The sequence below is a fragment of the Crassaminicella indica genome (assembly GCF_019203185.1).
In the GTDB taxonomy this organism is placed as follows: domain Bacteria; phylum Bacillota; class Clostridia; order Peptostreptococcales; family Thermotaleaceae; genus Crassaminicella; species Crassaminicella indica.
Window position 1 is genome coordinate 980,414 of the sequence record NZ_CP078093.1, and the last position, 115,343, is coordinate 1,095,756.

Annotated in this window: 88 protein-coding genes, 1 tRNA gene, 6 rRNA genes and 3 other annotated features (2 of these 98 running past the window's edge); of the genes, 79 read left to right on the plus strand and 16 right to left on the minus strand. The window is 32.2% G+C overall.

From position 1 onward, the window contains the following. Positions 1-32 carry the beginning of a ribonuclease P protein component gene (rnpA, locus tag KVH43_RS04715; protein ID WP_218283714.1) on the minus strand. The gene continues 319 nt to the left of window position 1, outside the view, so 32 of the gene's 351 nt are visible here — the first part of the coding sequence; it begins with the start codon at positions 30-32; its stop codon lies off the left edge, out of view. An 84-nt stretch (positions 33-116) separates the two neighbouring features. Continuing rightward, the gene (gene rpmH / locus KVH43_RS04720; protein WP_218283715.1) at positions 117-251 is read right to left on the minus strand and encodes a 50S ribosomal protein L34; all 135 of its coding nucleotides are present in this window, start codon (positions 249-251) and stop codon (positions 117-119) included. A gap of 593 nt (positions 252-844) precedes the next feature. Between rpmH and dnaA the strand changes: the two genes are divergently transcribed. From dnaA to trpS, 14 genes are all read left to right on the plus strand, one after another. After that, positions 845-2,185 (plus strand): chromosomal replication initiator protein DnaA, encoded by a 1,341-nt coding sequence (dnaA, locus tag KVH43_RS04725; RefSeq protein WP_218283716.1) that lies wholly within the window; start codon positions 845-847, stop codon positions 2,183-2,185. A 234-nt stretch (positions 2,186-2,419) separates the two neighbouring features. Then, positions 2,420-3,523, plus strand: coding sequence for a DNA polymerase III subunit beta (gene dnaN / locus KVH43_RS04730; protein ID WP_218283717.1), 1,104 nt, complete (start codon positions 2,420-2,422; stop codon positions 3,521-3,523). A 142-nt stretch (positions 3,524-3,665) separates the two neighbouring features. Further along, positions 3,666-3,875, plus strand: coding sequence for an RNA-binding S4 domain-containing protein (locus KVH43_RS04735; protein WP_218283718.1), 210 nt, complete (start codon positions 3,666-3,668; stop codon positions 3,873-3,875). A gap of 47 nt (positions 3,876-3,922) precedes the next feature. After that, positions 3,923-5,035 carry a DNA replication/repair protein RecF gene (recF, locus tag KVH43_RS04740; RefSeq protein WP_218283719.1) on the plus strand — a complete coding sequence of 371 codons (1,113 nt, stop codon included), beginning with the start codon at positions 3,923-3,925 and terminating at the stop codon, positions 5,033-5,035. Positions 5,036-5,102: 67 nt separating this feature from the next. Further along, positions 5,103-5,420 carry an extracellular matrix regulator RemB gene (gene remB / locus KVH43_RS04745; protein ID WP_218283720.1) on the plus strand — a complete coding sequence of 106 codons (318 nt, stop codon included), beginning with the start codon at positions 5,103-5,105 and terminating at the stop codon, positions 5,418-5,420. A 76-nt stretch (positions 5,421-5,496) separates the two neighbouring features. Continuing rightward, a complete protein-coding gene (gyrB, locus tag KVH43_RS04750; protein WP_218283721.1) occupies positions 5,497-7,410 on the plus strand; it encodes a DNA topoisomerase (ATP-hydrolyzing) subunit B in 1,914 nt (637 codons plus the stop codon). Positions 7,411-7,428: 18 nt separating this feature from the next. After that, complete coding sequence (gyrA, locus tag KVH43_RS04755; protein ID WP_338028374.1) at positions 7,429-9,861, plus strand: DNA gyrase subunit A; 2,433 nt, start codon at positions 7,429-7,431, stop codon at positions 9,859-9,861. Between the two features lie 114 nt (positions 9,862-9,975). Next, positions 9,976-10,296, plus strand: coding sequence for an STAS domain-containing protein (locus KVH43_RS04760; RefSeq protein ID WP_218283723.1), 321 nt, complete (start codon positions 9,976-9,978; stop codon positions 10,294-10,296). Positions 10,297-10,300: 4 nt separating this feature from the next. Beyond that, positions 10,301-10,753 carry an ATP-binding protein gene (locus KVH43_RS04765; RefSeq protein WP_255547812.1) on the plus strand — a complete coding sequence of 151 codons (453 nt, stop codon included), beginning with the start codon at positions 10,301-10,303 and terminating at the stop codon, positions 10,751-10,753. Continuing rightward, positions 10,753-11,550, plus strand: a complete 798-nt coding sequence (locus KVH43_RS04770; RefSeq protein ID WP_218283724.1) for a SigB/SigF/SigG family RNA polymerase sigma factor — start codon at positions 10,753-10,755, stop codon at positions 11,548-11,550. The genes KVH43_RS04765 and KVH43_RS04770 overlap by 1 nt, the downstream gene beginning before the upstream one ends. 13 nt (positions 11,551-11,563) lie before the next feature. After that, positions 11,564-11,983: a bacteriohemerythrin gene (locus KVH43_RS04775; protein WP_218283725.1), complete on the plus strand. Its 420-nt coding sequence runs from the start codon at positions 11,564-11,566 to the stop codon at positions 11,981-11,983. A gap of 159 nt (positions 11,984-12,142) precedes the next feature. Further along, positions 12,143-13,111 (plus strand): polyprenyl synthetase family protein, encoded by a 969-nt coding sequence (locus KVH43_RS04780; protein WP_218283726.1) that lies wholly within the window; start codon positions 12,143-12,145, stop codon positions 13,109-13,111. Positions 13,112-13,276: 165 nt separating this feature from the next. Then, positions 13,277-13,744 (plus strand): cache domain-containing protein, encoded by a 468-nt coding sequence (locus tag KVH43_RS04785; protein ID WP_218283727.1) that lies wholly within the window; start codon positions 13,277-13,279, stop codon positions 13,742-13,744. 11 nt (positions 13,745-13,755) lie between these two features. Next, positions 13,756-13,959, plus strand: a binding site (T-box leader). A 68-nt stretch (positions 13,960-14,027) separates the two neighbouring features. Continuing rightward, positions 14,028-15,035: a tryptophan--tRNA ligase gene (gene trpS / locus KVH43_RS04790; protein WP_218283728.1), complete on the plus strand. Its 1,008-nt coding sequence runs from the start codon at positions 14,028-14,030 to the stop codon at positions 15,033-15,035. A 71-nt stretch (positions 15,036-15,106) separates the two neighbouring features. Here the strand turns inward: trpS and KVH43_RS04795 are convergent, their stop codons facing one another. Both KVH43_RS04795 and KVH43_RS04800 read right to left on the minus strand, forming a co-directional pair. Next, on the minus strand, positions 15,107-16,267 hold the full coding sequence (locus KVH43_RS04795; RefSeq protein ID WP_218283729.1) for an FprA family A-type flavoprotein: 1,161 nt from the start codon (positions 16,265-16,267) through the stop codon (positions 15,107-15,109). 212 nt (positions 16,268-16,479) lie between these two features. Then, the gene (locus KVH43_RS04800; RefSeq protein WP_218283730.1) at positions 16,480-17,541 is read right to left on the minus strand and encodes a tetraprenyl-beta-curcumene synthase family protein; all 1,062 of its coding nucleotides are present in this window, start codon (positions 17,539-17,541) and stop codon (positions 16,480-16,482) included. A 142-nt stretch (positions 17,542-17,683) separates the two neighbouring features. On the opposite strand from KVH43_RS04800, the gene KVH43_RS04805 reads away from it, so the two are divergent. The 3 genes from KVH43_RS04805 to nifJ all read left to right on the plus strand — a co-directional run bounded on the left by KVH43_RS04805 (position 17,684) and on the right by nifJ (position 22,581). Beyond that, on the plus strand, positions 17,684-18,253 hold the full coding sequence (locus KVH43_RS04805) for a uracil-DNA glycosylase (protein WP_218283731.1): 570 nt from the start codon (positions 17,684-17,686) through the stop codon (positions 18,251-18,253). 29 nt (positions 18,254-18,282) lie between these two features. Further along, positions 18,283-18,873 (plus strand): uracil-DNA glycosylase, encoded by a 591-nt coding sequence (locus KVH43_RS04810; protein WP_255547813.1) that lies wholly within the window; start codon positions 18,283-18,285, stop codon positions 18,871-18,873. A gap of 180 nt (positions 18,874-19,053) precedes the next feature. Continuing rightward, positions 19,054-22,581, plus strand: a complete 3,528-nt coding sequence (nifJ, locus tag KVH43_RS04815; RefSeq protein WP_218283733.1) for a pyruvate:ferredoxin (flavodoxin) oxidoreductase — start codon at positions 19,054-19,056, stop codon at positions 22,579-22,581. Positions 22,582-22,618: 37 nt separating this feature from the next. On the opposite strand, the gene KVH43_RS04820 is transcribed toward nifJ, so the two are convergent. Continuing rightward, a complete protein-coding gene (locus tag KVH43_RS04820; protein WP_218283734.1) occupies positions 22,619-22,780 on the minus strand; it encodes a CDIF630_02480 family spore surface protein in 162 nt (53 codons plus the stop codon). A 688-nt stretch (positions 22,781-23,468) separates the two neighbouring features. Here KVH43_RS04820 and KVH43_RS04825 point away from each other — a divergent pair. The 4 genes from KVH43_RS04825 (at position 23,469) to KVH43_RS04840 (ending at position 29,092) form a co-directional block, all read left to right on the plus strand. Then, positions 23,469-24,995, plus strand: a 16S ribosomal RNA gene (locus KVH43_RS04825). Positions 24,996-25,136: 141 nt separating this feature from the next. Further along, positions 25,137-28,060, plus strand: a 23S ribosomal RNA gene (locus tag KVH43_RS04830). Between the two features lie 38 nt (positions 28,061-28,098). Next, a 5S ribosomal RNA gene (rrf, locus tag KVH43_RS04835) occupies positions 28,099-28,215 on the plus strand. A 79-nt stretch (positions 28,216-28,294) separates the two neighbouring features. Continuing rightward, positions 28,295-29,092, plus strand: a complete 798-nt coding sequence (locus KVH43_RS04840; protein WP_218283735.1) for a YARHG domain-containing protein — start codon at positions 28,295-28,297, stop codon at positions 29,090-29,092. Positions 29,093-29,220: 128 nt separating this feature from the next. On the opposite strand, the gene KVH43_RS04845 is transcribed toward KVH43_RS04840, so the two are convergent. Further along, positions 29,221-29,352 (minus strand): transposase, encoded by a 132-nt coding sequence (locus KVH43_RS04845; protein ID WP_255547814.1) that lies wholly within the window; start codon positions 29,350-29,352, stop codon positions 29,221-29,223. Further along, a complete protein-coding gene (locus tag KVH43_RS04850; protein WP_218281828.1) occupies positions 29,309-29,467 on the minus strand; it encodes a ribbon-helix-helix domain-containing protein in 159 nt (52 codons plus the stop codon). The genes KVH43_RS04845 and KVH43_RS04850 overlap by 44 nt, the downstream gene beginning before the upstream one ends. A gap of 646 nt (positions 29,468-30,113) precedes the next feature. Here KVH43_RS04850 and KVH43_RS04855 point away from each other — a divergent pair. The 5 genes from KVH43_RS04855 (at position 30,114) to pyk (ending at position 37,784) form a co-directional block, all read left to right on the plus strand. Beyond that, positions 30,114-31,640 (plus strand): 16S ribosomal RNA (locus tag KVH43_RS04855). A gap of 141 nt (positions 31,641-31,781) precedes the next feature. After that, positions 31,782-34,705 (plus strand): 23S ribosomal RNA (locus KVH43_RS04860). 38 nt (positions 34,706-34,743) lie between these two features. Further along, positions 34,744-34,860 (plus strand): 5S ribosomal RNA (gene rrf, locus KVH43_RS04865). The 16S, 23S and 5S rRNA genes sit together here, the layout of an rRNA operon. A 493-nt stretch (positions 34,861-35,353) precedes the next feature. Continuing rightward, complete coding sequence (locus KVH43_RS04870) at positions 35,354-35,920, plus strand: glycerol-3-phosphate responsive antiterminator (RefSeq protein ID WP_218283736.1); 567 nt, start codon at positions 35,354-35,356, stop codon at positions 35,918-35,920. A gap of 106 nt (positions 35,921-36,026) precedes the next feature. Beyond that, entirely contained in the window at positions 36,027-37,784 is a 1,758-nt protein-coding gene (gene pyk / locus KVH43_RS04875) for a pyruvate kinase (RefSeq protein WP_218283737.1), read from the plus strand. A gap of 38 nt (positions 37,785-37,822) precedes the next feature. On the opposite strand, the gene KVH43_RS04880 is transcribed toward pyk, so the two are convergent. Then, positions 37,823-39,282 (minus strand): IS1182 family transposase gene (locus tag KVH43_RS04880; protein ID WP_420829625.1). Its coding sequence is split into 2 segments (ribosomal slippage): positions 37,823-38,700 and positions 38,700-39,282, totalling 1,461 coding nucleotides; the frame shifts between segments, so codons are not numbered across the junction. 250 nt (positions 39,283-39,532) lie between these two features. Between KVH43_RS04880 and KVH43_RS04885 the strand changes: the two genes are divergently transcribed. The 24 genes from KVH43_RS04885 (at position 39,533) to KVH43_RS05000 (ending at position 69,488) form a co-directional block, all read left to right on the plus strand. Then, positions 39,533-40,207 carry a Crp/Fnr family transcriptional regulator gene (locus KVH43_RS04885; RefSeq protein ID WP_218283738.1) on the plus strand — a complete coding sequence of 225 codons (675 nt, stop codon included), beginning with the start codon at positions 39,533-39,535 and terminating at the stop codon, positions 40,205-40,207. Positions 40,208-40,434: 227 nt separating this feature from the next. Then, positions 40,435-41,949 carry a YfcC family protein gene (locus KVH43_RS04890; RefSeq protein ID WP_218283739.1) on the plus strand — a complete coding sequence of 505 codons (1,515 nt, stop codon included), beginning with the start codon at positions 40,435-40,437 and terminating at the stop codon, positions 41,947-41,949. An 86-nt stretch (positions 41,950-42,035) separates the two neighbouring features. Further along, positions 42,036-43,256, plus strand: coding sequence for a peptidase T (gene pepT / locus KVH43_RS04895; RefSeq protein ID WP_218283740.1), 1,221 nt, complete (start codon positions 42,036-42,038; stop codon positions 43,254-43,256). Between the two features lie 205 nt (positions 43,257-43,461). Beyond that, positions 43,462-44,028, plus strand: a complete 567-nt coding sequence (locus KVH43_RS04900) for a glycerol-3-phosphate responsive antiterminator (protein ID WP_218283741.1) — start codon at positions 43,462-43,464, stop codon at positions 44,026-44,028. 103 nt (positions 44,029-44,131) lie between these two features. Continuing rightward, positions 44,132-45,214: a glycerophosphodiester phosphodiesterase gene (gene glpQ, locus KVH43_RS04905; protein WP_255547815.1), complete on the plus strand. Its 1,083-nt coding sequence runs from the start codon at positions 44,132-44,134 to the stop codon at positions 45,212-45,214. Between the two features lie 306 nt (positions 45,215-45,520). Further along, entirely contained in the window at positions 45,521-46,864 is a 1,344-nt protein-coding gene (gene glpT, locus KVH43_RS04910) for a glycerol-3-phosphate transporter (RefSeq protein WP_218283742.1), read from the plus strand. 154 nt (positions 46,865-47,018) lie between these two features. Beyond that, a complete protein-coding gene (locus KVH43_RS04915) occupies positions 47,019-48,500 on the plus strand; it encodes an NAD(P)/FAD-dependent oxidoreductase (protein WP_218283743.1) in 1,482 nt (493 codons plus the stop codon). 15 nt (positions 48,501-48,515) lie between these two features. After that, positions 48,516-49,778, plus strand: a complete 1,263-nt coding sequence (locus tag KVH43_RS04920; RefSeq protein WP_338028375.1) for an NAD(P)/FAD-dependent oxidoreductase — start codon at positions 48,516-48,518, stop codon at positions 49,776-49,778. Beyond that, the gene (locus KVH43_RS04925) at positions 49,779-50,132 is read left to right on the plus strand and encodes a DUF1667 domain-containing protein (RefSeq protein ID WP_218283745.1); all 354 of its coding nucleotides are present in this window, start codon (positions 49,779-49,781) and stop codon (positions 50,130-50,132) included. A 381-nt stretch (positions 50,133-50,513) separates the two neighbouring features. Next, complete coding sequence (locus tag KVH43_RS04930) at positions 50,514-51,182, plus strand: GntR family transcriptional regulator (protein WP_218283746.1); 669 nt, start codon at positions 50,514-50,516, stop codon at positions 51,180-51,182. Positions 51,183-51,226: 44 nt separating this feature from the next. After that, positions 51,227-52,666, plus strand: coding sequence for an aminotransferase class I/II-fold pyridoxal phosphate-dependent enzyme (locus KVH43_RS04935; protein ID WP_218283747.1), 1,440 nt, complete (start codon positions 51,227-51,229; stop codon positions 52,664-52,666). Between the two features lie 158 nt (positions 52,667-52,824). After that, on the plus strand, positions 52,825-54,912 hold the full coding sequence (locus tag KVH43_RS04940; RefSeq protein WP_218283748.1) for a methyl-accepting chemotaxis protein: 2,088 nt from the start codon (positions 52,825-52,827) through the stop codon (positions 54,910-54,912). Between the two features lie 230 nt (positions 54,913-55,142). After that, positions 55,143-56,129 (plus strand): tripartite tricarboxylate transporter substrate binding protein, encoded by a 987-nt coding sequence (locus KVH43_RS04945; RefSeq protein ID WP_218283749.1) that lies wholly within the window; start codon positions 55,143-55,145, stop codon positions 56,127-56,129. Between the two features lie 59 nt (positions 56,130-56,188). After that, the gene (locus tag KVH43_RS04950) at positions 56,189-56,620 is read left to right on the plus strand and encodes a tripartite tricarboxylate transporter TctB family protein (protein ID WP_218283750.1); all 432 of its coding nucleotides are present in this window, start codon (positions 56,189-56,191) and stop codon (positions 56,618-56,620) included. A 17-nt stretch (positions 56,621-56,637) separates the two neighbouring features. Then, a complete protein-coding gene (locus KVH43_RS04955; RefSeq protein WP_218283751.1) occupies positions 56,638-58,143 on the plus strand; it encodes a tripartite tricarboxylate transporter permease in 1,506 nt (501 codons plus the stop codon). 59 nt (positions 58,144-58,202) lie between these two features. Then, positions 58,203-58,874: an MgtC/SapB family protein gene (locus KVH43_RS04960; RefSeq protein ID WP_218283752.1), complete on the plus strand. Its 672-nt coding sequence runs from the start codon at positions 58,203-58,205 to the stop codon at positions 58,872-58,874. A gap of 111 nt (positions 58,875-58,985) precedes the next feature. Continuing rightward, complete coding sequence (locus KVH43_RS04965) at positions 58,986-59,666, plus strand: response regulator transcription factor (protein ID WP_218283753.1); 681 nt, start codon at positions 58,986-58,988, stop codon at positions 59,664-59,666. An 8-nt stretch (positions 59,667-59,674) separates the two neighbouring features. Continuing rightward, positions 59,675-61,420 carry a two-component system histidine kinase PnpS gene (gene pnpS, locus KVH43_RS04970; protein WP_218283754.1) on the plus strand — a complete coding sequence of 582 codons (1,746 nt, stop codon included), beginning with the start codon at positions 59,675-59,677 and terminating at the stop codon, positions 61,418-61,420. A gap of 128 nt (positions 61,421-61,548) precedes the next feature. Then, the gene (locus KVH43_RS04975) at positions 61,549-62,073 is read left to right on the plus strand and encodes a transcription repressor NadR (protein ID WP_218283755.1); all 525 of its coding nucleotides are present in this window, start codon (positions 61,549-61,551) and stop codon (positions 62,071-62,073) included. A gap of 144 nt (positions 62,074-62,217) precedes the next feature. Further along, a complete protein-coding gene (gene nadA / locus KVH43_RS04980; protein ID WP_218283756.1) occupies positions 62,218-63,129 on the plus strand; it encodes a quinolinate synthase NadA in 912 nt (303 codons plus the stop codon). A 13-nt stretch (positions 63,130-63,142) separates the two neighbouring features. Beyond that, on the plus strand, positions 63,143-64,705 hold the full coding sequence (gene nadB / locus KVH43_RS04985) for an L-aspartate oxidase (protein WP_218283757.1): 1,563 nt from the start codon (positions 63,143-63,145) through the stop codon (positions 64,703-64,705). Next, positions 64,687-65,520, plus strand: coding sequence for a carboxylating nicotinate-nucleotide diphosphorylase (gene nadC / locus KVH43_RS04990; RefSeq protein ID WP_218283758.1), 834 nt, complete (start codon positions 64,687-64,689; stop codon positions 65,518-65,520). Before nadB ends, nadC begins: the two co-directional genes overlap by 19 nt. A 47-nt stretch (positions 65,521-65,567) precedes the next feature. Further along, positions 65,568-66,602, plus strand: a complete 1,035-nt coding sequence (locus tag KVH43_RS04995; protein WP_218283759.1) for a PTS sugar transporter subunit IIC — start codon at positions 65,568-65,570, stop codon at positions 66,600-66,602. A gap of 138 nt (positions 66,603-66,740) precedes the next feature. After that, the gene (locus tag KVH43_RS05000) at positions 66,741-69,488 is read left to right on the plus strand and encodes a UPF0182 family membrane protein (protein WP_255547816.1); all 2,748 of its coding nucleotides are present in this window, start codon (positions 66,741-66,743) and stop codon (positions 69,486-69,488) included. A gap of 13 nt (positions 69,489-69,501) precedes the next feature. On the opposite strand, the gene KVH43_RS05005 is transcribed toward KVH43_RS05000, so the two are convergent. From KVH43_RS05005 to KVH43_RS05015, 3 genes are all read right to left on the minus strand, one after another. Next, positions 69,502-70,134: a site-2 protease family protein gene (locus KVH43_RS05005; RefSeq protein ID WP_218283760.1), complete on the minus strand. Its 633-nt coding sequence runs from the start codon at positions 70,132-70,134 to the stop codon at positions 69,502-69,504. A gap of 68 nt (positions 70,135-70,202) precedes the next feature. After that, on the minus strand, positions 70,203-70,976 hold the full coding sequence (locus tag KVH43_RS05010) for a hypothetical protein (RefSeq protein ID WP_218283761.1): 774 nt from the start codon (positions 70,974-70,976) through the stop codon (positions 70,203-70,205). Positions 70,977-71,171: 195 nt separating this feature from the next. After that, a complete protein-coding gene (locus tag KVH43_RS05015) occupies positions 71,172-71,363 on the minus strand; it encodes a hypothetical protein (protein WP_218283762.1) in 192 nt (63 codons plus the stop codon). Positions 71,364-71,506: 143 nt separating this feature from the next. Here KVH43_RS05015 and KVH43_RS05020 point away from each other — a divergent pair, with 143 nt between their 5' ends. The 3 genes from KVH43_RS05020 to KVH43_RS05030 all read left to right on the plus strand — a co-directional run bounded on the left by KVH43_RS05020 (position 71,507) and on the right by KVH43_RS05030 (position 74,446). Further along, a complete protein-coding gene (locus KVH43_RS05020; protein WP_218283763.1) occupies positions 71,507-71,992 on the plus strand; it encodes a hypothetical protein in 486 nt (161 codons plus the stop codon). A 363-nt stretch (positions 71,993-72,355) separates the two neighbouring features. Further along, entirely contained in the window at positions 72,356-73,216 is an 861-nt protein-coding gene (locus KVH43_RS05025; protein ID WP_218283764.1) for a GNAT family N-acetyltransferase, read from the plus strand. A 57-nt stretch (positions 73,217-73,273) separates the two neighbouring features. Beyond that, positions 73,274-74,446, plus strand: coding sequence for an MFS transporter (locus tag KVH43_RS05030; protein WP_218283765.1), 1,173 nt, complete (start codon positions 73,274-73,276; stop codon positions 74,444-74,446). 83 nt (positions 74,447-74,529) lie between these two features. Here KVH43_RS05030 and KVH43_RS05035 read toward each other — a convergent pair whose 3' ends face one another. Further along, on the minus strand, positions 74,530-75,486 hold the full coding sequence (locus tag KVH43_RS05035; protein WP_218283766.1) for an arsenic resistance protein: 957 nt from the start codon (positions 75,484-75,486) through the stop codon (positions 74,530-74,532). A gap of 463 nt (positions 75,487-75,949) precedes the next feature. Continuing rightward, positions 75,950-76,234, minus strand: coding sequence for an ArsR/SmtB family transcription factor (locus KVH43_RS05040; RefSeq protein ID WP_148810643.1), 285 nt, complete (start codon positions 76,232-76,234; stop codon positions 75,950-75,952). A 153-nt stretch (positions 76,235-76,387) separates the two neighbouring features. Here KVH43_RS05040 and tadA point away from each other — a divergent pair, with 153 nt between their 5' ends. After that, positions 76,388-76,840 carry a tRNA adenosine(34) deaminase TadA gene (tadA, locus tag KVH43_RS05045; protein ID WP_218283767.1) on the plus strand — a complete coding sequence of 151 codons (453 nt, stop codon included), beginning with the start codon at positions 76,388-76,390 and terminating at the stop codon, positions 76,838-76,840. A gap of 18 nt (positions 76,841-76,858) precedes the next feature. Here the strand turns inward: tadA and KVH43_RS05050 are convergent, their stop codons facing one another. Next, positions 76,859-77,587 (minus strand): ZIP family metal transporter, encoded by a 729-nt coding sequence (locus KVH43_RS05050; protein ID WP_218283768.1) that lies wholly within the window; start codon positions 77,585-77,587, stop codon positions 76,859-76,861. A gap of 158 nt (positions 77,588-77,745) precedes the next feature. Between KVH43_RS05050 and KVH43_RS05055 the strand changes: the two genes are divergently transcribed. The 3 genes from KVH43_RS05055 (at position 77,746) to KVH43_RS05065 (ending at position 79,871) form a co-directional block, all read left to right on the plus strand. Then, on the plus strand, positions 77,746-78,321 hold the full coding sequence (locus KVH43_RS05055) for a hypothetical protein (RefSeq protein ID WP_218283769.1): 576 nt from the start codon (positions 77,746-77,748) through the stop codon (positions 78,319-78,321). Positions 78,322-78,477: 156 nt separating this feature from the next. Continuing rightward, positions 78,478-79,650 (plus strand): ComEC/Rec2 family competence protein, encoded by a 1,173-nt coding sequence (locus tag KVH43_RS05060; protein ID WP_218283770.1) that lies wholly within the window; start codon positions 78,478-78,480, stop codon positions 79,648-79,650. 8 nt (positions 79,651-79,658) lie between these two features. Beyond that, the gene (locus tag KVH43_RS05065; protein ID WP_218283771.1) at positions 79,659-79,871 is read left to right on the plus strand and encodes a DUF3006 domain-containing protein; all 213 of its coding nucleotides are present in this window, start codon (positions 79,659-79,661) and stop codon (positions 79,869-79,871) included. A 35-nt stretch (positions 79,872-79,906) separates the two neighbouring features. Here KVH43_RS05065 and KVH43_RS05070 read toward each other — a convergent pair whose 3' ends face one another. Next, positions 79,907-80,251, minus strand: coding sequence for a DUF805 domain-containing protein (locus KVH43_RS05070; protein WP_218283772.1), 345 nt, complete (start codon positions 80,249-80,251; stop codon positions 79,907-79,909). Positions 80,252-80,506: 255 nt separating this feature from the next. Between KVH43_RS05070 and KVH43_RS05075 the strand changes: the two genes are divergently transcribed. The 13 genes from KVH43_RS05075 to KVH43_RS05135 all read left to right on the plus strand — a co-directional run bounded on the left by KVH43_RS05075 (position 80,507) and on the right by KVH43_RS05135 (position 100,827). Next, entirely contained in the window at positions 80,507-81,649 is a 1,143-nt protein-coding gene (locus KVH43_RS05075; RefSeq protein ID WP_218283773.1) for an SH3 domain-containing protein, read from the plus strand. A gap of 108 nt (positions 81,650-81,757) precedes the next feature. Beyond that, a complete protein-coding gene (locus tag KVH43_RS05080) occupies positions 81,758-82,852 on the plus strand; it encodes a GerAB/ArcD/ProY family transporter (RefSeq protein ID WP_218283774.1) in 1,095 nt (364 codons plus the stop codon). Then, on the plus strand, positions 82,833-83,966 hold the full coding sequence (locus tag KVH43_RS05085) for a Ger(x)C family spore germination protein (protein ID WP_218283775.1): 1,134 nt from the start codon (positions 82,833-82,835) through the stop codon (positions 83,964-83,966). Before KVH43_RS05080 ends, KVH43_RS05085 begins: the two co-directional genes overlap by 20 nt. A 13-nt stretch (positions 83,967-83,979) precedes the next feature. Then, a complete protein-coding gene (locus KVH43_RS05090; RefSeq protein ID WP_255547817.1) occupies positions 83,980-85,410 on the plus strand; it encodes a spore germination protein in 1,431 nt (476 codons plus the stop codon). Positions 85,411-85,484: 74 nt separating this feature from the next. Then, positions 85,485-87,164: a sensor histidine kinase gene (locus KVH43_RS05095; protein ID WP_255547840.1), complete on the plus strand. Its 1,680-nt coding sequence runs from the start codon at positions 85,485-85,487 to the stop codon at positions 87,162-87,164. Between the two features lie 3 nt (positions 87,165-87,167). Further along, a complete protein-coding gene (locus KVH43_RS05100; RefSeq protein WP_218283776.1) occupies positions 87,168-87,875 on the plus strand; it encodes a LytR/AlgR family response regulator transcription factor in 708 nt (235 codons plus the stop codon). 383 nt (positions 87,876-88,258) lie between these two features. Next, positions 88,259-89,683, plus strand: coding sequence for a carbon starvation CstA family protein (locus tag KVH43_RS05105; protein WP_218283777.1), 1,425 nt, complete (start codon positions 88,259-88,261; stop codon positions 89,681-89,683). 363 nt (positions 89,684-90,046) lie between these two features. Further along, positions 90,047-90,307 (plus strand) — a binding site (T-box leader). 79 nt (positions 90,308-90,386) lie between these two features. After that, positions 90,387-91,844 carry a sodium-dependent transporter gene (locus KVH43_RS05110; RefSeq protein WP_218283778.1) on the plus strand — a complete coding sequence of 486 codons (1,458 nt, stop codon included), beginning with the start codon at positions 90,387-90,389 and terminating at the stop codon, positions 91,842-91,844. Positions 91,845-91,950: 106 nt separating this feature from the next. Continuing rightward, on the plus strand, positions 91,951-92,910 hold the full coding sequence (locus KVH43_RS05115; RefSeq protein WP_255547818.1) for a radical SAM protein: 960 nt from the start codon (positions 91,951-91,953) through the stop codon (positions 92,908-92,910). A 16-nt stretch (positions 92,911-92,926) separates the two neighbouring features. Continuing rightward, a complete protein-coding gene (locus KVH43_RS05120; RefSeq protein ID WP_218283779.1) occupies positions 92,927-93,802 on the plus strand; it encodes a pyridoxamine kinase in 876 nt (291 codons plus the stop codon). Positions 93,803-94,061: 259 nt separating this feature from the next. Next, complete coding sequence (locus KVH43_RS05125) at positions 94,062-94,922, plus strand: Rossmann-like and DUF2520 domain-containing protein (RefSeq protein WP_218283780.1); 861 nt, start codon at positions 94,062-94,064, stop codon at positions 94,920-94,922. Then, positions 94,923-95,756 carry a 3-methyl-2-oxobutanoate hydroxymethyltransferase gene (panB, locus tag KVH43_RS05130; protein ID WP_218283781.1) on the plus strand — a complete coding sequence of 278 codons (834 nt, stop codon included), beginning with the start codon at positions 94,923-94,925 and terminating at the stop codon, positions 95,754-95,756. Positions 95,757-96,012: 256 nt separating this feature from the next. Further along, on the plus strand, positions 96,013-100,827 hold the full coding sequence (locus KVH43_RS05135) for a nicotinate-nicotinamide nucleotide adenylyltransferase (RefSeq protein ID WP_218283782.1): 4,815 nt from the start codon (positions 96,013-96,015) through the stop codon (positions 100,825-100,827). 109 nt (positions 100,828-100,936) lie between these two features. Here KVH43_RS05135 and KVH43_RS05140 read toward each other — a convergent pair whose 3' ends face one another. Continuing rightward, positions 100,937-101,485, minus strand: a complete 549-nt coding sequence (locus KVH43_RS05140; RefSeq protein ID WP_218283783.1) for an NADH peroxidase — start codon at positions 101,483-101,485, stop codon at positions 100,937-100,939. 279 nt (positions 101,486-101,764) lie between these two features. Between KVH43_RS05140 and KVH43_RS05145 the strand changes: the two genes are divergently transcribed. The 9 genes from KVH43_RS05145 to KVH43_RS05185 form a co-directional block, all read left to right on the plus strand. Then, positions 101,765-102,511 carry an FG-GAP repeat domain-containing protein gene (locus KVH43_RS05145; protein ID WP_218283784.1) on the plus strand — a complete coding sequence of 249 codons (747 nt, stop codon included), beginning with the start codon at positions 101,765-101,767 and terminating at the stop codon, positions 102,509-102,511. Between the two features lie 341 nt (positions 102,512-102,852). Beyond that, on the plus strand, positions 102,853-103,932 hold the full coding sequence (carA, locus tag KVH43_RS05150; RefSeq protein ID WP_218283785.1) for a glutamine-hydrolyzing carbamoyl-phosphate synthase small subunit: 1,080 nt from the start codon (positions 102,853-102,855) through the stop codon (positions 103,930-103,932). Beyond that, the gene (gene carB, locus KVH43_RS05155; RefSeq protein ID WP_218283786.1) at positions 103,923-107,111 is read left to right on the plus strand and encodes a carbamoyl-phosphate synthase (glutamine-hydrolyzing) large subunit; all 3,189 of its coding nucleotides are present in this window, start codon (positions 103,923-103,925) and stop codon (positions 107,109-107,111) included. The genes carA and carB overlap by 10 nt, the downstream gene beginning before the upstream one ends. Positions 107,112-107,242: 131 nt before the next feature. After that, positions 107,243-107,448, plus strand: a binding site (T-box leader). Positions 107,449-107,581: 133 nt separating this feature from the next. Then, positions 107,582-109,174, plus strand: coding sequence for a phosphoglycerate dehydrogenase (gene serA, locus KVH43_RS05160; RefSeq protein ID WP_218283787.1), 1,593 nt, complete (start codon positions 107,582-107,584; stop codon positions 109,172-109,174). Between the two features lie 113 nt (positions 109,175-109,287). Then, positions 109,288-110,778 carry a M1 family metallopeptidase gene (locus KVH43_RS05165; RefSeq protein ID WP_218283788.1) on the plus strand — a complete coding sequence of 497 codons (1,491 nt, stop codon included), beginning with the start codon at positions 109,288-109,290 and terminating at the stop codon, positions 110,776-110,778. Between the two features lie 79 nt (positions 110,779-110,857). Further along, the gene (locus KVH43_RS05170) at positions 110,858-112,036 is read left to right on the plus strand and encodes a D-alanyl-D-alanine carboxypeptidase family protein (protein WP_218283789.1); all 1,179 of its coding nucleotides are present in this window, start codon (positions 110,858-110,860) and stop codon (positions 112,034-112,036) included. 362 nt (positions 112,037-112,398) lie between these two features. Then, positions 112,399-112,474: transfer RNA gene (locus tag KVH43_RS05175), tRNA-Arg, on the plus strand. A 568-nt stretch (positions 112,475-113,042) separates the two neighbouring features. After that, complete coding sequence (locus KVH43_RS05180; protein ID WP_218283790.1) at positions 113,043-114,434, plus strand: HD domain-containing protein; 1,392 nt, start codon at positions 113,043-113,045, stop codon at positions 114,432-114,434. A gap of 22 nt (positions 114,435-114,456) precedes the next feature. Further along, on the plus strand, positions 114,457-115,343 hold the 5' portion of the coding sequence (locus tag KVH43_RS05185; RefSeq protein WP_218283791.1) for a hypothetical protein. 535 nt of this gene lie beyond the right edge of the window; only the first 887 of its 1,422 coding nucleotides appear in the window; it begins with the start codon at positions 114,457-114,459; the stop codon falls past the right edge of the window.

Sequence of the window (115,343 nt, forward strand, 5' to 3'; positions counted from 1 at the left end):
GTATCTTCTCTTAATCGCAACGTATCTTTCATTTTTTTTCCTTCTTTCAAAACACCAAAATTACTTTTTATTCCTATAAAGTATACCTTTATAGAAAAAGGCCACTTTATGCGGCCTTATGCAGTCAATCTTTTTCTGCCTTTTTGTCTACGTCTTTTTAAAACATTTCTTCCTGATTTTGTACTCATTCTTTTTCTAAATCCATGCTCTTTCTTTCTTTGTCTTTTCTTTGGCTGATAAGTTCTTTTCACTACGAACACCTCCTTCAAACTGTAACATATATATGAAAATAACCATATTTCTACCTAAAATGAGCATTTACTAAATAATTATAACTTCGTGTAGAAAATATGTCAAGAACCTTCTTGAAATGGCTTTTTGTGGATAATTTTATCACCAAATATTTTTTGTTGTGGATAATTTTCACCATATCATTGAAATCCTATTTTTTATTTGATATGATTAAATAAACTTGTTGATATGTGGAGAAATTATCAAAATTATTCACTTTTATACACAGGCTGTGGATAATTTTGTGTATAACTTATGAATCTTTTATATATTTCCTTTTTTCTACTGTTTTTTCTTTGTGAATATTTTTTTTTGAATTTCTATTAAAATTGTGTATAATTATTTTTTGTTTTTATTCTATTTATTTTATCCATATATTATCCACAAAATTATTCATTTCCTAGTTTATAAAATTTATTCAATAAAAAATTATCTTTTTCATAAATCATCCACAATTTTTGTGGATATTTTGTGGGTAATTGTTTTTTTTACACAAAAAATTTTTTTTTCTATACTAAAGCACTTATTTTTTATTTCGTAAGGAGGTCGTTTCATGAATATCCAACTGTCTGAAATATGGCAGCAAACATTAAATTTAATCAAAACAGAGCTTACGGAAGTCAGCTATAATACATGGCTTAAGCCTATAGAACCTTTAACTATAAATGGAAAAACTATTATTTTGGCTGTTGCAAATGACTTTTCAAAAGGAATATTAGAAGCAAGATATGCAACACTCATTATGAATGCAATAAAACACATCACTTCTGATGAATATAATTTAGTTTTTACAGTTCCAGGCAGTGAAGCATATTTAAAAGCTTCTAAAGTTCAACCAAACAACCACAATAATAAAAATTCCTTTGATATGCTAAATTTAAATCCTAAATATGTTTTTGATACTTTTGTAATTGGCAATAGCAATCGTTTTGCCCATGCAGCATCTCTTGCTGTTGCAGAAGCACCTGCAAAAGCATATAATCCTCTATTCATATATGGAGGAGTAGGACTTGGAAAAACCCATTTAATGCATGCAATCGGCCATTTTATACTGGGACAAAACCCAAATGCTAGAGTTGTTTATGTTTCTTCAGAAAAATTTACAAATGAATTAATCAACTCTATAAAAGATGATAAAAATGAAGAATTTCGTAATAAATACAGAAATGTTGATGTTTTACTAGTAGATGATATCCAATTTATCGCTGGTAAAGAAAGAACTCAAGAAGAGTTCTTTCATACCTTTAATGCACTTCATGAAGCAAATAAACAAATTATCATCTCTAGTGATAGACCTCCAAAAGAGATTCCAACCCTAGAAGATCGATTACGTTCTAGATTTGAATGGGGACTTATTACAGATATTCAACCTCCTGATCTTGAAACAAGAATTGCCATTCTTCGCAAAAAAGCTGAAATTGAAGGTATCGATGTTCCTAACGAGGTTATGCACTATATCGCTAAAAAAATTCAATCAAATATTCGAGAATTAGAAGGAGCTTTGATAAGAATTGTCGCTTATTCTTCTCTTACAAATAAAGAGGTTACAATAGAGCTTGCAAGTGAAGCACTAAAGGATATTATTGCATCAACTAAGCCAAAACAGATAACTGTATCTCTTATTAAAGAAGTAATAGCTGAAAATTTTAATATAAAATTAGATGATTTTAATTCAAAGAAAAGAACAAGATCTATTGCTTATCCAAGACAAATTGCTATGTATTTATCTAGAGAATTAACAGATCTATCACTTCCTAAAATTGGAGATGAATTCGGAGGAAGAGATCATACTACTGTTATACACGCACATGAGAAGATTTCAAAGGATATTGCAGCTAACCCAGATTTTAAAATGAAAATTGATGCAATTATTAAGGATATAAAGGGAAAATAATTCACAATAGCTTGTTATTATTATCTTAATAAAATGTTAATAATAATGATTTTATCAATGCATCTATGAATATGTGGATAAATACACTCTAGATATTCACATTTTATTATTTCTTATAATCATTGATTTTGCACACATACAACACTTATCCACAAATTCACAGCGCCTACTACTATTACTACTATAAATTTAATTATTTATATATGTTTTTACAAAAAAGGAGGTTATCCACAAATGAAGATCATTTGTAACCAACGAAAGTTATCCTCAAGCATAAATACAGTTCAAAAAGCAGTAACATCTAAAACAACTTTGCCTATATTGAAAGGTATTTTAATAGAAACCTGTGGGCAACAATTAAAACTAGTTGGTACAGATTTAGAAATAGGAATAGAAAATTATATAGATGCAGAAATTTTATCTCCAGGAGCAATTGTTTTATCTTCTAAAATATTAGGGGATATTATTAGAAAATTGCCTGATGCAGATGTTGAAATAGAAGTAGATGAAAATAACAATACAATTATTAGATGTGAAAATTCTGAGTTTACATTAATAGGACAAGATGCTGTTGAATATCCAGAACTACCAACAGTTGAAGAAGAGCATGCATATAAGCTTCCTCAAGATCTTTTAAAAAATATGATAAAGCAAACAGTATTTGCTACATCTTTAGATGAAACTCGTCCAATTCTTTCTGGTGTTTTAATGGAGCTACAAGAAGAATCTATTAATATGGTTGCTTTAGATGGGTATCGATTAGCTTTAAGAAGGGCAAATATAAAAAATACTGTCAAACAAAAATCTGTTATTCCATCAAAAACATTAAATGAGATAAATAGAATCTTAACAGAAGAGGAAAACACAGATGTTGAAATCTTTTTTACTGATAAACATGTTCTATTTAATATGAAACAAACAAGAGTTATATCAAGATTATTAGAAGGAGAATTCATAAATTATAATCAAATTATTCCAAAAGAATATAAATCAAGAGCAAAGGTAAAAACAAAAAAATTGTTAGATAGTATAGAACGTGCATCTTTATTAGCTAAAGAAGGAAAAAACAATTTAGTCAAATTTTCAGTAAAAGATGAATTTATGCATATTACATCTAATGCAGAAATAGGAAAAGTCTTTGAATCTGTTTCGATAGAATTAGAAGGAGAAGATATTGATATTGGTTTTAACTCAAAATATTTTTTAGATGCTTTAAAGATTATTGACAGCGAAGAAGTTTATTTAGAATTTACAACAAGTGTTAGTCCATGTATTGTAAAACCAGCAGATCATAGCAATTATACTTATCTGATTTTACCAGTTAGATTAGTAGGATAAAAAGGGAAGGAGTTCTCAAATATGAGGAGAACTCCTTTTATAGATGTTAGGCAATAAAAAAATTAAAAAAGGATATGAAAAGTATATAAATGAGTAGAATATAGATAAATATTAAATTTTAATAAAAAGGAGCGAATTGTGTATGGTGCAATTAAAAATAGAAGGTGAATATATACAGCTAGATAAGGCTCTTAAGCTTGCAGATTTAGTACAAACAGGTGGTCATGCAAAAATAGTTATACAAGAAGGCTTGGTGAAGGTAAATGAAGCTGTAGAATTTAGACGGGGAAGAAAATTAAGAGATGGAGATGTGGTAGAATTAGAGGGAGAAAGATTTGTAATAAAAAGTTAAAGAAATATTTTTAATGAATTAAGCTAAAAGCGCAAGGGGTGCGGCAGGTGTATTTAAAAAGTTTAAAATTAATAAACTTTAGAAATTATAATCAACTCGCATTAGAATTTCATCCTAAAATCAATGTGTTTGTAGGAGAGAATGCTCAAGGAAAAACAAATATACTAGAAGCTATATATTTAACTAGTACAGCTAAATCTTTTAGAACAAGTAAAGATCGAGAGTTAATTAAATTTGATAAGGATAGAGCATATATCAAAGTAGAAGGAAAAAAAAGATATACAGATACAACTGTAGAATTAAAGTTGGAGGAAGGTAAAAAAAAGCAAATTAAGTTAAATGGTATGACTTTAAGTAAAAATTCAGAGCTTCTCAATAATGTTTATGTAGTAGTATTCTCACCTGAAGATTTAAAGCTTATTAAAGAAGGGCCAAGTGAGCGAAGAAAGTTTATAGACAATGAAATAGCTCAGATGAAACCAAGTTATTTTCACCATCTGAATAGGTACAATAAGGTTTTGATGCAGAGAAACAATCTCATAAAAAAAATATATCACAATAAAAAACTTATGGATACGCTTGATATATGGAATGAAAAGCTTATAGAATTAGGAACCAAATTGATGATGGAAAGAGAAAGATTTGTTACAAGAATAAATTTACTAAGCAGATTGATTCATAGAAAAATTACAGAAAACAAAGAAAATCTTGAAGTAAGGTATATGAGTAGTATTGAGCTAAAAAATGATTTTAAGGATACTCTGGAAAGCTTTAGGAAAACTTTACAAGAAGCTTTAGATGTAGATTTACAAAGAGGAACTACAACTTTTGGACCCCATAGAGATGACTTAGGTGTTTTTGTAAATGGGATTGATATACGAAGCTTTGGTTCGCAAGGACAGCAGAGAACTTGTGCTTTATCCTTAAAGCTTGCAGAAATAGAACTAATAAAAGGGGAAACGGCTGAGTATCCTATTTTGCTTTTAGATGATGTTATGTCTGAATTAGACATAAAAAGACAAACCTTTTTAATAAAGGCTTTAAAAGATGTTCAAATATTTATTACAACAACGGAAATGAATCATTTAAATGAGCTTAATGTAAATAAAGAATATATTTTTCATGTTAAGAATGCGGTCGTTTATAATGAATCCATGTAAATTTTCTTTTATATCCTTCAATAAAAGGTTATAATATAGAGTGGAGTAATTTTAAGGAGAGATTTTTATGTTCCTTCATTTAGCTAAGGATGTAGTAGTGCCTGTTAAAAATGTCATATGTATTATAGATGCTGATTCTATTAAAAATTCAAAGGATAGCAAAGCGTTTTTTAAAATTTCAGAGGAGGAAGGCTTTGTAAAAAAGATATCTGATGAAAAAATAAAGTCTTATATAATCACTGAGGAAGTTGAAAAAAAGGATAAAGGTTCACGAAAAATTATTAAGACGGTGATTTATTATTCACCTATATCGTCTACAACTCTTCAAAAGAGAGCAAATTTTTTAGAGGATATTCATAGTTCGGATGAAGTTTATGTAAAATAAGGAAAGCAGTTAAAGATATAGGTAGATCCGTAGATTTTTATATAAAGATAGCTTTACCAGAGTAGGGGGTAGAAAAATGGCAGAAAAAATTAATAACGAATATGGTGCGGAGCAGATACAAGTATTAGAAGGATTAGAACCAGTTAGAAAAAGACCGGGAATGTATATAGGATCTACAGGACCAAAAGGACTTCATCATCTCGTGTATGAGATTGTAGATAATAGTATTGATGAAGCACTAGCAGGATACTGTAAAAACATAGATGTTATTATTGGAAAAGATAATTCAATAACTGTAAAAGATGATGGTAGAGGAATGCCTGTAGATATACATCCGAAGATGGGAAAACCTGCTGTAGAAGTTATTCATACAGTACTGCATGCAGGAGGAAAGTTTGGTGGTGGAGGATACAAGGTATCAGGAGGGCTTCATGGTGTTGGAGCTTCTGTTGTAAATGCATTATCAGAATGGATGGAAGTTGAAGTAAAAAGAGATGGAAAAATATATCATCAACGGTATGAAAGAGGAAAAACTATTACAGAGCTTACTGTAGTAGGAGAGTCTCATGAAACAGGTTCTAAGACAAGCTTTTTACCTGATAAAGAGATATTTGAGGAAACTGTATTTAAGTTTGAAACATTAGAGCATAGATTAAGAGAAATGGCTTTTTTAAATAAAGGTATTCGAATTACATTGACTGATCAAAGAGAAGAAAATCCTCGTGAATTGGTATTTCACTATGAAGGTGGAATTAAAGAATTTGTTAAGCATTTAAATAAAAATAAAGATGTGATTCATAAAAACATTATTTATTTTGAAGGAAAAAAAGAAAATTCTGAAGTAGAAGTCGCTATGCAATATACAGATAAATATACAGAAAATATTTTTTCTTTTGCAAATAATATTAATACGCATGAGGGTGGAACACATCTTGTAGGCTTCAAATCAGCATTGACTCGTGTAATAAATGATTATGCTAGAAAAAACAATATACTAAAAGAAAAAGATGTTAATCTTACAGGAGAAGATATTAGAGAGGGATTAACCTGTATTATTTCTGTAAAGCTTACTGAACCTCAGTTTGAAGGACAGACAAAAACAAAGCTTGGAAATAGTGAAATGAGAGGAATTGTTGAGACGATTACTAGTGAATCTCTTCAAATATTCTTAGGAGAAAATCCAGCAGAAGCAAAAGCAATAATAGAAAAAGCTTTAAAGGCAGCACGAGCAAGAGAGGCTGCTAGAAAAGCAAGAGAGCTTACAAGAAGAAAAGGAGCATTAGATAGCTTATCACTTCCAGGAAAGCTTGCAGATTGCTCTGAAAAGAATCCAGCTCTTTCTGAAATATTTATTGTTGAGGGTGATTCAGCTGGTGGATCTGCAAAGCAAGGAAGAGATAGAGCAACTCAAGCCATATTACCTCTTAGAGGTAAAATATTAAACGTTGAAAAGGCAAGGTTAGATAAAATATTAAATTCTAGTGAAATAAGAGCTATGATTACAGCTTTTGGATGTGGTATTGGAGATGAATTTGATATTAGTAAGCTAAGATACCACAAAATAGTAATAATGACAGATGCAGATGTAGACGGTGCACATATTAGTACATTATTACTAACATTCTTTTATAGATATATGAAACCACTTATTGACAATGGTCATGTATATATTGCACGCCCACCACTTTATAAGGTGAAGAAAGGTAGACAAGAGCATTATATTTATTCTGATAAGGAATTAGATCAATTGTTAAATGAGATCGGTAGAAATGGTATAACAATACAAAGATACAAAGGTTTAGGAGAAATGAATCCTGAGCAACTATGGGATACGACAATGGATGCTGAAAAAAGAACACTACTTCAAGTTACAGTAGATGATGCAGCTGCAGCAGATGAAGTATTTACTATGCTTATGGGAGATAAAGTAAAACCCCGTAGAGAATTTATAGAAGCAAATGCAAAATATGTAACTAACTTAGATGTGTAGTAAGGGGGGAAAGCAATGATAGAAGATAAAAGTAAAATTATTCAAGTTGATATAGAAGAAAAGATGAAAAAATCTTATATAGATTATGCAATGAGTGTAATTGTTGGCCGTGCTTTACCTGATGTAAGAGATGGTTTAAAGCCTGTTCATAGAAGAATTCTTTATGCTATGAATGAATTAGGCTTAACGCCAGAAAAACCCCATAGAAAGTCAGCACGTATCGTTGGGGATGTTTTGGGTAAGTACCATCCTCATGGAGATAGCTCTGTTTATGATGCTATGGTAAGAATGGCACAAGATTTTTCTACTAGATATTTATTAGTCAATGGTCATGGAAACTTCGGTTCTATCGATGGAGATGGTGCTGCTGCCATGCGTTATACAGAAGCAAAGCTTACAAAGTTGTCTGTAGAGATGCTACGAGATATAGGAAAGGAAACAGTAGATTTTTCACCAAACTTTGATGAAACCTTAAAGGAGCCAACTGTACTACCAAGTAGATTTCCAAATTTATTGGTAAATGGTTCAAATGGTATTGCAGTAGGTATGGCTACATCTATTCCACCACATAATTTAGGTGAAGTTATTGATGCAACAGTAAAATTGATAGATGATAGAGATGCAACTGTAGAAGACCTTATTAAAATTGTAAAGGGGCCAGATTTTCCTACAGGTGCTATTATCATGGGAAAAGAATCGATAAAAGAGGCTTATAGGACAGGACAAGGAAGAGTTGTTGTTAGAGCAAAGGCTGAGATAGAACAAACAGCAAAAGGAAAAAATCAAATTATTGTAACAGAAATTCCATATCAGGTAAATAAAGCAAGATTAATAGAAAAAATAGCTGATTTAGTAAGAGATAAGAAGATCGAAGGAATTTCTGATTTAAGAGATGAGAGTGATAGAAAGGGTATGCGTATCGTTATAGAGCTAAAGAGAGATGCCAACCCAAATGTAGTATTAAATAAGCTTTATAAGCATACACAGCTTCAAGATACATTTAGTATTATTATGATTGCTCTTGTAAATGGACAGCCTAAAATACTAAATTTATATGAGCTTATTTATTATTATTTAGAGCATCAAAAGGATGTAGTTACAAGAAGAACACAATATGATCTAGCTAAGACAGAAGATCGTGCACATATATTAGAAGGATTAAAAATTGCACTTGATCATATAGATGCTGTGATAAAATTAATTAGAGGTTCTAAAAATGTAGCAGAAGCTAAAGAGGGATTGTTGAATACATTCAATCTGTCAGAAAGACAGGCTCAAGCAATTCTTGATATGAGACTTCAAAAGCTTACAGGCTTAGAAAGAGAAAAGATTGAAGAAGAATATGAAGAATTAATCAAGCTTATTAATCATTATAAAGAAGTATTAGCTAATGAAAGACTTCTTTTGAATATCGTAAAGGAAGAAATATTAGAAATAAAAGAGTCATATAATGATGCTAGAAGAACAGTTATTACAGCTGCAGCAGATGAGATTGATATAGAAGATCTAATAGATGAAGAAGAGGTTGCAATTACTCTAACACATCTAGGATATATAAAGAGACTTCCTGCAGATACTTACAAAAGCCAAAGAAGAGGCGGAAAAGGAATTGCTGGACTTACTACGAGAGAAGAAGATTTTGTAGAACATTTGTTTATTACTTCAACTCACAACTATATCTTATTCTTTACTAATAGGGGAAGAGTTTACCGATTAAAGGCTTATGAAATTCCAGAAGCTAAAAGACAGGCAAAAGGAACAGCTATTGTAAATCTGCTTCAATTGCTACCAAAGGAGAAAGTAACAGCTGTGATTCCTGTTAAGGAATTTGAACAAAGCAAATTTTTAGTAGCAGCTACTCAAAAAGGTATTATAAAAAAGACAGATTTATCACAATTTGATACTTCTAGAAAATCAGGTTTAATTGCTATTAATTTAAGAGAAGATGATGAATTAATCAGTGTAAAGCTTACAGATGGAGATAAAGAAGTCATTATTGTAACAAAAGAAGGTAAATCTATCAGATTTAAAGAAGCTGATGTTAGAGATATGGGTAGAGCTGCAATGGGTGTAAAAGCAATTAATTTAGATGATAATGATTATGTTGTTGCTATGGAATTGGTAGAGGAAGATAGTGATTTACTAGTTGTTAGTGAATATGGATTTGGAAAGAGAACTTCCCTTGAAAATTATAATACTCAATCTAGAGGAGGAAAAGGGTTAATTACCTACAATTCAAAAGAAAAAACAGGTAAACTAGTAGGAGCTAAGGTTGTAAAGGACCATGATGAAATAATGCTCATTAATATAAATGGTGTCATTATTAGACTCGAAGTAAAAGAAATACCTAGAATGGGTAGAAATACACAAGGGGTAACATTAATGAGAGTAGACCATGATAGCAATATTGTTTCGATTGCTAAGGTTGTTCAAGATGTTGAGGAAGAATAAAAAATAATTGATACGCAAAGGTAAATTTACTTTTGCGTATTTTTTAAGTGTTGTTTAAAGAAAAAAATATGGGGTAATATTAAACTAGGAAAATAAACAGAAAGGGGTATTTTTGTGTCTATTCAAATTGATAAAAAATATCATCAAGAAGAAAATTTATGGGTTTTAGCTATTAATGGAGAGCTTGATATTTATACAGCAAATGAGTTAAAGGAAACTCTCATGAAAATGCTAGATGAACATAAAGAAAATATAAAAATAGATTGTACAGATTTAGGATATATAGACAGTACAGGTTTAGGTGTTTTAATAGGAGCTTTGAAAAGACTAAAAAAATATGATAAAAATATTGTGATAGCTAATCCTAAACCTAATGTTTTAAAATTGTTTAGGATAACTGGCTTAAATAAAATATTTATTATAGAAGGTGAATAAAATAATGATTACAATGAATAATTTAGAAAAGGTGGAGAAAAAAATGAGTGATCATTTTTCAATATCAGTTCCAAGCAAGCCAGAATATGTGAACGTTATACGTTTAACGGCATCAGCTATTGCGAGTAGGATGGGCTTTAATATAGAGCAAATTGAGGATATAAAGGTTGCTATAGCAGAAGCTTGCACTAATGCAATTGAACATGGTTTATGTTATAATAATAGTAATTTTCAGATAAATTTTTTGGTAGATGATGAAAAATTAGCTATTGATGTAATTGATCAAGGACATGGATTTGAAAGCAGTGAAGTAAAAGAACCTGATTTAGAAAATCCGAAAGAAGGAGGATTAGGGATATTTATCATTAAAACTTTAATGGACGAAGTAGAAATCTTATCAGATTTAGGTAAAGGTACAACGATGAGAATGATAAAATATTTAGGGGATGATACTTGATGGATAATATAGAAAAGATTACAGTGAATTGCGATACCAATTCCCTAAGTAAATTAGATGGAAAAGAATTGTTTAAATTATACAAAGAAACTAATGATAAAGAAATCCGAGACGAGTTGGTAAATCGATACTTGTATATAGCGGAAATTTTATCAAAAAAATTTGTAAACAAAGGGATTGATTACGAAGATATTTATCAAATTGCATCTCTTGGTCTTATTCTTGCTATTGAGCGTTTTGATTTAAGCAAAGGATTTGAATTTTCAAGCTTTGCAACCCCTACTATTATAGGAGAAATAAAGAAGTATTTCAGAGATAAAGGTTGGAGCATAAGAGTACCCAGGAGGATACAAGAATTATCAAGGAAGATAAATAATGCAAAAATAGTATTGACGCAAAAGCTTCAAAGAACTCCTAAGGTAACAGATATTGCAGATTATTTAGGATGTACTGAAGAACAGGTTTTAGAGGCGATGGATGCAAGTCATCTCTATACACTTAAATCTTTAGATATAAGCTATGACACAAGTGGAGATGATAAGGATTTGCAGCTTAAAGATTTAATTGGAGAAGATGATAAATCCTTTGATCAATTAGAAAATAGTGACTTTTTAAGAAAAAATATAGAGAAATTAAATCAAGTAGAGACTAAAATATTAAAGCTTCGATTTTTCGATAATAAAACTCAATCACAGGTAGCTAAAGTATTAAATGTATCTCAAATGACTGTATCTAGGATGGAAAAGAAGATTATTGATAAATTTAGAAAAGAATTAAATAAAATGGAAATATCATAAGGGGGCAGAAAAAGTGTTTGAATGGAAGGATATATATAAAGTTGATATAGCTGAGATTGATAAGCAGCACAGAAAGCTTTTGGAAATTGGAGGAAAACTTGCTGATTTATTAAAGCTAAAGGATGATATTGATCATTATGATGAAATTGTAGAGATTTTAACAGAATTAAGAGAATATACAGAATATCATTTTGCTCATGAAGAAAAGCTGTTAGAAAAGTATGGATACGATAATCAAAGTCTTAGATTACATAAAAGGCAGCACAAGTCATTTGTAAATAAAATTATTCAGATAGAAAATCAAGATATTGATGAAAAACAAACAGGTATCAAGCTTACTATGTTGGAATTTATTGCTAGTTGGATAGAAAATCATATCTTAAAGACAGATCATGAGTATAAAGATTTTTTTCATGAAAATGGTGTATATTAAAAAATGATAGCCTATGTCTAAAATTTTAGATATAGGTTTATTTTATATTTAACAATAAAAATAAATTAAGCTGAGTATTCTCGGCTTTTTATGTTTATATAGATTAAAATTTGCAAATACTTTCTATAAAGAAGATATAGAAAGTAGGTTAAAAATTTGATGAAGGCAGTAGAAAGTTTAAAAATTCGAGAATTACCAGGGATGAATATAGTAGAAGAGGAATTATATAATTTATTCAAAGATAGCTATGAAAATACATATAATATTTGTAAAAGATTGCTTAGCTCAGGAGGAAAGAGAATCCGCCCTGCTCTTGTTCTTTGTACTGCAGGGTGTTTTGGAGGGGTTACCAAAGAAGCTATTAAGGTTTCTACAGCTTGTGAATGTATTCATATGGCATCTTTGGTTCATGATGATATTATTGATGCATCTATTATGAGGAGGAGTAATCCTACTATAAATGCACAAAAAGGGAATACTACTGCTGTATTAATAGGAGATTATTTGTTTGCTAAAGCTTTTGAAATCCTTTCAAGAAATAGACTTGTAAGAAGTATGGAAGTAATTGTAGATGCTATTAGCAAAATGTGTGATGGAGAAATTTTTCAAAGAGAAAATCTATTTAATTTAGATCAAACACGTGAAGATTATTACTGTCGTATATATCAAAAGACAGGGGTTTTAATTGCTGCATGTACTCAAGTAGGAGCTATTACAGCAGGAGCAGATGAAGAACAAATAAGAGCTTTTAAAGTTTATGGAGAAAATTTAGGCTATGCTTATCAAATTATAGATGATATTTTAGATTTTATAGGAGATGAAAAAATATTAGGCAAGCCAGTGGGAAGTGATTTAAGAGAAGGGAATATCACTCTGCCTATATTAAAATTAATAAAGAATGAGAAACATAAGGAATGGATGAAGAAAATATTGAAAAAAGGAAGGATTACAGAAAGTTATAATGAGATATTAAGACTTTTAAAGGATAGCGATGCTTTAGATGAAGCCTTTTGTGAAGCAGAATATTGTGCAGAAAAAGCTCAGGAATCATTAGAGAGCATAGAGGATTCTGTTTATAAGGATATGCTTTTAAATATTGCTGATCAGATATTGGTAAGAAAGTATTAATCCCTTGTTTGAAGCAAGGGGTTTTTAATGTATAATTAAATTAAGTTAAAGTTTATAATATTAAAGCTATATGATATTATAAAAAATATAGGAAATATATTACGAAAGCTAGTATGGTTTAACTAAAGGGGTGATTATCTGAAAAAATGTATAAGATATTTTTTTATGATATTGTTAATAAGCACATTAATAATAAATTTAGCAGGCTGTAAAGTAACTCTAAAGGCAGGAATTATAAATAATGAAGATAAGATAGAAACAAATGAAAATGAACAGGTAGAAATAGTAAAAGAAAAGCTAGATGCTTTATGCAGTAAATTAATAGATGCAGATGAAGAAAATATTAATAAAGCTTTAAAAGAGTTTCAAGAAAATACATTAAAAGATGTAGAAAATGTATATTTTGCAAAAGAGGATTCAAAAAAGCTTTATATATATCCTAATTTAGGATTACCAGAGGACTATGATCCTACAAAAAGACCTTGGTATGAAAAAGCAAAAGAAGATGAATACTATATAAATGAATATATAGATTCTGTAAAAAATAATAATATGCTTACTGTATCAAAAGCATTATATAAGGATAAAGTATTTGTTGGTGTAGTAGGCTTAGATTTAATAATAAAAAAATAGTATTTAAATAATATAAAGCAATGATGAAGAGTAGTACATATAAAAAAGGTTAAAGCGATTTAGGGATAGTGAGAGCCTAATACCAATATTTGTATGGAATGGACTTCGGAGTGTAAATCTGAAAAGTTAGTAGGATTTAACGGATATCCACCGTTATAGGATTAAGAGGACATTTGTCAATTAGAGTGGTACCGCGGGTAAGGCTCGTCTCTATTATTATAGAGGCGAGTTTTTTGAATACAAGCTTAAAAATTATATATAAAAAATAGGAGGAAAAAATAATATGGATGAGAAAAAAGTTATATTTAGTGGTGCACAGCCTTCAGGAAAATTAACTCTAGGTAATTATCTTGGAGCGTTAAAAAATTGGGTAGCCCTTCAAGATGAGTATAATTGTTATTATTGTATTGTGGATTTACATGCGATTACTGTACCACAAGAAGCAAAGGTTTTGAGAAAAAATACAATTGATGCATTGGCTCAATATATGGCATGTGGATTAGACCCAGAGAAGAGTACAATTTTTATTCAATCTCATGTAAGTGCTCATGCAGAATTAAATTGGGTATTAAATGCGATTACGTATATGGGTGAGTTAAATAGAATGACTCAATTCAAGGAAAAATCTAAAAAGAATGAAGCAAACTTAAATGGTGCATTGTTTACTTATCCAGTACTTATGGCTGCTGATATTTTATTATATCAAACAGATCTTGTTCCTGTTGGGGAAGATCAAAAGCAGCATTTGGAATTGGCTAGGAATTTAGCACAAAGATTTAACAATAGATATAGTGATACTTTTAAAGTACCAGATCCTTATATTCCTAAGGTAGGAGCTAGAATTATGAGTCTTCAAGAGCCTACAAAGAAAATGTCTAAGTCTGATGAAAATGTTAATGGCTTTATAGGGTTAGTTGAAGATGCTGATTCTATTGCAAGAAAAGTAAAAAGAGCTGTAACTGATTCATTAGGAGTAGTAAAATATTCAGATGAGCAGCCAGGGATTAAAAATTTACTTACTATATATTCTAAGCTTTCAGGAAAAAGTGTTGAAGAGATTGAAAGCATGTATGAAGGAAAAGGGTATGGAGAATTTAAACAGGATACAGCTGAAGTTATTGTTGAAGGATTAAGACCTATAAGAGAAAAATATGAGGATTTATTAAAAAATAAGGATTATTTAGAAAATATTTATGCTGAAGGAGCAGAAAAGGCAGAAAGAGTTGCTAGAAAAACATTAAGAAAGGTTTATAAGAAGGTTGGATTCGTTCCAAGAAAATTTATTTATTAACAATGCACTGTAAAAACAAGAAACCCTCCAGAATTATTTTCCTAGAGGGTTTCTTATTTTTATAGAGGTTTTTAAAGCTTTTCTTTTAATAGTTCAATCATTTTATTTAAATCTTCTCGATTTGGTATATAATTTATTTTAATATTATCTTCAACTTTAAAACCTGCCTCTGTTAATGCATCAGCTATTTGCTTTATGCTTTGGCCTCCCCAGCCATAAGAACCAAAGGCAATTGCTTTTCTATTCTTTGGTGCTAATCCTTTTAAATAAGTAAGAAAACCAGCTGTATTTGGCATCATATTGTTATTTAGAGTAGGAGAACCAACACAGATGTATTCAGAAGTAATTATGTCCGTCATAATATCTGAAATATGATTTGTTTGAAGATTTTTAAGTATAGTTTTATATCCTTTATCTTCAAAAGCCTGCTGAATTTTACTTGCTATTTTTTTAGTTGAATTCCACATAGTATCATATACGATTACAGCTTTCTTTTCTGTTTTATTAGATGCCCATTTAGTATATTCCTCTACTATTTTTGAAATATGCTCTCTCCAAATAAGTCCATGGCTTGTAGCAATCATTTTTATATCTAATCCTGATACCGATTTTAATACATTTTGAACTTGTGTTCCATAGGGAAGCACAATATTTGCATAATATTTTTTTGCTTCCTCCATTACTACTTCAAAAGAATACATATCATCAAATCTTTCAGTAGAAGCGATATGCTGTCCAAATGCATCATTTGAGAATAATATTTTTTCCTGTGGTATATAGCAGACCATATTATCTGGCCAGTGAACCATTGGAGTAAGAATAAATTCTAATGTTCTTTTTCCTAAGCTTAAATGTTCTCCACTTTTTATAATTTTAAAATTCCAATTTTTTTTATAATGTGCTTTTAAGCCATTTAATCCATTTGGACTTGTTATTACAGTTGCGTTTTTAGCAAGCTCTAGTATTTTAGGTAGTGATCCTGAATGATCCATCTCTACATGGTTGGATACTATATAATCTATTTTGCTAGGATCAATTATTTTAGATACTCTATCTAATAATTCATCTGCAAAAAGTCCTTTTACAGTATCTATAAGGGTTATTTTCTCATCAATTATTAAGTATGCATTATAGCTAGATCCTCTTTGTGTCAAGTAGCCGTGAAAATTTCTTAAATCCCAATCAATGGCTCCTACCCAATAAATGTCTTTTTTCAGTTCTACAGGTTGCAATTTTATACCTCCTCAAAATCTTCATTGCTTAGTTATATCGAAGCATTTATAAGATTTTCAAATTTACTTATACACTATTATTATACACATTTATTTAGTTCCTAAACTTTTTGATTTAGTGTTATAAATATAAATTGATAATTTCTTATAGATAAACAAAATCAATGTTGTTTGAACGAAGTGAGTTTTGAAGTTGTTTAATTATATCTTAATTATTTTATTATTTTTTTTCTTCTCAGTAATTTGCAGGAAGTATATAAAATGTTTGTAGTATAGGATGATTTTTTTAATATGCTTTTAGCAATGATTTTTTCTTCTTTGAAATTTGTTTTTGGGTCAGAAAGATACATTGATAGAAGTCCTTCTATGACAGTTATGTGAAAAAGTGGATTTTGTAAATACTTAGATCTATTCAAAGCTTGCTTCAAAAAATATATAAGTCGTTTTTCTTTTTCTTTATTATTTTTATAATAGGATATAAAGTTTAAATCTCCTGTAGCTAAATCTTCTCTTTCATCAATAAAATAATCTAATAATATATGAAGACCGCATATATAAGGGAAATATGCATTTATTATGTTTTCTATGTGTTTTTTATCTAAATTTTTTTCTTTGCTTATTGTGCAGAGTAGAAAAATTCCTAGTGTTGAACCTGCTGCAGCAGAAAATTCCCAAATAGATAAGTTATCATATAAATGAAGATAATGACTTGCCCAGTCATTCAATGATTTTTCTCTTTTATGCTTTTGGATATGCTTGTAGCTTTGCATTTCACTATATAATTTTCCTAAGAATAAAGCTGTGCTTTGAATTAAATGAAAGCTAGGGAGTGTTTTTATATAGTTTTTACATGTTTTTACTAAATTATATAGGTAGCCTCCATCTTCCTTGTAAGGATAGTACTTATAATAATCATGAAAAACATTATCTGGCTTTAAGCTATCTGTAATTGCATAATGAAGCTGTAAAAAAGATTTTTCATTTTTTACTCCAACATTATCACATAGATTATCAAGATAATCACTGATTGTTTGAAGGGCTACAATAAATTGAATGAGCTTTTTATCAACATGACCATAGTATAAGCTGTAAATACATCCTCCTTGAGAGTGAAAAGATTTCTTTTGTATACTTGATATAGCTTGATAGGATAATGTGGTATTAGGAATTATACTAGCTGATTTTTCCCAGTACATTAATTCTTTTTTTACTTGTGGAAATACTTTTTTTACAAAATTATAAATAGTTTTCGATTGATAAATGGGTTTGATCATATAGCTCATTCCTTTATATATTTTTTTGTTAATGATGTTTATATAATAAGTATAAAATATGCTATATCTATAGTATTTTAAACAAAAGAATGTAAATTTATGCTATTATAATGATAAGAAATCATTTTTAGGGGCGGATTTTATGTATACTTTAGAAGAAGTAAAAGCTTTTGTTTATGGGTGCAAAAAATGTAAACTCCATAAGGGTAGGACAAAGGTTGTTTTTGGACAGGGAAATAAAAATGCAGATATTATGTTTGTAGGAGAAGGGCCAGGATATTATGAGGACAAGGAGGGAGTAGCTTTTATAGGACCTGCAGGACAGCTCCTTACTAAAGCTATTGAAGCGATAGGCTTTACAAGAGATGAGGTATATATTGCAAATATTGTAAAATGCAGACCCCCTAACAATAGAAATCCTGAGAAGGATGAAATGCAAGCTTGTATTCCTTATCTAAGATGGCAAGTAAAATTGATAAAGCCTAGTATTATCGTATGTTTAGGAAAAATAGCTGCTATTAATATTATTGATACGAATTTAAAAATTACACAAGATAGAGGAAAGTGGCATTGTAAAAAAGACATATGGATTTTGCCAACATACCATCCTTCAGCAGTACTTCGAGATGCGCTTAAAAAAAGGCCTTTTTGGGAAGACTTTAAAAAAGTGAAGGAGAAATATGAAGAATTAAAAGAACAAGAAAATAAGTAGATTATAATGATATAGGAAGGATGTTTTTGTTGAAGGAAAAACAAATAGAAGAACTCAATAAAAAAATATTAGACGAACATAAAGATAAGGAAATTGTATTAGGAAATGGAAGTATTAATAGTGCAATAGTTCTTATAGGAGAAGCTCCTGGAGCAAAAGAGGTAGAGGAGAAATTACCATTTGTAGGTCAAGCAGGAAAACATCTTGAAGAATTTCTTAATATTTTAGAATTGGATAGAGGTGAACTTTATATTACTAATACAGTGAAGTTTAGACCGACAAGAAAAAGCAGTAAAACAGGGCGTGAAATAAATAGAGCTCCATCTAAAAAAGAGATAGAGGACTTTAAAGAATATCTTTTTGATGAGATTGATATTATAAAACCTAAAGTAATTGTTACTCTTGGAAATGTACCATTGAAAACTATGATGAGTAATGAAAATAACAAAATTGGAGAGCTTCATGGAAAAAATATTAAAGTAAACATAAAGAATAAGGAATATGATTTATTTCCTTTATATCATCCTGCAGCAGTTATCTATAGAAGGGAACTAAAAGAAGTATATATAGATGATTTAAAAAAGTTGAAAAAATTTAAAGAAAGTACATTAAAAGACTAGGGTACGAAGTATATTATCCTAGTCTTTTAATTTAATTTAATAATATGGTGTAAAAGCAGTAAAATGTGATTTTATGTATTATAATCCTAAAAAAGTAAACAATAAGCATTAGATACTGAAATAATCTGATATAAATATGAAAACAATAATTAAGTAGATTGATAAAAAGGAGGATCAAGAATGACAAAAAAGATGAAGACAATGGATGGGAATGAAGCTGCAGCTTATGTATCTTATGCTTTTACAGAAGTAGCAGCAATTTTTCCTATTACCCCTTCTTCTCCTATGGCAGAGAAAGTGGACGAATGGGCTGCTAAAGGAAAAAAGAATTTGTTTGGACAGCCTGTAAAGGTTTCAGAGCTTCAATCTGAAGCAGGTGCTGCAGGAGCTATGCATGGATCTTTGCAAGGAGGAGCGTTGACTACTACTTATACAGCATCTCAAGGATTGCTTTTGATGATTCCAAATATGTATAAAATGGCTGGTGAATTACTTCCAGGGGTATTTCATGTAAGTGCTAGAGCGTTGGCAACTCACGCATTATCTATATTTGGAGATCATCAGGATGTTATGGCAGCAAGACAAAGTGGTTTTGCATTACTTGCATCTAGTAGTGTACAGGAAGTTATTGATTTAGGAGGAATCGCTCATCTAGCTGCTATAAAGTCTAGAGTACCATTTTTACATTTCTTTGATGGATTTAGAACTTCTCACGAAATTCAAAAGGTAGAATTAATCGATTATGAAGATTTTAGAAAATTATTAGATTTTGAAGCAGTAAAAGATTTTCGTAATCGTTCATTAAATCCTGAAAGACCAGTTCTGAGGGGTACAGCACAAAATCCTGATATTTATTTTCAAGGAAGAGAAGCATCTAATGTGTTCTATGAAAAGGTACCAGATATTGTAGCAGATTATATGAAGAAAATCAGTAAAATTACAGGAAGAGAGTATCATCCATTTGACTATTATGGTGATGCTGCTGCTGAGTATGTAATTGTTGCAATGGGTTCAGTTTGTGAAACAATTGAAGAGACAGTGGATTATTTGATGGCTAAAGGAGAAAGAGTAGGTGTAATAAAAGTAAGGCTGTATAGACCTTTCTCAGAAAAATACTTCTTTAATGTATTGCCTAAGAGTGTGAAGAAAATTGCAGTACTTGATCGTACAAAAGAACCTGGAGCTGTAGGAGAGCCTTTATATACTGACGTACGGAGTCTTTTCTATGATAAAGAAAATCAACCAATCATTGTAGGAGGAAGATATGGTCTTGGTTCAAAGGATACTACTCCAGATCAGATTGTAGCTGTATACAACAACCTTAAAAAGGATACTCCAAAGAATGGTTTTACTATTGGCATCATAGATGATGTAAGTCATACTTCATTAGAAGAGGAAAAAGCAATTGAGACTACTCCAGAAGGAACAATAAGCTGTAAATTCTGGGGATTAGGTTCTGATGGAACTGTTGGAGCTAACAAAATGGCTATTAAAATTATAGGAGATAATACAGATCTTTATGCTCAAGCTTATTTTTCCTACGATAGTAAGAAATCAGGAGGAACAACTATATCTCATTTAAGATTTGGAAAAAAACCAATAAAATCTACTTATTTAATTAATTATGCTGATTTTATTGCTTGCCATAATAAATCCTATGTAAATCATTATGATTTATTAAAAGGAATCAAACAAAATGGAACGTTTGTACTCAACTGCCCGTGGACAGAAGAAGAGCTTGATGAAAAATTACCAGCATCTCTTAAAAGAGTGATTGCTGAGAAAAATATTAATTTTTATATTATTGATGCAGTAAAAATTGCACAAGCAATTGGTCTTGGTGGAAGAATAAATATGATAATGCAGTCAGCATTTTTTAAGTTAGCTAAGGTGATTCCTATAGAAGATGCTGTAAGATATCTAAAAGAATCAGTTGTAAAAACCTATGGAAAAAAAGGTGAAAAAATTGTTCAAATGAATCATAAAGCAATTGATCAAGGGGTAAAAGAATTAGTAAAAGTAAATGTTCCAAGCAATTGGACAAATCTTATGGATGAAAAAGCACCAATTGCAGATGAACCATATTTTGTTAAACATATTCAAAGACCAATGGCTAAAAATGAAGGAGATAATTTACCAGTAAGTGCATTCAATGGAATAGAAGATGGAACTTTCCCATTAGGAACAACAGCTTATGAAAAACGAGGTATTGCTGTAATGCTTCCTCAGTGGCAGGTAGACAAATGTATTCAATGTAATCAGTGTTCATATATATGTCCACATGCAACTATTAGACCATTTTTACTTAATGAGCAAGAAATGAAAAATAAACCAGAGAGTTTTAATACAAAGAAAGCTTTAGGAAAAGGTATGGAAAATTTACAATATAGAATTCAAGTAAGTCCATTAGATTGTACAGGCTGTGGAAACTGTGCAGATATTTGTCCAGCACCTCAAAAAGCTTTAGTAATGGTGAATGCTGAAGAGGAAATGGCTAGAGAAAAAGATAATTGGGAATATGCAGTGAAAAATATTTCTATAAAAGATGAATTAATGAACAAATATACTGTTAAGGGAAGTCAGTTTTTAAAGCCTTTACTTGAATTCTCGGGTGCTTGTGCAGGATGTGGAGAGACAGCATATTTAAAACTTATTACCCAGCTTTATGGAGATCGTATGATGATCGCTAATGCTACAGGCTGTTCTTCTATTTGGGGAGGAAGTGCACCTTCTGTTCCATTTACAACTAATTGTGAAGGGAAAGGGCCTGCTTGGGCAAATTCATTATTTGAAGATAATGCGGAGTATGGTTACGGTATGTATCTAGGTATAGAACAAATAAGAGAGAGATTGAGAGATTTAATGAATGAGGCTCAAAGTTCAGATTTAGATGAAGAATGTAAAGCTGCAATGAGAGATTATATAGAAGTAATGGAAGATGGAGAAGAATGCAAAAAAGCAGCACAAAAGCTACTTGCTGTTTTAATAGCACATAATCATAAAGATAATCAAGTTGTTCAAGAGATATTAGAGAAAAAAGATTTTCTTATTAAAAAATCTGTATGGATTGTTGGTGGAGATGGATGGGCTTATGATATCGGATATGGAGGACTTGACCATGTTCTTGCATCTGGAGATGATATAAATGTATTAGTATTTGATACAGAGGTGTACTCTAATACAGGAGGACAATCATCTAAAGCAACACCAACAGCAGCAGTAGCAAAATTTGCAGCATCTGGTAAGAAAATAAGAAAGAAAGATTTAGGATTGATGGCTATGAGCTATGGGTATGTATATGTTGCACAAGTAGCTATGGGTGCAAATATGAATCAGACCATCAAAGCAATTAAAGAGGCTGAAAAGTACAAAGGACCATCTCTTATTATTTGTTATGCACCATGTATAAATCATGGAATTAAAACAGGAATGGGAACAACTGTAGCACAAGAGAAAAAAGCAGTAGATGCAGGATATTGGCATCTATATAGATATAATCCTGACTTAAATAAACAAGGAAAGAATCCATTTGTTTTAGATTCTAAAGAACCAACAGCATCTTTTAGAGAATATATTGAAGGTGAGATTCGATATACTCAGCTTAAAAATACATTCCCAGATATTGCAGAAAACTTATTTAATGCAGCTCAGGAGCATGCAAAAGAAAGATATAGTATTTATAAGCGTTTAGCAGAAATGAAATATTAATAAAAAAGAGTCCAGGTTCTTTGACCTGGATACTCTTTTATTTTTCGTTTTCATCTACCCATTCCTTTGCGTTTTCTACTTCTAATTCGTTAGGAATAGGAACGCTAGATTCTAGTTTTAAGTTTTGTATATTTGTCCAAGGAGCAGTTTTGTGATTTTCTATTGGCTTTGTGTTTTTATTTAATTTGATTTTGGACATAGTATCCCTCCTTATTATTAGTATTTTCAAAGTTGATAAAATCTATTAATAGCAGTATAAGGTAAATTATAGGTATCCGTAGATAAACAGTTTCAAAAAGAAATATAAAGAACAGTTCATTCAAGATAATTTTTGAAAAAACAAAACTTCATTCCATGAAAAAATACTAAACCTTCAAAACTCACTTCGTTCAAACAATGAAGGTTCTTAACGTATTTTTTATGAAATTTCAGTAAGTTTTTTTACAAAAGTTATCGAAGTCATTCACTTATCTTTATATATTTCTTTTTTTCATGTTGAAGTTGTTTACCTATATATTACAAAAAAATTGATAAAAATATTGACATATATAATGATATATGTTATAGTAATATCCGTTGCTCATAAAAAGCAACCTTTTAAATCTAGAAGAAAATTCTAGTTGACTTAAGACAAGAAACGTGGTAAGATGATTCTTGTCGCCACTGAAGAGGACTACTAAAAAGCTTGGCAAATGCTAAGTAGAGTGATACAACAAATAAAAAGTTGTGGCAGTTAAAAAAAGTTCTTGACAGTGAGATAGAAAAGTGTTAAACTGATTAAGTCGCTAAACGGCGACCAAGTAAAAAGTTGATCCTTGAAAACTATACAGTATAAGAAATTAAGCCAGATACTCGTTATAAACGAGAAACGTTCAATTCGAATTCTTTTATTTGAGAGTTTGATCCTGGCTCAGGATGAACGCTGGCGGCGTGCCTAACACATGCAAGTCGAGCGAGAAGCTGTCAATGATCCTTCGGGAGATTTGATTAGTGGAAAGCGGCGGACGGGTGAGTAACGCGTGGGCAACCTGCCCTATACACAGGGATAGCCTCGGGAAACCGGGATTAATACCTGATAAAGCTCTAGTACCGCATGGTACATGAGTCAAAGCTTTAGCGGTATAGGATGGGCCCGCGTCTGATTAGCTAGTTGGTGAGGTAACGGCTCACCAAGGCAACGATCAGTAGCCGACCTGAGAGGGTGATCGGCCACACTGGAACTGAGACACGGTCCAGACTCCTACGGGAGGCAGCAGTGGGGAATATTGCACAATGGGCGAAAGCCTGATGCAGCAACGCCGCGTGAGTGATGAAGGCCTTCGGGTCGTAAAACTCTGTCCTAAGGGAAGAAAACTGACGGTACCTTAGGAGGAAGCCCCGGCTAACTACGTGCCAGCAGCCGCGGTAATACGTAGGGGGCGAGCGTTATCCGGAATCACTGGGCGTAAAGGGTGCGTAGGCGGCCGATAAAGTCTGGGGTGAAAGGCTACGGCTCAACCGTAGTAAGCCTTGGAAACTTATTGGCTTGAGTGCAGGAGAGGAGAGTGGAATTCCTAGTGTAGCGGTGAAATGCGTAGATATTAGGAGGAACACCAGTGGCGAAGGCGACTCTCTGGACTGTAACTGACGCTGAGGCACGAAAGCGTGGGGAGCGAACAGGATTAGATACCCTGGTAGTCCACGCCGTAAACGATGAGTGCTAGGTGTCGGAGGTTCATCCCTTCGGTGCCGCAGCTAACGCATTAAGCACTCCGCCTGGGGAGTACGGTCGCAAGACTGAAACTCAAAGGAATTGACGGGGACCCGCACAAGCAGCGGAGCATGTGGTTTAATTCGAAGCAACGCGAAGAACCTTACCAGGACTTGACATCCTCTGCATTAACCTTAATCGGTGAAATCCCTCCGGGGACAGAGAGACAGGTGGTGCATGGTTGTCGTCAGCTCGTGTCGTGAGATGTTGGGTTAAGTCCCGCAACGAGCGCAACCCTTGTCTTTAGTTGCCAGCATTTCGGATGGGCACTCTAGAGAGACTGCCGGGGATAACTCGGAGGAAGGTGGGGATGACGTCAAATCATCATGCCCCTTATGTTCTGGGCTACACACGTGCTACAATGGCTGGTACAACGGGAAGCGAAGGAGTAATCTGGAGCAAATCCTAAAAGCCAGTCTCAGTTCGGATTGTGGGCTGCAACTCGCCCACATGAAGCTGGAGTTGCTAGTAATCGTGGATCAGAATGCCGCGGTGAATGCGTTCCCGGGTCTTGTACACACCGCCCGTCACACCACGGGAGTTGGGGGCACCCGAAGTCAGCTATCTAACCTTATGGAGGAAGCTGCCGAAGGTGAAATCAATAACTGGGGTGAAGTCGTAACAAGGTAGCCGTATCGGAAGGTGCGGCTGGATCACCTCCTTTCTAAGGAGAAAGGCTTAACTTATACTGCATAGTTTTGAAGGATCAAACCTTCAAATAAGGGGCTACAGTGAAATAAATATTTCTGTAGTACTGCTTTGTACTTTGAAAACTGAACAATGCATATAAAATACAATTTTTACTGGTCAAGCTATAAAGAGCATAGGGCGGATGCCTTGGCACCAGGAGCCGATGAAGGACGTGGTAAGCTGCGATAAGCCTCGGGTAGCTGCAAGCAAGCGTTGATCCGGGGATTTCCGAATGGGGAAACCTACTTAAGGTAATACTTAAGTAACTATTACTGAATCCATAGGTAATGGTAGGCATACCAGGGGAACTGAAACATCTAAGTACCCTGAGGAAGAGAAAGAAAACTCGATTCCCTAAGTAGCGGCGAGCGAAAGGGGACTAGCCCAAACCTAAAGAATTTTCTTTAGGGGTTGCGGATATACTCATAAGAGCGAAGAATAAGTAGTTGAAGAAGTCTGGAAAGGCTCACCGTAGAAGGTAATAGTCCTGTAGGCGAAACTTAGTCTAGCTTGAGTATACTCCAGAGTACCACGAGACACGTGAAACCTTGTGGGAAGCAGGGGGGACCACCCCCCAAGGCTAAATACTACCTGGTGACCGATAGCGCATAGTACCGTGAGGGAAAGGTGAAAAGAACCCCGGGAGGGGAGTGAAATAGAACCTGAAACCCTATGTTTACAAGCAGTGGAAGTTCTTTTTATGAACGACCGCGTACTTTTTGTAGAACGGGCCAACGAGTTACGGTATGCAGCAAGGTTAAGTAGTTATGCTACGGAGCCGCAGCGAAAGCGAGTCTGAATAGGGCGATTTTAGTTGTATGCCGTAGACCCGAAACCGGGTGACCTATCCATGAGCAGGTTGAAGCGGAAGTAAAATTTCGTGGAGGACCGAACCCATGTCTGTTGAAAAAGGCTGGGATGACTTGTGGATAGCGGAGAAATTCCAATCGAACTCGGAGATAGCTGGTTCTCCCCGAAATAGCTTTAGGGCTAGCCTTAAAAGTTGTGATACGGAGGTAGAGCACTGAATGTCCTAGGGGCCCTCACCGGTTACCGAAGACTATCAAACTCCGAATGCCGTAATCATAATTTTAGGAGTCAGACTATGTGTGATAAGATTCATAGTCGAGAGGGAAACAGCCCAGACCGTCAGCTAAGGTCCCTAAGTACAGGTTAAGTGGAAAAGGATGTGGGATTGCATAGACAACTAGGATGTTGGCTTAGAAGCAGCCATTCATTCAAAGAGTGCGTAATAGCTCACTAGTCGAGTGATCCTGCGCCGAAAATTACCGGGGCTCAAACCTGTCACCGAAGCTACGGCATCCCTTTGGGATGGGTAGGGGAGCATTGTATACGGGTTGAAGCTGTACCGTAAGGAGCAGTGGACTGTATACAAGAGAGAATGTTGGCATGAGTAGCGAGAGGCAGGTGAGAATCCTGCCCGCCGAAAACCTAAGGTTTCCTGAGGAAGGTTCGTCCACTCAGGGTTAGTCGGGACCTAAGCCGAGGACGAAAGTCGTAGGCGATGGACAACAGGTTGAAATTCCTGTACCACCGAAAATCGTTTGAGCAATGGGGTGACACAGGAGGATAGGTTAAGCGCACCGTTGGTTGTGTGCGTCCAAGCGTTTAGGAAGTCGAGATAGGCAAATCCGTTTCGATAATTCTGAGACGTGATGGGGAGCGAAAAACAAGTAGCGAACTTACTGATTCCACACTGTCAAGAAAAGCCTCTAGCGAGATTGTAGGTGCCCGTACCGCAAACCGACACAGGTAGGTGAGGAGAGAATCCTAAGGCGAGCGAGAGAACTATTGTTAAGGAACTCGGCAAAATGACCCCGTAACTTCGGGAGAAGGGGTGCCACGTTAGGGTGCAAGCCCGAGGTGGCCGCAGAGAATAGGCCCAAGCGACTGTTTAGCAAAAACACAGGTCTCTGCTAAGTCGAAAGACGATGTATAGGGGCTGACGCCTGCCCGGTGCTGGAAGGTTAAGGGGAAGTGTTAACGAAAGTGAAGCACAGAACTTAAGCCCCAGTAAACGGCGGCCGTAACTATAACGGTCCTAAGGTAGCGAAATTCCTTGTCGGGTAAGTTCCGACCCGCACGAAAGGCGTAACGATTTGGGCACTGTCTCAACAATAGACTCGGTGAAATTGTAGTACCGGTGAAGATGCCGGTTACCCGCAGCAGGACGGAAAGACCCCGTGGAGCTTTACTGTAGCCTGACACTGGATTTTGGTATTACATGTACAGGATAGGTGGGAGACTGAGAAGCATGCACGCCAGTGTGTGTGGAGTCGACGTTGGGATACCACTCTTGTAATACTGAAGTTCTAACCATAAGCTGTGAATCCAGCTTTGGGACACTGTCAGGTGGGCAGTTTGACTGGGGCGGTCGCCTCCTAAAGAGTAACGGAGGCGCCCAAAGGTTCCCTCAGCGCGGTCGGAAATCGCGCGAAGAGTGCAAAGGCAGAAGGGAGCTTGATTGCGAGACACACAGGTCGAGCAAGGACGAAAGTCGGGCTTAGTGATCCGGTGGTTCCGAGTGGAAGGGCCATCGCTCAACGGATAAAAGCTACCCCGGGGATAACAGGCTTATCTCCCCCAAGAGTCCACATCGACGGGGAGGTTTGGCACCTCGATGTCGGCTCGTCTCATCCTGGGGCTGAAGTAGGTCCCAAGGGTTGGGCTGTTCGCCCATTAAAGAGGCACGCGAGCTGGGTTCAGAACGTCGTGAGACAGTTCGGTCCCTATCCGCTGTGGGCGTAGGAAATTTGAGAGGAGCTGTCCTTAGTACGAGAGGACCGGGATGGACGTACCTCTGGTGCATCAGTTGTCACGCCAGTGGCACAGCTGAGTAGCTATGTACGGAAGGGATAAGCGCTGAAGGCATCTAAGCGCGAAGCCCCCCTTAAGATAAGATTTCCCATGGAGTTAATCCAGTAAGACCCCAGAAAGACGATCTGGTTGATAGGTCGGAGGTGTAAGGGCAGTAATGTCTTTAGCTGACCGATACTAATAGGTCGAGGGCTTGACCAAAATATGCATTGTTTAGTTTTGAGGGTATAATATAGTAATCCAGTGGCAATAGCGAAGGGGTCACACCTGTTCCCATACCGAACACAGAAGTTAAGCCCTTCAGCGCTGATGGTACTTAGGCGGAGACGCCTTGGGAGAGTAGGTCGTCGCTGGTTTAATGAATAATCCAAAACGAAGTAAAGTCGTTTTGGATTTTTTTTGTACAAGATTTAGGTGCGAAAGTTGGGGGGCATTATGCAATTTAGATATTTATCCGGTAAAAATTTACTTATTTTAGTATTCTTAATCTCCATTGTTTTGTCTAGTTGCTCATATAGTAAAAACACAAATACTTCTAGTAATGAGAAACAATTAACTTCAATCAAGAAAAAAGAAACAACTATTGAAAAAAAGAAAGTAGAAGATGATATAATATTTTTATTAAATAATTATGAATTCAATCTTAATAAACCTTTTGAAGATAATGTACTAAAAAACTTAAATGCAAATGATCTAGCAATTTTAAGAAACTCAATCTATGCAAAATATGGGTATATATTTTCTACAAAAAAATATAGTGATTATTTTTCTCAGTTAAGTTGGTATACACCAACTAGTAAGTATGCTGAATCGATGCTAACTAACATTGATAATGAAAATATTAAAAAAATTACTGACTTAGAGAAATGCTTAGAGAATTTACAGTTTAAGAGTAGTAAACTAGGATTTTCAATTACCTTTCCTCTTAATTGGAAAGGTAATTATGAAGTTGTTGAGGATAGTATGGGTATTATTGTATACTTTAAACCTTCGAAAAAGATGGAAGCAAAATGCGGAGAATTCTTTATTATAGTTAATACTGAATCAGAAAATTATTATCAAGATATATATGATACTATTGGAAGTATGAGGTTCTTTGAGGTTAATAACACTAAATACTTTATAGGCGTTCCAACTGATTTCCCTTTGCCTGATAACCATCCTGAAAAGGAATTGTTTATAAAAATGAAATTAGATATACCAGATATTTTAGAAACAATCAAACCTTTATAAAATAGGATCCTTTATCCCTAAAGTGATTTTAGATTTAGTTTAATTTAAAAAAATAACAGATCAAAGGCTTTTAGTCATTTGATCTGTTTGTTTTTCTTATTTGGGTTTGGATATATTTTTGAATGGTTTCAGATTAATAATTCATATTCTAATTCGTCTTTAAAAATATTATGACGATACATAGGACAGAAAACAATATGATAATTGATGTTATATTTACTGTGACTTATTGTCTTGTTTTTTGTATTTTTCAATGACATACTTCATACCTTCTTCAATTAAGTCATTAGCATTTGTTTTTAATTTGATAGCCAATATTTTGATTTCAGTGTATAAATCTTCGTCTAATGTAGTGTTAATATTCTTTCTTGCCATTTTTAAACACCTCCTAAACTAATTTTAGCACATAGTTGACTATACATCAATGGTGTATTAAAATAAACACATGGATAACAATGTTAAGGAGGTGAAAATATGAAGTTATCGTTTAAATTTAAGCCAAGTTTTACAATTAAACAGTTAAATATTATAAAGGGTTGCCTGTTAAGGTGGAAACTTAAATATCAAACCTCTCACGAAGCCACCGATTAATGTCTCGGTGGTAATTCACAAAAAGATAAAGAAGATTTAGGATTATAAAAAATAGATAAAATATTATTTCGACATGGGATATGTGATTACCTTTAGTAATTTTGGTTATCATTCTGAAAAATAATTATTCAAAAAAAGAATAAACGATTTAAAAATTCTAGTTGACTTAAGACAATAAACGTGGTAAGATAATTCTTGTCGCTACTGAAGAGAACTATTAAAAAGCTTGGTAAATGCTAAGTAGAGTGATACAACAAATAAAAAGTTGTGGCAGTTAAAAAAAGTTCTTGACAGTGAGATGAAAAAGTGTTAAACTGATTAAGTCGCTAAACGGCGACTGAGTAAAAAAAGTTGATCTTTGAAAACTATACAGTATAAGAAATTAAGCCAGATACTCGTTATAAACGAGAAACGTTCAATTCGAATTCTTTTATTTGAGAGTTTGATCCTGGCTCAGGATGAACGCTGGCGGCGTGCCTAACACATGCAAGTCGAGCGAGAAGCTGTCAATGATCCTTCGGGAGATTTGATTAGTGGAAAGCGGCGGACGGGTGAGTAACGCGTGGGCAACCTGCCCTATACACAGGGATAGCCTCGGGAAACCGGGATTAATACCTGATAAAGCTCTAGTACCGCATGGTACATGAGTCAAAGCTTTAGCGGTATAGGATGGGCCCGCGTCTGATTAGCTAGTTGGTGAGGTAACGGCTCACCAAGGCAACGATCAGTAGCCGACCTGAGAGGGTGATCGGCCACACTGGAACTGAGACACGGTCCAGACTCCTACGGGAGGCAGCAGTGGGGAATATTGCACAATGGGCGAAAGCCTGATGCAGCAACGCCGCGTGAGTGATGAAGGCCTTCGGGTCGTAAAACTCTGTCCTAAGGGAAGAAAACTGACGGTACCTTAGGAGGAAGCCCCGGCTAACTACGTGCCAGCAGCCGCGGTAATACGTAGGGGGCGAGCGTTATCCGGAATCACTGGGCGTAAAGGGTGCGTAGGCGGCCGATAAAGTCTGGGGTGAAAGGCTACGGCTCAACCGTAGTAAGCCTTGGAAACTTATTGGCTTGAGTGCAGGAGAGGAGAGTGGAATTCCTAGTGTAGCGGTGAAATGCGTAGATATTAGGAGGAACACCAGTGGCGAAGGCGACTCTCTGGACTGTAACTGACGCTGAGGCACGAAAGCGTGGGGAGCGAACAGGATTAGATACCCTGGTAGTCCACGCCGTAAACGATGAGTGCTAGGTGTCGGAGGTTCATCCCTTCGGTGCCGCAGCTAACGCATTAAGCACTCCGCCTGGGGAGTACGGTCGCAAGACTGAAACTCAAAGGAATTGACGGGGACCCGCACAAGCAGCGGAGCATGTGGTTTAATTCGAAGCAACGCGAAGAACCTTACCAGGACTTGACATCCTCTGCATTAACCTTAATCGGTGAAATCCCTCCGGGGACAGAGAGACAGGTGGTGCATGGTTGTCGTCAGCTCGTGTCGTGAGATGTTGGGTTAAGTCCCGCAACGAGCGCAACCCTTGTCTTTAGTTGCCAGCATTTCGGATGGGCACTCTAGAGAGACTGCCGGGGATAACTCGGAGGAAGGTGGGGATGACGTCAAATCATCATGCCCCTTATGTTCTGGGCTACACACGTGCTACAATGGCTGGTACAACGGGAAGCGAAGGAGTAATCTGGAGCAAATCCTAAAAGCCAGTCTCAGTTCGGATTGTGGGCTGCAACTCGCCCACATGAAGCTGGAGTTGCTAGTAATCGTGGATCAGAATGCCGCGGTGAATGCGTTCCCGGGTCTTGTACACACCGCCCGTCACACCACGGGAGTTGGGGGCACCCGAAGTCAGCTATCTAACCTTATGGAGGAAGCTGCCGAAGGTGAAATCAATAACTGGGGTGAAGTCGTAACAAGGTAGCCGTATCGGAAGGTGCGGCTGGATCACCTCCTTTCTAAGGAGAAAGGCTTAACTTATACTGCATAGTTTTGAAGGATCAAACCTTCAAATAAGGGGCTACAGTGAAATAAATATTTCTGTAGTACTGCTTTGTACTTTGAAAACTGAACAATGCATATAAAATACAATTTTTACTGGTCAAGCTATAAAGAGCATAGGGCGGATGCCTTGGCACCAGGAGCCGATGAAGGACGTGGTAAGCTGCGATAAGCCTCGGGTAGCTGCAAGCAAGCGTTGATCCGGGGATTTCCGAATGGGGAAACCTACTTAAGGTAATACTTAAGTAACTATTACTGAATCCATAGGTAATGGTAGGCATACCAGGGGAACTGAAACATCTAAGTACCCTGAGGAAGAGAAAGAAAACTCGATTCCCTAAGTAGCGGCGAGCGAAAGGGGACTAGCCCAAACCTAAAGAATTTTCTTTAGGGGTTGTGGATATACTCATAAGAGCGAAGAATAAGTAGTTGAAGAAGTCTGGAAAGGCTCACCGTAGAAGGTAATAGTCCTGTAGGCGAAACTTAGTCTAGCTTGAGTATACTCCAGAGTACCACGAGACACGTGAAACCTTGTGGGAAGCAGGGGGGACCACCCCCCAAGGCTAAATACTACCTGGTGACCGATAGCGCATAGTACCGTGAGGGAAAGGTGAAAAGAACCCCGGGAGGGGAGTGAAATAGAACCTGAAACCCTATGTTTACAAGCAGTGGAAGTTCTTTTTATGAACGACCGCGTACTTTTTGTAGAACGGGCCAACGAGTTACGGTATGCAGCAAGGTTAAGTAGTTATGCTACGGAGCCGCAGCGAAAGCGAGTCTGAATAGGGCGATTTTAGTTGTATGCCGTAGACCCGAAACCGGGTGACCTATCCATGAGCAGGTTGAAGCGGAAGTAAAATTTCGTGGAGGACCGAACCCATGTCTGTTGAAAAAGGCTGGGATGACTTGTGGATAGCGGAGAAATTCCAATCGAACTCGGAGATAGCTGGTTCTCCCCGAAATAGCTTTAGGGCTAGCCTTAAAAGTTGTGATACGGAGGTAGAGCACTGAATGTCCTAGGGGCCCTCACCGGTTACCGAAGACTATCAAACTCCGAATGCCGTAATCATAATTTTAGGAGTCAGACTATGTGTGATAAGATTCATAGTCGAGAGGGAAACAGCCCAGACCGTCAGCTAAGGTCCCTAAGTACAGGTTAAGTGGAAAAGGATGTGGGATTGCATAGACAACTAGGATGTTGGCTTAGAAGCAGCCATTCATTCAAAGAGTGCGTAATAGCTCACTAGTCGAGTGATCCTGCGCCGAAAATTACCGGGGCTCAAACCTGTCACCGAAGCTACGGCATCCCTTTGGGATGGGTAGGGGAGCATTGTATACGGGTTGAAGCTGTACCGTAAGGAGCAGTGGACTGTATACAAGAGAGAATGTTGGCATGAGTAGCGAGAGGCAGGTGAGAATCCTGCCCGCCGAAAACCTAAGGTTTCCTGAGGAAGGTTCGTCCACTCAGGGTTAGTCGGGACCTAAGCCGAGGACGAAAGTCGTAGGCGATGGACAACAGGTTGAAATTCCTGTACCACCGAAAATCGTTTGAGCAATGGGGTGACACAGGAGGATAGGTTAAGCGCACCGTTGGTTGTGTGCGTCCAAGCGTTTAGGAAGTCGAGATAGGCAAATCCGTTTCGATAATTCTGAGACGTGATGGGGAGCGAAAAACAAGTAGCGAACTTACTGATTCCACACTGTCAAGAAAAGCCTCTAGCGAGATTGTAGGTGCCCGTACCGCAAACCGACACAGGTAGGTGAGGAGAGAATCCTAAGGCGAGCGAGAGAACTATTGTTAAGGAACTCGGCAAAATGACCCCGTAACTTCGGGAGAAGGGGTGCCACGTTAGGGTGCAAGCCCGAGGTGGCCGCAGAGAATAGGCCCAAGCGACTGTTTAGCAAAAACACAGGTCTCTGCTAAGTCGAAAGACGATGTATAGGGGCTGACGCCTGCCCGGTGCTGGAAGGTTAAGGGGAAGTGTTAACGAAAGTGAAGCACAGAACTTAAGCCCCAGTAAACGGCGGCCGTAACTATAACGGTCCTAAGGTAGCGAAATTCCTTGTCGGGTAAGTTCCGACCCGCACGAAAGGCGTAACGATTTGGGCACTGTCTCAACAATAGACTCGGTGAAATTGTAGTACCGGTGAAGATGCCGGTTACCCGCAGCAGGACGGAAAGACCCCGTGGAGCTTTACTGTAGCCTGACACTGGATTTTGGTATTACATGTACAGGATAGGTGGGAGACTGAGAAGCATGCACGCCAGTGTGTGTGGAGTCGACGTTGGGATACCACTCTTGTAATACTGAAGTTCTAACCATAAGCTGTGAATCCAGCTTTGGGACACTGTCAGGTGGGCAGTTTGACTGGGGCGGTCGCCTCCTAAAGAGTAACGGAGGCGCCCAAAGGTTCCCTCAGCGCGGTCGGAAATCGCGCGAAGAGTGCAAAGGCAGAAGGGAGCTTGATTGCGAGACACACAGGTCGAGCAAGGACGAAAGTCGGGCTTAGTGATCCGGTGGTTCCGAGTGGAAGGGCCATCGCTCAACGGATAAAAGCTACCCCGGGGATAACAGGCTTATCTCCCCCAAGAGTCCACATCGACGGGGAGGTTTGGCACCTCGATGTCGGCTCGTCTCATCCTGGGGCTGAAGTAGGTCCCAAGGGTTGGGCTGTTCGCCCATTAAAGAGGCACGCGAGCTGGGTTCAGAACGTCGTGAGACAGTTCGGTCCCTATCCGCTGTGGGCGTAGGAAATTTGAGAGGAGCTGTCCTTAGTACGAGAGGACCGGGATGGACGTACCTCTGGTGCATCAGTTGTCACGCCAGTGGCACAGCTGAGTAGCTATGTACGGAAGGGATAAGCGCTGAAGGCATCTAAGCGCGAAGCCCCCCTTAAGATAAGATTTCCCATGGAGTTAATCCAGTAAGACCCCAGAAAGACGATCTGGTTGATAGGTCGGAGGTGTAAGGGCAGTAATGTCTTTAGCTGACCGATACTAATAGGTCGAGGGCTTGACCAAAATATGCATTGTTTAGTTTTGAGGGTATAATATAATAATCCAGTGGCAATAGCGAAGGGGTCACACCTGTTCCCATACCGAACACAGAAGTTAAGCCCTTCAGCGCTGATGGTACTTAGGCGGAGACGCCTTGGGAGAGTAGGTCGTCGCTGGTTTGAAAACTCACAGCGAATGAATTTCGTTGTGAGTTTTTTACATATAAGAAAATATGTTCTTTTTATTTTCCATTCTAAAATTGTTTATCTATAGATAAACAACATCAACATTAAAAAAGAAATATATAAAGATAAGTGAATGACTTCGATAACTTTTGTAAAAAAACTTACTGAAATTTCATGAAAAATACGTTAAGAACCTTCATTGTTTGAACGAAGTGAGTTTTGAAGGTTTAGTATTTTTTCATGGAATGAAGTTTTGTTTTTTCAAAAGTTATCTGGAATGAACTATCTTTTATATTTCATTTTGAAGTTGTTTGCCTATAGAAAAATTTGGGATTGTTTCTCACGTATTTACACATTTTTTTTATGATGATATAATAAGAAATACTTGTAGGCATGAGAGTTTGAGAGCTGCACTAGTTAACCTATGACGATAGGTTTAGCGCTGTGCTTTTTTTGTTGAAAGCTATTTATTTGAGGAGAGATTTTATTGAATAAGAAATTTTATGATAGAGTAGGAGCAAGTCCCATTATTGCAGCAGTAAATAGTATGGAGAAATTGGATATAGCTATTAAATCACCTTGTGAGATTATATTTTTATTAACAGGAAATATTTTCAACTTAAAAAGTATTATAGATAAAGTAAAAGGTCAAGGAATGAATATATATGTACATATTGACCTTATGGAAGGATTTTCAAAGGATACGGTTGCATTAAATTATATTTATGAAAATATGAAGCCTGATGGAATTATTACTACAAAGAGTAGTATTGTTAAAAAGGCAAAAAGCATGAATATATTTGTTATACAAAGACTTTTTATATTAGATTCTTTATCTCTTGAGACAGGAATTAATTCAGTAAAAGCTACAAGACCTGATGCAATAGAAGTTATGCCTGGAATTATGCCAAAAATTATTAAGAATGTATATGATAAAACAAGGATTCCTGTTATTGCAGGTGGATTGATAAATGATAAAGAGGATGTAATAGGAAGTCTTAAGGCTGGAGCTATAGGAATATCAACTAGTAGAAAAGAGATTTGGGATATGTAAAAATCAATTGCTGTAATATTAATGGTTTATAATATTTTTTATATAACTTATACAAATATAAGTGGATCACACACAAGCTTATGCAAAATGAAAGGAGATCTGTTTTATGAAAAAAACGAAAATTGTATGTACCATTGGACCTGCAAGTGAGAAGAAAGAGATATTAAAAGAGCTTATTAAAAATGGGATGAACGTGGCGCGTTTAAATTTTTCCCACGGAAGTCATGATGAGCATCAAAAGAGAATTGATACAATAAAGGAAGTAAGAGAGGAATTAGGCATACCTGTAGCTATATTATTAGATACAAAAGGACCTGAAATTAGGACTGGAAATTTTAAAAATGGAGAAGCTTTTTTAAATGAAGGAGAATTATTTACATTAACAACAAGAGAAGTTCTTGGAGATGTAACTATTGGAAGTATTACATATAAAGAACTGCCTAAAGATGTAAAATCAGGAGATACAATTCTTATTGATGATGGTTTAGTAGAATTAGAAGTTTTAGAAATTTGTGATGGAACAGATATAAAATGTAAGATTAAAAATTCAGGTATGATTAAAAATCATAAGGGCGTAAATGTACCTGGAGTAAAAATCAATCTTCCTGCTTTAACACAGAAAGACAAGGATGATATTATTTTTGGAATTAAAAATGGCATTGATTTTATTGCTGCTTCTTTTGTAAGAAAGGCAGAAGACGTACTTGCAATAAGAAAGGTTTTAGAAGAACATAATGCAGAGGATGTTCAAATCATCTCAAAGATTGAAAATCAGGAAGGCGTAGATAATATAGATAAGATTATTGAAGTATCTGATGGAATAATGGTTGCTAGAGGAGATCTAGGTGTTGAGATTCCAACAGAACAGGTTCCACTTGCTCAGAAAATGATGATTCAAAAATGTAATAGTGTAGGAAAACCAGTTATTACAGCTACACAAATGTTAGATTCTATGATTAGAAATCCAAGACCTACTAGAGCAGAAGTAACAGATGTTGCGAATGCTATATTTGATGGTACGGATGCGATTATGTTATCTGGAGAGACAGCTGCTGGAAAATATCCTATTGAAGCTGTAAAGACTATGGCAAATATTGCAAAAACTACAGAGAATGCATTAGATTATGAATCAATTCTTAGAGAAAAGAGTGTAGGAAAAAATATAAGTATTACAGATGCAGTGAGTCATGCAACTTGTACAAGTGCACAGGATTTAGGTGCCTCAGCAATTATTACAGCTACTTCATCAGGACATACTGCAAGAATGGTATCAAAATTTAGACCAAAGGCACCTATTATTGCAGCTACTACAAATGAAAAGGTTGAAAGAAGACTATTATTAAACTGGAACGTATATCCTATTATGACAGATGAAGGAGATTCAACAGATGAGATATTCGACCTTTCGGTAAAAAAAGCATTAGAAGCAGAATATATAAAAGCAGGAGATTTAGTAATCATTACAGCAGGAGTTCCTGTAGGTGTTGCAGGTAGCACTAATACAATTAAAGTTCATATAGCAGGCGAAGTACTTCTTAAAGGAATGGGAATCGGAAGAAAATTAGAATCAGGAAATGTATGCATAGCAAATAATGTTAAAGAAGCAGAGGAAAAATTTAAAGAAGGAGATATTTTAGTTACTATAGCAACAGATAAAGATATGGTACCATATATAGAAAAAGCTTCTGCGATTGTTGTAGAAGAAGGAGGACTAACTTCTCATGCTGCTGTTGTAGGATTAAATTTAGAAAAGCCAGTTATTGTTGGAGCGAAGAATGCTACAAAAGTATTAAAGGATGGACAAGTAGTAACTGTAGATGGTGCAAGTGGTCAAGTATATAGTGGAAAAATAAATATATTATAAATAAAGCATAAAAAGAGAGTATACAAAATGGTATACTCTCAGGTTGCTGACAAACCATTGAAAAATTTCAGTGGTTTGTCTTTTTTAAATATAAAATAAGCGTAGCTTAATATTTTATGAGAATAATCATTCAAAAAAGAATTAAAAGATAGAGATGATAGTATCATCGCTATCTTTTTCATATTTTGTACTGCTGCTGTCATAAGACATTGTTCTTTGACTTTCTCAATTCCGCGAAAGCGGGCATAGCGAAGCCCATGCAGTTGTTTAGCATCTGCAAAGCTTCGCTCAACGGTTTCTTTTCTTCTCTTGTAAATCCGCTTCCCTAACTGATCGTACATAGTAAACCTTTTAACTTTATCTTTATATTTTTCCCATACATGGAGTCTAATTGTTCTAGTTTCATTACCATCATATAAGCATTTTTCTTTATATGGACACTCAGAGCAATTATTTTTATCACTGATATATTCCCTATAACCCTGACGGGTAGTAGTTTTATAATGCATTGGATAAAGATTTGGGCACATTATAACATCCCATTCATCAACATATTGAAATCTATTTTTTGTAAACTTTCCTTTTTTATGTGGTCCAAGTCTGTAACCTATAGCACCCTGTATATTTCTATCATTTAAACCTTTACAAATTGGAGCAGTAAAATATCCAGCATCAAGTCCTACAAATTTCACCTCAAAACCATATTTTTCAATTTGTTCATCTAATATTTGAAGATAAGGTGTTGCATCATTAATATTACCAGGAGTAACATTAACACCTGTAATAATGTTATTCTCTGCATCCACCGTTCTGTGTTCTAGATAGAAGAAACCTTTGGGTTTTCTATCTCTATGCATAAAACCACTGTCAGGATCTGTAATGCTAGATTTAATTCTCTTTATTTCTGGCTCATGTTCTTTTTTTTTAGAGGTTTTTTACCATGATTTATTCTATCTTCATTAATTGCATTTTCTAAATCATCAACATATTCTTTTACTTCAACTTTAATATATTTTTCTTCATACTTATTTTTATTAGCATTAGCTTTAAGATGAGTAGAATCAGTGTATAGTATTTTACCCAATACCAAATTATTATCTATTGCTTGTTTCACTATATTTGAAAAAATTTTTTCAAATATATCAGTACCTGTAAATCTACGTCTTCTATTTTGACTAATAGTAGAATGATGAGGAATCTCATCAGTAATTCCATAACCTAAAAACCATCTATAAGCAATATTATATTTGATTTCTTCCATTAATCTCCTTTCGGAGCGAATACCATAAAGATATCCAATAAACATCATCTTAAATAAAACAACTGGATCAATAGATGGTCTTCCATTATCTAAACAATACTTATCTTCTACTAAATCATATATAAATGAAAAGTTAATATATTTATTGATTTTTCTAAGCAAATGATCTTCAGAAACTAGGTTCTCAATCATAACAGTTTCAATTCTATTTTGGTATCCATTATTCTTAGTTAACAATACAATCAGTCCCTTCGGGAAATTATTCTATATATATTTATTCTACATAAAAAGCGAAAATCCTTTTTGAAAAAAAAGAATTCTCGCTTTTTTATACTTTGTCAACAGTCTGAGAGTATACAAAATGGTATACTCTCTTTTTAAAGCAAAAGACTTAATAAATTTCAGTTGCTTGTATTAGTGGTATTTCACATGATAAAATAATATTGGAAAAATATACAAAGAATGGACATGATTAAGGTGAATTTTTATGTATGAGAAGATATTTGATTTAGATGTTCAAAAAAAGATGGATGTTTTTTTTATGGACGAATTAGCTAAGCATGGTAAAATTGAAATTTTTCAAAAAGGGCAGATTATTAATCCGATGCATCCTGATTATATTTATGTTATCCTTGCGGGTGAGGTTAATCAAGTGATGTATTCTAGAAATGGTGATGAAATAATTTTTTATAGAATTACAGAGGGAAGTATATTTGGAGAAATAGATTTTTTTGATCGAAATAGAACCTTTGTGGTAAATAAAGCTGTAACGCAGTGCAAATTATCGGTGATAAATAGGGAAGCTGTAGAAAATCAATTAAAAAAATATCCTAAAATATATGAATATTTTCTTATGAGTATTATAAGAAAATATAGAATGATCATGCTAGAATTAGCGAACTTTCAATTTAATGATTCAGTTGGGAAACTAGCTGATTTTTTTACAAGGCTATATTATACAGAAAATATTAATGAAAAAAATAACATAAGTATTGTACTTACTCATGAAGAAATTGCTAACAGGATAGGGCTGAATAGGATTACAGTAACAAATGGTATAAAGCTGTTTAAAGATAGAAATTTGATAGAAATAAAAGATAGAAAAATAGTTATTAAGGATATTGAAGGGCTTAAAAAGCTTACAAATATACCTATAGAATAATCAGAAAATATTCTGATTATTTTTTGATAAAAAATGTAATCTAGACTACAGAAAAAAATTTTTTTTTCATATAAAATTCCAATAACGATAAAATTTAAAGGGGGTAAAATTAAAAAATTCAGAATAACAAGTAAATTCATCTATATTAGTATTTTGTAATATGATGCAGGTATTATTTAATTTTATGAAAATTGTAAATTTAGTATTAAATGTTAGGGAGGAATAGTATGAATACTAAAGAAAAAAAGAAAAAAAGAAGCTTTCCTACGGCTTATACGGTATTATTTATTGTTTTAGTTTTTGCAGCTATTTTAACTTATACAGTTCCAGCAGGTTTATATGCAAAGCTTTTATATGATGATAGTACAAAAATGTTTGTGGTGACTTCACCAGATGGGTCTACAGCAGAATACCCAGGAACACAAGAGACGCTGGACAAGCTTGGTGTTAAGGTAGATGTTTCTAAGTTTACAGATGGAAGTATTTCTAAAGCAGTTGCTATCCCTGGTACATATGAACAATTAGAAAGCAAGCCACAAGGAATACTTGAGATTCTTAAAGCACCTATTCAAGGACTTTATGATACATCAGATATTATTATGTTTGTATTTATTATAGGTGGAATTATTGGTGTACTTAATAGTAGTGGTGCTTTTGATGCTGGCTTTGCAAGTCTTTCTCGTATAACAAAAGGGAGAGAATACTTATTGATTGTAATAGTTACTTTTTTAATCTCTTTAGGAGGAACTACCTTTGGTCTTGCAGAAGAGACTATAGCACTTTATCCAATTTTGGTTCCAGTATTTATGGTTGCAGGATATGATGCAATTGTCTGTATAGCAGCTTTATATATGGGATCATCTATTGGTACAATGTTTTCAACAGTAAATCCATTTTCTGCTGTAATAGCATCTAATGCTGCAGGAATATCCTTTACAAATGGACTGACAATGAGAGGAATTGGTCTTTTTCTTGCAACATTAATCACGGTTATATATATTGTTAGATATGCTGAAAAAATCAAGAAAAATCCTGCTGCTTCACTTATTTTTGATCAAAAAGAGCATATAGAGCAAAAATTTTTCCACAAAGATAGAGAAGTTCCAGAATTTACTTTTAGACGTAAATCAATGCTTGTAATTTTTGCACTTACTTTTATTGTTATGATTTGGGGAGTTTCTTCTCAAGGTTGGTGGTTTGAGGAGATGACTACTTTATTCTTAACTTCAGGAATTATTATTTGTGCTGTTTCTGGAATGGGTGAAAAAAAGGCAGTAGAAAATTTTGTTACAGGTTCATCAGAGCTTGTAGGTGTTGCATTGACTATTGGTGTTGCAAGAGCTGTAAATATAATAATGGATAATGGATTGATTTCTGATACAATTCTTTATAAAGCAACAGGTATTGTTAGTGGTATGAATGCAGGTATATTCTCTATATTGATGCTATTAATATTCTGTGTGTTAGGCTTCTTTATTCCATCTTCATCAGGTCTTGCAGTATTATCAATGCCTATTATGGCACCTCTTGCTGATACAGTTGGATTACCAAGAGATGTAATTGTTAGTGCTTATCAATATGGTCAAGGGTTAATGGCATTTATTACACCAACAGGACTTATATTGGTAACACTTTCAATGGTAGATGTAACCTATGATAAATGGCTTAAATTTATTATGCCACTCATGGGTATTATTGGAGCGTTTTCAGCAGTTATGCTACTAGTCCAAGCATTACTTTAAACTAAAAAAATGGGGTTATCACAATTTAGAAAGTAATTTCTATTGTGAGATAACCTCTTTTTCTTATAAATAAGGAGGCGAAAAAAATGGAAAGAGCTTATGAAAAACTTCTTAGGTATGTAGTTATTAATACAAAATCAGATGAAAACTCAGAAACTATACCCAGTACAAAGACTCAATTTGATTTAGCTAATATATTAGTAGAAGAATTAAAGGCTATTGGGATAGAAGATGCCCATGTAGATGAAAATTGTTATGTTATGGGAACTCTAAAGGGAAATGTTGAAAATGCACCTGTGATTGGATTAATTGCTCATTTAGATACAAGTCCTGACTTTTCAGGTGAAAATGTTAAACCAAATATTATCAAAAATTATGATGGAAAAGATATTGTTTTAAATAAAGAACTAAATATTATTATGCGTGTATCAGATTTTCCTTACCTAAAAGATTATAAGGGACAAACAATTATCACTACAGATGGAACAACGCTGCTTGGAGCAGATGATAAGGCTGGAATAGCAGAAATCATGACAGCAGTAGAATATTTTATAAATCATCCTGAAATAAAACATGGAGATGTTAAGATTTGTTTTACACCAGATGAGGAAATTGGTAGAGGCGCAGATAAATTTGATGTCAAGAAATTTGGAGCTGACTTTGCTTATACTATAGATGGTAGTTTCCTGGGAGAAATTGAATATGAAAATTTCAATGCAGCTTCTGCTTCTATTAAAATTCATGGTGTTAATATCCATCCGGGTTCAGCAAAACATAAGATGAAAAATTCAATACTAATAGGGATGGAATTAAATTCTCTTCTTCCTGCATTTGAAGTTCCTCAATATACAGAAGGCTATGAAGGTTTTTTCCTTCTTGACGAATTTACTGGAACAATTGAACTTACGAAGATGGAGTATATTATTCGTGATCATGATATGGAAAAATTCCTTAAGAAAAAAGCTTTCCTTGAAAAGGCTTGTCAGTTCATAAATGACAAATATGGTGAAGGAACAGTAGAGCTTGTACTAAAAGATTCATATTTTAACATGAAAGAAAAAATAGAACCAGTAATGCATATTGTTGATTCTGTAATAAAGGCTATGGAAAATATAGGTGTAAAGCCTATTGTAAAAGCTATAAGAGGCGGTACAGATGGTGCAAGATTATCTTTTATGGGACTTCCAACACCTAATATATTTACAGGTGGTTTTAATTTTCATGGTAAATTTGAAACTATATCTGTAGAAGCTATGGATAAAGCTGTAGAGACGATAGTAGAGGTTATAAAATCCTATGCTGAATAATAAGATATGCAAAAATCCCAAGCTATGAAAAATCATAAGGTTGGGATTTTTTTCATGAAAAATATTTACAAAATATTTTTTAGATGATATAATGCTTATAAATTTAACATAAGAAGGCATGAGAAATGGAGAGCCGTACAAATAACCTATGAAAATGGGGTTAGTTTTGTGCGCTTTTTATATGCAAACATAAGGGGGGATTTAGATGAATGATAGATTGTATGAGAAAATAGAAGCAAATCCTATCATTGCAGCAGTAAATAGTATGGAAAAAATTGATTTAGCTATCAAATCCCCTTGTGAAATCGTTTTTTTGCTTAAGGGAAATATTTTCAACTTAAGAAAAATTATTGACAAAGTAAAAAATGCAAATATGGATATATATGTGCATATTGATTTAATGGAAGGTTTTTCTAAAGATATGATGGCATTAAAATATATTCATGAAAATATGAAACCAGATGGTATTATTACTACAAAAAGTAGTCTTGTAAAGCTTGCAAGAAGTATGCATATATGTGCTATACAAAGATTGTTTATATTAGATTCGTTATCTCTTGAGAGAGGAATTCATTCTATACATAACACAAGACCAGATGCAATAGAGATTTTGCCGGGAATTATGCCTAAAATCATAAAAAAAGTGAATAATGAAACAAAGCTGCCTGTCATTGGAGGAGGCTTGATTATTGATAAAGAAGATGTGATCCAAAGTCTTAAGGCAGGAGCTATGGGGATTTCTACGAGCAAGGAAGAAATTTGGTATATGTAGAAATATTTTTAAACAACAAGAAAAGGTTTTCTTAGTTAAGCTTAGTATTGCATTTTCAAATATAAAGTTGTTTATAATTATTTATTGTGAAGGAGGAAGTAAGATGAAAAAAATATTTGCCGTACTTATTAGTTTGTTAATTCTTTGCAGCAGTGTTTCTTTTGCACAAGGAGATAAAATCGTTATAGCTCATAGAGGTGCTAGCGGTTATTTACCAGAACATAGCATGGCAGCGAAAGCTATGGCTTATGCTATGGGGGTAGATTATATTGAGCAGGATGTAGTAATGACAAAGGATAATAAGTTAGTTGTATTACATGACCATTATTTAGATCGCGTTACAAACGTGGCAAAGGTTTATCCAAATAGAAAAAGAAAAGATGGAAGATACTATGCAATTGACTTTACATTAGATGAAATAAAAGGGCTTAAAATGACAGAAGGATTCCATATGAAGGATGGAAAAGAAGAAGCAAATTTCCCACAACGTTTTCCAATTTGGAAGTCTGATTTTAAAGTACATACATTAGAAGAAGAAATTGAAATGATTCAAGGATTAAATAAAAGTACAGGTAAGAATGTAGGTATTTATCCTGAAATCAAAGCACCCTGGTTCCACAGACATGAAGGAAAAGATATTAGTGTTGAAGTATTAAAAGTACTTAAAAAGTATGGATATACTAAAAAAGATGATAAAGTTTATTTACAATGCTTTGATCCAAATGAATTAAAACGTATAAAGAATGAATTACTTCCTAAATTTAATATGGATATAAAATTAGTTCAATTAATGGCTGAAACAAGCTGGAATGAAACAATGGAGTATAAAGACGGAAAAGCAGTTCCTTACAATTATGATTGGATGTTTAAAAAAGGCGCTATGAAAGAAATTGCTAAATATGCTGATGGCGTAGGACCTTGGAAGCCTATGATTATAAAGGATGGATCTACAAGAGACCATCTAATAATAACAGATCTTGTTAAAGAAGCTCATGAAGCAGGAATGGAAGTACATCCTTATACTTTCCGTTTAGATAATGGAAGAATACCTCCATATGCTGCAAGCTTTGAAGATATGTTAGATACTTTCTACTACAAAGTAGGTGTTGATGGAGTATTTACTGATTTCCCTGATCGAGCAGTAGATTTTTTGAGAAGAGCTAGATACCATTCAAAAGGACTTTAAAAAAGTAAAATCAACTAAAATAAAGCTTTCTACCCTAAATAATATATAAATATATTGACATATTATGAAATGTATTATAAAATTGACACGAACTCACATAATTGAATAATAAAGGCATGAGAAATGGAGAGCCGCACAAGTTAACCTATGAAAATAGGTCTAGCTTTGTGTGGCTTTTTTACAAACAACTTTATACATGAAAATGCTTTAATGATTTTTTTATTGAATGCTAAGAAAAGGTTTTCTTGAGTAAATGAATGTGTAAAATGCACATAAATTATATTTATTAAGAAAGGTGGTAAAAAAATGTTAGAATTTTTTAAACCTGCACCAGCCATTGAGCGTATGTCAGCAGATAAGATTGACGGTGCATACAAAAGATACCGTTTCCAAGTATTTATGAGTATCTTTATTGGTTATGCAGCCTATTATTTCATCAGAAAAAACTTTAATATGGCTGCACCATATTTAATCGAAACCTATGGATATTCAAAAGCACAAGTTGGTGCTGTAGGTTCTGCATTAGGATTAGCGTATGGATTAAGTAAGTTTGTAATGGGAAATGTATCTGACAGATGTAACCCAAGATATTTTATGGCAGCTGGACTTATATTATCAGGTATCGTAAACTTAATGTTTGGTTATGCATCATCTATTCCAATGTTGTGCGTTTTAATGTTTTTAAATGGTTGGTTCCAGGGTATGGGTTGGCCTCCATGTGGAAGAACTATGACACATTGGTTCTCTGATAGAGAGCGTGGAGTAAAAATGTCTATTTGGAATGTGGCACACAATATAGGGGGAGCTTTAGTTCCAACATTAGCTTTAGCAGGATTAGCTATTTTCTCTACTTGGAGAGGAATGTTCTACTTCCCTGCAGGATTATCTATTGCTATAGGTATTGGAATTGTAATTTTCTTAAGAGATACACCTCAATCGGTTGGACTTCCTCCAATTGAAGAGTATAAAGATGATTATCCAGAAGTAAATGTAGACGACAGAGAAAGAGAATTATCAGCAAAAGAAATATTAGTAAAATATGTTTTATGTAACAAATATATTTGGTATATTGCTATTGCAAATATTTTTGTATATTTAGTAAGATATGGTGTTATGGACTGGATTCCTGTTTACTTAAAAGAAGTAAAAGGCTTTAACATTGAAGAAGCAGGTACAGCGTTTGCATTGTTCGAGTGGGCAGCTATTCCAGGAACAATCATTGTTGGATGGATTAGTGATAAAGTATTCCACGGAAGAAGAGCACCAATGGGTGTAATCTGTATGCTAGGTGTAATAGCGGCAGTATTTACTTACTGGAAGAGCGATAGTATAATGGCTATCAATATAGCAGTTGCTTCAGTAGGAGCATTAATCTATGGACCAGTTATGCTTATTGGAGTTGCAGCACTTGACTATGTACCTAAAAAAGCTGCTGGTACTGCAGCAGGATTTACAGGATTATTTGGTTATGTAGGAGGAGCTGTTTCAGCTAACATTATTATTGGTGCTGTAGTTGATAATGCTGGATGGGATGGAGCATTTAAGTTAATTATTGCAGCTTGTTTATTAGCAGTAGTATTCTTAGGACTTACTTGGAATACTCATGACAGATCAAAAGAAAATCAAAAAGAAGCTGCAACAAAAGCATAAAAATAAAGCTTTTATATCAAAAAATTTTATGCTAAAATAAATTGAAATAAATATTTAAAGGCGTGAGAATTGGAGAGCCGTATAGAGTTAGCCTAAAAATTTAGGTCTAGCTTTATACGGTTTTTTTGTTTTGTAATTTAAAGGAGGGAATCATATGTATGATGTAGCGGTAATTGGTGCTGGTATTATAGGAACATTTATAACAAGAGAGCTATCTAAATTTGATTTAAAAACTATCATGATCGACAAGGAAACAGATATAGCAAATGGAACTACAAAGGCAAATAGTGCTATTGTCCATGCAGGATATGATGCAAAGCCTAATACATTAAAAGGAAAGCTTAATGCAAAAGGAAATGCTATGTATGGTGATATTTGTGAAGAATTAGATGTACATTTTAAAAGAATTGGTTCATTTGTTATTGCTACAAATGAAGAAGAAATGGAAAGTGTGAAAGCATTATATGAAAGAGGATGTAAAAACAATATTCCTGATATGAAAATATTATCTCAAGAAGAAGTGAGAGAGATGGAGCCTAATTTAAATGAAGATATTATAGGTGCTTTATATGCCCCTACAGCTGGAATTGTTAGTCCCTGGGAGTTAGCTGTAGCATTAGCTGAAAATGCAGCAGATAATGGAGCAAAGATTCAGCTTGAAACAGAAGTTATAAGCATTGATAAAAATGAAGATGGATATGTTATTCATACAAACAATGGAGAAATCAAAGCAAAATATATATTCAACTGTGCAGGTGTTTATGCTGATAAAATTAATGAAATGGTTGGTTCTAAAACCTTTACGATTCATCCAAGAAGAGGACAATATAACATTTTAGATAAAAGTGTTGGAGAAATTGTTAATCATGTAATTTTTCAAGCACCAACAAAGCTTGGAAAAGGTGTATTGGTTGCTCCTACAGTTCATGGAAATCTATTAATAGGACCAGATGCTGAGGATATTGATGATAAAGAAAATACAGCAACAACTAGTGAAAGAATTGAATTCATTAGAGAAAAATCAAGAAAGACAACAAATAAAGTACCATTTAATACAACTATTACAAGCTTTGCAGGTTTAAGAGCAGTACCGAGTACAGGAGATTTTATTATAGAAGAGTCAAAAGAAGCAAAAGGCTTTATAAATGTGGCAGGAATAGAGTCACCTGGATTGTCTGCAGCACCAGCAATTGCAGAATATGCAGTTGATATTTTAAAAGGTATTATAGGAGAATTAAAAGAAAAAGAAGGCTTTAATCCAAGAAGAAGACCAGTGATTAGATTTATGGAGTTAAGCGATGAAGAGAAGGCAGAAATAATCAAAAAAGATCCTAGATACGGAAGAATCATCTGTAGATGTGAAAACATTACAGAAGGTGAAATCGTAGATGCAATCCACAGAAATGCAGGAGGAAGAACTGTAGATGGTATAAAAAGAAGAGTAAGACCTGGCATGGGAAGATGTCAAGGAGGTTTTTGTGGACCAAGAGTTATGGAAATATTAGCACGAGAATTAAAAATGGATATCAAGGATGTAGTAAAGGATAGCAAAGCATCTTATATATTAACAGAAGAAACAAAACAGAATAATCAAAAAGTAGTAGAAGAAAATATCGAAGCGGATAAGGTATCTTAAGGGAGTGATAATATGTTGAAATATGATATTGTTGTAATCGGAGGCGGTCCTGCAGGACTTGCAGCAGCTATTGAAGCGAAGAAAAATGGCGTAGATAATATCTTAGTAATAGAAAGAGACAGAGAACTAGGTGGAATACTTCAGCAATGTATTCACAATGGCTTTGGACTTCATGTTTTTAAAGAGGAGTTAACAGGACCTGAATATGCAGAAAAATTCATTACTGAGCTAAAGAATATGGGTATTGAATATAAGCTAGATACAATGGTACTAGAAATTGGAGAAAATAAAGTGATTAGTGCTATTAATACTGTAGATGGATTTATGAGTATAAAGGCAGGAGCTGTTATTCTTGCTATGGGATGTAGAGAGAGAACAAGAGGAGCTATAAATATTCCAGGAACAAGACCTGCTGGAGTATTTACAGCAGGAACAGCACAAAGATTTGTGAATATGGAAGGATATATGGTAGGAAAAAGGGTAGTTATTTTAGGTTCAGGAGATATTGGACTTATTATGGCAAGAAGAATGACATTAGAAGGAGCAAAAGTACTTGCTGTAGCAGAGCTTATGCCTTTTTCTGGAGGACTTACTAGAAATATTGTACAATGCTTAGAGGATTATGATATTCCTTTATTCCTTAGCCATACTCTTGTAGAAATAAAAGGAAAAGACAGAGTAGAAGGGGTAGTTATTGCAAAGGTAGATGAAAATAGAAAACCAATAAAAGGAACAGAAAAACATTACGATTGTGATACATTATTATTATCTGTAGGACTTATCCCAGAGAATGAGCTATCTAAAAATGCTGGTATAAAACTAGATTCTATTACATCAGGACCTATCGTAAACGAATCTATGGAGACAAGCATAGAAGGTGTTTTTGCTTGTGGAAACGTAGTACACGTACATGACTTAGTAGACTTTGTAACAGCAGAAAGCAAAAGAGCAGGTAAAAATGCTGCAAGATATATCAAAAAAGAAATAAAATCAGAAGGAAAAACAGCAAAAACAAAGCCAGGAGATGGAATAAGATATATAGTTCCTCATATGGTGAGACCAGAAAATGTTGAAGATACATTAGATTTATTCATGAGAGTAGATAATGTATATAAAGATATGGAAATGGTTGTAAAGGTTGATGGAAAAGAAATAAAAAGAATGAAAAAGAAACATTTAGCTCCTGGAGAAATGGAATCTGTAAAAATTAAAAAAGAAGATTTAGTGTTTGGAGAAGATGCTATTATTACTGTTCATTTAGAAAAGGAGGGAGCATAGATGAAAAAGCATCAATTAGTATGTATTGTATGTCCAATGGGATGTCATATAGAAGTAGAGAAAAATAAAGATGAATATATAGTAACAGGAAACAAATGTCCTAGAGGAAAAGCATATGGGGTAAAGGAGCTTACTAACCCTACAAGAGTTGTAACAACAACCGTAAAAATTAAAGGAGGATTACTAAATAGGCTTCCTGTAAAGACAAAAGAAGCTATTCCAAAGGATAAAATATTTGAATGTATGAAATTCATTGATTCTATAGAGGTTGAGGCTCCAGTTTCAGTAGGAGATATTATTGCAAAAGATATCTTGGGAACAGGAGTAGACCTTGTTGCATCAAGAAGTATGTAAAGAAAGTGTACAATTATGTATACTTTCTTTTTTTGTATTATTTTTAAAATAATCTATGAATATAGTCGTATAAATGCAAGAATTGGAATGTAAAATGCCATACTAAACATATGATCATGGAAATATATGATAAAATAAAACAGTATAACCATTGGAAGATGCAGGATTTTTAAGAATAGAATAAAAATTATAAATAAAAGGAAAAAAAATCGCCTAGCAAAATGAAATAATAATCAATTTGAATTGCAAATAGTTGAAAATACTTGCATACATTGACATTATCGTATATTTGTATTACAATATCCTTGCAAGGAATAGTATTACCAGCGATGTCGACAATTGACATAATCAGGTAAAATATGAAAAAATGTGGGGGATAGTATGGCGAGAGATTTATTAAATGAAGATAATACAGGTTTGTCCCTAACATCAAAGATATTCAATATATTAAGAGAAGATATACTCAATGGAAAATATGCTGAAGGTGAAAAGCTGGGAGAAGCAAAATTGGCAGAAGAACTCGGTGTAAGTCGTACACCAGTAAGAGAAGCTCTTAAACAGCTAGAACTTGATGGTATTGTAGAAAATAAGCCTAATAGAGGAGTTATAGTATTAGGTATATCTAAGCAAGATATTGAAGATATATATACTATAAGAACTGCAATAGAAGGAATAGCTGCTAAATGGGCTGTAGAAAGAATTACAGAAAAAGAATTAGAAGAATTAAAAGAAGCTTATGAATTGATGGAATTTTATACTTTTAAAAATGATATTGAAAAATTTGCAGAATTAAATACAAAATTTCATGAAATTATTTATAAAGCAACAAAGAGCAGATATCTTGAACAAGTACTTAAGGATTTTCAGTATTATATGAAGAAAACTAGAATAAAATCTCTACATGTTCAAGGTAGAATGAATGATTCTCTAAAAGAACATAAAATTATTTTAGATGCTTTTTTGAATAAAGATCCAGATACAGCACAAAGAGCATTAACAAACCATGTGGAGAATTCAAGAAAAAATGTAGAAGATAATGTAAAGGCGTAAGACTACTGCAATAGTAGTCTTTTTTGTATGTGAGGAGGATTAATATGAAATCATCTATTATTTTAAAAAGATTAACAGCATTAGCAAAAGAAAATATTGTATCCTTCCATGTACCAGGTCATAAAAATGGGAAGGCTTATAGAGGATACAAAGACCATATTTTTAACAATGCTTTATTAGCTTTAGATGTAACAGAAATTCCAGGAACTGATAATCTTCATGCACCAGAGGATATGATTAAAAAAGCACAAGAAAGGGCAGCAAAATTTTTTAAAGCAGATCATACTTTTTTCCTTATAAATGGTACATCTACAGGAAATATTTCAGCACTTATGGCAGTAGCAAATCCAAATGAAAAAGTTATTGTACCAAGAGATTGTCATAAATCGGTTATGAATGGATGTATATTAGGAGGATTGATTCCTGTATATATTAATCCTAAAGTAAGTAAAGAGCATAATATTTCTATGGGCATAGAAGCAGAAACGGTAGAAAAAGCTATTCTTGAAAATAAGGAGGTAAGGGCTGTTGTTTTAACTTATCCTAATTATTATGGGATTTGTTCAGATATTGAAGCAATTGCAAAGGTGGTACATAAATATAATAAGATTCTAATTGTAGATGAGGCTCATGGAGCTCATTTTAATTTAAGTAAAGAGCTACCGATACCAGCTATAGAAGCAGGTGCAGATATTGTTATTCAAAGCACACATAAAACGCTTCCTAGCTTTACACAAGCTTCGATGCTTCATGTAAAATCAGAAAGAGTAAATATAGACCGATTGAGATTTATGCTAAGGATGAATCAGAGCAGTAGTCCTTCTTATTTGCTGATGTCATCATTAGATGAAGCAAGAGCTATTGTAGAAAGTGAAGGAAGAGTACTTATGAATGAGCTTTTAGAAAATATTAATAAATTTCATGAAAAAATATCAAATATTAAAGGTATAAAGGTATTAGATAAGAGCTTGATAGGAAGATATGGTATAAAGGATATTGATAGAACAAGAATTGTTTTAGATATGACAGACTTTGGAATAAGTGGAACAAGCTTAGAAAAATTATTAAGAGATGAATATGGGATACAGATGGAAATGAGCGATATAAAGCATATAGTTGCTGTATGTACGATTGGTAATGATGCAAAGGATTTTGAAAAATTATTGAAAGCTTTAATAAGTATAAAAAAGAAAAGAGAAGTTAGAAAAATAGAGACTATTCCATTATTGGCTTCTATTCCTAAAATGTGCATTCCTCCAAGAGAAGCTGCATTTTGTAATAAAAGATCAATTCCTTTTAAACAGAGCAGTGGAAAAATCAGTGGAGAATATATTATTCCTTATCCTCCAGGGATTCCTATTATCTGTCCAGGAGAAGAAATCACACAAGAAATAATTGATTATGTAGAGCTGTTGAAAGAAAAAAAAATAAATATAATAGGAATGGATGATGATCATTTAGAAAATATAAAAGTGATCGAATAAAGCTTTAAAAGATAGTTTAATCAAAATTACTGCATGATTCAATACATAAAAAAGCAAAAATTTTAATATTTAAAAATTAATAAAATAAAAGGATATATAGAATTTTTGTCGAATTATCAGAAAATAAAGTAATATAAAATTATATTGGGGGAAGGGCTATGAAAAGTTTAAAGCATCAATTGATTGCTATTATGCTTTTAGTTGTAATTATACCTTTTATTTTATCAAATATTACAGGGTATTTTTTTATTGGTAAGCATTATCAAAAAGAGATAGAGGAGAATAATAAGATATTTGCTACTACAGTTGCTGACCATGTACAAAGCTTTATTGACAAAGCTTATGCATTAACAGAAGAAATTGCACATAATAATGATGTGAAAAGCTTTATACCAGAAAAGCAAAGAGCAGTATTATTAGATAATATTAAAAGAAACCCTTATTTTGACTTATTGTATATACAAGGAACAGATGGTATGCAGACAGCAAAAACAAAGGGAACTTTAGGAAATAGATCGGAGCGATTTTGGTTTGTAAAATTTATGAAGGATAAAAAGCCATTTGTGAGTAAGTCATATCCTACGGTTTTAGGAAATGGAACTGTTCCAGTTACTTCTATTATTTTACCTATATATGATGAAAATGATGATCTAAAAGGAATAATGGGCTCAGACTTAAAATTAGATTGTATTCAAGATATGGTAGAAAAATTCAGTGTAGGAGATGACAAATATGCATATGTTTTAGATGGCAAAGGGGTAGTGATTGCTCATCCAGATAAAAAACAGGTGGAAGAGCTTTATAATTATAAAACATTTGAAAAAACTGTTGTAGTAAAAGATAATAGTGGAAATGCAGTTTTAGATGAACAAGGAAATCAAAAGATGAAAACTGAAGCTATACAGATTCCAAATAAGTTAAAGGAGATAACAGAGAAGGCTTTAAAAGGAGAATCAGGTGTAGCTGAATATACTGATAATAATGGAGAAGTGGTTATTAGTGCATATACTTCTATTGAGTTGCCAGGACATTCAGATGCTTGGGCTGTGATTACTGTTCAGAAAAAGGAAAAAGCAATGGCATTTGTTACAGACGTTCATAAAATAAATATATTTATAGGGTTAGTATTAATGCTGTTGGTAGCATTTATAGCATATGTTATTTCAAATAGGATTACAAAGCCTATTGCTAATATGATGAAGCTTATGGAAACTGCTGCTGATGGAGATTTGACAGTCGTTTCTAATATTAAAGCTAAGAATGAAGTTGGAAAGTTAAGTGAAAGCTTTAATAAAATGATAAATGGAATGAAGGAGCTGCTTAAAAGAATAAAGGATCTTTCAAATTCAGTAGAGAAATCATCTGAACTCCTTTCGATGACAACAGAACAATCAGCAGTAGCTATTGATGAAGTAGCAAGAACTATTGAAGAAGTTGCAAATGGTGCAAATGAACAAGCAAAGGAGGCAGAAGAGGGAGTTCAAGCTGCAGCAGAGCTTGCAAAAGAAATTGAAAATATAGCAGAACAGCTAAAAATCAGTCAAAGCTATGCTGATGAAGTTTATAATATAAATAACAAGGGACTAGACGCTATAAAGAGATTACAGGATAAGACATTTGAAAGTAACGAAGCATCAAGACAAGTGGCAGAAGTCGTAAATTCATTGACTAATAAAACAAAAGCAATTGACAATATTGTAGAAACTATTATGAGCATTGCTGAACAAACCAATTTATTGGCTTTAAATGCAGCTATTGAAGCAGCGAGAGCAGGAGATGCAGGACGTGGCTTTGCTGTAGTAGCTGAAGAGGTTAGAGAGCTTGCCGAAAGCACAGGAAATTCTAGTAATAATGTAAGAGAGATAATTACAACTATCCAAAAGGATGTAATGTTAGCTCAAAAGACAATGGAGCTTTCAGAGGAATTGGTAAAGGATCAAAATGCTGCGATACATCATGTGCAACAAATTGCTGAACAAATTGCAAGGGCTGTAGGAAGCATTGTAGAGAGGATCCATGCTCTTGCTAAAAGTGCAGAAAATATATCTGATAGTAAAGAACGAGTATTATCAGTAATAGAGAATGTATCTGCTGTATCAGAAGAAACGGCAGCAGCATCTCAAGAGGTTTCTGCTTCTACACAGGAGCAAACAGCTTCTATGCAGCAATTAAGTTCTTTAGCAGAAGAATTAGATCAAATGGCGAAAGAGCTAGAAAAGACAATAAAAATATTTAAATTAAATTAATAAAAAACCTAAGGGCTTTTGTCCTTAGGTTTTTTGTTTTGAAAAATCAGAAAAAAATAAATTGACCATACAAAAAAAATATGGTAAAATCAAACCGAATTAACAAAAACTTAACAATTAACAAACATAATCTTAATAAACATTATTTATTTTAACATAAAATTAATAATAATAAGGGTTTAAAGGAGGGTAGAGAAAACGATTTCATATTATATTAAAGGAGGATGCATATGAAAAAATTATTAATGATTTTATTAAGTGGTATGTTAGTTTTTTCTATGATAGGATGTGCAGATAAAAGTAAGGATACAAGCTCTAAGGAAAGCTCTTCGGGAAATTTCCCAAATAAACCAATAGAAGTAATTGTTGCTTATAAAGCTGGAGGTGGTACTGATAGAGGGGCGAGAGTATTAGCACCAATAGCAGAAGAAAAATTAGGACAGCCATTTGTTATAATAAATAAGCCTGGTGCTGATGGAGAGTTAGGCTTTACAGAATTAGCACAAGCAAAACCAGATGGATATACGATAGGGTTTATAAATTTACCTACATTTGTTAGCTTACCACTTCAAAGAAATACAAAATATACAAAAGATGATGTTGTACCAATTATAAATCATGTTTATGATCCGGGAGTATTAGTTGTTAAAGCAGATAGTCAGTGGAAAACACTTGAAGATTTTATTACATATGCAAAGGAAAATCCAGAAAAAATCACTGTGTCTAATAATGGTACAGGTGCGTCAAATCATATAGGTGCTGCTCATTTGGCTTATGAAGCAGGTATAAAGCTTACTCATGTACCTTTTGGAGGAAGCTCTGATATGCTTGCAGCTTTAAGAGGAGGACATGTTGATGCTACTGTAGCAAAGGTAAGTGAAGTTGCAAATTTAGTAAAATCAGGGGAGTTAAGAATATTAGCTTCTTATACAAAAGAAAGATTAGAAGATTTTCCAGAGGTTCCAACACTAAAGGAAAAAGGATATGATATATTATTTGGTTCAGCTAGAGCTATTGTTGCACCAAAAGGAACACCAGATAAAATTGTAAAGATTTTACATGACAAATTAAAAGAAGCAATTGAATCAGATGAACATATGAAAGCTGCAAAGAACGCAGATTTACCAATTAAATATATGTCATCTCAAGAATTAAAAGAATTTATGGATGAACAAGAAGCTTATTTAAAGGATATTACAACAAAGCTTGATTTATAATATTGATGATAGGGGATAAATTAAATTTGTCCCCTATTGTAAATAGAGGAGGAAGCTTTATGAAAAAGAACAACCTTTTTCTAGGAGCAGTGATGCTTGGGATTGCTTTAATATATTATATGATGATAGGAAAGCTGCCAGAGGAAGCAGCGCTCTATCCTACATTTGTTGCTTTAGTTTTAGGATTTTTATCTATACTATTTATTATTAAAACGGCTATATCAAAAGAAGTAGAAAAAGAAAAGAAAATTTTTGATGGATTTGAAGTAAAACAATTCATATTTGTTTTTTCAATGGCTACATTTTATATTGTACTTATACAAATATTAGGTTATTTTGTATCTACTTTCTTATTTTTAATAATTACCTTGTGTGGTTTAAAAGCGAACAAACTTTATGCTCTTTGTACAAGTGTAGGATTTAGTATTTTTGTACTTATTCTTTTCAAAATATTATTGAATGTACCTCTTCCAAGAGGATTTATATTCTAGAAAGTGAGGGAACAAGAGTGGAAGATGTATTATACGGTTTTATACATGCTCTTGATTGGGTAAATCTTTTAGCAGCTTTTTTAAGTGTTGCTGTAGGGATTACTATTGGTGCATTGCCAGGTCTTTCTGCTGCTATGGGAGTAGCACTACTTATTCCAGTTACCTTTGGAATGCCTGCTGAAACGGGACTTATTGCTTTGGTTGGAGTTTATTGTGGTGCTATATTTGGAGGATCTATATCTGCTATTTTGATATATACTCCTGGAACACCTGCTGCTGCAGCAACAGCGATAGATGGATATCAACTTACATTAAAGGGAAAAGCAGGGAAAGCATTAGGAACAGCAGTTATTGCATCCTTTGGTGGAGCAATGATCAGTACTATAGCATTATATCTTTTTGCTCCAGCTTTAGCTAAGCTTGCATTAAAATTTGGACCTAGCGAATACTTTTGGCTTTCTATATTTGGGCTTACTATTATTGCAGGAGTAAGTTCAAAATCAATCCTAAAAGGGTTATTATCTGGAGCATTAGGGCTTTTGATATCAACTATAGGGATGGATCCTATGCTTGGAAGACCTAGATTTACTTTTGATAGTATGTATTTAATTTCTGGTGTGCCGTTTACAGCTACGTTGATAGGTTTATTTTCTATGTCTCAGGTTTTAATGCTTGCTGAAAGCAAGATGAAGAAAAGTGGTATGTTAAGACATTTTGAGGATAAAGTGATACTTAGCTTAAAAGAACTAAAAACAATATTCCCAACAGTTATTAGATCGGGTGCAATAGGAAGTATTACAGGAATTCTTCCAGGTGCAGGAGCAACTATTGCAGCATTTATTGGGTATAATGAGGCAAGAAGATTTTCTAAAAATAAAGAATTGTTTGGGAAGGGAAGCATTGAAGGGGTAGCAGGTGCAGAGGCTGCAAATAATGGTGTTACAGGAGGTTCTTTGATTCCGACATTAACTTTAGGAATTCCAGGGGAAAGTGTAACAGCAGTATTATTAGGAGGACTGCTTATTAAAGGACTTCAACCAGGACCAGATCTTTTCACTATTCATGGAAAAGTAACATATACTTTTTTTGCAGGGTTTATTATTGTAAATGTTTTTATGTTAGTACTTGGACTTTTTGGAGCTAAATTTTTTGCTCATATCTCTAGAGTTCCTGACAGCTTTTTAATTCCTATTATATTTGCATTAAGTGTTGTAGGTTCTTATGCAATACATAATCAAATATTTGATGTTTGGGTTATGTTTGTATTTGGTATTATCGGATATTTTGTTAAAAAATTCGATTTGAATGCAGCAGCTATTGTATTAGCTTTAATTTTAGGACCAATTGGAGAGACTGGTCTTAGAAGGACATTGATTATGAATGATGGAAGTATTGAGCCATTGTTTAGTAGTATTATTAGCTGGATTTTAATAGGATTAAGTGTATTTTCATTATTCTCTCCTATGCTTATGAAGAGGTTAGAGAAAAAAGAAGAGAAATTAAATGATGAATTAGCAAAATAATTTAAAGAGCTTGTTTTTATCGACAGGCTCTTTAATTATAGGTGGAAGGGGAAAATATTATGATAAGCATTAATGAAATTATATTAAGACTCGTAGTTGCTACTATACTAGGAGGACTTATTGGTTTGGAAAGAGAATCAAAAAATAGACCAGCAGGTTTAAGAACTCATATATTAGTTAGCTTAGGTTCGTGCCTTTTGATGCTTGTATCTATGTATGGCTTTGAAAATGGTGACCCTGCAAGGCTTGCTGCTCAAGTGGTAAGTGGTATAGGATTTTTAGGGGCAGGAACTATTTTAAGAGATGGTAATGATATAAGTGGCTTGACTACAGCAGCAAGTATATGGGTAAGTGGAGGAATTGGACTGGCTATTGGAAATGGATACTATATGGGAGGAGCTATTACATCAGTCATTGTATTGTTTTCTCTTGTATCTTTAGGTTTTTTTGAAAGGCAGATATTTGTTTCAAAATATAAAATACTTCAATTAGAATGTATTGAAAGAATAGGGTTATTAGGTGAAATTGGAACTGTTATTGCAAAAAATAATATTACAATAAAAGATATAAAAATATCAAGAAAAGATGATTATGATGAAAGTACATTAGAAATGATAGTAACATTAACTCTTAATATAGCAAAAAATTTTTCTGGCGAATTGTTATCAGATCAATTATATAGAATACAAGGTGTAAAAAAGGTAGTATGGAATGATAATTTCAATTCATAAATGTTAGATGCATAAAGTCAATAATAAGTATCTGATTTTAGACTATGTTTTTCTATGTAGATAAATATATGCTATTATAAAATATAAGGATTATAAGAAGGAGTAGAAAGCATGAAAAGAAGTGTTTTAATTATAGAGGATGAAATAAATATTATTGAACTTTTAAGAATAAATTTAGAAAATTATGGTTTTGATGTGATGACTGCTATGACAGGAGAAGAGGGACTTGAAAAAACATTAAAGGAATTCCCGGATATTATTCTTTTGGATATTATGCTTCCTGGAATGGATGGATTTGAAATATGTAAAAGAATCAGAAGAGAAAAAACTACTTCTAAAATACCTATCATAATGTTAACTGCAAAAAGTGAAGAAATGGATAAAGTATTAGCATTAGAAATAGGTGCAGATGATTATATTACAAAGCCCTTTGGTATAAGAGAACTGGTTGCTAGAATTAAAGCTGTACTTAGAAGAATTGATGAAAAGGAAGATACAGATGAAAGATTAAATATTATTCGTGTGGGTGATATTTTTATAGATATTGATAAACATATAGTGAAGAAAAATGGTATAAAGTTGGAGTTAACTTTAAAAGAATTCAATCTTTTAAAGGTATTAGCAGAAAATAGAGAAAAGGTTTTATCTAGAAAATATTTGTTAGATGAGATTTCAGAAGGTTCATCAGATCCTAGATCTATTGATGTGCATATTACAAACTTAAGAAAAAAATTAGGTGCTTCTTCAGGATATATTGAAACAATAAGAGGAATAGGATATAAGATGAAGTAGGAGGCTAAATGAAAAGGAAAATACTAATAACATATGTAATTCTGCTATTAATAGGAACCTTTGCTACAGGAATTATTTCTCATACTTTTGTAAAAAACATCTATATTAGTAGTGTGAAGGAAAAGCTTTTGACAAATTCAAATTTAATCATAGATACGTTGTTATTAAAGGAAAAGGAAGAGAAAATTAATTATTTCAATTTAGCACAAAAGTTTTCAAGAAAAATTAATGGAAGAGTAACATTTATTGAAGATAATGGGAAAGTATTGGCTGATTCACATAATAATAGCATTATATTTGAAAATTATTCCAATAAGCCAGAAATAAGAAATGCTATAAAAGGTAAAATTGCAAATATAAAGAGATTTAGTCAAATAACACAAAAGGTATCTATTTATATTGCAAACCCACCTATAAAAATTAATAATAAAAATATTATTGTTAGACTAAGTGCTTCTTTAGAGGAAATCAATCATGTAAATGAATTGTTCTTCAAATATATGCTTTTAGCTATATTTATTGGAATGATTATTGCTGTTTTTATAGGATATTATCAGATTGATCATATGGTAAAACCTGTTAAGGAGCTTACAAAAGTAACAAAATATATTTCAAAGGGAAAATTCCATAAAAAAGTAAAGATTTATACAAATGATGAGATCGGTGAGCTAGGAGAGCATTTTAATATAATGGCTTCTAAATTAAATCATATGATTAATGAGATTAGTGAAAAAAACAGTCGAATGGATGCTATACTTATAAGTATTGTAAATGGGATTATTGCTATAGATGATGAAGGGAAAATTATATTGTTTAATCCAGAAGCAGAAAGATTATTCAATATTTATAAAGGAAATACATTAGGAAAAAATATTAAAGATGTAATAGATCACAAAAAATTACTTTATATGATGAAGGCAACTAATGAAAGAAAAGTATCATTAGAAGATGAGATAGAGATAAATGATAAAATACTAAAGGTGTATACAGCATTAGTAGAGAACAAGGAAATGAAGGAGATGTTTGGTGTATTAGCAGTAATTCAGGATATAACAGAAATGAGAAAGCTTGAAAATTTAAGAAAAGAATTTGTTTCAAATGTTTCGCATGAATTAAGAACCCCACTCACATCTATCAGTGGGTTTGTTGAAACATTAAAGAAATGGACAATTATTAATGAATCAGATAGAATGAAAATTTTAGATATTATTGAATTCGAAACAGAAAGATTAAAAAGACTTATTAATGATATTTTAAAATTATCTGAAATTGAAAACATGAAGTTAATCAAAGAAAAAACAAATATAGATGTGAAAAAATCCATTAGTGAAGTATTATATCTTATAAAGCCTCTTGCAGAAAATAAAAATATTCAATTAGAAATAAACATAGGTGATAATCTGAAGGCTATTGTAGGAAATATAGATTGGTTTCAACAGATCATTATGAATTTATGTGAAAATGCTGTAAAGTACACAGTTGAAGGTGGGAAAATAACTATAAAGGCTACTTCTTATGACGAATATTTATTTATTTCTGTAAAAGATACAGGTGTAGGAATTGGAAAAGAAGATATTCCAAGAATATTTGAAAGGTTTTATAGGGTTGATAAGGCAAGAAGTAGACAAATAGGGGGAACAGGATTAGGACTTGCTATTGTAAAACATATAGTTATGGAATTTAATGGAGAAATTGAAGTGAAAAGTGAAGTTGGAAAGGGAAGCGAATTTATTGTAAAGCTTCCTTATGTTTAAGATTCAGTAAGTTTTTTTACAAAAGTTATCGAAGTCATTCACTTATCTTTATATATTTCTTTTTTTATGTTTATGCTGTTTATATATATAGTATAATATGAGCATGAAGAAAGATAGGGAGGAATTTTATGACAACGGATCAAAGAAGAAGAGAAATTATAAAAATATTAAAAAATAATGAAGAGCCTATAACAGGAACAGCTCTTGCTAAAAAATTTAAAGTAAGCAGACAAGTGATTGTACAGGATATTGCAGTGATGCGTGCACAAGGGGAAAATATTCTAGCTACTTCTAATGGTTATATGCTTCTAAAAGCTGATGGAAAAAATAAAAATATAAAGACGATTGTATGTAGGCACGAAGGATATGCTCAAATGGAAGAGGAGCTGCAAATTATGGTAGATATGGGTGCAAAGGTATTAGATGTGATTGTAGAGCATCCTATTTATGGAGAAATTAGGAGTTCGTTGATGATTACGTCAAGAATGGATATAGAGGAGTTTATGGAAAAGGTAAAAGAAAATGATGCAGCTCCATTAGCTTCTTTGACAGGTGGAGATCATATTCATACAGTAGAGGTTTCAAATAATAGAGCCTATGAAAAAATGATAAAAGCTCTAAAGGAAAAAGGATATTTGGTAAAAGGAGAATAATAGCTTTAAAGCCATATAAAATGCATTCATGAAAGAAATTTACAAATCAAGGGTATTGTATTACTCGTAAAGATTTGTTATATTTTTTATAACAGGTGACAAGACAGGTGTAAAAACATATCCATTAAGAAAGGATTGGAAGATATGAATGAAAAAGATATGATTCAGGAAATACAGAACTTAAAAAAAGAAAAAAATGCAGTTATTTTAGCACATAATTATCAAATACCAGAAGTGCAGGATATAGCTGATATCGTAGGAGATTCACTAAAGCTTAGTCAGGAGGCTTCTAAAACTGATGCAGAAGTAATTGTTTTTGCTGGAGTTCATTTTATGGCTGAAAGTGCAAAAATATTATCTCCTGATAAAAGGGTGTTACTACCTGTATATGATGCTGGTTGTCCTATGGCAGATATGGTAGATGCTAAAGCGCTTAGAATGTTTAAGGACAAATATCCAGATATACCTATTGTCTGCTATGTGAATTCTTCGGCAGAAGTAAAAGCAGAAAGCGATATTTGCTGTACTTCTTCTAATGCTTTAAAAATAGTAAAGAGTATAAAGGCAGATAAAGTATTATTCGTACCAGATCAAAATTTGGGAAGCTATATAAAAGAGCAGGTACCAGAAAAAGAAATTATTCTTTGGGAAGGATATTGCATTACCCATCATCGTGTAAGTGGTACAGAGGTAGAGGCTGCAAAGAAAAATCATCCAGATGCATTGATTTTGGTTCATCCAGAATGTAATGAGGAGGTAGTAAAATTAGCTGATTTTGTAGGAAGTACAGCTCAAATAATTGATTTCGCTAAAAGAACAGAGCATGAAAGCTTTATTATTGGTACAGAAATGGGTGTACTACATCAATTGAGAAAAGATAATCCTGATAAAAAATTTTACTTAATCTCTCCTGCATTAACTTGTTATAACATGAAAAAAACTTCTCTTGAAGATATTTATAATGCTTTGAAGCATGACCAATATGAAATAAATGTAGAAGAAGAAATAAGTAAGCGTGCATTGGTTTCTCTTGAGAGAATGCTTAAGATCAGTTAAGGAGATGAAAATAATGAAATCCAGATATATAAGTGGTTTTCATGATATAAATATGAAAAAGTCTTGTGATGTAGTAATAGTTGGTACAGGGATTGCAGGGTTATTTACAGCTTTAAATATAGATGCAAAAAAAAGAGTGATTGTTCTTTCAAAAACAAGGCTAGATAACAATAATAGCAATTTAGCTCAAGGTGGTATTGCAGCATGTGTAGATAAAGATGATGATTTTAAATCTCATTATGAAGATACATTAAGGGCGGGAGCTTATTATAACAGGAAAGAAACTACTAAAATATTGATTCAAGAAGCACCAAAAAATATCAAAAAACTATTAGAATACGGTACAAATTTTGATCAAGATGAAAATGGATATTTAAGGGTAACAAGAGAAGGTGGACATAGTAAAAGAAGAATTCTTCATGTAAAAGATGCAACAGGGAGAGAAGTTATAAGGTCTTTAGGTGAAGTGATAAAAAACAGAAAAAATATCCATGTATATGAAAATGTTTTTGCTATAGATGTTATAACAAATAAAAATACAGTATGTGGAGTTTTAGCTATAAATGAGCATGGAGAAAGAATAATTTATAAAAGCAAAGCAGTAGTTTTAGCAACAGGAGGGGTAGGACAAATATACAAAAATACTACAAATCCAGCAGTTACTACAGGAGACGGTATAGCAATGGCTTATAGAGCAGGATGTGTTATTGATGATATGGAGTTCATACAATTTCATCCTACTGCTATGTATAGTGAAAAAAATGGACAAAAGTTCTTGATTTCTGAAGCGGTAAGAGGAGAAGGAGCTATTTTAAGAAATGTAAAAGGTGAAGCATTTATGAAAAAATATCATAAAATGGCTGATTTAGCACCTAGAGATATTGTTACAAGAAGCATTTTTACAGAAAAAATGCTTCATAATACACCTTATGTTTATTTAGATATTACACACAAAAGTCCTTCTTTTATCAAAAATAGATTTCCTACCATTTATGAACGATGCTTAGAAGAGGGGATTGATATGACGAAGGAATATATTCCTGTATCTCCTGTACAGCACTATATTATGGGAGGAATTCATATAGATATAGATGGCAAAACAAATATTGAAGGTCTTTATGCATGTGGAGAGTGTGCTTGTACAGGGGTTCATGGAGCGAATCGGCTTGCTAGCAATTCGTTGCTTGAAGGGCTTGTTTTTGGAAATAGAGTGGCTTTATCTTTAAATCATTATATTTCAAATACTGATGAAAGATATTTACCTGTTGCAGCAAATGTCCAATATAAAGATTGCAAAGAGGTAGATTTAGAGAACATAAAAGAAAAGCTTCAAAATACAATGGATGAATATGCTTCTATCGTAAGAAATCAAAATGGATTAAAGTATGCATTAAAAGAGATAGAAAGACTAAGTAGCCAATTATTGGGATGTAAAGAAAGCATAAAATATTATGAATGTATGAATATGTGTATTGTTTCAATGCTTATTATAAAAGCAGCACTAAAAAGAAAAGAAAGTCTTGGAGCTCATTATAGAACAGATACGGAGGGAAAGCGTTGTATAATAAATTTTTAGTAGAAAAAATTATAAAAGATGCATTGATAGAAGATATGAGTTATGGGGACACTACTACTGATTTATTGATTGAGGAGGATGCTTTTTCAGAAGCTTATATGATTGCAAAGGAAAGAGGTGTTATTGCAGGGCTTCTTGTTGCTCAAAGCGTTTTTAAATTATTAGATGAAACAATAGAATTTGATATACTAAAAAAAGATGGAGAGCTTGTAGAAAAGGGAGAAAAAATTGCTAAAGTCAAAGGGAGTACAAAGAATATATTAAAGGGTGAGCGATTAGCATTAAATTTACTGCAAAGAATGTCAGGAATTGCGTCACAGTCACGTAGGTATGCTGATTTAGTAAAGGACTATAAAACAAGAGTAGTAGATACTAGAAAAACAACACCAAATCTTAGGATATTAGAAAAATATGCAGTTCGTGTAGGAGGCTGCCATAATCATAGATTCAATTTATCTGATGCTGTTATGATTAAGGATAATCATATAAAGGCAGTAGGAGGTATAAAGCAGGCAGTAGAAAAAATACGTGAAAATATTCCCCATACAACAAAAATCGAAGTAGAAGTGACAGATTTAAAAGAATTAAAAGAAGCATTAGATATAGGGGCAGATATTATTATGCTGGATAATATGGATATTGAGACAATGAAAAGGGCTGTTGAGATAACAAAAGGGAGAGCTTTGCTTGAAGCATCTGGAAATATTACATTAGAAAGAATAAAGGATATTGCTAAAATTGGAGTAGATGTTATTTCTGTAGGAGCTCTTACTCATTCTGTAAAAGCAATGGACATTAGTTTAATGATTTTATAAACACTTAATTTTGGTAGTTGGCATTTAGAAGAAAAGAGGTGAAACCAATGAAAAAAAGTAAATTTTCATTTAGAGAATATATAACAAAAGCATTAAATGGCATGGCTTTAGGATTGTTTTCTTCTTTGATCATTGGACTTATATTAAAGCAAATCGGAGACTATACAGGAATAGAAGCTTTGGTTAAATTTGGTAAAATATCTCAGTTTATAATGGGACCAGCTATTGGTGCAGGAGTAGCTTTTAGTGTAGGTGCTCCTCCCTTAGGCGTTTTTGCATCAATTGTTACAGGAGCTATTGGTGCGGGAACGATTGCTTCTAGTGACGGAGTATTTATAGTAAAAATAGGTGAACCTGTAGGGGCTTTTGTAGCTTCTTTGATTGGTGCAGAATTTTCAAAGCTGATATCAGGAAAAACAAAGGTAGATATTGTTTTAGTACCTGCAGGGACTATTATTATTGGAGGCCTTGCTGGTATTTTTATAGGACCTGTTATGGCATCTGTAATGAAAAGCTTAGGAAGTATTATTAATAGAGCAACTGAGCTTCAGCCTATTCCTATGGGAATTGTTATTGCATCGCTTATGGGAATGATTTTAACCCTTCCAATAAGTAGTGCTGCTCTTTCCATATCATTAGGACTTAGTGGTTTGGCTGCAGGGGCTTCAGCAGTAGGCTGTGCGACACAGATGATTGGATTTGCTGTGGCAAGCTTTAGAGAAAACGGTATAGGAGGAGCTATTGCTCAAGGACTTGGAACATCTATGCTTCAGGTTCCAAATATTATTAAAAATCCTTTGATTTGGATACCTCCAACTTTAGCTAGTGCTATTCTTGGACCTATTGCCACATATGTGTTTAAAATGGAAAATAATAGTATTGGTGCAGGTATGGGTACAAGTGGTTTGGTAGGACAGTTTGGAACTATTGCGGTTATGAGTGGCAGTCAGCCTGTGATTTTGATTGTAGGAAAAATTGTACTATTACATTTTATTCTACCAGCTGTTTTAACGCTTATGATTTCTGAATATATGAGAAAAAAAAGATGGATTCGATATGGGGATATGAAATTAAACCCTTAATTTGAAATATTTTCTGCTCGATAGTATAATTAAATTAATATTATGCGATCGAGTATATTTTTTTTACAAAAAATATAGTAAGTTGGGCATATTATTAGAAAGAATAAAAAGATACCATGAAGAATAGGGGTGAAAAATTTGAGGAAAGCAAAAGGTATATTTTTTGGTTTGATTATGGTTGCAATCATATTTCTTTTTACTTCCTTTACAACCATTATTGATTTCATAACAGATTATCAGTGGTTTAAGGAAGTGGGATATGATAAGGTTTTTTTAACAAAATTAATGGTCCAATTAAAAATGGGAATACCTATTTTTATTGTACTCACATTATTGATTCATTTTTATCTATTGTCTATTAAGAAGAATTATAACAAAAGGATAAATACAGCTGGTAATAGAATAAGTGAAAAAGGAATGAATAGGATAGCATTAGGAATTTCAGTAGTTGTTTCTTTTTTAACGACTATGACAATAACTGGAAATCTATGGTTTGAGCTGTTGAAGTTTTTGAATGCAACTCCATTTCATATTCTTGATCCTATATTTAAAAAGGATATATCCTTTTATATGTTCAAGATGCCTTTCTTAGAGCAGATTTACTATCTATTTATAAGCTTTATTGTATTTTTAGGGATTGTTACAGTTGTTTTCTATATGATTTTAATGAGTGTAAGAAGACCTGCTATTTTTGATAGGAATGATGAGGTAGAAGATAATGTTAGAAGAATTTATCCTAATATGAACAATGGAAAACAATTATTAAATATTGCACTAGAGCAGATCACTATTTTAGGCGTGATATTTTTTGTACTATTAGGATTAGGATATGTACTGAAAACATATGATTTATTATATTCACCTCGTGGGGTAGCTTATGGGGCAAGCTTTACAGATATTCATGTTACATTATGGGTCTACAGAGCTAAGATTTTATTATCTATTTTTTCTGCGGTTTTATTGATTATAGGAGCAAAAAGAAAAAAATTAAAATTAGTTCTTACAGGACCTATTATTATGATTGCTATATCTATATTGGGAAATGCTGTTGCTTTAGGGGTACAGAATTTTATTGTAGCTCCTGATGAAATTTCAAAGGAAAGAACATATTTAGAGCATAATATAAATTATACAAAGATGGCCTATGGATTAGATAAAATTGAAGAAAAGGATTTTCCTGCAACTAGAGATCTAACAAGAGAAGACTTAGATAAGAATATAAAAACGATAAAAAATATTCGTATAAATGATTACCGTCCTACAAAGCAGTTTTATAATCAGAGTCAAGGAATTCGATTGTACTATCAATTCCCTGATGTGGATATAGATAGATATAATATTGATGGACAGCTGACGCAAGTATTTTTATCAGGTAGAGAGATTAATGAAGGAAAAATTAATGAACAATGGATTAATCAACATTTGAAATATACACATGGTTATGGTGTTGCATTATCTCTTGTCAATGCAATTACAAGTCAGGGACAACCTGAGCTCTTGATAAAAAATATTCCACCAAAGTCTGATATAGAGAGTTTGAAAATAAAATATCCACAGATTTACTTTGGAGAGCTTACAAACAATTATGTGATTACTAATACAAAAGAAAAAGAATTTGATTATCCTAGTGGTGGTCAAAATGAAGAAACCTTCTATGAAGGAAGTGCAGGAATCCATTTAGGAGGAATCAATAAGCTTTTATATGCTATTAAGGAGAGAAGCTCGAAAATATTGATATCAGGAAATATTACTAAGGATAGTAAAATTTTGATATACAGAAATATAAAAGATAGGGCAAAAAAAATTGCACCATTTATATACTATGATGATGATCCATATCTTGTTATCAATGATGGAAAGCTATTTTGGATTTTAGATGGTTATACGGTTAGTGAGAATTTTCCTTATGCTAAACCATTTGGAGAGGGCAGGACGAATTATATCAGAAACTCTGTTAAGGTAGTAATAGATGCTTATAATGGAGATACTACTTATTATGTAGTAGATAAACATGATCCTGTGATAAAAAGTATGATGAAAATCTTCCCTCAGTTATTCACAAGTGTGGATAAGATGCCTGAAGGAATCAAAAGCCATATAAGATATCCACAAACATTATTTGATATACAGGCAAATGTGTATAAAGTATATCATATGAATAATACAGAAGTATTTTATCAACAGGAAGATTTATGGGATATTGCCCATGAGATTTATGAACAAGAAAAACGAGTAATGGAATCAAATTATTTTATAATGAAATTACCAGAGGAGGATAAAGAGGAATTCTTATTATCTATCCCTTATACTCCAAAGAACAAACCTAATCTGACAGCTCTTTTCATGGCGAGAAATGATGGAGAGAACTATGGAAAATTGATAATCTATAAGATGCCAAAGCAGAAGAATGTTTATGGACCTATGCAGATAGAGTCTAAGATTGATCAAGATACAACTATTTCTAAGGAATTTTCTTTATGGGGGCAAAAGGGTTCTACTTATATTCGAGGAAACCTACTGACTATCCCAATAGAGAATTCACTCCTTTATATCGAACCTATTTATTTAAAGGCAGACAATGAAAATAGTTTGCCAGAAGTAAAAAGAGTGATAGTAGCCTATGGAGATCGTATAGCTTATGAAGAAACATTAGAAAAAGCATTAGATCAATTGTTTGGAGAAGTAAGAACGCCAAATGTAACTATTCCAGAGGAGGATTTGAAGGATTCAGTAGATGTAAAGGGCATGATAGAAAGAGCAAATGAAGTATTTGTGAAAGCTCAAGAAGCTCAAAGAAATGGAAAATGGGCAGAGTATGGAAAATATTTGGATGAATTAAAAGGTTTATTGGAAAGATTAAATCAAATAGAAAAGGGAATCTCATAATGAGATTCCCTTTTTAAACACTAAAAAGGCTTCTTAAAAACCAATAAATGAATGAAATAGGTGGACCAATGATTTTACCTGTTAAACGGGTTATGATCAATAACATGAGGATAAATCTTCCTTTTGTATAAATTTCATAATAAAAAGGTTTATCCTTTAACCCTAATAATCCAAAGAAGATATGTGAACCGTCTAGTGGAGGGATTGGCAATAAATTAAATACAAATAAAACAATGTTGATCCATACGGTATAATCGAACACTTCCATAATAGTATTATAAAGATCATATGATAAAAATGTAATAGGGACTTCATACAATAGCTTCATAAGCATAAGAAAAAAAATAGCGATAAGTAGGTTCATCATAGGACCTGCTAGTGATACTAAGCAATCATCTCGTCTTCTATTTTTAAAATTCAGCTCATTTATTACAACAGGCTTTGCCCACCCAAATCTAGCAAATAATATAAGAAAAAAACCAATAGGATCAAGATGATTAGCAGGATTTAATGATAATCTACCTTGAAGTTTTGGTGTATCATCTCCTAACCAAACAGCTACCTGAGCATGTGCATATTCATGTAAGGAAAGGCCGATGAGTATTCCTGGAAGTGTTAAAAGCATTTCTCTAATGTTGATATCCATGAATTTCCTCCTTCTTTTGTAAAAAAGTCTATGTTTATTTTATAATAAATTTATAAAATATGAAATACTTAATTTGAGAAATTAGAGTGATATTGATTATATTTTTTATTGATAATTATATTGGATTTTTTTAATTGATTTTTTATATAACGATCGAGTTGATAAGTGCCTAATTCTTTTTTTAGTTTTTTCAGGATCAATTCTTTTTTTATTTTTTTAAGCGTATAAGCTTTATAAGCTTCTTCCGTATCTAAATCAAAAAGCTCCTTTTCTTTTGATTGACGAAACATATGAAAATATTTGTAGTATATATTGGTATCTATTTTTTCTTGAATATTTGATACATAAGCTTCATAAGCTTTTTGCATTTCATCTTCGTTTGGAATAAGAGATCTATCCTTTGCTTCTTGTAGGATTATTATGTCTTTTAAAATTTCTTCAAAAGCAGCAATAACATTATCTTGTTTATTTAATATTTGTTCATAGTGGTCAATTTCTTTTAGCAAAAAATATTTCAAAGCTTCTACATCTTCATAGCCATTTAAGGAAGAAATAAAATTTTTTGCAGCTTCAAGCTTTTTTTCTTTAAGCAAATGGATAATATGATCAATCAAATCGCGTCTTAAATGGAGAAGCTCTAGATTTCTATATATATTGTTTTGAAAGCTATTATATTCATATAAAGCTTTTTCTAATTGAAAAGCTATAAGCTTTTCTTTCACATCTTCTATAGTAATGATATGATCATTTACAATAGCGATTTCATTTGGATTCAAATCTTTATGTTCTACACAGGAAGTGAGTAATATTAAAAAGATAAACAGTAAAGCAATTTTTTTCATAACATATCACCTCTATGGATTATATACCCTAAAATTATACATATAGAATTAAAAAAGTTTCAAAATAAATATAGAATTTTCCTAAAAATACCTTTTGTTTTATGTATTAAAAAATATATAAAAATAGAACAAAAGATCCTTTAATAAAGACCTTTTGTCCTTTGGGAACAATATAAAAAGGGATAACAATGACCTTTAATGATTTCTTAATAATTTTAATTCTTCTATAGACATAGCATCTAAATTTTTTGCCATTTGAGCAAATTCTGTTCGATCAATAAAGCCTTTTGAAATAAGAATTTCTATAAGTGCAGCAATTGCTAAGGTGTTTCTATAATCAACTTCCTTTAAATCACCTATTTGTGCATATAAATCAATATCATACATAATTATTTCCCCCCCATAAATATTCATTGTAACTGTAATTATGAACTAAAATTTAAAAAAATATACACAAAAAGCTTTGCATATTATAAACATTGGACAAATATAATTCTATAAGGATAAACTCACAGCTAGGGGGTGAAGGTATGGAACTGACGCCATGTAGCTATTTTTTTAAGCTTGCTAAATATTTTATAAAGTCCCTTATAGCTTATTGCTTAAAAAAAGATGAAGAGCTTGAAAAATTATATTATCGTACAATGGATATACATATAGAATATATTGAAAAATACTGTAATGAAATAGAGAAGGAAGAAAGATTGAAGGAAAGAATTTATGAATTGTTAGCTTTAATAGCTTTAAGAGCGCAAACAGACACATTGAGGATAAAGAATAAAACTTATAAAGGGTTAAAATTAAGAGAAAATATTATGCAGAATTTCTATATAGAGCTGTGGATTATAGGGAAAAAGCTATATTTATATATTTATGAAAAATGTGGAGAAAATGAAGAGTTAGTCCCTTTTAGCATTGATATTCCATATCTTTTGCGTCTTGACCAAGTATACTTTGCTTTAAAAAATAAAAGAATTCCTGGTCTTTTAAGCCTTTTATATGAAAGCAGGAAATAATTTATATATATATAGGCAAACAACATCAAAATGAAATATAAAAGATAGTTCATTCCAGATAACTTTTGAAAAAACAAAACTTCATTTCATGAAAAAATACTAAACCTTCAAAACTCACTTCGTTCAAACAATGAAGGTTCTTAACGTATTTTTTATGAAATTTCAGTAAGTTTTTTTACAAAAGTTATCGAAGTCATTCACTTATCTTTATATATTTCTTTTTTTATGTTGAAGTTGTTTACCTATAGATAAACAACTTCAAATAAGACAAAATTAATTATTGTATAGCAATTTCGTAAAGGTTGCTATACAATTTTTATTAGAAACGTATATAAAAGAACTATATTAAAAGGGGTAGGGAGCATGATTAAAAATTATTTAGAATTAAATAAATTTGAAGTAGAGAAATTTCTTCAGTTTATAAATAGAAATAAAATAAATAAATTATCTTTTGAGGATATGGATAAGGAAATTAAATCTGAAGAATTTGATTTTGGTAGAGGAGTTATTTTAAAGATCAAAGGACAATATATTATGGGAATGGCATCAATAATATTAAAAGAATGTAATAAGAAAGGAATAGCATATATAATTAAGTTAGATATAAATGAAAGCATAGAGGATAAGAGGACAGTTTTGTGTGAGATAATAGAAGAATCTAAGAATATAGCCAAAAAATATGGAGCAAGGGAAATATTTTTAGGTACAAAGGATGATACAATAATTAGAAATTTAAATACTTTAGATATAGAGAAACAATATTCGGTAATAAGGATGACATTAGATAATATAAGAGTTAAATATTCACCATTAAGTCTAGTTAAGTTATCAGAGGAAAATAAGAAAGAATATTTAATGATTTATAATGATGCCTTTAAAGAAGTTCCAAATGCAGCAACGCTAACAGAGAGTGATATTGATGAATATATAAAAAGAGCAGATGAAAATAATTATATAGCTATAGCAAATAATGAAATGATAGGTTTTTTGCAGTTTAATATTAAAGACGGAGTGGGAGAATTTGATTTAGGATTAATTAAGAGTGCTAGAGGAAAGGGATATGGAAAGCTGCTTTTAGAAACGGCTATTAGCTTTTTGAATTTGAAGAAAGTAAAAGAAATAGGTTTGATTGTTGCTACAAAAAATACTTTAGCTTATGATATGTATAAGAAAAGAGGATTTAAAGAAAGTAAATTAGTTAGCGATTGGTTTCAACTTGATTAACTTTGATGACATATGATAAAATGTGAGGATAAAATTCTAATATATGAGGTGCTGATTTTGAATAAAAAAATAATCTATTTAATTGTTGCAATGTTTTTCATGAGTATTTTAGCAAATACAGCTCATCCTGTTACACCAGAATTAGTTGTTAGTTTAAATATGTCTTCACTGATGTATGGAATCATGTTTGCTACTATGTCTATAGCGAGCTTTACTATGTCACCCATTTGGGGAAGCTTATCAGATAAATATAGGAGCAGAAAATTATTTATATATCTTCCTTCTATAGGTTATGGACTTGCACAAATAGGATTTGGCTTTTCTACATCTCCAGTATTGATTCTTATATTTAGAATTTTTGGTGGTGGTTTTGCTGCATCTATATTTACCAATGCTATAGCTTATATTGTTGATGAGACAGATCATACAAATAGAAGTAAAGCTATAGCTTATTATACAGCTATAACGGGTTTTGGAGTAGCATTAGGATATTTAGTTGGTGGATACATAGGTGTAAATGATTACCATCATGCTTTTATTTTTCAATCACTAGGACTTATTATACATGCTATAATAGTTTATTTTCTTTTACCAGAAAGTAATGTGAAGATTGAGGATGTAAAAACATCAAAAAATTTTATCTTTCAAATAAAAGATGATTTTAAAAAATATATGCCTACAGCTTTAGGAACATTACTTTTAGTTGTATTCTTCACATCATTTTCATTTATTGCTTATTCTACAGGTATAAATTATTTCTTAAAGAAATATTTGAATTTAAATCCATTGCAAATAGGGTATTATATGGCTCTTACAGGTATTATAGGTATGATTGCCAATGTTTATTTAACGCCAAGAATATCAAGAAAATATGGTGATAAAAAATCACTTAAATATGTATTATTGGTTACGGGTATTACCCTTATTATTCTTTCAATGATAGATAAATTACTATCGCCAATTTCAATTATTGTATTTTTAATATTTGTATTTTTTATTTCTATGTTTAAGCCACTGCTACAAACAATGGTATCAAACTTAAGCAAGAATGAGCATGGTAAAATCATGGGACTTCAAAATTCTGCTAACTCTGTGGGAATGGTTGGAGGCTCTTTATTTGCTGGAACTTTATTAGATATATATCCTAAAATACCTTTTATGATGGCTGCTATTATATTTATCGTATCTTATCTGATAATTTTATTTAGCAATAAGTTAAAAAAGATATGATTATTATATTGCTTTAAAATACAAAAAGATGTCTCAAAAGTTGGAGACATCTTTTCATATAGAGAAAATATTGAAAATAATTGTTATACAGATTTTTTCTGTACTAGCTTTATATACCATGCAGCCATTTGTACTTGAAAAATATAGGCAACTGCAATAATTAATGCGATGTTTGAACCTTCAGATGAAAATGCAGTCATAGCAATAGCTAATGCAACGCTAAGATTCCTCATCACTGTACCATAAACTAAAGCTATAGAATCTTCCCATGAGAAAAAGAAACGTCCGATCATTGTTGTAATGGTAAAATTGATTAAATAAAACAAAATAATTGGTATTATAAGCAAAATTATTATAGAAGGATTATTAATAATTGTCTTTGCTTTTAATGATGTTGCAACGAAGATGATTCCTATTACACCAAGACTTGATAAAAGAGGAAAACGCATCTTCCATTTACTGTTGTATTGTTCAAGTCCAATATTATTAATCATTATATATCGAAGTGTAGCTCCTGCAATCATTGGAATTAATACTACAATAAGAATTTGTCGTATAATTTTAAACATTGGTATAGCTACAGTAGTACCTAGATACATTTTTAAAACTAGAGGAGCTATTAGTGCACTAAGTAAAAGCGCAACAATAGTAATTTTAATTGCAGCATGTATATTTCCTTTAGCAAATCCAGTCCAAGAAATGGTCATTCCTGAAGTAGGGAGTACGGACATCAGCATAAAGCCTACAAAAATCATAGGTTGGTTTTTGAAAAATATTGAGCCGATGCAAAAAGCAATAAATGGAATTAAGATAAAATTTATCCCTTGAGAGGAGACAATTAATGCTCCATTGCCTTTATTAAGTAATTCTTTGTAATTTAAATTGACCATCATTGGAAAAACCATCAAAAAAGTAAGAGGGATGATGAACATACTTAAAAATTTTGAATCAAAAAAATAACCAAAAATCAAACCAAGCACCATAGATGCAAGAATACTTTTTGCAAGGTGTTTTTTTAATATTTTTAATAGATTCCACATTAGTAATCGCCAGCCTTTCAAAAATATATACATATATATCGTTATATTCAAATATTAAAATATAACGATATATATATATTACATAAGCTTTTATAATATGTCAATAATGAAAATCATTTAGGAAAACAATAATTACTGTGTAAGCTTTATATAATTCAGATAAATCAACATATAAAGGTTTATCTATAGTATAACCAAATAATTGTATATAATGTTAATATCTGATTTTATTAGACTTATGGTAAGAATACTATCAAATCCCACGGTTTTAACGTGGGATTAAAGCTCATTTTTTATAATTTGAAATTATGATATAATGAGAAATATAGAGTTGCACTTTGAGGATTGGATAGAATATGTGGTTGCACAAATTTCAACGAAGTAAGAGGGGTGTAGTTCACGATTAAGAAAAAAGAGACGTTTATTGCGTCTCTTAAAATTGCTATTGAATGTTTTAAAAAAATCAAAATAATATTCGAATGATTTCTTTTATCTGATCATTTTTAATTGAATAAATGATTTCTGTACCTTGTCTTTTGCCAACAATGATATTTGCAGATTTTAATTTTGAAATATGCTGTGATATAGTTGATTGTGGTTTATCTAAACAATTGTGCATATCTGTTACATTAGTAGGTCCATTATGATATAGTGTCTGGATAATACAGAGTCTAACTGGATGAGCTAATGCTTTGAGTATTTCTGCTTTTTGTTCAAAAATTTCAGAATTTGTTTTATATGTTTGCACAGAAATATCCCCTCCGATAACATAATATTTTTATATCTTATATCTGTATATTATAATATATAGATATAATGTTTTCAATAAATTTAATTATTTTTAATGATCTATAAAATGGATATTGTAAGTCTAAAATATTATTATTAGGAAGTGGTAGACATGGAACGAATATATATGAAAGAAGCTTTAATAGAAGCTAAAAAAGCTATGGAAATAGAAGAAGTGCCTATCGGTGCAGTGATTGTAAAAGATGGAAATATAATAGCAAGAGCACATAATTTGAGAGAAAGAAGTAAAGACCCAACTAGTCATGCAGAGATTTTAGCTATTCGTGAAGCTTCCAAAGCTTTAGGGGGGTGGCGTCTTATTGGATGTGATCTTTATGTAACTGTAGAACCTTGTCCTATGTGTGCAGGGGCTATTATGTTATCTAGAATAGATAGACTGATCATAGGAACTATGGATCCTAAAGGTGGTGCTGCAGGATCTATATTAAATATTGTTGAAGATGAGCGATTTAATCATCAAACAGAGGTTATAAGAGGTGTGATGCAGGAGGAATGTGCTGCTGTGATGAAGGAGTTTTTTAGAAATTTAAGGAAAAGAAAATAAGATCAAGCCATTGTTTTTTTAATCAAAATTAGTAAGTATTAAAGAACTAAGCAGTCCGAGGGCTGATATAAGTCCAACAATAGGACCTCCTTCTTCATAAGCTTCTGGCATCATAGTGGAGGAAACCATAGAGACAATTCCTCCAGCTGCAAAAGCTTTAATAGCTGCAATTAAGTTAGAAGATGTATTTTTCAAAAAAACGAAACCACACAAGGAGCTTAGGAGTGAAAGGATTAAAACCATTAACCATAAAAAAAGAATCTTACTATTCTTATAGCCACCTTTTTTTAATCCAATACTACTGGATAACCCTTCAGGGAAATTGCTTATAAAGATAGCAACTACCAAAAGCCAGCTTACTTTTTTTTGACCTATCATACTGATTCCAATAATCATAGATTCAGGAACTGCATCCATTAGAGTACCGATAAAGATTGCTAATCCTGAATTTTCCTTTGACTTTTCTGATGAACGCTTTCGTTGATGACCTCCTTTGTGTACAACGATTAAGTCTAAAATAGTAAATAAAAAAGCACCAAAAATAAAACCCATTGCTGTAATGTTTATGCTACCGTCTTTAACTGCTTCAATAAGAAGTTCGAAGGAAGCTGCACCTATTAAAACACCTGTGCCAAATGCCATAATAAGCCCTATTATGAATTTTTTCATATTAAAATAAATGCCTATTAAAGATCCAATAAATACTGAAGAACCAGCGATTCCTCCCCAAATAGCTGCTTTCCACATACTAAACCTACCTTTCAAAGAGTAGAGAAAAATTATTTTTATTTAGTATGCCACCGAATAATTTTTTTATCTCTTTTTTTTTATCTCTAAAAAACTCTGCGTAATAAATTTTTGAATGGTTATAATAAAAAATATGGTCTTACTTGGAGGGATGATTTTTGATATTACAGCATTATATTCAAGATGCATTAGATCTTGCTGTTACTAGAGATCCTAAGAAAATTAATAAAGCTATTGAACTTATGGATACTGCATTAAGAGAATTTCATAAAGATAAATTTTCTTTAACAAGAGCTTATAGTACAAAAGGGTTGATTTATGAATATTATTCGAGGGATTTTTATAGAGCTTATGAATGTTACACCAAGTGGGGAGAAATAGGAGGGAAGCTAAAAGGATATGAATTTGACAGAATAAGATCCTTCATGAGAGCAAATAAATTTCAATATTCTAAAAAGTTTTTTTCTCTTGTAGAGGATATGCAAAAAGTTCAGATACATATACCCACTAAGCAAATCCGGTTTTGGATGTCTATAGCAGCTACTATTATCTATTCATATGAAGCAAGATATGATGCTGCAAAACAAATGGCTAAAGGAGCAATTTTTATTTTCAATGAAAAAGAAACATCTTTAAAGACTATGTTAAAATCAAACAAGCTTTTAGATCATATAGATGTTACAGAAGAAGAGATGAAATTAGTGTGGCAGTTTGCCAAAAAGGGAAAAATATAATGTGATTGTGAGAACTTTCTATTCAAATAAATAGGAAGTTTTTTATTTGTATTAAATAGTTATAGATTTTGCAAAGAATCGACAAACATATAAATAATACGACAAAAATGTAGCATCGTGTTATAATGGAGGTGATTGCAAAAATAAGGAAATGGAGTGAGAAACTTGTCAAAAAAACATTATCTTTTAATCATCATAGCATTTCTATTAGTTTTAACAGCTTGTGCAAAAGAACAAGTTGTCAAGACAAGTCAAGAAAAAACTGTAGGGACTGAGGCTGTAGCAGATGTGAAAGGAAATTTAAAGGTGCATTTTATTGATGTAGGGCAGGCAGATAGCATACTTATTGAAAATGGTGAAAATAATATGCTTATTGATGCAGGAAATAATATGGATTCCGATTTGGTTGTTAATTATTTAAAAAGGGAAGGCATAAAAAAGTTGGATTATGTTATAGGAACGCATCCTCATGAAGACCATATAGGAGGATTAGATGCAGTGATAAATACTTTTGATATAGGAAAAGTTTACATGCCAAAGGTTACCCATAATAGTAAAACCTTTAAAGATGTAGTTACGGCAATAAAAAATAAAGGATTAAAAATAACGACTCCTGTAGTTGGGAGTAAAATAGTATTAGGAGATGCACAAGGGGTTATTCTTGCACCAAATAGCAAAGAATATAAGGATTATAATAATTATTCTATTGTACTGAAATTAACATATGGCAATACTTCCTTTTTATTTACAGGAGATGCAGAAGATATTTCAGAAGAGGAAATGATACGCAAAGGCTTTGATTTATCAGCAGATGTATTAAAAGTTGGACACCACGGGAGCCATTCTTCTACAACTTTAGAATTTTTAAATAAAGTAAATCCTGCATATGCTGTAATTATGTGTGAAACAGGAAATGATTATGGACATCCTCATAAGGAAACAATGGATAAATTGAAAAATAAAAATATTCCTGTTTATAGAACAGATGAAAATGGAACGATTATTGCAGTAAGTGATGGAGAAAAAATTAAATTTAATGTAAATCCAGGGGATTATAGTTATGGTAGAGGAAGCAATACTGAAAAAGCTAGTATAAATAAAAATAAGTCAAGTCAAGACAATATATTTACAGCGAAAGCAGAAAGCTATGAAGAAAAAGCATATGTTGATAAAAATGGAAATGGCTTAATAAAAGGAAATATTAATAGTAAAGGAGAAAAAATATATCATATGCCTGATGGAGCTTATTATAAAAAAGTAAATGCAGAAGTTTTATTTAAGACAGAAAGGGAAGCTCAGGAAGCCGGATTTAGAAAATCTAAAAAGTAGGTGATCGTATGTATTTGGTTATAGATCGATTTGAAGAAAGCACTGCTGTGTGTGAAAGAGAAGATGGAAATATAATAAATATTGAAAGAAGTAAAATCCCATATGCTGCAAAGGAAGGAGATGTACTAGTAATAAGTGGAAATAGTATTCGTATTGATTATGAAAAAACCTTGAAAAGAAAAAAGGAAATAGAAACAATAGTTGAGGATTTGTGGGAATAATAGGCGTCAGTGCATACTGACGCCTTTGATGTAAACTACATAGTTGCTTTTTTTGCTAAAGGGTCTTCACCATATTGGTTAGGACCATCTGTTCCTTTTTTAAATAATAAAAGAAAACCTAAATAAATATTGTAAAGGGGAATCAATAATAAAAACCAATGAGTTCCAGGTCTTTCAATATCATGTAGTCTTTGAACTGCAAGGCAGATTGATAATGCTACATAAGCAATATACATAAGAATATATATAATGAATGCAAATGTATTTTCTGTAAGTGCATAAATTATTTGAGGGATCATAGTAATTAAACCAGCTAAGAAAATATATCCACAATATGCTAATCGATTGATTCTCCCATTAAAAGTAAAAAACCTTCCCATATATATTCACCTCCTCTCAAAATAACAATAATTGAATATAATGGATAACATAAGCTATTATACTGTTTTTTAGAAATTATTACAATAATTTTTTTAATTCTTATTTCCTTGTTTGAACGAAGTGAGTTTTGAAGTTGTTTATCTATAGAATGAAATAAAGGTAGTTATAAAATAATTTTTTAGAGGATTTTTAAAATTTTTGTCAAATATAAAATAATGTTAAATTCAAACAAAATAAGGGGGAATTCTTTTCTAATGAATATTTTTAAAGATTTGGTTAAAATTACTATTGTTTTATTGTGTATACTATTTATTCCTTCAATAAATTATGCACAAGAAATTGTAAAAGGAACTGTTATTGATAAAAATACAGTTTTATGTAAAGAGCCTAAGTCTTCTTCACAAAGTTTAGATTTTTTAGGGTTTGGTGAGGAAGTGTTTATTGAAGAGAATCAGGGAAAATGGTATAGAGTTTCTACAAGTGATGGAATGTTTGGCTGGGTTCATAGTGAATGTATTTTGGTTAAGGATAAGAATGAAAAATTAATAGAAAATGGAATTGTTAATATAGGAACTATAGAAGTACGAAAAGAACCAAATATTAGTTCTGATATTATGGGAAGAGTAGGGTTTGCAACAAAAGTAGCAGTATTAGAAAAAAAAGGAGACTGGTACCAATTAGGTATGGGAGATGAAGTAATTGGTTGGGTACCTTCTGAATATATTATTACTACGCCTGTTTATAAAAAAGCTAAAATTATGTCTGAAAAGGGAGCTGTTTATGAAAAACCATCAAAGGATAGTAAGCTCATAAAAGAATTGGATAAAAACTATATTGTAAAGATTGATGATTATGAAGATGGTTATTTTCATATTATGTGGGGAAAAAAAGGAGAAGGTTTTATTTATGCAAACGAAGTAAAGCTTATTCATGAAGACTTTTTTTACGAAGCTTTTGCAAAAAAAGAAGTTAAGGAAAAAGTTAAAGAAAAAGCAGTAAATACTTTTAAAGAAATAATAGAAAATGCTACATATCTTGGAGGCGATTATGCTGCTACAGCTTATGATTTATCTATTGCTTCTTGTGGAAAAGCTGTAGGATCAAAATATAGAGGATTTACAAGAACGGGATACAACTTAAATGGAAAGAGTTGGAAAGAAGCGATGGTTGTTGCTGTAGATTCAAGAAAGATTCCATTAGGAAGTAAAATACTTGTATTATTTGATGAAGGTGACTGGCGAGCAAAATATAACGGTATTTATTTAGCAGCAGATACTGGTGGAGGTGTAAAAGGAAAAACAATAGATATTTATTTGGGAGATATAGGAAATAAGCAGATGAAAGAAGTAAGAGATTTTGGAAAAACATATAATGTGAAGGTTTATCTTTTAAATTAGAAAAGAAAGCTTTTTAAGACTTCAGAGAATGTTCTGAAGTCTTTTTATATAAAGGTATGTATTGATTAAAGCTAAATGGAAAAGCTAAGGTTATGGAGGTGAATATATTTGACTGATTATATTACAAATAGACAAATTGCCTTTATTATTTTTGGTGCGCTTGTAGGGTATGGTGTGATGGGGCTTCCTAAAAATGTTGCAGAAAGTTCAGGAACAGGAGGTTGGTTTACCCTAATTGTAGTAACATTTATAGTAATGATTATTACTTATATGGTTACATATCTCTCGTATGTTCATAAAAATAAAACTATATATGAGTATAGTCAAATATTAACAGGTAAAGTTGTTACATATATATTTATGAACCTGTATATATTTTATTATTTTTTAGTTTTTAGCATGTTAGGGAGAATTTCTAGCGAAACCATTAAGCTTAGTATATTATTAAGAACTCCTGTATGGGCATTGAGTTTTGTTTTTTTCAGTATTGCTTATTATGCATTGACAAAGAGATTGCGTGTTATTGCAAGAATTTGTGAAATATATGGAGTTATAATTATTGTTGTTACAGTTATGATGCATTTTGCTATGTTTACACAAGGAAAATTCATTAACTTAAAGCCTTTTTTTGTTATGGAAGATTTGCCAGCATATTTAAAAGCATCTGTTAAACTCATATTTCCTTTTTTAGGAGTAGAGATATTAACTGTTATTCCTTTTAATAAAAAGAATAGTAAAAATGTATTAAAATATACAGTTTTTATTGTAGCATTTGTAGGGATCATATATATATTAGTAGCAGAATCTTGTATTTCTGTAATGAGTGTAGATGGTATTATTCACTATAATGATGCAGTACTAGCTACCATACGAAGAATAGATATTCAAAGTCTACAGTTTATTAGAAGATTAGATGGTATTTTTTTAATCATATGGATTATGGCTATATTTTGTACCATGATTATATGGGCTTACGGAGGAATTTTTCTTTTGAGCAAATTCTTTAAAAAGGTTCATTTTAACTACCTTGCGCTTGTTGTTGTGATAATGGCCTATATTGTTTCTCTGATTCCTACTACCTTTGAGCAAGTACAAAAAATACTAAATTATGTTAGTTATTACGGATTAGTATGTATGGTATTAATACCAGCCATATTATTTTTTATTACGAAGGTGAAAAAATATGATAAAAAAGTACAGTAAGGTATGTATGCTTTTTATATGTTTATTTATTCTGACAAGCTGTTGGGATTATAGGGATATTGATAAGAAGTGTATTGTTGTTGCTATTGGGGTAGATGCTGTTGGAAAGGATATTGAATTTTCAGGTGAAATTGCACAGCTTACGCCTTCTGCTGCAAGTCAAGAAAAGTCTCAAGTAGCAGGCGTATATAATTTATTATCTTATGGAAAAACCTTTGAGGAAGCTCGAGTAAATTATGATGCAGTAAATCCTTGCTCTACATTTTTAGGGGCAACAAGAGTTGTTGTATTTGGACAAAATTTTGCAAAAAAGGGAATAGAACCTTATTTATATAGGATCAATCACATTTATGATTATCGAAAAACTATTTTACCAGTAGTGTGTCGTGAAAAGCCTAGAGAATTATTTAAAATGAAAACAAAAAAAGATATGTCTGTAGGATTTTTGATAGAGAATATTTTGAATCACTTAGCAAGCAGTGGAAAAGCTATGTATCCAACAGTTGGGGAATTACTTTTTAATGTAGAAACAGGAGGAGGATGCTATGCTGTACCTTATATAGGTACTGAAAAGGGAGATATAAAGTATTTAGGGCTTGCAGTTATGAAAAAATCAAAATTAATAGGCGAGATAGATCTTGAAGAAACCGATGGCGTATTATACATATTGGCAGAAAAGCCTAGAATCGTTGAAGTAATTCCATATTATAAAAATAAGAATAACAATACATCTTTTCGTGTAGCTGTTAAAAAAAGAAAGATTGAAACAAACTATAAAGATAATGAAGTTTTTATTCAGATTGCTTTAGATTTAAAGGCAGAGCTTCAGTATCAATATGATATACAGCCAGTTACTGATAATGATATAAAGGAATTAGAAAAGAGTTTATCAGAAAAAGTGAAAAATAAAGTGATGCTAGCTATTCAAAAAGCACAAAAAGAGTTTCAATGTGATTATTTTCAATTCAGAAGATATTTTAAAGCCAAATATCCTAAAATTTATAAAAAAATAAAATGGGAAGATGTCTTTCCTAAGATGAATATAAAAGTAGTAGTTCAAACAAAAATTGTTAACAAAAGCTTGGCAGATCCAAATGCTAAAAAGAAATATTAGAGGATGGATTAATATGAAAAATAATAATCGATTGATAAATAAAATAAAAGAATTGAGAGAAGAAAACTTTGGTGTGTCTGTAAGAAAACTATCTATTTTTAATGAAGAAGTGTTTATATTATATATTCCAGAGTTGACAGATCGAGGAGTATTATCGGACAACATTATAAAGCCTATATTACAGTATGGAAAAGAGCAAATGCTTACTATAGATAAAATATTATTGTCTATTGTTTATTTAGATGATATTTTTAGTGATGATGATGAAGAAAAGATAGTTGAGTATATTTTAGAAGGAAAGTCGATTATTATTCTTTTAAAGGAAGCTAAATATATTGTTGCAAACACTTTAAAGGTTGAGCAAAGAAAGGTTCAGACGCCAGAAATAGAAACTACGCTAAGAGGTCCTAAGGATGCTTTTACTGAAAATCTCGATACTAATTTGTCTCTTGTTCGCTACAGGATAAAAGATCCTTCTCTTAGAATTGATAAGTCGATAATCGGAAAAAGAACAAAGACAAATACAGCTGTTATTTATATAAAAGATATAGCAAACCCTAAATATGTGAATGAAGTGAAAAAAAGAATCCAAAAGATCAGCGTAGATGGCATACTTGAGTCTGGATATGTTCAAAAATTTCTTTTGAACAATACTTTTGATTTATTTCCTCAAGCAGGTATTGTAGAGAGGTCTGATACAGCCTGTGCCAACCTATTAGAAGGAAAGATTTGTATTCTTGTAGAAGGAAGTAGTTTAGGCTTGATAGTACCGAAAACCTTTATTGAATTTTTGGATACAGGAGAGGATCATTATAACAATTTATATTTAGCGATATTTTCTAAAATACTGACTGCATTAGCATTGTGTATAACTTTGACTGTATCTGCTTTGTATATTGCTGTTGTTAGCTTTCATACAGATATTTTGCCACCCCAATATATTTTAAGCTTGGCTATTGCTAGGAAAACTGTTCCTTTCAATGCGTTGATAGAAACACTTGTTATGGAGTTTATAGCAGAAATATTAAGAGAAGCAAGTATAAGGCTTCCGCAGCAAATAGGACCAGCTATTGGAATTGTTGGAGCTATCGTAATAGGACAAGCTGCAGTTGCTGCAGGATTAGTCAGTCCACTTTTAGTAATTATCGTATCTTTATCTATGATGTGTTCCTTTGTAGCAGCAGATTATACGATTATCAGTTCTATTCGCATATTAAAATTTTTCTTGATTTTTATAACAGGTATATTTGGATTATTTGGATTTGTTATGGGATTTACAGTTATTATGATTAACTTATGCGCCCAAACAAGCTTTGGTGTACCTTATTCTGCTCCTCTTGCACCATTTCATTTTAAAGATATAATCAATTATATTTTTAGCGATATTACATTAGCCAAAATGAGGCCAAAATTTTTACATACAAAGGATAAAACAAGGCAGTAAATTTTTGCCAATGGTGAATAACTATTTTACTGGTGATATAATAGAATTAATAGGATAAGGATATTTTGGAGCTGATGTACTTGATAGAATTATTAAAACATCTTATTAATAATTTAGGATATGTGATTGTTATAGCTTTTTTTATTTCAAAGCTTAATACATTTCGGCAGATGATTCAAAAGGAGAAAATAGGAAGAGTTGAGACGTTGATACTAGCCTTTATATTTGGAGGAATAGGGATTATCGGAACCTATGTAGGAATTGATGTACGTGGTGCTATTGCCAATACAAGAAATATAGGTGTAATTGTAGGAGGAATTCTTTGTGGGCCATTTGTAGGAATTGTAGGGGGAATCCTTGCAGCAACACATCGGATTCTGATTGATGCTGGTGGAATTACAGCATTTCCATGTGCTATGGCAACTGCTATTGGTGGGTATTTATCTGGAATCATTTACAAAAAATCAAATATTAAAAATAGATGGTTTTATGGATTGTTAGGGGGAATTGTAGTAGAGAATTTGAGTATGACTTTTATTTTATTATTTTCAAAACCATTTCCTCTAGCATTGAGTATTGTAAAGGATATTTATGTGCCTATGGTTTTAATCAATGGAGTTGGAATTGCGATAGTGATTATGATTACAGAAAATATTTTTGAAGCAGAAGAAGAAATTGCTGCAAAACAGGCAAAGCATGCATTAGAAATTGCTAATAAAACATTGCCTTATTTTCGTGATGTAAACAATAATTCTTTAAAAAAAATCTGTGAGATCATAAAAACTTCTGTAAAAGCTGATGCTGTTTCTATAACAGATAAAAAATATATTCTTGCTCATGTAGGCAGTGGAGAGGATCATCATACTGTTGGAAAATCTATTTTGACAAGAGCAACAGAGCGAGTTATAAAGGAAGGAATTATTGAGATTTTAAATACACCTGAAGAAATAGATTGTATGGATGAAAATTGTCCATTAAAATCTGGTATTATTGTACCTCTTAAGGAAAATGAAAAAGTAATTGGCACATTAAAAATATATTATAACGATGAAAACCACATAACCTTTCGAGATATAAGCTTGGCAGAAGGTTTATCTCAGCTGATTTCTACACAGCTTGAAATTAGCAAGCTTGAAAAACTAAAGGAGATGGCAAACAAATCCGAGATTAAAGCGCTTCAAGCACAAATCAATCCGCATTTTTTATTTAATGCTTTACATACAATTGTATCATTTATGAGAATGGATATAGATAAAGCACGAGAATTGATCATTGATTTATCTACATATTTAAGATATAACATTGAAAAAGGAGATGAATTGGTAAGCTTAAAAAAAGAATTGGAACAGGTAAGAGCGTATGTTAAAATAGAACAGGCAAGATATGGAAAAAAGTTGCATATAATTTATGATATAGATGATAATATTGATATAAAAATTCCAAGTCTTACTATACAGCCACTTGTTGAAAATGCTATAAAACATGGCATATTAAAAGCACATCAGGATGGTGGTTTTATAAAGATTTGTGTAAAAGAGAAAAAAGACAGAGTTCAGATTATCATAGAAGATAATGGTGTTGGTATAGAAGAAGAAGTGATTTGCGGGATAAAAAAAGGAAAGACAAAAGAAGGCAGTATTGGGCTTTTGAATGTACACAATAGATTAGAGTTGATTTATGGGAAGGGGCTTAAAATCGAGCGGCTTCAAAAAGGAACAAGAATATCCTTTGAGATTTACAGAAAGGAGGGCTAAAGCTTGAAATGTATTATTGTAGAGGATGAATATCCATCTAGGGAAGAGTTAAAGTATTTTATTAAAGAATATAGTGCTATTGAAATTGTAGAGGAATTTGAAGATGCTTTGAGTGCATTAAAGTTCTTAGAGAAAAATAATGTAGATGTGATATTTTTAGATATCAATATGCCAAACTTAGATGGAATGACCTTTAGTAAATTAGTTGCTAAATTTAAAGAAAGACCAAAAATTGTCTTTATTACAGCCTATAAAGAATATGCAGTAGAAGCCTTTGAAGTGCATGCCTTTGATTATATTTTAAAGCCATATTCAAAAGAAAGAATGATTCATTTATTAAAAAAGCTAGAAGATCAAGAAGAGAATAGAGGGTATAAAAGGGATAAGATTATTTTATGCAAAAACGAAAAAATGATTGTTGTGGATTGGATGGATATATATTATTGTGAAGCCCATGAAAGGGAAACTATTGTTTATACAAAAGATGAAAAATATATTGCAAAGATGAATATTTCACAGTTTTTAGAAAAAATACCAAAGGACAAATTCTATAGAAGCCACCGATCATATATTTTAAATCTAGATAAGATTCAAGAGATTATTCCCTGGTTTAACAATACATATAATGTAAAGCTCGAGGATTTGGATGCAATTATTCCTGTAAGCAGAAATAAAATAAAGGAATTCCGAAAAATTATGGGAATATCTTAAAATTTATGCACGAATGAAATTTCGTGTTTATTTTTTTGCATTTCATGTTGTAGTGAATTCTTTTCATTACGAAGCGATTCTTTTTGATGAAGATTTAAAATATAATATACAGGTAAACAACTTCAAAACGAAATATAAAAGATAGTTCATTCCAGATAACTTTTGAAAAAACAAAACTTCATTCCATGAAAAAATACTAAACCTTCAAAACTCACTTTGTTCAAACAATGAAGGTTCTTAACGTATTTTTCATGAAATTTCAGTAAGTTTTTTTACAAAAGTTATCGAAGTCATTCACTTATCTTTATATATTTCTTTTTTTCATGTTGAAGTTGGATCCTTATATAAAAATAAGTAAATATTATTAAAAGGAGGAGAAGTACATGGTCACCTTTATTTTATCTATTGGAATTTTAATTTTAGGTTATTTTCTTTATGGTAAGTTTGTGGAAAACGTTTTCGGGGTTGATGATGCAAATGTTACGCCAGCTGTATCTATGGAGGATGGTGTAGATTATATTCCAATGAGTTGGCCGAGAATATTCTTGATTCAATTCTTAAATATTGCAGGATTAGGTCCTATATATGGAGCTATAGCAGGTGCATTATGGGGACCAGCTGCATTTTTATGGATTGTATTCGGATGTATTTTTGCAGGAGCTGTACATGATTATTTCTCAGGAATGTTATCTATTCGTCATAAAGGAACTAGTGTATCAGAGATTGTAGGGATTTATCTAGGAGATACTGTAAAAACAATCATGAGAGTTTTTAGTGTAGTATTATTAGTATTAGTAGGTGTTGTTTTCGTAATGGGTCCAGCTGGACTTTTAGCAAATATAACAGGACTTAGCAAAACATTATTAATCGGTATGATTATTATTTATTATCTACTTGCTACTGTACTTCCAGTAGATAAGTTGATCGGAAAGATTTATCCAATATTTGGAGCATCTCTTTTAATAATGGCAGCAGGGATTGGTGTAGGGATTATTGCTAAAGGATATACAATTCCAGAACTTACATTAACGAACCTACATCCGAAAGGAACACCATTTTTCCCATTTTTATTCATAACGATTGCCTGTGGTGCAATATCAGGTTTTCATGCAACACAATCACCACTTATGGCTAGATGTGTAAGAAAAGAAAGTGAAGGAAGAAGAATATTCTATGGGTCAATGATTGCAGAAGGTATTATTGCGTTGATTTGGGCAGCAGCAGCTATGACATTCTTTGGTGGTACAGAAGGATTAGCTGCAACACTTGCAAATGGTGGACCAGGGGTTGTAGTAAAAGAAATATCAACAACACTTCTAGGTACTATAGGTGGAATCCTTGCAATGCTTGGAGTAGTTGCTTGTCCAATAACATCAGGAGATACTGCTTTTAGAAGTGCAAGACTTGTTATTGCAGATGCTATTAATTTAAAACAAGAAAAGACAATGAATAGATTTTATATTGCTATTCCGTTATTTGCAGTAGGGGTAGCCCTTACACAAATTGATTTTGGAATTATTTGGAGATATTTCTCATGGTCAAATCAAACACTTGCAATGATTGTACTTTGGGCTTCAGCAACATATCTAGCTAAAAAAGGAAAAAATCATTGGATTTGTAGTATACCAGCAACATTTATGACAGGTGTAACAACTTCTTATATATTACAAGCTCCAGAAGGATTTAAATTAGCTACTACGCTTTCAAATATTGTAGGAATTGCTTTAGCGTTAGTATTCTTTGGAATATTTATGAGCAAAGCCAAAAAAGAAAATAAAGATGTAAAGCAAAAATATGCTGCATTATAATATCAAAAGCAGATGACGTAGATCATCTGCTTTTGGTAATTTTTACTATAGGTACACAACATCAACATAAAAAAAAGAAATATATAAAGATAAGTGAATGACTTCGATAACTTTTGTAAAAAAACTTACTGAAATTTCATGAAAAATACGTTAAGAACCTTCATTGTTTGAACGAAGTGAGTTTTGAAGGTTTAGTATTTTTTCATGGAATGAAGTTTTGTTTTTTCAAAAGTTATCTGGAATGAACTATCTTTTATATTTCATTTTGAAGTTGGATCCCTATATAAAAAAATTTGAAAATTTAGTATTGACATACTATAAGAATGTTTGTATAATAAACACTAAATTACAAATTGCACATATTTTAAAGTGAAGACGGAGAGAAAAATATCATGTCTTTAACTACAGAGAGCTAATGTTTGCTGAGAGTTAGCGTTGAAGCTGGTATATAATGATCACTCCCGAGCTGCCGAGTCGAAAGGGATACTAAGTAGATGAGGATGGTTGCCTCCAATATAAGGCTAGGGTTCAAATAAGCAAGATATACTTATTTCGACCTGAAAATAAGGCAATATTTTATTGCGAAATAGGGTGGTACCGCGAAGATAATCTTTCGTCCCTATAAATATTCTATGAATGTTTATAGGAATGAAAGGTTTTTTTATTTTAAAATTTATAATGTTCAAAGAAAGGAAGAAGGAAAATGAAAAGAGACAGTTTTGGCTCAAGATTAGGAATCTTGGCAGCAGCAGCAGGATCTGCTATAGGATTGGGAAATATATGGAAATTCCCTTTTGTTACAGGACAAAATGGGGGAGCAGCATTCATATTAGTTTATTTATTTTGTATTGCACTCATAGGCTTGCCTGTCATGGTATCAGAGTTTGTATTAGGTAGAAAAACACAAGCAAATGCAGCAGGTGCTTTCAAAGCAATAGAAAAGGAGAAGCCGTGGTATTTATCGGGATATGTGGCGATTGGAACAGCATTTATCATTTTATCTTATTATGCAATGATTGCAGGTTGGATTTTCTCATATATAGGTAGAGCTGCAACTGGCAAATTGATTACTGTAGCTCCAGAAAAGTTAGGAAGTTATTTTGAAAGTATTATTGGAAGTAATATTGAACCTATGTTTTGTACTTTTTTAGTTATTGCATTTACAGCTTTTATGGTTTTATCAGGGGTTAAGGATGGTATAGAAAAGTATAGTAAAATATTAATGCCTATTTTATTAGTTATATTAGTAGGACTAATGATTCGTTCTGTAACTTTAGATGGTGCTTCAAAAGGATTGGAATTTTTATTCAAACCTAATTGGAGTAGTTTAACAACAGAAGGAGTTCTTGAGGCTTTAGGACATGCTTTTTACTCTTTAAGTTTAGGAATGGGAATTATTATAACTTATGGTAGTTACATTAATAAAAAGGAAAATATCTTAAAATTAGCACTGCAAGTAACGATTGCAGATACTGTGATTGCGTTGATGGCAGGGACAGTTATTTTTCCAGCAGTATTTGCATATGGATTGGAACCAAATGCAGGACCAGGACTTATATTTATCACATTGCCAGCAGTATTTAGAGAGATGCCGTTAGGTGCATTATTTGAAACATTATTTTTCTTACTTGTAGGGATTGCAGCTCTTACATCTACTATTTCATTATTAGAGGTAGTTGTTGCATTTGTTACAGAGCAGTTTAATATTGCAAGAAAGAAAGCAACAGTTTTATTAGCAGCTATTATTTATTTAGTATCTATTCCAAGTGTATTATCTTTTGGTGCATGGAGTGATATAAAAATATTTGGAAGAACATTCTTTGATTTATTTGATCAGACAGCATCAAATATACTCCTACCAATCGGTGGTTTATTAGTATGTATCTTTGTAGGATGGGTATGGGGTTCTGAAAATGCAGTTAAAGAGATTACAAGTAATGGAAAATATCAATTTAACTATCAACGTGCATATGATTTTATTATCAAATTATTAGCTCCTGCTGCAATTATTGTAATTTTCTTAAATGCAACAGGCTTATTAGACAAGATTGTACCAGCTGAACAAATGAGTACAGTGATGTTTACAGGCTTTGGAGCAATTCTTTTTGTTGGATTGATACTGTTGAATAAAAAAAATAGAATGAAAAAAGCAGATTTTTAGAAATAAACAAAACCCTTGTTATATTTTTACAATAACAAGGGTTTTTACTGTATAGAATTGTAAAGCAATAGGACTTAACCTATAATAGACTTAGGAGAAGAAAAATATGGAAGCATTGTATATGAGAGGAGAAGGTGAAATGAAAACCTATCAATATTTATTTGGACCTGTACCTTCAAGGAGAATGGGTTTATCTGTAGGAGTGAGTCCTATTCCAAGAAAATACTGTAATTATTCATGTATTTACTGTCAGCTTGGAAGGACTAATAAGTTGTCTAATACTCGTGAAAGCTTTTTTGAAATTGAAGAAATTCTAAGCGAATTTAAAGATTATTTAAAGGAAGAAATAAAATTTGATGTTGTAACAATTGTAGGAGAAGGAGAACCTACCTTGTATAAAGATTTAAAGGAACTCATATTAGGACTTAAGCATTTAACAAAAAAACCTGTTGCGGTGATTACAAATGGTTCGCTTTTATATAAAAAAGAAGTAAGATCAGCTTTGTATGAGGCAGATATTGTACTTCCTTCTTTAGATGCTTATGATGAAGAAAGCTTTAAAAGAATTGACCGTCCTTTTGGAAAAATAAAATTTCAAGATGTATATGATGGACTTATTATTTTTTCAAAGGAATATAAAGGTCAGTTGTGGATAGAAACTATGATGATAAAAGATATCAATGATGATGAAGCATCTTTATTGAAGATGAAAAATTTATTAAAAAAAATTAATTATGAGAGATTATATATCAATACGCCTGTAAGACCTCCTGCGGAAGAGAGGGTAAAGCCTGCATCGAAAGAAGCAATAGAAAGAGCGGTGAAAAGCTTAGGTGGTATATCTATAGATATGCTACATTCTGAGGGCTTTTTTAGTGAAGAAAAGGATGATTATATGGCGATTCTTAGCATTATTAAGAGGCATCCTATGAATCAATATGAAATAGATACCTTTTTAAAGTCTAGAAAATGTGAGAAAACAGAGTATATATTTGAAAAATTGAATAATGATAAAAATGTTGATGTGTTAGACTATAAAGGATATATTACTTATCGTTATAGGTAATAAAGGGGGAAGATTTATGCAAAGACCTGTAAAAAGAGTTGCTGCAATCCATGATTTGTCTGGTTTTGGAAGGGCATCTTTAACAATGATTATACCTATTCTATCTGCTATGAAGGTTCAAGTTTGTCCTGTTCCTACAGCTGTTTTATCTACTCATACTGGTGGATTTGAAGATTTTAGTTTTGTAGATTTAACAGATACTATGGAGAGCTATATTCAGCATTGGGCAAAAATAGGAATCGACTTTGATTGTATTTATAGTGGTTTTTTAGGTTCAACTAAGCAGATTGATATCGTTTCCAAATTTATAGATTTATTTGGAAATGATGAAAACTTAAAAGTGGTAGATCCAGTTATGGGGGATAATGGAAAGCTGTATACAACAATGAATGAGGAAATGGTTAATCGCATGAAAATGCTTATTAAAAAGGCAGATATTATCACGCCTAATTTCACGGAAGCTGCTTATCTGCTAGGCGAAGCTTATGAAGAAAATATTTCAGAGGATAAAATTAAGGATTGGCTGATTAGATTAGCAGATATGGGGCCTAAAATTGTTATTATTACTAGTGTTCCAGATCATAAGGGAAGTAAAAAAACAAGTGTGATCGCCTATGATAGGAAGGATCATCGCTTTTGGAAAGTGAGCTGTCTTTATATTCCAGCACATTTTCCTGGAACAGGAGATGGCTTTACGAGTGTGTTAGTTGGAAGCTTGCTTCAAGGAGATAGTCTGCCTATTGCATTAGATAGAAGTGTGCAGTTTATTACATCTGCAATACGAGCAAGCTATGGATTTGATTATCCTCAAAGAGAAGGTGTATTATTAGAAAGAGTTCTTGAAAACTTAAACATGCCTGTGTTGATGAGTAGTTATGAGTTATTAAAATAAATTTATTTGAATTGGCAAACATTATATGCTACAATGACTTTAGTTGATATAGAAAGAATCAAACTATTCATTTTTTAAATTTAAAAATGAATATTGTAAATAACGTATTTTGCACTGATCCTTTGGACAGGGACAAAAGAAGTTATTAAGGAAATATCTTGGGATAAAAAATTATCCGAGATGTTTGTTGTGACTTTGTATTGGTACCCTTTTTGTGTCTAATTGGATGCAAAAAGGGTTTTTTGATTGGAGGGATAACTTGAAAATAGGATTTGTTGGTGCAGGTAAGGTAGGGTGTGCATTTGGAACATATTTAAAAAAGCATGGCTTTGAAATTTATGGATATTTTAGCAAAACCTTTGCATCAGCAGAGAGAGCAGCAAGGCTTACAGAAAGTAAAGCTGTTTTAGACTTGGCTGAACTTGTGAAAAATATCGATATTTTATTCATCACTACAAGTGATGATGCTATAAAAAAGGTGTGTGATTATTTAGTAGAAAAAAAATTATTGTCTGAAGGAAAAATACTTGTGCATATGAGTGGGGCAGCTTCTTCGAATATCTTAAAAAATGCAAAGGAGGCAGGGTGTTTTATATATTCACTTCATCCTCTTCAAGCTTTTGCAGATATTCAAAAGGCTGTAGATGATTTAAAAAATACTTTTTTTAGTATTGAAGGAGATGAAGAAAAGCTTCATGTATTAGAAAATATATTAAAAACTCTTGGAAATCCTTATTTTAAGCTGACAGATAATCAAAAGAGCATTTATCATATGGCAGCTTGTGTTGTATCAAATTATTTGGTGACATTGATGGACTATGGTTTGTCTTTATTTGCTTCTATTGGGATTGATGAAAGACAAGGATATAAGGCACTTTATCCTTTAATAGAAGGAACAATTAAAAATATTGATCGTTTAGGAACGAAGGAGGCTTTGACAGGCCCTATTGCTAGAGGCGATGTAGGAACAATTAAAAATCATATAGCAGCATTAAAAGATAATGTAGAAGCATTAGATTTTTACAAATTCATGGCATTAAAAACTATAGAACTCGCAAAGAATAAGGATGAAAATAAAGATCTAAAGGATTTAGAAAATATTTTAAAAGAGGTGGAATAAATGGCAAAAAAATTTACTGTAAGTTCATTTCAAAAGGCGAAAAAAGATGGAGAAAAAATATCAATGCTTACTGCATATGATTATTCTACGGCAAAGCTTTTAGATGAAGCAGGGGCAGATAGTTTGTTAGTTGGGGACTCATTGGGAATGGTTATGCTTGGTTATGAAAATACTTTGCAGGTAACAGTAGATGATATGATTCATCATATCAAGGCTGTTTCAAGAGGAGTAAAAAGAGCTATGGTTGTAGGGGATATGCCATTTTTATCCTACCATATTTGTGTAGAGGAAAGTGTAAGAAATGCAGGAAGATTAATACAAGAAGGTGGAGCTCATGTGGTAAAGCTTGAAGGTGGACGAGATGTTATTGATCACGTAAAAGCTATTGTAAAAGCGCAGATTCCTGTGATTGGACATCTAGGACTTACACCTCAATCAATAAATATGTTTGGAGGCTTTAAGGTTCAAGGAAAGAGTGAAGAAGCAGCAAGAAAAATTCTTGAAGATGCATTATTGCTACAGGAGGCAGGAGTATTTTCACTTGTATTAGAGTGTATTCCAGAGAAGTTAGCAAAGCTTATCACTGAAAAATTAGATATTCCTACTATAGGCATAGGTGCAGGAAAATATTGTGATGGACAAGTTTTAGTAACGCAGGATATGCTAGGAATGTATACAGACTTTACACCAAAGTTTGTGAAAAAATATGATAATTTAAATGAGTCTATTGTAGCGGCTACTAAAAAATATATAGAAGAAATCAATACAGGTGTATTTCCAAGTAAAGAGCATACCTTTAAAATTGATGATGAAGTGATTCAAAAGCTATATTAATAATGAAAAAAACCGTTATGCAAATTTATTTTGTGTAGCGGTTTTTTAGTATGGAAGCAAAGGTTTATAGCTGATTGATAGACTTGCAAGTGAAAATATATAAAGCTTCATAAATGTTTATACAAATGGTGTAAATTTTGGTAAAATGGTAAAAAGAAAATTCAGAGATTTGCATGATAAAAATCTGAATATGACATAGAATAATAGATTATAATTAATAGAATAAAATGGAAACAACTTCAGAAGGAGGGTAAAAATGGAAAATTTATTGGCGAATAGATTGTATGAAAAGATTTCAAAGGAATTGGCATCATTTGATTTTTTGAAAGAGTATATAGAAGATAGAAATTTCTATAATAAAATAGAAAATATGGTTAACAATAAGGATTTTAGCTGCAATGCTGTATACAATATATGTAAGACAATGATGAATGCTTTAGCAGGAGAAGATGCACCAAAGAGCTGGTTGCATTATATTTATCAGTTTGCTCTTAGTAAATCATTTCCATCATCTGTTGAGATTAATCTTAAAGATAGGCTGGATATGATTTGTAGTATTTATTTAAAGGTATTGAGAATTGTTTTAGAGTTTGAAAAAGAGATGATTGACAGTATATTTACGATTAATTTTTTGACAGAAGCAGAAGAAAAAGAAGTAGAGAACATTGAGGAATACAAAAAGTTTAAAAAGGCTTTTGGAGAAGATTATATTTATGAGATGATGAGATTAAGTAAGGAAGTTATTAGAGATTACACAATTGATCACATATGTGCTGTGCATAATCTAGCTATTTTTATAGGAAGACAGCTAAAAGATGCAGGAATTCCTATAGATTTAGGGAGAGTTTCGGGGGCAGCGATAGGTCATGATATTGGGAAATTTGGGTGCATAGGAAATGAAAGAAAAAGGACATCTATTCAGCATTATTATACAGATAAATGGTTTGAAAAACACAATATTACATATATTAGAAATATAGCTGTGAATTATTCGACTTGGGATTTAGAGCTTGGAAGTTTATCATTAGAAGCTCTGATATTGATTTATTGTGATTTTCGTGTAAAAAAGAAAAATAATAGAATTAATATATTGAGTTTAAAGGAATCCTTCGAGTTGATTTTAAAAAAGCTAGATGAAGGGAAAGAAAAGAAAGTTTATCGGATTTATGGAAAGTTAAAAGATTTTGAAGACTATTTGATTCATATAGGAATCAATACAGATATACAAATGTCAAAAAAGCGTGTATTAATGAATATGGATAATGTACATTATGCTTTGATGCATGGAAAAGAAGTGATTGAAAATATAAAATATCTAGCTATTCAGCATAATATTAATCTAATGCACAAGCTAAGAGATGAAGCCTCTTTAAATGCTATTTTGGAGAGTGCAAGAAGTGAAGAAACGGTGAACAATTTACGAGGCTATCTTTATGTATTTGAAGAATATTCTACTTACATGACTCAAAAACAAAAAATGATTACTATAAATTTTTTATATGAACATTTAATGCATCATGAGGAGGATATAAGGAAGCAGTGTGCAAAGATTATGGGAATTCTAATTGCAAATTTTGATGAACAATATAAAAAAGAGGTTCCTAATAATGTAATCCTAAACAATTTTGAAATGAGCAGTAGTATGTTGTTAGATAAATATTTACAGCTTTTAATATATCCAGATCCTCAAACTATACCTATTCATCGAATTTATTTAGGACATAGTATTTCAAATCTCATTCAGTCATTATTTGATAATTGTTCTAGTGATCAAGTATGTGACTATATGAAGATTTTACTAAAATATTATGAAAAAAATTATGAAGATAAAGAAATGAAGCTGCATTTAATAGAAGCTGCTAGACATTTTCCTCTTAATAGCTGTTCTGATGGTGTTTTAGATAAGCTGATGAAGTTTACTCAGATGATGCTTTTGAGCAATGATTCTGATTTAAGGCTTTATATTCTTGACACTATTTATGCTTGGATAAAAAACTTTCATGATGATTTTAAAATTATGGATTTCTTTAAAAATATTATTACGAATGACATTACAAATAATAAATTATTTGTAGAGAATTATCTGCTTTTGAAAATTTCAAAATATATTCCTTTAGAAGTAGAAATGGTTAAAGATTATAAAGAAGATAAGCAAAAAATATCGGATATGTTTTTAAGCAATTTAAAAGCTTCTATAAGGTCTGTAGTGAAAAAAGTACAGATAGATTTTCTGCTTCAATATACAATGAAGCATTTAGAACAAACAGGACTTTATACAGCTATACACTATTGCAATATTTTAAAGGTGAGTGCAAGTGAAAGTGTAAGAAATCATGCAGGAAATGCACTTCTTTCTATTGTTCCTCATATACCCTTTGAGCAGAGAAATGATGTGGTCATTGAACTGCTTCGCGGTCTTGAGGTAGAAGGATATCAATTTGCAAAATATATACCTGATTATCTTGGAAAGCTAATTCTTTATCTAAAGCCTATAGAACTTGATGAATTGATGAAGGAGCTGAGTGGAAAAATTAAGCAAGCTAGTCCACAAACTAATACTCTGCTTCTTAAAACAGTAGGAGTTGCTATTGAAAATTATCATAAATATAAAGCTTTATTTAAAGAGGAAGAAGCAAAATATAATACTCGTTTTATAAAGATGCTCGGTATTTTGCAAAATGGACTGCTGCATTATAATAACCAGGTGAAGCAGGCTGCCTTTCGAGTGATTGGAAAGGATGTTTTTGGTTCAAAGCTGCTTACTCTAGAGCAGAAGAATAATATTTTTAGATTGAGTGCAAAAAAATTACTTACTCTAATAGGAGATGAAAAAGAAGAGAATCAATTAACCTTTTTTACCCATGCTGGAGGACTTAACCATATTTATAGATTTATATCGGATTATACCTTTTATAAAGGAAAAATATCATTAAAGACAGCAGAGAAGGTTGCTTTTTTTCCTGGAACCTTCGACCCTTTTTCTTTAGGGCATAAAGCAATTGCAAGAGAAATTCGCTCTCTTGGCTTTGAGGTGTATTTGGCAGTAGATGAATTTTCTTGGTCTAAAAAAACGCAGCCGCATTTTATGAGAAGAAATATTATAAAAATGTCTATTGCAGATGAATTAGGGATTTATTTATATCCACAAGATATACCTGTAAATATAGCGAATCCATATGATTTAAAGAGATTAAGAGAATCTTTTCCGTATTCAGATGTGTATATTGTTGTTGGAAGTGATGTTGTTCTAAATGCATCTGCTTATAAAAAAGAAAAGGATGAAAATTCTATACTTTCTTTTCCACATATTCTCTTTGAAAGAAAGAGTGCTTCCTCTGTTGATGATGATGATGAAAAGATCAATGAGGCTATAAAAAATATAGACAATCAAGTCATTCGACTTTCTTTACCTCCACAGTATGAAGATATCAGCTCTACACAGATTAGAAATTATATTGATCAAAATCGTGACATTTCAAGTCTTATTGATCCAATTGCACAGAATTTTATTTATGAAAAGGGTTTGTATAGGAGGGAGCCTAGATACAAAACATTGATTCAGACAAAATCTATATCTGTAGAAATATATAATAAATTGACGGATGAGTTCTTGAAAGAATTATCGCTTTTGCCATTTATGAATTTTCATAAAGCTTATAAAAAACTAAAGGATTTTTCAAAAAAATTAAATCCAAGAATATTGCTTTTGAGGTCTATTGAGAGAAATGGAGAAATTCTTGGATTTGCAGCTTTTCATTGGCTTCGTTCGAGTATGATTTTCAAGGAATTTAAAGATGAAAATATTTCTGAATATGTAAGAAGACATGCTATTGGAAGGATATTGGTGATAGATGGGATTTTTGCAAGCTTTAAAACAGAATTTGAAAATATAGAGCAAATGATTTTAACAGAAACCTTTGCATATGCTCTTCCTAAGGATTATACATATGCAGTATATAAAAATATGATAGAGGGATATGATTCTAAATCAATAGGTGAATTATTAGAGTGTCAAGGCTTTCAGAAAATATCTGATGGAAGCTGTGCTGTTTTTGCAGTAAATATGACACAGCCTTGTACCTTATACTTAAATATAGAATCTATTATAAAAGAACCATTTAGAAGTAATCAAGATGTTATGGCTGTTATAAGAAGCTGTAGGAGAAAACTTCAAGAAGCCATTACAAAGCTTTATCCTGGACATTTAGTATTGTCATTTGATTGGAATATGGTTTATGAAAACCTCATTGCCAAAATATGTGATGAAAATGAAGTTTCTACTATTCCAACAGTTCCAAGAAAACTAGGGGAGGCTATGTGTGTTCCTTTTGGAGAGATTTTAAATGGTGCTATAATTCCTAATACAGTTACAAAATCTATGCATACAGAAAAAGTTTTTGATCCAGATATGAAAAATTTTCATATTGAAGCTTATCCTTATTATTTAAATCTTAGAGAGCAAGTAAAAATGATTAGAGCTTTTAATAGACCTGTTATATTGGTAGATGATTTACTGAATAAGGGTTATCGCATAAAAGCAATAGATCCTATTTTTAAGGAAGAAAATATTCATGTAAAAAAAATTATTGTAGGGATTCTCTCTGGTAGAGGAAAAGAGCTTATGGATATGCAGCATAGAGAAGTAGATTGTGCATATTTTATACCAAAGTTGAGAGCTTGGTTTAATGAAAGCTTTTTATATCCATTTATAGGTGGAGATACGCTGTGGAGAGGAGATAATATTAAAACAAATTTAGTTCCTTCTGTTAATTTAATACTTCCCTATACTGTCCCTACATTTATTCGAAATGCATCAAAAAATGCAATTTATCATTTGTCAGAAGTATGCATTGAGAATGCCATGGATATACTATTGGCTTTAGAAGAAGCATATCAGAAAAAGCATGAAAGAAGCTTGAGTCTAAGGCATTTAGGAGAAGTTTTTATTTCACCGAGATATCCAGACCACGGAAAAGACGTGTATTATGATATGCATCTTAGTCCATCTCATTATTTGAAAAATGATTTAGAGTATCTAAAACGATTGAAAAGTCTTATGACAGATAAGTAGTAGGTTAAAGCATATAAAAAGAACATATAGCAAATGTTTTTATTTAATTTAAAGAGAAAAGGAGCTATCTTTTCAAATCATTTTGAGATAGCTCCTTAAATATATTTTTCTATTTTCCAAAATAACGCTTTAATAACCCTTTAAATGCCATTCCATGTCTTGCTTCATCCTTACACATTTCATGAACTGTATCATGAATTGCATCTAGATTTAATTTTTTAGCTAGAGTAGCTAATTCTTTTTTACCAGCACAAGCACCATGCTCTGCGTCTACTCTCATTTGAAGGTTTTTCTCTGTACTATCTGTTACTACTTCTCCTAATAGCTCTGCAAATTTTGCAGCATGCTCTGCTTCTTCCCAAGCAATTCTTTTATAAGCTTCAGCTACTTCTGGATATCCTTCACGATCAGCTTGGCGACTCATTGCTAAGTACATACCTACTTCAGTACATTCTCCCATGAAATTTCTACGAAGTCCTTCTAAAACTTCCTCGTCTACACCTTTTGCTACGCCTACAAAATGTTCATCTGCCCATTTTAGATCTCCATCTTCTTGAAGAATGAATTGATCCTTTGGGGCACCACATTGAGGACATTTATCAGGTGCTTCTGTTCCTTCATGTACATAACCACAGACTTTACAAATAAATTTTTTCATACTTATTACCTCCTAATATATTTTTCTTTTGTTATATTTACATTGGTAGATGATTATCAAGAGCTCTTGCTTTTAATCATGTTCCTTTTTCATACATTCTATACTTACCCATGAAAATTTTATCTAAACATTTTTCATAAAAAAATTGAAAAATATATCGATATAGATGTTGATTTTTTAATGTTACATGAAATGTTGTGAAGAATATTCTTAAATAGATAATCTCTTCTTATTTTAAGACATATAATGTATAAAATGAATAAAAGGAGAGAATATGATATGAAAAAATCATTCTACATAAGCCATTTTGTAAGAAATGCTTTGGCTCCTGCAGCAAGAATTATAAGACCTGAAAATCCTAAGAGTGCAGAGGCGATTCAAACAGAGGATTTAGATGGAGATGGAAAATATGAAATTATAGCAACATATGAACTTTATGGAGAAATGTATGTAATGATTTTAAAGGAAGAAAGAGGAAAATGGTATAAACTAACTATAAAAGGAGCTGGTAGTGGAATAGACTATATGAATTTTGCAGATATAACAGGGAAAGGTAAAAAAGATCTATTGATAGGTTGGCAGATAGGGAATATATGGAATGAATTAGATTTATATACTTGGGAGAAAAATACTATGAAAAGGATCGTTCACGGTTTGTCATATAGTAAAGTAGATATTTTTGATAGATTAGAACAAAAATCTGTAGCACTAGCATTATGGAGCTATACTACAGGAGATGTTTATGATATTCAGCTAGTTTATTGGGATGGAAGAAAATTAGCACATGTGAAAGATTCTCGTGATTATTATACTGAGAGGGTAGTTCCATATTATGAGCAGAAGGTAAAAGACATGCCGAAATCAGCTTTTTATTGGTATTATCTTGCAGATGCTCAGATTAATGGAGGAACACCTAAAGATGCTTTAAAATCTATTGTAAAAGGAATGGCTCTTAATGAAGAAAATCCATCAAAAGGAGAATTTTTAGCATTGAGGAAAAAGGCTAAAAGAAATCTTATACAATAAATTTTTTTTTACAGTATCTTGACACTATCGTAAAAAATTGAAGGTTGACAGAAGGATCAAAAACATGATATTATACAATGAAAACAAAATAAGTACCTTTAAATCGGTCCAGAGAGGCTGAAAAGGAAGTGATAGACGAGATACACATAAATTTGTGATATCTGTAGTTTGTGTGCAAATAAAAGCCTTTTACCTCTGGTAAAAGGCTTTTTTAATATATTAGAAAAATTTTTTAAAGCATGCTGAATAAATATACTGTTTTGAGTATTATTATAAAAATATTTATTTATATAAATTTGGATATAAAGAAATCAATATAAAAAAGTATTGGAGGGATACAAATGAAAGGTGTATTGTATCTAGAAGATGGAACGGTATATCAAGGGAAGGGCTTTGGCAAGAAGGGTACATCTGTAGGGGAGTTGGTATTTAATACTTCTATTACAGGATATCAAGAGATTTTAACAGATCCATCATATGCAGGTCAAATTATTACAATGACATATCCATTGATAGGAAACTATGGAGTAAATAGTGCAGAAAACGAATCTTCTAAAATATATGCAAAGGGATTTGTAACAAAAGCTATTGAACAAAAGCCTTCAAACTATATGAGTGAACAAACATTAGAGGAAATGCTTAAAAATATGGGGGTTGTAGGGGTTTGTGATGTCGATACAAGAAGCATTACAAAAAAAATTCGAAATGAAGGAGCTTTAAAATGTGTAATATCCAATGAAGAATTATCATTAGAAGTATTACAAAAAATTTTAAGAAAAGAGCAGTTAAAGGAAGATTGGATGAAAGAGGTAGGAACACAGAAGGTGTTTCATATACCTGGAATAGGACCAAAGATTGCTGTAATGGATTTCGGTATAAAGAGAAATATATTAAATAATTTAAAATATAGAAATTGTGATATTACTGTATTTCCTTACAACACGAGCTATGAAGAAATTATGAATATAAATCCTGAAGGTGTACTTCTTAGTAATGGACCTGGAAATCCTGAAGCAGCTACAGAAGCTGTAGAAACAGTAAGGAAAATTATAAAAAAAGTGCCTACCTTTGGAATTTGCATGGGTCATCAGGTTTTAGCTTTAGCAGTAGGAGGAAAAACCTACAAAATGAAGTATGGACATAGAGGAGGAAATCATGGTGTTTATGATATAAAAAGAGATAGAGCTTATATTACCTCTCAAAATCATGGTTATTCTGTAGATAGAGAAAGTGTAGAAGCATGTGGTATGGAGATTACACATATTAATCTCAATGATGATACGGTAGAAGGGATGAAGCATAAAGAACTTCCAGTTTTTTCTGTACAATTCCATCCAGAGGGGGCACCAGGGCCAACGGATTCTACTTATCTATTTGATCAATTCATCGACCAGTTAAAGGAGGAGAAAAAATGCCAATAGATAAAAGCTTAAAAAAGGTAATGATTATTGGTTCAGGCCCTATCATCATTGGTCAGGCAGCAGAGTTTGATTATTCAGGAACACAGGCTTGTAAAGCTATAAAAGAAGAAGGAATTGAAACGATCCTTGTAAATAGTAATCCTGCAACAATTATGACAGATACAAATGTAGCAGATAAGGTATATATAGAGCCTTTAAATGTAGAAAGTCTAGAAAAAATTATAAGCCGTGAGAAACCAGATGGGATTTTAGCAGGCTTTGGAGGGCAAACAGGATTAAATTTATCTATGAAGCTAAAAGAAGAAGGAATATTAGATAAATATGGTGTAAGACTTTTAGGAACAGATAGTGAAACTATCAAGAAAGCAGAGGATCGAGAAGCTTTTAAAAAGCTTATGCAAGAAATTGATGAACCAATTCCTATGAGTATTATTGCAACAAAAATAGAAGAATGTGAAGATTTTGTTAAAAAATATGGATATCCAGTAATCATAAGACCTGCTTATACCTTAGGTGGAACAGGTGGAGGGATTGCAGATAACTATGATGAACTGATTGAAATATGTCAAAGAGGAATAGAAAATAGCCCTATAGGACAAATTCTTCTAGAACAAAGTGTTGCAGGCTGGAAGGAAATTGAATACGAAGTTATAAGAGATAAAAAGGATAATTGTATTATTATTTGCAATATGGAAAATATGGATCCAGTAGGAGTTCATACAGGGGACAGTATTGTTGTTGCACCTTCACAAACTTTGAGAGATAAGGAGTATCAGATGTTAAGACAAGCATCTATTAAGATAATTAGAAGCTTAAAAATTGAGGGAGGCTGTAACATTCAGTTTGCATTAGATCCAAAAAGCAATAATTATATTGTTATAGAAGTAAATCCCAGAGTAAGTCGCTCTAGTGCTTTAGCTTCAAAGGCAGCAGGATATCCTATTGCAAAGATTGCTGCTAAAATAGGTATAGGCTTTAGCTTGGATGAACTGAAAAATTACGTGACAAAGCATTCAAGTGCATGCTTTGAGCCAGCCCTTGATTATATCGTAGTAAAATTTCCAAAATGGCCTTTTGATAAATTCAGCAAGGCATCTAGAACACTCGGAACGCAGATGAAAGCAACAGGAGAAGTAATGGCAATCAGCAGAAGCTTTGAAAGTGCACTTCTTAAAGCTTTAACTTCTTTGGAAGGTAAGTTTACAGGACTTAGAATGTTTTCTATGATGGAGATGACTCAAGAGGAGTTATTTAGGAAAATCAATTTATGTGATGACGAAAGGATTTTCGCCCTTGCAGAAGCTTTAAGAAGAGGAATAACAGTAGAAAAGCTCCATGAAATCACTAGGATAGATCAATGGTTTTTAAATGGTATTCTAAATATTATAAATATGGAAACAAGAATAAAAGAAGAAGATATAGATGAAAAATTACTCTACGAAGCAAAAGCGATGGGCTTTACAGATAAAGAAATCAGCGACTTAAAAGGAATAAATGTTCATGAGTTAGAAGAAATGAGAATAAAGAGAGCTATAAGACCAATTTTTAAGATGGTGGATACCTGTAGCGGTGAATTTGATGCCAAAACGCCTTATTATTACTCTTGCTATGAAGATGAAGATGAAAACATTATTAGTGATAAAAAGAAAATACTAGTGCTTGGTTCAGGACCTATTCGAATAGGGCAGGGAATAGAATTTGATTATAGCTGTGTTCATGGAGTATGGGCGATTAAAGAAGCAGGCTATGAATCCATAATTATAAACAATAACCCTGAAACGGTAAGTACGGATTTTGATACAGCAGATAAATTATACTTTGAATCCTTGTATATAGATGATGTGATGAATGTAATCAATCAGGAAAAACCAGAAGGTGTTATATTGCAACTAGGAGGACAGACTTCTGTAAATCTTGCAGAGAAGCTTTATGAAAGAGGCGTAAATATATTAGGGACTTCTTATCAATCAATGGACATAGCAGAAGATCGAGATAAATTCAGAAGCTTTTTAGAAAAGCTAAATATCCCAAGTCCTATGGGAAAAGCAGTTACGAGTATAAAAGAAGCATTAGAAACAGTAGAAAAATTAGGATATCCTGTAGTTGTTAGACCGTCTTATGTCATAGGAGGTCGTGCTATGCAGGTAGTTTACGATCAAGAAGGACTTGAAAATTATCTGCAAGATGCAGTAAATTTATCTAAAAAGTATCCTGTACTCATTGATAGATATATAAAAGGAACGGAAATAGAGGTAGATGCAATAGGAGATGGTGAGGATATATTAATACCAGGAATTATGGAACATATTGAAAGAACTGGGGTACACTCAGGAGATAGTGTTACTGTATATCCATATGTTACCTTAAACAAGGAAACAGTACAAAGGTTGGTAGATTATACTAAAAGAATTTCAAAAGGGTTAAAGGTAGTTGGACTTGTAAATATTCAATATGTGTTTGATGGAAAAGATGTATATGTTATAGAGGTAAATCCGAGAGCATCAAGAACTGTTCCAATACTAAGCAAGGTAACAGGAGTACCGATGGTAAAATTAGCAGTAGATGCTATGCTTGGAAAGAAGTTAAGAAACAGTGATTATGGAATAGGGCTAATGAAGAATAAAAAGCTGTATGCTGTAAAGGTACCTGTTTTCTCAGGAGAAAAGCTTGCTGATGTAGATATGTCATTAGGACCTGAGATGAAATCTACTGGAGAGGTATTAGGACTAGATACTGATTTTAATAAGGCAGTCTATAAAGGATTTAAAGCTTCAGGGATCAAGATTCCTACTAAAGGAGCAATTTATGTTAGTCTAAAGGCTGTAGATAAAGAAGAGGGCTTAGAAGTTATAAAAGATTATAAAGAGTTAGGCTTTAAACTATATGGTTCTGTAGGTACAGCGAGCTTTTTAAAGAAACATGGTGTTTCTTGTGAAACAATTCCACTATTTGAGGTAGACAAACGTATTGAAGATGGAACAATCAACATGATGATCAATACACCTACAAGAGGAAATAATAAATATAGTTTAGGTTTTAGAATTAGAAGAAAAATGAGTGAGCATAGACTTCCTATATTTACTAGTATTGATACAGCAAGAGTTTTTAAAGTAGCTATTGAAATAGAGAAAAATAAAGAATCAATAACATATAAGACTATTGATGAATATTTACTATAGCTGTTATTAATATAAGAGGCAAATCAAAAATTTTTATACAAAAATAAAATTTACTATTGATTTTATAGATTATAAATAATATAATATCTGTAATTACAAAAAAAGACTTTATTTTATTGAATTATTTATATGAAAAAGCTATGAACGGTAGTAGTAAATAATGCTTTGCTTTCAGAGAGTCGATGGGTGGTGTGAATCGATAGTAAAGGTTATTGAATCCGACCGGAAGCTGTATAGGGGTAAAAAACCTATACCGGGAAATCCCGTTATTGAGAAAGAGGCTGTATATGCAGTAAAAAAAGGTGGCACCACGTGGATATATATCCCCGTCCTTGATTGATTCAAGGACGGGGTTTTGTATTTATATCAAAAAGAATATTTGCAAATTTATGAAAACAAATGAAAAGCTATGCATAGAAAATATACAGAATGTTTTGAAAATAGATCGATATAGAATAGGAGAGGTTGAAATGGAAAATAGAAAAAAAGTTATTATTACAGAAAGAGTAGATGAAGAGGGAATAAGACTTCTTGAAAAACATTTGGATGTAGATGTTTGTCTTGATATAACAAGAGAAGAACTATTAAAAAGAATACCAGAATATGATGCGATTATTGTTAGGAGTGCTACAAAAATTAATGCTGAACTTATGGAAAGAGCATCAAAATTAAAAGTTGTAGGAAGGGCTGGAAATGGTACGGATAATATAGATTTGGCAGAAGCAACAAAGAGAGGTATTATTGTAGCTAACACACCAGCTAGTAATACTATGTCAGCTGCTGAACTTGCTATTGCTCTACTTTTAGCCGTATCAAGAAATATTGTAGGGGCAAATAATTATATTAAATCAGGAAAATGGGAAAGAAATAGATTCAAAGGTGTAGAACTTTACAATAAGACTTTGGGAATTATTGGTCTTGGTAGGATTGGTTCTTTGGTAGCTACGAGAATGAATGCCTTTGGAATGAATGTAATTGCATATGACCCATATATTGCGGATGAAAGATTTAAAAGATTTAATGTAGAAAAGAAGAATACTTTAAAAGAATTAATAGAGGAATCTGATTTTATTACAGTGCATACCCCAAAGACAAAAGAAACATATGGTATGATTGGAGAAAAAGAAATAGAATGGATGAAGCAGGGGGTAAGACTTGTAAATGATGCTAGGGGTGGTATCATTAATGAAAAAGCATTATTAAAAGGCATTCAAAATGGGAAAATTGCTAGTGTAGGATTAGATGTGCATGAGGAAGAACCTAGCTTTAATAATCCATTATTTGAATATGATAATGTTATTGTAACACCACATATTGGAGCAAGCACGATTGAAGCCCAAATCAATGTAGGGGTTACAGTAGCAGAGCAGGTGATTAATGCATTAAATGGAGAAATTGTACCAAACGCAGTAAACCTTCCTACAATGCATAGAGATGAATTAGCAGTGATGAAGCCGTACATTGAACTTATGGAAAAGTTAGGGAAAATATATTATCAGCTGCATAATGATTCAATTGAACATGTAAGTATTGAATATTGGGGAAGTATTGCAAAACAAGATACAGAAATGAGTACTATTGCATTCATAAAGGGTTTATTAGAACCAGTAGTAGAGGATAAGGTAAATTATATTAATGCAAAGCTTTTAGCAGAACAAAGAGGTATCGGTATAGAACAAAGGAAAATAAAAGAAAATTATAATGGATATACAGATTATATAGAAGTAAAGATAAAGACAAAAGAAAAGTTATTTGTCATTGCAGGAAATTTATCTTCAAAAAGAGAAGGAAGAATTGTAAAAATTGAAGGATACGAAGTAGATATAAATCCAACAAAGCATATGCTATTTGTACAGAATATGGATGTTCCAGGGGTGATCGGGCATATTGGTATGGTATTAGGAGAAGAAAATATAAACGTTGGAACTATGCAGGTAGGAAGAAATGCTGTAGGAAAAAAAGCATTAATGGTGTTGACAATAGATGATGAAGTATCTAATAAAAGCTTAGAAAAATTGATGCAAAAAGAAAATGTGTTATGTGCAAAATATGTAAAGCTTTAAAAATAGGCCACCATTTAGGTGGTTTATTTTTACAAAAGAAATACAGGATTATGATATACTATAAGAAGTAAGTGTAAAGGAAATAATTAAATAAAAAATAGTGGAGGAACAATATGAAAAAAATAGGGATTATATTATTGGCTATATTGTTTTTGTTGACAGGATGTAAGGAAAAAGAAGTAGAGAAGATTACACACCCTACATTGATTGTAAATGATTATAATGGGGTTAATCCTGAGAATATAGATCAATATGATATTGAGTTAGCATTTTCTCCAAAGGATCATATTATTAAAGGAAAACAGAGAGTAGATTATATAAATAAAGAAAATGCTTCTTTAAAAGAAGTTTATTTTCACTTATATCCAAACAGTTTTAGAAAAAAAGAGACAGCTCCATTTTTGATGAATGATTTTGATCGTGCTTATCCTGATGGATTTGAAGCTGGATATATTAATATAGAAAAAGTATCTATTGGGAATAAACCAGTTGCTTTTACATTAGAAGGAGAGGGACAGACGATCATGAAGGTAGTATTGCCTAAGTCCATAAATTCTAATGAGAGAATTTCAATAGATATGCAATATACAATAAAAATTCCACCTGCTAAAGAAAGATTTGGTTATAGTGAAGATATATTTAATCTTGGCAACTGGTATCCTATTGCAGCTGTTTATGATGAAACAGGATGGAATTTAGATCCTTATTATCCTTTAGGAGATCCATTTTATAGCGATGTAAGCAATTATCATGTGCGTATTGAAACACCAAAGGACTTTATTGTTGCAGCATCAGGAAATATTTTGAAAGATACAATTGTAGGCGATAAAAGGGTTTGGGAGATAGAGGCAAAGCTCATGAGAGATTTTGCTTTTGTAACCAGCAACCGTTTTGAAGTTGTTGAGAAAGATGTAGAAGGTACAACACTTAAGATGTATTTTATGAAAGATGTTAAGCAGGGAATAGCAGATAAAGCTATAGAATCAGCAGAAAATGCGTTAAAGACCTTTAACAGAGTATATGGAAAATACCCTTATGGTCAGTATTCTGTAGTGCAGACAAATTTCCCTAGTGGTATGGAATATCCAGGGATTGTTTTTATTGGTAAGGATTATTATAATGATTATGGAGATTTTTTAGGAATTGTGATTGTACATGAAACAGGTCACCAGTGGTGGTATGGTGTTGTTGGAAATGATGAGATTGATGAGGCTTGGCTTGATGAAAGTCTGACTACCTATTCAGAGGTCGTTTATACTAGGGAAATGTTTGGAGAAGAAACAGGAAAAGAATACTATCAGTATATGAATGAAGAACCATATAAAAGTGCATCGTCTTCTATAAGTAATGAAACTATTTTAAGACCGTTAAACAAGTTTGAAGGATGGGATGATTATGGAATTTTGGTATATAATAAGGGAGCGATGCTTTTAAATACTCTTTATGAGACATATGGAAAAGAAAAATTTTACGAGATTATGAAGCAATATTATCAAACCTATCAATTTAAAAATGCTAAAACAGAAGATTTTAAAAGGGTTTGTGAAGAGGTTGTAGGTGAAAATTTAGATGAACTTTTTAATAAATGGCTGCTTGGAGAATAAATGTAAAAAACCACAGGAAAAAATACCTGTGGTTTTGTTAATGTTTTTCCTTTAATATATAAGTGGGGGGGGACTTAATTTGAAACGAGTTACAGCAATATTTATAACATTTATTTTTTTATTGAATAGTACATTTAGCTTTGCAGATGTTAAAGTAAAAATTAATGCAAGGGCAGCATTACTTATGGAAGAAGAGTCAGGAGAAATATTATTTTCTGAGAATATAGATGAAAGCTTTGCACCAGCCAGTATTACAAAATTGATGACTTATCTTGTTGCTATGGAAGCTGTAGAAAAAGGACAAATTTCTATGAACGATTTAGTAACTATAAGCCCTAGAGCAGCAAGAGAGGCGGGAGCAAGCTATAGATTAAAGGCAGGAGAGATTATAAAGCTAAGAGAACTGATAGAGGCTATGTTGATTGTTTCTGCAAATGATGCAGCTTTTGCTATTGCAGAGTATGTAGGCGGAAGTATGGAGAATTTCGTAAAAATAATGAATGAAAAAGCTAAAGAAATAGGAATGGTAAATACACACTTTGTCAATCCTAATGGTATGCCAGAAAAAGACGAAGGAAATATGATGACAGCTAAAGATATAGGTATATTGGTAAAATACATCATGGATCATTATAAAGAAGAAATATTACCTCTTACAGATCAAGAATTTTATCAAAATAAAAGGAGGAATTTTTATAAAAAAAGTACAAATGGGTTGTTAAAGGTTATTCCTGATGTAGATGGATTAAAAACAGGATACACAAGAGAAGCAGGTTTTTGTTTAGCTGCTACTATGAATGTAAAGAAAAAGAATGAAAATGAGAAGGATTTTAGATTGATATCTGTTGTACTTGGAACGGAAAGTGATTTTAATAGAATCCATGAAAGTGAAAAGCTTTTAAATTATGGAATAGCTAATTTTACAAAGAGAAGAATTATAAAATCAGAGGAAATGATTGGAAAAATTAATTTATGGGGAGCAAAGGAGCTTCCTATCAAGCTTTTAGCTAAAAAGGATGCTTGGGCATTTGGCGTAAAAAATGGAATAGAAAAAAGTAGAGAGATTTCTTTACTAGATAAAATGCCATTTCCGATTATTAAAGGGCAAAAGCTTGGGGAATTGAAGGTTACACTATATAATGGAAAGGTTATAACAATGGATCTAATTAGTGATCGAGATATAAAAAAGATTCCTTTTAAAGTATTCATAACAAAATTTTGGTCAGTTTTTTCAAGTCTTATTTCAAATATCATGTAATGTATATGTTATATATAGGTAAACAACTTCAAAATGAAATATAAAAGATAGTTCATTCCAGATAACTTTTGAAAAAACAAAACTTCATTCCATGAAAAAATACTAAACCTTCAAAACTCACTTCGTTCAAACAATGAAGGTTCTTAACGTATTTTTCATGAAATTTCAGTAAGTTTTTTTACAAAAGTTATCGAAGTCATTCACTTATCTTTATATATTTCTTTTTTTCATGTTGAAGTTGGATCCCTATAGATAAACAATACTGACATTAAAAAAGAAATATGTAAACATAAGTACAAAGATAAACATATTATAACCTTGACAAATGTAAAAAATCGGATTATTCTATTAATGGTAAACTTGCACCCGTAGCTCAGGGGATAGAGCGTCGGTTTCCTAAACCGTGCGTCGGAGGTTCGAATCCTCTCGGGTGTGCCATAATATAGTCTCATCTTTCTTGGTTTTTCAAGGAAGATGAGATTTTTTGTTTTGAGGGGAATTTTTAGTTAGTTGCAATTAGTTTCTAAAAAAGGCTAGTTGTCGTCGGCGTTACGACGTCAAAAGGACGTCGTGGAGGGGTTAGCGGGTATTAGAGGTTACAAGGAGAGAGGATTAAAGTAAAAAAATTAGTCACAAAAAAGAGATTTAGGATAATTGGAGCTGAACCGTACCATAAATAACGGTGGTTTTTTAAATTAAAATTCTCTTGGTAAAACTATGAATATTACTCTGTTTTCTTAGATTTATAAGGAAGATGGGGGTTTATATTGTATGGGCTTTTTAGTTAGTTGCTAGTTGTTTCTAAAACTCTTAGTTGTTATCGTCGTTACGATGTCAAAAGGACCTCGTGGAGAGAAACAAAATGAACTAAAAAAATCAGTGATAAAAAGAGATTTAATGTAATTAGGGTCGAATTGCAGTATAAATAAAGGAAAAATAAACTGATTATGTTATAATTAAATACAGTATAAAAAGTTCATATTACAGATAAAGGGGATTTGGATATATGAGTGAGAGTGTACAAAGCATTAAAACTAGTGTAAAAGGGGAAGAATTAGAAAAAAGAGAAAATAAGTATATATGTGAATGGGGTACAAAATATAATGAAAAGAATTTAGATAAAGAAAAGGATTCAAATGAAGAAACAAATAGAACATATTTCAGAAGACAGAGAGATAGAATATTATATACTGGAGGATTTAGAAGGTTACAAGATAAAACACAAGTAATAGCAGCAACAAAAACTGGAGATCATAGAACCCGATTAACACATTCATTAGAAGTGGAACAAATAGCAATTAGTATGGCAGATGCATTAGGATTAAATAGACATTTAGTAGCAGCTATATCATTAGGACATGATGTAGGACATACTCCTTTTGGGCATGCGGTTGAGAAATTTTTAAATGAGAAATTAAAAGAGAAAGGTGGATTTTCTCATGCTGTACAAAGTGTTAGATATTTAAAAGATAGAAAAGTAAAGTTATCAAAAGAAGTTTTTGAGGGAATATTAAAACATGATACAGATGTATATGCTGGTGGTTATAATAAAAAACAATTTGACTGTACTGAATATAATCCTTTAGAACCAGGGAATTTAGAAGCACAAGTTGTTTATTGGGCAGATAAAATAGCATATTTAAGCCATGATTTTGAAGATTTTTATAAAACGGAGATTTATGAGAATGCTATAAAGAATGATAAAAAATTAGAAACAAAATTAAAAGAAACTTTAGCAGAACTTATACCAGCTAAAAAAGACAAAATCTTAGAAGACATAAATAACTTTAAAACGAGAGACTTGATAAGAAATGTATTAAGTAACTTAATAGATGAAAGTTTAAAAACTCTTAATGAATTAAAAGGGTCAACAACGTTAGATCAGAAGACAATAAAAGAGAAAACAAAAGAAAGAATATTAGAGATTGAAAAAAACTTAGAAATTGATGGCTTGAAAATTGGTAAAATAGAAGAAAGAATGTCAGATATTGAAGGAAACTCACAGATGGCTGAGGATGAGAAAAAAGCTGAAATAAAAAATATGAAAAAGAAGATAAAAAAGATAAAAAAGAAAGCTTATCAAAAAGGGTTAATTATTAACTTTGAAGATAAATATAGTAAAAGTTATTCTGCTTTAAGGGATATATTGAATGAACATTATGTAATGAGCTCAGAGGTACAAAAATCAGATAAGAAAGCTGTAAGAATAGTAGAGGCGTTATATAATAAATTTATAACCAATATTGAAGAACTACCTGTGAATTTTCAAAATAGAATAAAGAGTGATACAAGTAAAAAAGAGAGAATAGTTGCTGATTATATAGCTAGTATGAGTGATAGATATGCAGAAGAAGTATATGATAATTTAAATTCAATAGGTAGTTATTACAAGTATTAAAATTTAATTTTAAGGTGATTTTATGAAGAATGAAATAGTTATGAAAGATGAAAAGTTAAATTCTATTGTAGAGTTTAACTTTGGGAATATAGCACAGTTTGTTAGTTTTGGTATCACTGAAAAAAATAAATTGAGATTTGTTCATATAAATAAATATAAAAATAAAGAAGGACTTCAAGAGAAAGAATTGATTGAGAAATTAATAGATTCTGCTCCTTCGAGAGCTGTGAATATAAGAAGTTACAGTTTAGATGCCATGAAAGGGAATAAGTTAATTTTCAACAAAAAACGTGAAGATATTGATGAAATATTAGATATTATAAAAAATAATAAGGTAGAAGGAAAGTATTCAATAGTTAATGAGAATATTGATATAAATGATGGGGGAGTATCTGGCGTTGTATTAGGAGATACTATTGAATTCTCTCCAAAAGATACACCAAAATGTGTTGATAAAGAGGGAATTTGCTCATTACCTAAAGAATTTGGATATAGCATTTTAGAAAAAGTATACGGTTTCAGACCAGAAATAAATTTTAATGAAAATTATAGAGTAGAATTTAGTATACATCCAAATAGACAAGGGGTAGGGAAAAAGCACACTATTATATGGGAATATGAAGAGTATAATAATATAAGTCATGAGAACATAATAACATGGCCAAATAATTTTTCTAAATTTATTGGAGATAAAGCATTTGGGTTATTACTAGCAGATACTTTAGGCATAAAAGTGCCACAAACTACTGTTATATCTAGAAATATAGCACCTTTTACATTTGGTAAAGCAACTGGATTACATGAAAAATGGATAAGAACATGTCCAATTGTTAAGGAGCCAGGGAAATATTATACTGGGGATAGTTGGATAGACCCTTTTGAACTTATGAATATTGAAGAAAACAAAGG

What these genes read in the sequence shown, in the direction of transcription:
- KVH43_RS05140 (WP_218283783.1), bottom strand. Translation starts at nt 101,485, where the DNA reads ATGAAAAAATTTATTTGTAAAGTCTGTGGTTATGTACATGAAGGAACA.
- dnaN (WP_218283717.1), top strand. Translation starts at nt 2,420, where the DNA reads ATGAAGATCATTTGTAACCAACGAAAGTTATCCTCAAGCATAAATACA.
- KVH43_RS04965 (WP_218283753.1), top strand. Translation starts at nt 58,986, where the DNA reads ATGAAAAGAAGTGTTTTAATTATAGAGGATGAAATAAATATTATTGAA.
- KVH43_RS04820 (WP_218283734.1), bottom strand. Translation starts at nt 22,780, where the DNA reads ATGTCCAAAATCAAATTAAATAAAAACACAAAGCCAATAGAAAATCAC.
- nadB (WP_218283757.1), top strand. Translation starts at nt 63,143, where the DNA reads ATGAAATCCAGATATATAAGTGGTTTTCATGATATAAATATGAAAAAG.
- KVH43_RS05105 (WP_218283777.1), top strand. Translation starts at nt 88,259, where the DNA reads ATGGTCACCTTTATTTTATCTATTGGAATTTTAATTTTAGGTTATTTT.
- KVH43_RS05095 (WP_255547840.1), top strand. Translation starts at nt 85,485, where the DNA reads ATGTACTTGATAGAATTATTAAAACATCTTATTAATAATTTAGGATAT.
- KVH43_RS04950 (WP_218283750.1), top strand. Translation starts at nt 56,189, where the DNA reads ATGAAAAAGAACAACCTTTTTCTAGGAGCAGTGATGCTTGGGATTGCT.
- KVH43_RS04975 (WP_218283755.1), top strand. Translation starts at nt 61,549, where the DNA reads ATGACAACGGATCAAAGAAGAAGAGAAATTATAAAAATATTAAAAAAT.
- KVH43_RS05020 (WP_218283763.1), top strand. Translation starts at nt 71,507, where the DNA reads ATGGAACTGACGCCATGTAGCTATTTTTTTAAGCTTGCTAAATATTTT.
- carA (WP_218283785.1), top strand. Translation starts at nt 102,853, where the DNA reads ATGAAAGGTGTATTGTATCTAGAAGATGGAACGGTATATCAAGGGAAG.
- KVH43_RS04900 (WP_218283741.1), top strand. Translation starts at nt 43,462, where the DNA reads ATGAATGATAGATTGTATGAGAAAATAGAAGCAAATCCTATCATTGCA.
- KVH43_RS05120 (WP_218283779.1), top strand. Translation starts at nt 92,927, where the DNA reads ATGCAAAGACCTGTAAAAAGAGTTGCTGCAATCCATGATTTGTCTGGT.
- KVH43_RS04785 (WP_218283727.1), top strand. Translation starts at nt 13,277, where the DNA reads ATGATATTGTTAATAAGCACATTAATAATAAATTTAGCAGGCTGTAAA.
- KVH43_RS05035 (WP_218283766.1), bottom strand. Translation starts at nt 75,486, where the DNA reads ATGTGGAATCTATTAAAAATATTAAAAAAACACCTTGCAAAAAGTATT.
- KVH43_RS04925 (WP_218283745.1), top strand. Translation starts at nt 49,779, where the DNA reads ATGAAAAAGCATCAATTAGTATGTATTGTATGTCCAATGGGATGTCAT.
- carB (WP_218283786.1), top strand. Translation starts at nt 103,923, where the DNA reads ATGCCAATAGATAAAAGCTTAAAAAAGGTAATGATTATTGGTTCAGGC.
- KVH43_RS04930 (WP_218283746.1), top strand. Translation starts at nt 50,514, where the DNA reads ATGGCGAGAGATTTATTAAATGAAGATAATACAGGTTTGTCCCTAACA.
- KVH43_RS04995 (WP_218283759.1), top strand. Translation starts at nt 65,568, where the DNA reads ATGAAAAAAAGTAAATTTTCATTTAGAGAATATATAACAAAAGCATTA.
- KVH43_RS05090 (WP_255547817.1), top strand. Translation starts at nt 83,980, where the DNA reads ATGAAAAATAATAATCGATTGATAAATAAAATAAAAGAATTGAGAGAA.
- glpT (WP_218283742.1), top strand. Translation starts at nt 45,521, where the DNA reads ATGTTAGAATTTTTTAAACCTGCACCAGCCATTGAGCGTATGTCAGCA.
- KVH43_RS05145 (WP_218283784.1), top strand. Translation starts at nt 101,765, where the DNA reads ATGAAAAAATCATTCTACATAAGCCATTTTGTAAGAAATGCTTTGGCT.
- KVH43_RS05135 (WP_218283782.1), top strand. Translation starts at nt 96,013, where the DNA reads ATGGAAAATTTATTGGCGAATAGATTGTATGAAAAGATTTCAAAGGAA.
- KVH43_RS04735 (WP_218283718.1), top strand. Translation starts at nt 3,666, where the DNA reads ATGGTGCAATTAAAAATAGAAGGTGAATATATACAGCTAGATAAGGCT.
- KVH43_RS05085 (WP_218283775.1), top strand. Translation starts at nt 82,833, where the DNA reads ATGATAAAAAAGTACAGTAAGGTATGTATGCTTTTTATATGTTTATTT.
- glpQ (WP_255547815.1), top strand. Translation starts at nt 44,132, where the DNA reads ATGAAAAAAATATTTGCCGTACTTATTAGTTTGTTAATTCTTTGCAGC.
- KVH43_RS05065 (WP_218283771.1), top strand. Translation starts at nt 79,659, where the DNA reads ATGTATTTGGTTATAGATCGATTTGAAGAAAGCACTGCTGTGTGTGAA.
- KVH43_RS04890 (WP_218283739.1), top strand. Translation starts at nt 40,435, where the DNA reads ATGAATACTAAAGAAAAAAAGAAAAAAAGAAGCTTTCCTACGGCTTAT.
- KVH43_RS04935 (WP_218283747.1), top strand. Translation starts at nt 51,227, where the DNA reads ATGAAATCATCTATTATTTTAAAAAGATTAACAGCATTAGCAAAAGAA.
- dnaA (WP_218283716.1), top strand. Translation starts at nt 845, where the DNA reads ATGAATATCCAACTGTCTGAAATATGGCAGCAAACATTAAATTTAATC.
- KVH43_RS04940 (WP_218283748.1), top strand. Translation starts at nt 52,825, where the DNA reads ATGAAAAGTTTAAAGCATCAATTGATTGCTATTATGCTTTTAGTTGTA.
- KVH43_RS05115 (WP_255547818.1), top strand. Translation starts at nt 91,951, where the DNA reads ATGGAAGCATTGTATATGAGAGGAGAAGGTGAAATGAAAACCTATCAA.
- KVH43_RS05025 (WP_218283764.1), top strand. Translation starts at nt 72,356, where the DNA reads ATGATTAAAAATTATTTAGAATTAAATAAATTTGAAGTAGAGAAATTT.
- KVH43_RS04945 (WP_218283749.1), top strand. Translation starts at nt 55,143, where the DNA reads ATGAAAAAATTATTAATGATTTTATTAAGTGGTATGTTAGTTTTTTCT.
- KVH43_RS05165 (WP_218283788.1), top strand. Translation starts at nt 109,288, where the DNA reads ATGAAAAAAATAGGGATTATATTATTGGCTATATTGTTTTTGTTGACA.
- tadA (WP_218283767.1), top strand. Translation starts at nt 76,388, where the DNA reads ATGGAACGAATATATATGAAAGAAGCTTTAATAGAAGCTAAAAAAGCT.
- trpS (WP_218283728.1), top strand. Translation starts at nt 14,028, where the DNA reads ATGGATGAGAAAAAAGTTATATTTAGTGGTGCACAGCCTTCAGGAAAA.
- KVH43_RS04780 (WP_218283726.1), top strand. Translation starts at nt 12,143, where the DNA reads ATGAAGGCAGTAGAAAGTTTAAAAATTCGAGAATTACCAGGGATGAAT.
- KVH43_RS04805 (WP_218283731.1), top strand. Translation starts at nt 17,684, where the DNA reads ATGTATACTTTAGAAGAAGTAAAAGCTTTTGTTTATGGGTGCAAAAAA.
- nadA (WP_218283756.1), top strand. Translation starts at nt 62,218, where the DNA reads ATGAATGAAAAAGATATGATTCAGGAAATACAGAACTTAAAAAAAGAA.
- panB (WP_218283781.1), top strand. Translation starts at nt 94,923, where the DNA reads ATGGCAAAAAAATTTACTGTAAGTTCATTTCAAAAGGCGAAAAAAGAT.
- KVH43_RS04885 (WP_218283738.1), top strand. Translation starts at nt 39,533, where the DNA reads ATGTATGAGAAGATATTTGATTTAGATGTTCAAAAAAAGATGGATGTT.
- serA (WP_218283787.1), top strand. Translation starts at nt 107,582, where the DNA reads ATGGAAAATAGAAAAAAAGTTATTATTACAGAAAGAGTAGATGAAGAG.
- KVH43_RS05070 (WP_218283772.1), bottom strand. Translation starts at nt 80,251, where the DNA reads ATGGGAAGGTTTTTTACTTTTAATGGGAGAATCAATCGATTAGCATAT.
- KVH43_RS05010 (WP_218283761.1), bottom strand. Translation starts at nt 70,976, where the DNA reads ATGAAAAAAATTGCTTTACTGTTTATCTTTTTAATATTACTCACTTCC.
- KVH43_RS04770 (WP_218283724.1), top strand. Translation starts at nt 10,753, where the DNA reads ATGGATAATATAGAAAAGATTACAGTGAATTGCGATACCAATTCCCTA.
- KVH43_RS05075 (WP_218283773.1), top strand. Translation starts at nt 80,507, where the DNA reads ATGAATATTTTTAAAGATTTGGTTAAAATTACTATTGTTTTATTGTGT.
- pepT (WP_218283740.1), top strand. Translation starts at nt 42,036, where the DNA reads ATGGAAAGAGCTTATGAAAAACTTCTTAGGTATGTAGTTATTAATACA.
- KVH43_RS05005 (WP_218283760.1), bottom strand. Translation starts at nt 70,134, where the DNA reads ATGGATATCAACATTAGAGAAATGCTTTTAACACTTCCAGGAATACTC.
- nifJ (WP_218283733.1), top strand. Translation starts at nt 19,054, where the DNA reads ATGACAAAAAAGATGAAGACAATGGATGGGAATGAAGCTGCAGCTTAT.
- KVH43_RS04845 (WP_255547814.1), bottom strand. Translation starts at nt 29,352, where the DNA reads ATGTCATTGAAAAATACAAAAAACAAGACAATAAGTCACAGTAAATAT.
- KVH43_RS05015 (WP_218283762.1), bottom strand. Translation starts at nt 71,363, where the DNA reads ATGTATGATATTGATTTATATGCACAAATAGGTGATTTAAAGGAAGTT.
- KVH43_RS04765 (WP_255547812.1), top strand. Translation starts at nt 10,301, where the DNA reads ATGATTACAATGAATAATTTAGAAAAGGTGGAGAAAAAAATGAGTGAT.
- KVH43_RS04915 (WP_218283743.1), top strand. Translation starts at nt 47,019, where the DNA reads ATGTATGATGTAGCGGTAATTGGTGCTGGTATTATAGGAACATTTATA.
- KVH43_RS04850 (WP_218281828.1), bottom strand. Translation starts at nt 29,467, where the DNA reads ATGGCAAGAAAGAATATTAACACTACATTAGACGAAGATTTATACACT.
- KVH43_RS05050 (WP_218283768.1), bottom strand. Translation starts at nt 77,587, where the DNA reads ATGTGGAAAGCAGCTATTTGGGGAGGAATCGCTGGTTCTTCAGTATTT.
- remB (WP_218283720.1), top strand. Translation starts at nt 5,103, where the DNA reads ATGTTCCTTCATTTAGCTAAGGATGTAGTAGTGCCTGTTAAAAATGTC.
- KVH43_RS04800 (WP_218283730.1), bottom strand. Translation starts at nt 17,541, where the DNA reads ATGATCAAACCCATTTATCAATCGAAAACTATTTATAATTTTGTAAAA.
- gyrB (WP_218283721.1), top strand. Translation starts at nt 5,497, where the DNA reads ATGGCAGAAAAAATTAATAACGAATATGGTGCGGAGCAGATACAAGTA.
- pnpS (WP_218283754.1), top strand. Translation starts at nt 59,675, where the DNA reads ATGAAAAGGAAAATACTAATAACATATGTAATTCTGCTATTAATAGGA.
- KVH43_RS05180 (WP_218283790.1), top strand. Translation starts at nt 113,043, where the DNA reads ATGAGTGAGAGTGTACAAAGCATTAAAACTAGTGTAAAAGGGGAAGAA.
- KVH43_RS04960 (WP_218283752.1), top strand. Translation starts at nt 58,203, where the DNA reads ATGATAAGCATTAATGAAATTATATTAAGACTCGTAGTTGCTACTATA.
- KVH43_RS04840 (WP_218283735.1), top strand. Translation starts at nt 28,295, where the DNA reads ATGCAATTTAGATATTTATCCGGTAAAAATTTACTTATTTTAGTATTC.
- pyk (WP_218283737.1), top strand. Translation starts at nt 36,027, where the DNA reads ATGAAAAAAACGAAAATTGTATGTACCATTGGACCTGCAAGTGAGAAG.
- KVH43_RS05110 (WP_218283778.1), top strand. Translation starts at nt 90,387, where the DNA reads ATGAAAAGAGACAGTTTTGGCTCAAGATTAGGAATCTTGGCAGCAGCA.